The sequence below is a fragment of the Candidatus Krumholzibacteriota bacterium genome, from assembly GCA_016932415.1.
In the GTDB taxonomy this organism is placed as follows: domain Bacteria; phylum Krumholzibacteriota; class Krumholzibacteriia; order Krumholzibacteriales; family Krumholzibacteriaceae; genus Krumholzibacterium.
Genome location: JAFGCX010000007.1, coordinates 57,672 through 173,014 on the forward strand (window position 1 = coordinate 57,672; position 115,343 = coordinate 173,014).

Annotated in this window: 92 protein-coding genes (2 of these 92 cut by a window edge); 61 read left to right on the plus strand and 31 right to left on the minus strand. The window is 51.9% G+C overall.

Annotated features, from left to right (window positions below; all coding sequences use genetic code 11):
* The 4 genes from JW814_01015 to JW814_01030 form a co-directional block, all read right to left on the minus strand.
* Positions 1-361 carry the 5' portion of a hypothetical protein gene (locus JW814_01015; GenBank protein ID MBN2070007.1) on the minus strand. The gene continues 686 nt to the left of window position 1, outside the view, so the window shows 361 of its 1,047 coding nt (coding positions 1-361); it begins with the start codon at positions 359-361; its stop codon lies beyond the left edge, outside the window.
* A gap of 162 nt (positions 362-523) precedes the next feature.
* Positions 524-1,969, minus strand: coding sequence for a HAMP domain-containing histidine kinase (locus tag JW814_01020; protein ID MBN2070008.1), 1,446 nt, complete (start codon positions 1,967-1,969; stop codon positions 524-526).
* 256 nt (positions 1,970-2,225) lie between these two features.
* Positions 2,226-2,648 carry a transcriptional repressor gene (locus JW814_01025; GenBank protein ID MBN2070009.1) on the minus strand — a complete coding sequence of 141 codons (423 nt, stop codon included), beginning with the start codon at positions 2,646-2,648 and terminating at the stop codon, positions 2,226-2,228.
* A gap of 112 nt (positions 2,649-2,760) precedes the next feature.
* Entirely contained in the window at positions 2,761-3,465 is a 705-nt protein-coding gene (locus JW814_01030) for an endonuclease (protein MBN2070010.1), read from the minus strand.
* Positions 3,466-3,647: 182 nt separating this feature from the next.
* Between JW814_01030 and JW814_01035 the strand changes: the two genes are divergently transcribed.
* The 7 genes from JW814_01035 (at position 3,648) to JW814_01065 (ending at position 11,033) form a co-directional block, all read left to right on the plus strand.
* Positions 3,648-5,186 carry an AbgT family transporter gene (locus JW814_01035; protein MBN2070011.1) on the plus strand — a complete coding sequence of 513 codons (1,539 nt, stop codon included), beginning with the start codon at positions 3,648-3,650 and terminating at the stop codon, positions 5,184-5,186.
* 213 nt (positions 5,187-5,399) lie between these two features.
* Positions 5,400-6,305 carry a hypothetical protein gene (locus tag JW814_01040; protein MBN2070012.1) on the plus strand — a complete coding sequence of 302 codons (906 nt, stop codon included), beginning with the start codon at positions 5,400-5,402 and terminating at the stop codon, positions 6,303-6,305.
* Between the two features lie 15 nt (positions 6,306-6,320).
* Complete coding sequence (locus JW814_01045; protein MBN2070013.1) at positions 6,321-7,202, plus strand: HDOD domain-containing protein; 882 nt, start codon at positions 6,321-6,323, stop codon at positions 7,200-7,202.
* A 106-nt stretch (positions 7,203-7,308) separates the two neighbouring features.
* Positions 7,309-8,385: a glycosyltransferase gene (locus JW814_01050; protein ID MBN2070014.1), complete on the plus strand. Its 1,077-nt coding sequence runs from the start codon at positions 7,309-7,311 to the stop codon at positions 8,383-8,385.
* A 2-nt stretch (positions 8,386-8,387) separates the two neighbouring features.
* A complete protein-coding gene (locus JW814_01055) occupies positions 8,388-9,689 on the plus strand; it encodes a chloride channel protein (protein MBN2070015.1) in 1,302 nt (433 codons plus the stop codon).
* Between the two features lie 380 nt (positions 9,690-10,069).
* Positions 10,070-10,672, plus strand: coding sequence for a hypothetical protein (locus JW814_01060; GenBank protein ID MBN2070016.1), 603 nt, complete (start codon positions 10,070-10,072; stop codon positions 10,670-10,672).
* Positions 10,673-10,685: 13 nt separating this feature from the next.
* Positions 10,686-11,033, plus strand: a complete 348-nt coding sequence (locus tag JW814_01065; protein MBN2070017.1) for a DUF192 domain-containing protein — start codon at positions 10,686-10,688, stop codon at positions 11,031-11,033.
* A gap of 28 nt (positions 11,034-11,061) precedes the next feature.
* Here the strand turns inward: JW814_01065 and amrB are convergent, their stop codons facing one another.
* Positions 11,062-12,249, minus strand: coding sequence for an AmmeMemoRadiSam system protein B (gene amrB / locus JW814_01070; GenBank protein MBN2070018.1), 1,188 nt, complete (start codon positions 12,247-12,249; stop codon positions 11,062-11,064).
* 207 nt (positions 12,250-12,456) lie between these two features.
* Here amrB and JW814_01075 point away from each other — a divergent pair, with 207 nt between their 5' ends.
* From JW814_01075 to JW814_01085, 3 genes are all read left to right on the plus strand, one after another.
* On the plus strand, positions 12,457-13,689 hold the full coding sequence (locus tag JW814_01075; GenBank protein MBN2070019.1) for an MFS transporter: 1,233 nt from the start codon (positions 12,457-12,459) through the stop codon (positions 13,687-13,689).
* A gap of 48 nt (positions 13,690-13,737) precedes the next feature.
* Positions 13,738-14,379: a class II aldolase/adducin family protein gene (locus tag JW814_01080; protein MBN2070020.1), complete on the plus strand. Its 642-nt coding sequence runs from the start codon at positions 13,738-13,740 to the stop codon at positions 14,377-14,379.
* An 80-nt stretch (positions 14,380-14,459) separates the two neighbouring features.
* Positions 14,460-14,654 carry a hypothetical protein gene (locus JW814_01085; GenBank protein MBN2070021.1) on the plus strand — a complete coding sequence of 65 codons (195 nt, stop codon included), beginning with the start codon at positions 14,460-14,462 and terminating at the stop codon, positions 14,652-14,654.
* Here JW814_01085 and JW814_01090 read toward each other — a convergent pair whose 3' ends face one another.
* Together JW814_01090 and JW814_01095 are read right to left on the minus strand one after the other, a co-directional pair.
* Positions 14,655-15,380 carry a class I SAM-dependent methyltransferase gene (locus tag JW814_01090; GenBank protein ID MBN2070022.1) on the minus strand — a complete coding sequence of 242 codons (726 nt, stop codon included), beginning with the start codon at positions 15,378-15,380 and terminating at the stop codon, positions 14,655-14,657.
* Between the two features lie 76 nt (positions 15,381-15,456).
* Positions 15,457-17,415, minus strand: coding sequence for an oligopeptide transporter, OPT family (locus JW814_01095; GenBank protein ID MBN2070023.1), 1,959 nt, complete (start codon positions 17,413-17,415; stop codon positions 15,457-15,459).
* A gap of 291 nt (positions 17,416-17,706) precedes the next feature.
* Between JW814_01095 and JW814_01100 the strand changes: the two genes are divergently transcribed.
* Positions 17,707-19,824: a S9 family peptidase gene (locus JW814_01100; protein MBN2070024.1), complete on the plus strand. Its 2,118-nt coding sequence runs from the start codon at positions 17,707-17,709 to the stop codon at positions 19,822-19,824.
* Positions 19,825-19,856: 32 nt separating this feature from the next.
* Here JW814_01100 and JW814_01105 read toward each other — a convergent pair whose 3' ends face one another.
* Positions 19,857-20,696, minus strand: coding sequence for a hypothetical protein (locus JW814_01105; GenBank protein MBN2070025.1), 840 nt, complete (start codon positions 20,694-20,696; stop codon positions 19,857-19,859).
* A 320-nt stretch (positions 20,697-21,016) separates the two neighbouring features.
* Between JW814_01105 and JW814_01110 the strand changes: the two genes are divergently transcribed.
* Positions 21,017-21,187, plus strand: coding sequence for a hypothetical protein (locus tag JW814_01110; GenBank protein ID MBN2070026.1), 171 nt, complete (start codon positions 21,017-21,019; stop codon positions 21,185-21,187).
* A gap of 92 nt (positions 21,188-21,279) precedes the next feature.
* Here the strand turns inward: JW814_01110 and JW814_01115 are convergent, their stop codons facing one another.
* The 6 genes from JW814_01115 to JW814_01140 form a co-directional block, all read right to left on the minus strand.
* A complete protein-coding gene (locus JW814_01115; GenBank protein ID MBN2070027.1) occupies positions 21,280-21,642 on the minus strand; it encodes an aspartate 1-decarboxylase in 363 nt (120 codons plus the stop codon).
* A 124-nt stretch (positions 21,643-21,766) separates the two neighbouring features.
* Positions 21,767-23,488 (minus strand): aspartate 1-decarboxylase, encoded by a 1,722-nt coding sequence (locus tag JW814_01120; protein MBN2070028.1) that lies wholly within the window; start codon positions 23,486-23,488, stop codon positions 21,767-21,769.
* Between the two features lie 22 nt (positions 23,489-23,510).
* Entirely contained in the window at positions 23,511-24,716 is a 1,206-nt protein-coding gene (locus JW814_01125; GenBank protein ID MBN2070029.1) for a polysaccharide deacetylase family protein, read from the minus strand.
* Positions 24,713-25,867 (minus strand): glycosyltransferase, encoded by a 1,155-nt coding sequence (locus JW814_01130; protein ID MBN2070030.1) that lies wholly within the window; start codon positions 25,865-25,867, stop codon positions 24,713-24,715. Before JW814_01130 ends, JW814_01125 begins: the two co-directional genes overlap by 4 nt.
* Before the next feature lie 221 nt (positions 25,868-26,088).
* A complete protein-coding gene (locus JW814_01135; GenBank protein MBN2070031.1) occupies positions 26,089-26,796 on the minus strand; it encodes a PorT family protein in 708 nt (235 codons plus the stop codon).
* 221 nt (positions 26,797-27,017) lie between these two features.
* Positions 27,018-27,605: a PorT family protein gene (locus JW814_01140; GenBank protein ID MBN2070032.1), complete on the minus strand. Its 588-nt coding sequence runs from the start codon at positions 27,603-27,605 to the stop codon at positions 27,018-27,020.
* 662 nt (positions 27,606-28,267) lie between these two features.
* On the opposite strand from JW814_01140, the gene JW814_01145 reads away from it, so the two are divergent.
* The 10 genes from JW814_01145 (at position 28,268) to JW814_01190 (ending at position 40,279) form a co-directional block, all read left to right on the plus strand.
* Positions 28,268-29,410 (plus strand): SPFH domain-containing protein, encoded by a 1,143-nt coding sequence (locus tag JW814_01145; GenBank protein MBN2070033.1) that lies wholly within the window; start codon positions 28,268-28,270, stop codon positions 29,408-29,410.
* Between the two features lie 7 nt (positions 29,411-29,417).
* A complete protein-coding gene (locus tag JW814_01150) occupies positions 29,418-30,122 on the plus strand; it encodes a hypothetical protein (protein MBN2070034.1) in 705 nt (234 codons plus the stop codon).
* Positions 30,112-31,170 (plus strand): hypothetical protein, encoded by a 1,059-nt coding sequence (locus JW814_01155; GenBank protein MBN2070035.1) that lies wholly within the window; start codon positions 30,112-30,114, stop codon positions 31,168-31,170. The genes JW814_01150 and JW814_01155 overlap by 11 nt, the downstream gene beginning before the upstream one ends.
* Positions 31,163-31,999 carry a hypothetical protein gene (locus tag JW814_01160; protein ID MBN2070036.1) on the plus strand — a complete coding sequence of 279 codons (837 nt, stop codon included), beginning with the start codon at positions 31,163-31,165 and terminating at the stop codon, positions 31,997-31,999. Before JW814_01155 ends, JW814_01160 begins: the two co-directional genes overlap by 8 nt.
* Positions 32,000-32,209: 210 nt before the next feature.
* Entirely contained in the window at positions 32,210-33,757 is a 1,548-nt protein-coding gene (locus JW814_01165; protein ID MBN2070037.1) for a flippase, read from the plus strand.
* On the plus strand, positions 33,754-35,511 hold the full coding sequence (locus tag JW814_01170) for a hypothetical protein (protein MBN2070038.1): 1,758 nt from the start codon (positions 33,754-33,756) through the stop codon (positions 35,509-35,511). Before JW814_01165 ends, JW814_01170 begins: the two co-directional genes overlap by 4 nt.
* A gap of 44 nt (positions 35,512-35,555) precedes the next feature.
* The gene (gene asnB, locus JW814_01175; GenBank protein MBN2070039.1) at positions 35,556-37,538 is read left to right on the plus strand and encodes an asparagine synthase (glutamine-hydrolyzing); all 1,983 of its coding nucleotides are present in this window, start codon (positions 35,556-35,558) and stop codon (positions 37,536-37,538) included.
* Positions 37,539-37,582: 44 nt separating this feature from the next.
* Positions 37,583-38,326, plus strand: a complete 744-nt coding sequence (locus tag JW814_01180; protein MBN2070040.1) for a phosphocholine cytidylyltransferase family protein — start codon at positions 37,583-37,585, stop codon at positions 38,324-38,326.
* Positions 38,327-38,339: 13 nt separating this feature from the next.
* On the plus strand, positions 38,340-39,101 hold the full coding sequence (locus tag JW814_01185; protein MBN2070041.1) for a CDP-alcohol phosphatidyltransferase family protein: 762 nt from the start codon (positions 38,340-38,342) through the stop codon (positions 39,099-39,101).
* Entirely contained in the window at positions 39,101-40,279 is a 1,179-nt protein-coding gene (locus tag JW814_01190) for a glycosyltransferase family 4 protein (protein ID MBN2070042.1), read from the plus strand. Before JW814_01185 ends, JW814_01190 begins: the two co-directional genes overlap by 1 nt.
* Here the strand turns inward: JW814_01190 and JW814_01195 are convergent.
* On the minus strand, positions 40,224-41,402 hold the full coding sequence (locus JW814_01195) for a beta-lactamase family protein (GenBank protein MBN2070043.1): 1,179 nt from the start codon (positions 41,400-41,402) through the stop codon (positions 40,224-40,226). The two genes, JW814_01190 and JW814_01195, sit on opposite strands and share 56 nt — an antisense overlap.
* Positions 41,403-41,689: 287 nt before the next feature.
* On the opposite strand from JW814_01195, the gene JW814_01200 reads away from it, so the two are divergent.
* The 5 genes from JW814_01200 to JW814_01220 are packed head-to-tail and all read left to right on the plus strand — an operon-like array spanning position 41,690 to position 46,441.
* Entirely contained in the window at positions 41,690-42,310 is a 621-nt protein-coding gene (locus JW814_01200) for a hypothetical protein (protein MBN2070044.1), read from the plus strand.
* A 24-nt stretch (positions 42,311-42,334) separates the two neighbouring features.
* Positions 42,335-43,096 (plus strand): phosphatase PAP2 family protein, encoded by a 762-nt coding sequence (locus JW814_01205; GenBank protein ID MBN2070045.1) that lies wholly within the window; start codon positions 42,335-42,337, stop codon positions 43,094-43,096.
* Positions 43,060-44,424 (plus strand): DASS family sodium-coupled anion symporter, encoded by a 1,365-nt coding sequence (locus tag JW814_01210; protein ID MBN2070046.1) that lies wholly within the window; start codon positions 43,060-43,062, stop codon positions 44,422-44,424. Before JW814_01205 ends, JW814_01210 begins: the two co-directional genes overlap by 37 nt.
* 47 nt (positions 44,425-44,471) lie before the next feature.
* Complete coding sequence (locus tag JW814_01215) at positions 44,472-44,843, plus strand: hypothetical protein (protein ID MBN2070047.1); 372 nt, start codon at positions 44,472-44,474, stop codon at positions 44,841-44,843.
* Between the two features lie 20 nt (positions 44,844-44,863).
* Positions 44,864-46,441 (plus strand): glycosyltransferase family 39 protein, encoded by a 1,578-nt coding sequence (locus tag JW814_01220; GenBank protein MBN2070048.1) that lies wholly within the window; start codon positions 44,864-44,866, stop codon positions 46,439-46,441.
* Positions 46,442-46,456: 15 nt separating this feature from the next.
* Here the strand turns inward: JW814_01220 and JW814_01225 are convergent, their stop codons facing one another.
* Positions 46,457-48,568, minus strand: a complete 2,112-nt coding sequence (locus JW814_01225; GenBank protein ID MBN2070049.1) for a S9 family peptidase — start codon at positions 48,566-48,568, stop codon at positions 46,457-46,459.
* Positions 48,569-48,733: 165 nt separating this feature from the next.
* Here JW814_01225 and JW814_01230 point away from each other — a divergent pair, with 165 nt between their 5' ends.
* From JW814_01230 to JW814_01240, 3 genes are all read left to right on the plus strand, one after another.
* The gene (locus JW814_01230; protein ID MBN2070050.1) at positions 48,734-49,507 is read left to right on the plus strand and encodes a macro domain-containing protein; all 774 of its coding nucleotides are present in this window, start codon (positions 48,734-48,736) and stop codon (positions 49,505-49,507) included.
* Positions 49,508-49,559: 52 nt separating this feature from the next.
* Complete coding sequence (locus JW814_01235) at positions 49,560-50,519, plus strand: RluA family pseudouridine synthase (protein ID MBN2070051.1); 960 nt, start codon at positions 49,560-49,562, stop codon at positions 50,517-50,519.
* An 89-nt stretch (positions 50,520-50,608) separates the two neighbouring features.
* Positions 50,609-51,574, plus strand: coding sequence for an aminopeptidase (locus JW814_01240; GenBank protein MBN2070052.1), 966 nt, complete (start codon positions 50,609-50,611; stop codon positions 51,572-51,574).
* Positions 51,575-51,585: 11 nt separating this feature from the next.
* Here JW814_01240 and JW814_01245 read toward each other — a convergent pair whose 3' ends face one another.
* Positions 51,586-52,470, minus strand: coding sequence for a M48 family metallopeptidase (locus tag JW814_01245; GenBank protein MBN2070053.1), 885 nt, complete (start codon positions 52,468-52,470; stop codon positions 51,586-51,588).
* 69 nt (positions 52,471-52,539) lie between these two features.
* Positions 52,540-53,091, minus strand: a complete 552-nt coding sequence (locus JW814_01250) for a LemA family protein (GenBank protein ID MBN2070054.1) — start codon at positions 53,089-53,091, stop codon at positions 52,540-52,542.
* A gap of 531 nt (positions 53,092-53,622) precedes the next feature.
* On the opposite strand from JW814_01250, the gene JW814_01255 reads away from it, so the two are divergent.
* Entirely contained in the window at positions 53,623-54,474 is an 852-nt protein-coding gene (locus JW814_01255; protein MBN2070055.1) for a hypothetical protein, read from the plus strand.
* Positions 54,475-54,557: 83 nt separating this feature from the next.
* Here the strand turns inward: JW814_01255 and JW814_01260 are convergent, their stop codons facing one another.
* Entirely contained in the window at positions 54,558-57,029 is a 2,472-nt protein-coding gene (locus JW814_01260) for a hypothetical protein (GenBank protein ID MBN2070056.1), read from the minus strand.
* Positions 57,030-57,198: 169 nt separating this feature from the next.
* Here JW814_01260 and JW814_01265 point away from each other — a divergent pair, with 169 nt between their 5' ends.
* The 4 genes from JW814_01265 (at position 57,199) to JW814_01280 (ending at position 63,699) form a co-directional block, all read left to right on the plus strand.
* Positions 57,199-58,188: a hypothetical protein gene (locus JW814_01265; GenBank protein ID MBN2070057.1), complete on the plus strand. Its 990-nt coding sequence runs from the start codon at positions 57,199-57,201 to the stop codon at positions 58,186-58,188.
* Between the two features lie 181 nt (positions 58,189-58,369).
* Positions 58,370-61,669, plus strand: a complete 3,300-nt coding sequence (locus tag JW814_01270; protein ID MBN2070058.1) for a PD40 domain-containing protein — start codon at positions 58,370-58,372, stop codon at positions 61,667-61,669.
* 374 nt (positions 61,670-62,043) lie between these two features.
* The gene (locus JW814_01275) at positions 62,044-62,229 is read left to right on the plus strand and encodes a transposase (protein MBN2070059.1); all 186 of its coding nucleotides are present in this window, start codon (positions 62,044-62,046) and stop codon (positions 62,227-62,229) included.
* 108 nt (positions 62,230-62,337) lie between these two features.
* Entirely contained in the window at positions 62,338-63,699 is a 1,362-nt protein-coding gene (locus tag JW814_01280; GenBank protein ID MBN2070060.1) for an ankyrin repeat domain-containing protein, read from the plus strand.
* A gap of 126 nt (positions 63,700-63,825) precedes the next feature.
* Here JW814_01280 and JW814_01285 read toward each other — a convergent pair whose 3' ends face one another.
* Complete coding sequence (locus JW814_01285; protein ID MBN2070061.1) at positions 63,826-65,265, minus strand: sodium/proline symporter; 1,440 nt, start codon at positions 65,263-65,265, stop codon at positions 63,826-63,828.
* Positions 65,266-65,429: 164 nt separating this feature from the next.
* Positions 65,430-66,797, minus strand: a complete 1,368-nt coding sequence (locus JW814_01290; GenBank protein ID MBN2070062.1) for an alginate export family protein — start codon at positions 66,795-66,797, stop codon at positions 65,430-65,432.
* Positions 66,798-67,068: 271 nt separating this feature from the next.
* On the opposite strand from JW814_01290, the gene JW814_01295 reads away from it, so the two are divergent.
* The 10 genes from JW814_01295 (at position 67,069) to JW814_01340 (ending at position 81,062) form a co-directional block, all read left to right on the plus strand.
* Positions 67,069-69,456 carry a T9SS type A sorting domain-containing protein gene (locus JW814_01295; GenBank protein ID MBN2070063.1) on the plus strand — a complete coding sequence of 796 codons (2,388 nt, stop codon included), beginning with the start codon at positions 67,069-67,071 and terminating at the stop codon, positions 69,454-69,456.
* Between the two features lie 164 nt (positions 69,457-69,620).
* Positions 69,621-70,949 carry a type I glutamate--ammonia ligase gene (glnA, locus tag JW814_01300; protein ID MBN2070064.1) on the plus strand — a complete coding sequence of 443 codons (1,329 nt, stop codon included), beginning with the start codon at positions 69,621-69,623 and terminating at the stop codon, positions 70,947-70,949.
* A gap of 183 nt (positions 70,950-71,132) precedes the next feature.
* Positions 71,133-73,790, plus strand: a complete 2,658-nt coding sequence (locus JW814_01305) for a carbohydrate binding family 9 domain-containing protein (protein MBN2070065.1) — start codon at positions 71,133-71,135, stop codon at positions 73,788-73,790.
* Positions 73,791-73,905: 115 nt separating this feature from the next.
* The gene (locus JW814_01310; protein MBN2070066.1) at positions 73,906-74,994 is read left to right on the plus strand and encodes a glycosyltransferase family 4 protein; all 1,089 of its coding nucleotides are present in this window, start codon (positions 73,906-73,908) and stop codon (positions 74,992-74,994) included.
* 105 nt (positions 74,995-75,099) lie between these two features.
* Complete coding sequence (locus tag JW814_01315; GenBank protein ID MBN2070067.1) at positions 75,100-76,137, plus strand: glycosyltransferase family 2 protein; 1,038 nt, start codon at positions 75,100-75,102, stop codon at positions 76,135-76,137.
* Positions 76,138-76,185: 48 nt separating this feature from the next.
* Positions 76,186-76,971, plus strand: coding sequence for an SDR family oxidoreductase (locus JW814_01320; protein ID MBN2070068.1), 786 nt, complete (start codon positions 76,186-76,188; stop codon positions 76,969-76,971).
* On the plus strand, positions 76,968-77,837 hold the full coding sequence (locus tag JW814_01325) for a WecB/TagA/CpsF family glycosyltransferase (GenBank protein ID MBN2070069.1): 870 nt from the start codon (positions 76,968-76,970) through the stop codon (positions 77,835-77,837). Before JW814_01320 ends, JW814_01325 begins: the two co-directional genes overlap by 4 nt.
* Complete coding sequence (locus JW814_01330) at positions 77,837-78,760, plus strand: polysaccharide deacetylase family protein (protein MBN2070070.1); 924 nt, start codon at positions 77,837-77,839, stop codon at positions 78,758-78,760. Before JW814_01325 ends, JW814_01330 begins: the two co-directional genes overlap by 1 nt.
* Positions 78,757-79,860: a radical SAM protein gene (locus JW814_01335; protein MBN2070071.1), complete on the plus strand. Its 1,104-nt coding sequence runs from the start codon at positions 78,757-78,759 to the stop codon at positions 79,858-79,860. The genes JW814_01330 and JW814_01335 overlap by 4 nt, the downstream gene beginning before the upstream one ends.
* Positions 79,857-81,062, plus strand: coding sequence for a hypothetical protein (locus JW814_01340; protein MBN2070072.1), 1,206 nt, complete (start codon positions 79,857-79,859; stop codon positions 81,060-81,062). Before JW814_01335 ends, JW814_01340 begins: the two co-directional genes overlap by 4 nt.
* Here the strand turns inward: JW814_01340 and JW814_01345 are convergent.
* Entirely contained in the window at positions 81,057-83,096 is a 2,040-nt protein-coding gene (locus JW814_01345; GenBank protein ID MBN2070073.1) for a hypothetical protein, read from the minus strand. The two genes, JW814_01340 and JW814_01345, sit on opposite strands and share 6 nt — an antisense overlap.
* 255 nt (positions 83,097-83,351) lie before the next feature.
* A complete protein-coding gene (locus JW814_01350; protein ID MBN2070074.1) occupies positions 83,352-88,451 on the minus strand; it encodes a VCBS repeat-containing protein in 5,100 nt (1,699 codons plus the stop codon).
* Between the two features lie 409 nt (positions 88,452-88,860).
* On the opposite strand from JW814_01350, the gene JW814_01355 reads away from it, so the two are divergent.
* The 10 genes from JW814_01355 (at position 88,861) to JW814_01400 (ending at position 99,408) form a co-directional block, all read left to right on the plus strand.
* Entirely contained in the window at positions 88,861-90,138 is a 1,278-nt protein-coding gene (locus tag JW814_01355; GenBank protein ID MBN2070075.1) for a hypothetical protein, read from the plus strand.
* Positions 90,139-90,250: 112 nt separating this feature from the next.
* Entirely contained in the window at positions 90,251-91,480 is a 1,230-nt protein-coding gene (locus JW814_01360) for a membrane protein insertion efficiency factor YidD (protein MBN2070076.1), read from the plus strand.
* Positions 91,481-92,055: 575 nt separating this feature from the next.
* Positions 92,056-92,631 (plus strand): hypothetical protein, encoded by a 576-nt coding sequence (locus tag JW814_01365; GenBank protein MBN2070077.1) that lies wholly within the window; start codon positions 92,056-92,058, stop codon positions 92,629-92,631.
* Between the two features lie 239 nt (positions 92,632-92,870).
* Positions 92,871-93,563, plus strand: a complete 693-nt coding sequence (locus tag JW814_01370) for a choice-of-anchor N protein (GenBank protein ID MBN2070078.1) — start codon at positions 92,871-92,873, stop codon at positions 93,561-93,563.
* 302 nt (positions 93,564-93,865) lie between these two features.
* Complete coding sequence (locus JW814_01375) at positions 93,866-94,579, plus strand: choice-of-anchor N protein (GenBank protein MBN2070079.1); 714 nt, start codon at positions 93,866-93,868, stop codon at positions 94,577-94,579.
* A gap of 37 nt (positions 94,580-94,616) precedes the next feature.
* The gene (locus tag JW814_01380; GenBank protein ID MBN2070080.1) at positions 94,617-95,330 is read left to right on the plus strand and encodes a choice-of-anchor N protein; all 714 of its coding nucleotides are present in this window, start codon (positions 94,617-94,619) and stop codon (positions 95,328-95,330) included.
* A 158-nt stretch (positions 95,331-95,488) separates the two neighbouring features.
* Positions 95,489-96,343 (plus strand): exosortase/archaeosortase family protein, encoded by an 855-nt coding sequence (locus tag JW814_01385; protein MBN2070081.1) that lies wholly within the window; start codon positions 95,489-95,491, stop codon positions 96,341-96,343.
* Positions 96,331-96,993 carry an EpsI family protein gene (locus tag JW814_01390; GenBank protein ID MBN2070082.1) on the plus strand — a complete coding sequence of 221 codons (663 nt, stop codon included), beginning with the start codon at positions 96,331-96,333 and terminating at the stop codon, positions 96,991-96,993. The genes JW814_01385 and JW814_01390 overlap by 13 nt, the downstream gene beginning before the upstream one ends.
* Positions 96,994-97,875: a hypothetical protein gene (locus JW814_01395; GenBank protein MBN2070083.1), complete on the plus strand. Its 882-nt coding sequence runs from the start codon at positions 96,994-96,996 to the stop codon at positions 97,873-97,875.
* A 42-nt stretch (positions 97,876-97,917) separates the two neighbouring features.
* Entirely contained in the window at positions 97,918-99,408 is a 1,491-nt protein-coding gene (locus JW814_01400; GenBank protein MBN2070084.1) for a tetratricopeptide repeat protein, read from the plus strand.
* Between the two features lie 181 nt (positions 99,409-99,589).
* Here the strand turns inward: JW814_01400 and JW814_01405 are convergent, their stop codons facing one another.
* Positions 99,590-99,754, minus strand: coding sequence for a hypothetical protein (locus tag JW814_01405; protein ID MBN2070085.1), 165 nt, complete (start codon positions 99,752-99,754; stop codon positions 99,590-99,592).
* Between the two features lie 85 nt (positions 99,755-99,839).
* Here JW814_01405 and JW814_01410 point away from each other — a divergent pair, with 85 nt between their 5' ends.
* The 5 genes from JW814_01410 to JW814_01430 all read left to right on the plus strand — a co-directional run bounded on the left by JW814_01410 (position 99,840) and on the right by JW814_01430 (position 106,082).
* A complete protein-coding gene (locus tag JW814_01410) occupies positions 99,840-101,510 on the plus strand; it encodes a hypothetical protein (GenBank protein MBN2070086.1) in 1,671 nt (556 codons plus the stop codon).
* Positions 101,511-101,526: 16 nt separating this feature from the next.
* Positions 101,527-102,957 carry a PEP-CTERM-box response regulator transcription factor gene (gene prsR, locus JW814_01415; protein ID MBN2070087.1) on the plus strand — a complete coding sequence of 477 codons (1,431 nt, stop codon included), beginning with the start codon at positions 101,527-101,529 and terminating at the stop codon, positions 102,955-102,957.
* Positions 102,958-103,338: 381 nt separating this feature from the next.
* Positions 103,339-103,707 (plus strand): FHA domain-containing protein, encoded by a 369-nt coding sequence (locus tag JW814_01420; GenBank protein MBN2070088.1) that lies wholly within the window; start codon positions 103,339-103,341, stop codon positions 103,705-103,707.
* Between the two features lie 223 nt (positions 103,708-103,930).
* On the plus strand, positions 103,931-105,469 hold the full coding sequence (locus JW814_01425) for an MFS transporter (GenBank protein MBN2070089.1): 1,539 nt from the start codon (positions 103,931-103,933) through the stop codon (positions 105,467-105,469).
* Between the two features lie 4 nt (positions 105,470-105,473).
* Positions 105,474-106,082, plus strand: a complete 609-nt coding sequence (locus JW814_01430; protein MBN2070090.1) for a hypothetical protein — start codon at positions 105,474-105,476, stop codon at positions 106,080-106,082.
* Positions 106,083-106,156: 74 nt separating this feature from the next.
* Here the strand turns inward: JW814_01430 and JW814_01435 are convergent, their stop codons facing one another.
* The 5 genes from JW814_01435 to sppA all read right to left on the minus strand — a co-directional run bounded on the left by JW814_01435 (position 106,157) and on the right by sppA (position 112,829).
* Positions 106,157-106,528, minus strand: coding sequence for an iron-sulfur cluster assembly scaffold protein (locus JW814_01435; GenBank protein ID MBN2070091.1), 372 nt, complete (start codon positions 106,526-106,528; stop codon positions 106,157-106,159).
* Positions 106,529-106,551: 23 nt separating this feature from the next.
* Positions 106,552-108,282, minus strand: coding sequence for a gamma-glutamyltransferase (gene ggt, locus JW814_01440; GenBank protein ID MBN2070092.1), 1,731 nt, complete (start codon positions 108,280-108,282; stop codon positions 106,552-106,554).
* The gene (locus JW814_01445; GenBank protein MBN2070093.1) at positions 108,279-110,372 is read right to left on the minus strand and encodes a S9 family peptidase; all 2,094 of its coding nucleotides are present in this window, start codon (positions 110,370-110,372) and stop codon (positions 108,279-108,281) included. Before JW814_01445 ends, ggt begins: the two co-directional genes overlap by 4 nt.
* A gap of 141 nt (positions 110,373-110,513) precedes the next feature.
* Entirely contained in the window at positions 110,514-110,897 is a 384-nt protein-coding gene (locus JW814_01450) for an Hpt domain-containing protein (GenBank protein MBN2070094.1), read from the minus strand.
* Between the two features lie 201 nt (positions 110,898-111,098).
* Positions 111,099-112,829, minus strand: coding sequence for a signal peptide peptidase SppA (gene sppA, locus JW814_01455; GenBank protein MBN2070095.1), 1,731 nt, complete (start codon positions 112,827-112,829; stop codon positions 111,099-111,101).
* 247 nt (positions 112,830-113,076) lie between these two features.
* Between sppA and arfB the strand changes: the two genes are divergently transcribed.
* The gene (gene arfB / locus JW814_01460) at positions 113,077-113,505 is read left to right on the plus strand and encodes an aminoacyl-tRNA hydrolase (protein ID MBN2070096.1); all 429 of its coding nucleotides are present in this window, start codon (positions 113,077-113,079) and stop codon (positions 113,503-113,505) included.
* A gap of 27 nt (positions 113,506-113,532) precedes the next feature.
* On the opposite strand, the gene JW814_01465 is transcribed toward arfB, so the two are convergent.
* Entirely contained in the window at positions 113,533-114,384 is an 852-nt protein-coding gene (locus tag JW814_01465) for a 4Fe-4S binding protein (protein MBN2070097.1), read from the minus strand.
* Positions 114,381-115,343, minus strand: the 3' portion of a protein-coding gene (locus JW814_01470; protein MBN2070098.1) for an FprA family A-type flavoprotein. It continues 270 nt past the right edge of the window; only the last 963 of its 1,233 coding nucleotides appear in the window; its start codon lies off the right edge, out of view — the gene reads right to left on this strand; the stop codon is at positions 114,381-114,383. The genes JW814_01465 and JW814_01470 overlap by 4 nt, the downstream gene beginning before the upstream one ends.

Here is a 115,343-nt window from a genome sequence, read left to right on the forward strand (position 1 = left end):
GAAGTGATCGTGTCACCTCTCTGCCATCTTCGGAGAATGTATAGCTTTCTTTCAGTATATCGAGGCTTATCGTCCTGCTTCTGAGAATATCGGGATAGAGTATCATCTCCGTTCCGCTCTGTTTAATTCCTATCAGCGCGCCGAGATCGGCGAAACTCTCTTCAGTAATCCCTCCATCGGCGATCTCCGATGAGGAGGGAAGGATCGAAGCGGTCGAACTGTATCTTTTTTCCGAGATGAAAAAGACCGTCAGCGACGCGAGGAAGGAAACAATTGCCGTCAGAAGAAGAAAATATTTTCCTCCGCTCAAGGCGTCGCGGAAGACGCCGGCGACAGAATTATTCCATTTATCTTCAGGCATGAATCTCCTTCGATCTAATTCGTTTCACATCAAAACGATACAAAGCCACAGACGACCGGCAGCAGCATCTCACGGAATAAAAGAGGACACCGCGGAGATGCGACAGCGCTTGAATCCTGTCTTTTCATTGAAAACTGCAAAAAGGAAGCCACCGGCGAACGATCAGTTCGTATCGGGGACCCAGAGAGAAAATTCACTGCCCGATCCGATCGAACTCCTGCAGAACAGCTTGCCGCCATGGCTTTCGGCTATCATCCGCGCGATAGCAAGCCCGGTCGGCCTGCCCGGTGAAGACCTATCCGGATCGGGATTTCCCTCTCCAGTGATCGTCGACAGCGTGGACACCCTGCCGGCCGCTATACCCGGTCCGTCATCCCGGACCCTTATAACGACAAAATTTTCGTACCTGTCGGCCTCAAGAGAGATCTCTCGCGATATCCTTTCGAGAGAATGATCTGTCGATTGGAGAATCCCGGCCAGCTTGTCACCACGGAGTGTACTGGCCGCGCCTCCGGCACCGAGTTCGACGCCGTCATCATCTCCCGGCCCCGACTCGCTTGAATGCAGGCCGATCTCGATCACTCCTCCCCTGTCGATATGAAAAATGGCGTTGTCGACGATATTCCTTACGGCGATTCCGAGATTGACCGGGTCGACGTATACTTCTCGCAGCGGGATCCTGTCATCGAACCTCACCGTAATATTCTTCGATTCGAGTTCGGGGATATATTCCTTCATTATCTCTTCGATAAGCGACGATATCTCTGTCTTCCTGATATCGAGATCAGCTCCGTCGACACCTATATCGCAAAGGGACAGGAACTGTTCCATCCTGCTCTCCATCTTCATCACGGCGCTTCTTGCCATATCTATAAGGATTCCGCTGCTTATATCATCCGATTCAAGAGAATAGAGAGTGCTTTTCAGGACTGAAAGCTGGGTCTTCAGCCCCTCTCTGTTGCGCTCGGTCACTTCCTTGCGAAGAAGCGAGAACTGATCGTTTTTTTCTCTCAATCGGGCAGCCTCATCGATCATCGCGAGCTCGCGCATCTTCACCGCGGCTGAGCGCGAAAGCATCTCGACGAACTCCGCCTCCCGTGCCGACAGTCCCTTCCCACTCGAGCCGGCGGCAAAAAAGAGTACCCCGACAAGTGCCGATCGATCCCCGATGGCGCAGGCATATGACAGACCGTTTTGATCGATCCCCGCGAGAAAATCCATCTCGGCCGCGGCAAGCTCGCCCGCGCCGGCAAAGAACCTGTCTATGAAAAGTGGTCCTCTTTCCTTTCTGATCCATCTGACAAACGCCGAGTCGAAATCCAGAGTCCGGGGAAAGTCTTCTCTGTCTCTTCCGAGCGAACCGTTCAACCGGAACTTCCGATCGTTTTGATCGGTGATATATACCGCTGCCACATCTGATCCGAGCTGCCTGGACAAGACAAGCATCAACTGCCGGTTTATTGCGTCAAGGCTGTTTTCGGCAAGTTCCGTCTCGATAAAAGCAATCACTGCCCTGAAATAATCAGGTCCTTTCCCTTCCGCATCATTCTTCTGCCCTTCTTCACGAGCGGCTGATTTTTCTTCGACCTTCTTTTTATCTTTTTTCATTATTTATCCCGCCCGATCCATGGTCGGACCCTGTGTTTTCGACAGAAATCCATCCACATCCCGAATTCTACAGACTTGCACCTTCCGATATTTATCTCTTTTTATTTTACACGCTTATGAAGGAACTCAAGTTGTACCACTACGATGCTTACATCTCTTTCAGCAAGAAACGTTCACAACAGTCGATGGTACTGTAAGAAGTTAAAAAAGGAAGGGCCCGGGCTGAATGTGCCTGAAAAACGCTCAGGTGTGGCGGTTATTTTTCAAGACAGTCGCTGCAGATACCATTGAAATTAAGCTGATATGATTTTATCTCATGTCCATTTATACCCGAATTCCTTATGATATCATACAGATTCTCATCAGCGGGAATATCGATTATCCTTCGGCAATTTCCACAGAGCAGATGAAAATGGACAGATGTCTCCGGATCATAATTCATGTATTCTTCAGCTATATTGACCACACTTATCTCGTTTATCTTAAGGAGCATCTTTAACGTATTGTAAACAGTGGAAAACGCGAGACCGGAATATTTCTTCTTCAGACTTTTGTAGATATCACCGGCGCTCGGATGATCTTTGTTACCGATCATATATTTGATCACTGAGATCCTCTGCGGCGTAAGTTTGAACCCTTCAGCTTTCAGTTTAACGATCGTCGAATCAAGAGAATTCATATCTTCATTTCCTTTGTATCTGCAAATTACCTAATAAGTATGGGCTTAAGCGACTCTCGTGTCAATAATAATCCCTATTAACATTGGAACAACATAGTTATCAAGCATTATATTATCGTTCCATTACCCGGCGGCAAAGAGATATGAGCGGGCAGTCGACGCATAGAGGCGTTCTCCTGAGACAACGGCGCCTGGCGTGCTCAACGATCAGAGCGTGATATTCCCCGTAGAGAGAGGCGTCTGGCGGAAGGGCATGCTCAAAATATTTTCTGACAGATTCGTACGCTTCCCTCCCGTCTATAAGCCCGGTCCTGGAAAATATCCTCCTTGTGTAGGCATCGACGACAAAAAAAAGTTCCCCGAATGCGTAGAGAAGGATCGAATCCGCCGTTTCAGGTCCGACCCCTTTCACTTTGAGCAATGTCTCTCTTTTCACACCCCTGTTTTCAATAAGATAGCGGGAGAGTTCCTTCAGTTTCACCGCTTTTGAATTGTAGTATCCACAGGGTCTGATCGTAGTTGCCAGTTTGTCGAGGTCGACCGATAGAATATCTTCGGGATCGAGGATCCCCTCCCTGTTCATATTCACTATCGCCGCTGAGGCGTTCTTCCATGACGTGTTCTGGGTCAGGATCGCGCCGTAACAAACCTCGTGTCTCTGACGATCATCGACAGGACCACCGGAGTATTCGGGTCTCAATCCCCCGCGTGGAGTGACTGGCCACCAGCGCTGAGAACCATACTCGCCAAGGAGCAGCGTGTAGATCTTCAGGATGACGTTCTCTCCGTCTCTTCTTTTTCTATCGACGCCGGCCATCTCGGATGATCTTCCTCCCATTGCATCTGAATCACCCGCGATCTTACACCGCGGCAGAGAACCCTGCAACCTGTTATGCCCTATGCCAGTTAAATTGAAACAGATTGACTGATACCGGAAATCGGGCTAGATTCCTGATAAATCATGAGCAATCGATAGCTGCTTCCAGAAGGAGTATCAGGATGAATAAACCGGAATTGATCGATCATAACCCGGCTAAACGGGGAATCTCCCTGAGGCTGCTCGACAGGATAGAAAAAGCAGGGAACAGGCTCCCTCATCCGGCGACTCTTTTTGCCATATTCGCCCTCATGATCGCCGTCATCTCCGATATTATCTTCCGTCTGGGCATTACGGCGATACATCCAGGAACCGGTAAGGTAGTCGAGGCGGTCAGTATGCTGAATGCTGACGGCCTCCGTTTCATGTATTCGAAGGCGACTGACAATTTCGTACATTTCCCCCCCCTGGGCATAGTACTTGTCGCGATGATAGGGATCGGGGTGGCCGAAGGATCGGGGCTTATCTCGGCGCTGCTCAGGCATCTTGTCACTGCCGCGCCGAAAAGACTCGTCACCGCGGCGGTCATCACGGCCGGAATACTTTCCCACCTCGCCTCAAGCGCGGGTTATGTCGTTCTCATACCGCTCGGCGCGATGATATTCACCGCTTTTAAAAGGCACCCTATAGCAGGGATAGCGGCCGCTTTCTGCGGAGTCTCCGGCGGATTCGGCGCGAACTTCCTGATAGGTTCGATAGATCCTATCCTTGCCGGCCTTACCGAGTCGGCAGCTTCGCTGATCGACCCGGGGATGCATATCAATCCCGCCGTAAACTTCTACTTCATGGTAGCTTCGGCATTTCTGATCGTAATACTCGGAACATGGGTCACTGAAAAATTCGTCGAACCGAGGCTCGGCAGTTACGAGGGAAAACTAGACAGTTTCGAAACGGTATCGAAGAACGAGAAAAAGGGTCTTGTCTGGGCAGGTATCGCCGTCGCTGTCACCCTTGGCATCCTGTTGATCCTCGCCCTGCCGCCGGGAGCTGTCCTTCGTGATCCCGTGACCGGGTCGCTTCTTCGATCACCTTTTGTCAGCGGCATGATAACGGCGATCATGCTCTTCTTCCTTATCCCCGGAATCGTCTATGGCGTCGTGACGGGAACTGTCCGGAATGACAAGGATGTCGTAAAGCATATGACATCTTCGATGAAGGGCCTGGCCGGTTACATAGTCCTCGTATTCTTCGCCGGACAGTTCGTCTATTATTTCAAACAATCCAACATAGGAGTCCTCCTGGCGATCAAGGGAGCCCAGTTGCTCCAGAATATAGGATTTACCGGGATATCACTTCTCGTGGCTTTTGTCCTCCTGTCGGCGTTCATCAACCTTTTCATGGGAAGCGCTTCAGCCAAATGGGCGATCATGGCTCCGGTCTTCGTTCCGATGTTCATGCTGCTCGGATATCATCCCGGGATCACGCAAGCCGCCTTCAGGATAGGCGATTCGATAACGAATATAATCACTCCGATGATGAGCTACTTCGCGCTGATCGTAGCGTTCGCCCAGAAATATGACGAAAAATACGGCATAGGCACTATCACCGCGACGATGGTCCCCTATACGGTCGTATTCGGAGTCGCATGGACTCTTCTGCTTGCCCTGTGGATGTGGCTCGGGCTGCCTACCGGACCAGGCGCCCCGATTCATCTGCCTTAAAAGGGAACGGCAATACCCTCGATACGCCGGAATCGTGTTTTAGCAATCCCGATGGGAAGCCCTGCCCGTGTCTGAATCCGTTAAAGTTTTTTCTCACATGGCCGATAACCCCTCCGAGGAAAGATATCGCGCCGCTACAGCGATATCTTCCGGCCGGACTGCGGTTATTTAAGAATATTCTGCCGGCAACGGCCTCAACAGCAGGTTGGAACAATGAAGAAGACGACTCAGAGATATACGAGGATCGATCCGGATCTTGTAAGGGGAATCAGAAAATTAGAGATGGAGGAACTTGACAAGATTCGAAAACTCACGCAAAAGGAACTCACCGCCAGAATATTTATCGGAGTCGCGGAAAGCATCCCCGCCGGCTCTCCGGTAGAACTCGAACTTGATCTGTCCGACAAGGGCGTGCTGACAGCTGACGGGATCGTCGAATGGGTGAACGACGGTGTCAGCCACGAAGACGCGACAGGGCTGGGCATACAGCTCTTCGCCATATTCAGGCCTGATTCGGCAGGCGATCACCCGTCGGGGAGAAAGGCTGCCGGAATCAGCGGTGAAGAGGATAATGAGATCAGGCGGCCTGACTCTTCGACAGGGGAAACAGAAATCGAGAGAGAATCCGAGGAAGATGGATCGATCGTCCCCTCATCTACGGCGATATGCGATCTTTTCGAATCGCTTCTCGATGCCAAAGTCTCAACCGGGCCTGGATCGGCTGTGGTCATAGACCCTGAAACGCCTCTCGCCGCTGCCTTATTCACCCTCGAAGACGGTACGGCGAAAGCGATATGGCTATCTTCTCTTGAAACCATCGTATATGTAGGATCGGCTCTTGCCGTAGTCCCTCCTGAAACAGCGATGGCGACGGTGAAATCCGCGGAGATACCGGACAATATAAGAGAGAACTTCCAGGAAGTGATGAATGTATCGGCATCGCTCTTCAATAAGGCGGAAGGTCCGTTCCTCAAACTCGACGAGCTTTTCATCCATCCGGAACCGGTAACTGAAGATATCATGATGAAGGTAGCCGGTGCAGCCAACCGCGTCGACCTGGCAATCAGGATAGCGGATTACGGTGAAGGAACGATGTCGCTAATCGAGATTGGAAATTGAGACTGAGGGGCAGAGATGAACAGGCGCGAAGCGATAATCTCAAAACTACCACTCGTCAGGGCTATTCCCGGAACCGCGATCAACGTAATGAAAATATTGCAGGACCCCGAGTTCGAGATCGATGACCTTCTTGAAGCGATAGAATACAACCAGGGGCTGACATCGAATCTGCTCAGAATGGCGAATTCGGCGATGTTTGGCGCGCCTGGATTCATAAACAACATGAAAGACGCGGTCACGCGTCTTGGAGCGAATAATATCTACAGGATGACAGTCGCCTCGGTAGTCTCGCCATCAGCAAAACAGAAGGTCGAAGGATATGACCTGGAAGCGGGAGATCTGTGGCTCCACTCGGTCTCGGTGGCGCTCTGCACGGAGAGGCTGGCGAAAAAACTCAAACTGCGCGTCCCCCCATATTCCTTCACCGCCGCGATCCTTCATGATATCGGGAAAATAGTCCTCGGGTCTTTCCTGGAGATCGATTCTGCTCCGATAAATTTTCTCGTAAGGCGAAAAGGGTACACTCTGTTCGAAGCTGAAAAAAAGATCCTCGGTATAGACCACGCCGAAGTGGGAGCTCTTCTCCTTGCCAGATGGAATATACCGGATGAAATAATCTCGATCGCCCGATGGCACCATGAACCGGAGAAGTGCAGGAGGGACTGCCAGGTGGCCCAAATGATCCATCTGGCTGACACTATCTCGATGCGCCTGATCATAGGTCAGGACGACACCATGAGCATTGAAGGACTTCCCCGCGGGCTTATCGAAAAATTCGCCATCGATGAGGAATTGATCGAGACTGTCATCTCGGAGACACTCGATCTTCTTGAAAAATCGAGGGACCTTTACCAGATCGAACTTCCCACTCCGATCACGGGGGATGGGGAATCCTGACAATCTGACCAGTGCCAAACACCTGAAAAACGGTATACAAATCTGCTCTATCTGTTTAGACTATCCATCGGCAGAATCATGGTGGGAGCCCTGAGAGGAATAAAGCATGCGGATAGTCTTTCTCGGAGATGGATCGCTTAACCACATAAGGAGATGGGCAGGATATTTTCACGAGAGAGGCCACGAAGTACTTCTTTTGTCCTTCGAGGATATTTCCGGCTGCCTTTTCCCGTCCCTGCGTCTTCCGAAATATCTTCCCACGAAGCTGGCCGGTTATCTTTCCGCATTTCCCACGGTAAGGAGGATACTTAAAAATTTCAAACCCGACCTGGTCAATGCTCTTTACGCCGGTGGATACGGATTTCTCGCCAGTATCAGCAGCGATGCCCCTCTTGTCGTATCAACCCTTGGCTCGGATCTTCTCATAGATTACCCATCGAGCCCTGTCCACAGATACCAGATCCGGCGAGCCCTTCGCGGTGCTGCTCTCGTCACTACCGACGCCGAAAATCTTTCCGCCGCGGCGATCGAAGCGGGGGTCTCATCGGAAAAAATATTAAAGATCTTTTTCGGAATCGAAGAAGATATATTCTTCCCTCCCGCTCCGAGCGGTACTGCGATGACCAGGGAAGCGGGCCGAGTGAATATCATCACGACACGCAACCTTTACTCTGTATATAATATCGACCTTCTGGTCGATTCGGCTCCGATGATCCTCAAAAAAACTGACGCTCTCTTTACGATATGCGGCGAAGGACCGCTGAGAAATAACCTGGAAGAAAAAGTCTCCCGCATGGGGTTGAATGAACGATTTATCTTCCGGGGACGGCTTTCTCCGGAGGAGATCGCCGGTGAGCTGAGAAATGCGAATATATATGTCTCGACCTCTCTTTCCGATTCAACGTCGGTATCGCTGCTTGAAGCGATGGCATGCGGCGCGATACCTGTAGTAACAGACATAGTCGCGAACAGGGAATGGATCGAAAACGGAAAAAACGGTTTTCTCGTTCCCGTCGATTCGCCGGAGGCTCTTGCTGAAGCGGTGGTTGAAAGCACAAGAGACTCTGATCGGATCGATATTTTCAGAAAGAAAAATATATCGATTATAAAAAAGAAGGGGTTGTGGGCTCCCAACATGAGAGTGCTTGAAGAAAGATTTTTATCAATGCTCGGACAGGTTTGACGATGGCGGCGAATAAAAGGAGAGAACTTTTCAGCCTTCCCGGAAAATGGATGCTGATCTCAGTCATGGTAGGACCTGCCACAGCAGTCACTGTCTGGGGATTCATGATACTACTCAGGGTGATAATAGACTTTTCTCCACGGCTGATACCTGCCGCTCCATGGATCGCCCCTTTCGTTGGGGCTACTCTTGTCGGAGGTCTGATACTCAGGTTTATCCCCGGCGCCGGAGGAGAAGGGATACCGTCATATCTCGTCGCCGTCAACAGAAACCACGGAAGAATCAGTCTTGCCGGAACGCTCCTGAAAATACCGGCGACGCTGTTCACTCTCGGTTTTTACGGAAGCGGGGGGATCGTCGGGCCTCTCGCAAGGATCGGATCGGGGATCGGGGGATATCTTATCAAAGGTATCTTTCGCCTCCTGGGAATCGGGGAACGTGATGAATTGAGGATAGCGACCATCTGTGGAGTAGGCGGTATCGTCAGCGCGATCTTTCACTCTCCCTTCGGAGGAGGAATCTTCGCCGTCGAGATCCTTAACCGCGATACGGTGCGGTATCGCGATCTTTTTCCTTCGATAATGACCGGCTACGCGTCTTTTTTCACTTCACGATTTCTTCTCGGCGAAGGACCGATATTCGCGCTGAACGCGCCGGACGCGCTCAGTTCGAACATAACGTACGCTCTTCTTCCGGTCGCCGCAGCTTTTTGCGGCGCCGTCGGCCTGCTGTTCATCTTTACATTCAAATGGAGTTCCTGGCTTTTTCAGCAGATAAAATGGCGCCAACCCTCCCGGACGATACCTGCAGGAGCGCTTCTGAGCCTCCTCTGGATTTCCGGCGGAGAATGGAGCCTCAATATATCAACTGCCCTCTATAATGCTCTCGGCAGTGGAGATGTGCGTATGCTGTCGAGCATCATCTCTTCGGAATATAACCTCATCATACTACTGTCGACGGTGATCCTCGTAAAAATAGCAGCCACGTCGATCACTATAGGAAGCGGAATGAGCGGAGGGTTCACCGGGCCGATGATCATTACCGGAATGGCAAGCGGCGCTCTCTTCGCCTCTCTCCTCGGCTGTAGTCCTGGAGGCCCGGAGTACTTCATCTTCATGGCCTGCGGTGTAGCCTCGGTCCTCGGATCGGCCCTGAATGTCCCTCTCGCCGCGACGGTGATCACGGCAGCAGTCTTTGGAAACGGATATATGATTCCGGCGGCAGTCGGAGGGGCTCTTTCATTCATACTTTACAGGAGCCTGACGATCTATAACTATTCCTACGCCAGATCGACTCAGCCCTAAAACAGCCGGTCGATCTGACGGCGAATGCCGATAGAAACCCCTCCATTACGGGAAATAAAAGAGGAATACTGGAAACTCCTCTCTCCTCTGCACCCGGCGAAAGATAACTTCCCCAATAAAATTCTTTCCAAATCTATATTATCTGGGAATTTTTCCCCATCCGCTTGCGCTTAAATTTAAAAGAAAAAGAAAATATATCTCTCTCAGCCATAATACTCAATCGGCTAACTGCCTGTGGATAAAAGCGCTGACACCATGATCGGAGCCGAATAGACGAAGATACAGTGTCAACACGCCTTTACACAATTATTGGAATATATCTTGTTCTGAAGATTGGTCGACAGGACGGTTTTTAACGCGGTGAAGACGGGAGAGCGGATATGCAAATGATCATTCTGAAAACTGCCGCGATAATACTGCTTTTTTACTCCCTTCTCTCCAGATCTTCAGTAAGAACACCATCGAGGATATTCCTGCTGTCGATGATCATCACCGTTTTTACCATTTACCTGACAAAAGACGGCATCGGGGGACTTATTTTTTCCGTTTCGGGGTTGTTCACCGTTTCGATCGGTGTCCTGGCGTGCCATCTGGTAAAACAGATATCCCCCGACGAGTATCTTGCCGCGGCAGCGATCGGATCTGTCGTGGGACCGATCGGATCGTTTTTCATTATCATTATAATCTTCGCGATGAGCACAATTCAAAAGATGGCTCGATGCGAATCGACGGCAACCATGGAACGCCTGCTCAGGAAGCATATTTCGGCGGAGGAAGTTATTTCAACGGGAAAGAAACGAGCTGATATCCTGGTGAAGGAACTCCACTGGATACTTTCCGCGGAAAGGGAAACTTCCGACGGGACTCCAGGGATAGGAATAAAAAACAATGAGACTGTGGAAACGCGCCAGAAGATATTCTCCTGGGGTACAAAGCTCGCCATGGCTACTCTCGCGATTCTGATCTCCGGAATCTTCATCTGAAAGCCTGGAAAAGATGTCTGTAAGGAACAGGTCCAAAGACAGATTGATAGCCGAGACGATACTGACGCTGAACAGCCAGTTCAGAAAGACTCTTTATATGCTTAATCGCCACGGTATTCCTGACAATTGCGTCCTGTGGATATCCCCTTGCAACGGGATATACACTGCCGGAATGAAAACTCCGATCGATATCGCCTTTCTTGACAGCAAGGGGAGAGTCACCAGAATACTGAAAGAATTTCCACCTGATTCCTTCGCCGGATCCGGTCCGAAGGCCATAAGCGCGATCGAGCTTCCCAATGGAAGACTCGCCGAGACCGACACCGGTGTCGGCGACCTGGTCGAGATCCTTCTCGACTGAGGATCAATATCGTTGCGGGTCCGGAAAATCACCAGTAGCCGACCGAGGTATAACCGACCCAATGGTTAAGGTTGGCGATGTTTGTAGCCCCTGTCCCCTCGCCTTCGAAGAGCAGGGGGCCGGGATCGAGGCTTGTACTGTAGTCAAGCATGACGCCGACGGGAGCGTCTCTTCCTTCCATCGCGCTCAGCCGCGAAATAAGGGAGAGGCCGAATGGGATCGAATATACTCCGCACCATGGTATCTTGTACGGCCACTCGAATTCGAAACTGTCTATCCTTTCCCTGAATATCTTTATCTTCTCCGGGGTGAGCTTTCCGGCAAGAGTCGTTTTAACGATATCGATATCACGAGCCACCGCTTTTTCATACCCGTCCTTTCCGGTACCGAATGGCGCGTGATTCCTGCCACCCCATTCCTCGTCACCATAATGAACGCAGTCACTGGAAATAAGAATTATATAATCGCGCCCTATCTTCATTCCCTTCTTCTCAAATTCCCTGCCAAGGGCTGCGGAAAACTCTTCTGCCGCGGCGTCAAAATTTTCTTCTTCAAAAAAAGTAACAAGCAGAGGCAGGATCTCGAGTTTACGTCCCTTTATTTCTTTTTCATCCCCGCTGCCGCGTCGACAGGAATACTGAAGGAAAGGAAGGATCCCTTCGATCGAATGCTCATCACGGTGCAGATCGTCATTTACCATGACTATCTCGCCGGGAAGAGACTCAATAAGACTCTCTCTTATCGAAGAGACCGGTATTTCCCCGTACGGCCCCTTCCATGCGCGATAGCTTTCAAAGACTATCTTCCCCCTGATCCCAAGACGCCTTGCCCTGTGTGAGACTCCCACGATGACGGCAAGGGGGGCATCGATCTCCCTGGTCAGTTTCAGACAGGCAGGTCCCGCGTATATATAATCATCATGAGGCAGTATGCCTCCCAACATCTTCCCCCGTGGAAGATCGATCGCTCCGCCACCTTCATCGATACGCTCCATCGACAACCTGACGACTTCATCCATCTGTCCGGACGTCGTGGCGTAACCGACCGAATCGACCGGGACTCTGACCGGATCGGCCCCTAAAACGCGGACTTGTTGAAAAACAAGAAGAACGGCAATAAAAAGGACTGTCCGGCCTTTTTTTGAATATGAGGCGAGGTCTTCCATAATCGAAAATCGAGATCCCGCGTCCCTTTCAGATACAGAAAGATCCAGCATAATAAGAATCCCCCTCCTGTTATCACCTTCTTGCGACAACAATGATCAAAGTGCCGGAAAGATTTTATTCCATGGAGGCGGAAGAGTCAATCATCGAAGATTACCGGCCGGGCCGGGTAATTCTTTCCCGCGATAAAGAATTTGCTTTGTCTTTTTCGACATCCGCCGATATATTCCACTGTCAAAACAGACCCGGTGGGCGCCGTGTTGAACGTTTATGAGAGGCCTGAAAAGGTCGGGATGAATATGGCATTTGAAAAAAGTAAAAAAAGACTTCTTGCCGCTGTGGCCATGCACCACGCGTTCAACGATGGATCGTCAGTAGCACTGCTGGCGATATTTCCGATCCTTATCAAAAAGGGAGAATTGCTGACCAATTATACCTCGATCGGGAAATTCCCCCTTTCCGTGATGGCGGTAGCCATCGTGGCGCAGGCGGTGATCGGACACTACGTGAAGCCCAGGCATTCGAGATATTTTCTCGCTCTCGACGCTCTTATCGTCGGGCTCTCCCTGATACTGATGACCCGCGCCACCAACTTCCCCATGCTTGTCCTCTTCTATCTTGGAATGCGGCTCGGCACGAGTATTTATCACCCGGTCGGAATATCATGGGTATCCCACTCATTCAAGGGCGTTGGTCTCGACAAGGCGATGGGGATCCAGAGCGCTTTCGGAAATATCGGCGTTCTCCTCGCCTTTACATCGACCGGATTTCTCGCGGAGAGTTTCGGGTGGCGGATGCCGCTTTATATCTGGGGGATCGCTAATCTCCTCGCCGTGCCCGCCGGGCTTCTCATATCCAGGGGGACTGTCAGCTCGGGCGACGTCGCGTACCAGAAAGTAACTGAAAAAAATCCCGTATCATGGCCGACAGCTTTCAGAGAGATCAGTATCTTTATACCTTTGACCCTGCTTGGAGGCCTCGCCTGGGGAATAATGGTGCACTACGCGCCAAGCCTTCTGAATCACAGGCTCTCCCTTCCGATGTCCAAAACCGGAATGATCCTTGGCTGCTGGATGGCCGCCGGCACGATCGCGGCTCTCCTCTACGGGAAAGTGATCGCCTGGCTCGGCCGCTGCAAGACAGTGATCATCGCGATATCGATCATCGCCGTCACTTCTCTTGTCATCGCCTTTGGGATGGCTCTTCCCCTGGTGATAACAGGCTTCACCTTTCTTGGGTTTGCTCTGTTTTCCACATACCCCGCGACGATATCTTTCATCTCCACGACAGTAGGCGAAAGGAACCGTACCCTCGGCTTTGCCCTGAACGCGAACATAGCGATCATAGGAAGTTCGGTATTCTCTTATCTGTCGGGACGTATCTCCGATCTCTACGGGATCCATGCGCCTTTTATTCTTCTTGGTTTGATGGGTACTGTTATAATATTCTATATGTCTGTCATGGTGAAAAAAGGCAAAGTGTGCCCGAACTGACAAAGCCGATGTAAAAAGGCCGGATACCCGCCGGGGACGCGTGATTCGATGGATAAACTGAAGACAAGAGAAGAGATCGCTTTCTATATGAGGCTTCTCTGCGACAAGGAGCTTACCACCTCTTCCGGGGGAAATATCAGCATCCGCGGTGATGAAGGGCTGATATTCATCACTCCTTCAGGTCCAGGCAAAAACAGGCTTGGGCCATCCGATATAATAGAGATATCCCGGAAAGAGACCCGGCAAGGCTCTCAACCTCAACCAAGTATCGAGACGGGATTGCATTTCGGGATCTATGAAAGACGTCCAGACATCTCCGTCATAATCCACGCCCATCCTCTTTTCGCGACCGCCTTCATGTCTACGGGAAGAGAGATCGATTTCGATCTGACAGATGAGACGAGAATCATCCTCGGCTGCGTCGGGACAATACCTTTCGCCCAGTCGGGAAGCGAAGAGCTTGCGCTTTCAGTTTCCGGCGCGGCAGAACGCTCCAACGTGATACTTATGAAGAATCACGGGATAATCGCGTTGGGAAGATCGCTGCCTGAAGCGTACAGCCGAATCGAACTGGTCGAGATGGCTGCCAGGATCACCTTCATCGGTGAAGTCTCAGGGTCAGGAAACGGCCTTTCCTCCGGACAACTCGATCTGATGGACATGCTGGGAAAAAATCAGGAAGATATATAGACGATCCGGCCGATGACTCGTGAAACCATTCCACCCCCGTTCCGTATTATAGAAAGGAACAGAAAAAGAAAGGTGAGAAGATGGTCGGTTTTCTTCTGTGGTGTATACTTTTTGTCATCTGCTGGCCGATAGCGCTGCTGATCCTATTCCTGTTGCCCCTGGTCTGGCTGATCGCGCTTCCGTTCAGGATCGCCGCGGCGGTCATAGGAGGCCTCTTCAGCCTGGTCTGGGGTCTTTTGACCCTTCCCCTCAGGATCATGACCTGCAGATGGTGATCAGTCTGCCGCGAGGATCAAGCAGAATGACTGTTCGAACGAATTAACGAGCGGTATATTTCTGTGATCAAGCCCGGCGGCCCGGCAAAGATTCCTGAACAGCCTGGGGAATATCCTCGTGTGCGTCAGATGTTCGCCTTTCCAGGCCTTCACGATCCTCAATCCGTTATCCCTTGCCAGCCGCTTCCAGTATCGGGGCGGCTTGACGTTTATATGCGTCGGGTTGGCATCCCTGATACCGAAACCGGGTATCGACCTCATGATGTACGGAAAGCCTTTGTTGGGAGTAGTGACAACGACGAGGCCGCCATCGGAGAGGTATTCACGGACCTTCCTGAAAAAGACCGATGGATCTTCGAGATGCTCGACGACATCGAAAGATGTTATGACGTCAAAAGGCCTCTCTCCCACGGGCCAGCGCTTATCCCTGATATCTCCATTGTATATCGTCGCGGAAGTATACTTCCCCGCGATCTCTATCGATCGTGGAAAAGGATCCATCCCAGACAGGTCGGCAAGATCGTACTCCTTCTCCATGAGATGAAGGAAGACTCCATAACCCACTCCCACATCGAGAAGCCGGAGATCCTTGAACCTCTCTCCGAAATAATCCCTGATAAATTCTATCTTCGGCCGGTATTTTTCGCGCTGATATTTCAAACCGCTCTCGGACCAGAGAGTGTCGGTCGTATGAATGTATGTCCTGTTTTCGCTGTCTCTGTCCATAGCTACTCTCCCGCGGATACCTCTCACGACTCCTGGCTGGATCGCCGATAGACGGTCATTCCAGCCGGACATCGCGTCAATCTTCGACTCTTCTCGAATAATTGAAGATGAAGACTGACAGAAGGACCAGCATCACGATACCGGCAAGTTCCGACAACGTGTCGGAATACTCCAGCAAAAGAAAAGAATCCCAACTAAGTCCGGCGATGACGGCGGAGATAACGCCAGCGATCGATCCTCCGGCGATCAGCCCCGACGCCACCAGTATTCCCTTCTCTTTTCTCATTTTGACCACTTTGACGTCACTGCCGCCGCGCCCGACGAGCCAGGCGATGAACCCTCCGAGTAGCACTGCTGTATTGAGTTCGATCGGAAGATACATGCCGAGCGCGAAAGCCAGAGCGGGCACTCCGGCCATCGCGAGGATGACCGATATGATCATACCGAACGAAAAAAGTATCCACTGCACTCCAGCCTCGGGCCCCATCAGACCGAAAATGATCTCTTTCATCGCCGTCGCCTGGGGCGCCGGCATATTGGGCGAACCGAGTACGTATATCCTATTGAAGAGCATCATCGCCAGGGCGCAGAAGACGGCCGAGACCAATATCCCGGTAAATTTGTAAAGCTGCTGATTCCTCGGAGTGGCGCCGATCCAGTATCCTATCTTTAGATCGGTGGCAAAAGCCCCCGCTACGGCAAGAGAAGTGCAGACGACCCCCCCGACGATCAGGGCAACGAACATCCCCGGCTTGCCGGAAAGCCCTACTTTGGTCAGGATCACGCTCGTTATGATCAACGTGGCAAGAGTCATCCCCGAAACAGGATTCGTTCCTATCAACCCGATCGCCCGCGCCGATACCATCGTAAAAAGAAATGATATCCCGAGAGCGAGAAGGACACCGACAGTGCTTACCATCGAACCGGCGAACCCTCCCCTGAAAAAAAGCCAGAGACAAAGTCCGATCGCCGCTATACCGATGAATACATCCCGCAACTTGAGATTACGCTCGGTCCGTAAATCATCAGCCTCGGCGTGTTTGGCATCGGCAATCCCCTTGATACCGAGCATGAATGATTTTCCTATCGAAGGTACGCTCTTTACGATCCCCATTATCCCCGCCCCGGCGATACCCCCGATCCCTATAAGCCTCACGTAATTGCCGAAAATATCGTCGACCGACATCTCCGATATCGGTATCGTCCCTGGAGGGATGATACCGGTCAGATGCGCCCCGATGTAATGGACAAGGGGAATAAGAACAAGGAAAGAGAGAAAACTTCCCGCGGCGATGATCGACGCGTACTTTATGCCGACGATGTAGCCAAGGCCCACGATCGCCGAAAGGCTGTCAATCCGGACGGCCATCGAAAAACGTTCCTCGAGCCACCTGCCGACCCAAACCGCGTGAAAAGTTATGATCTCTTTCCAGAGACCGAATGTAAGGATCGACAGATCGAATATGAACGCCACGACAGCGCTCCAGATAAGAGTCTTCGCCTGATGGCCGGCACTCTCGCCCGCCACCAGTATCTCTGTCGTCGCCATAGCTTCAGGAAAGGGAAGCCTTCCATGCTCACGGACCATAAGATAGTCGCGCAGAGGAATCAGGAAAAGTACGCCGAGACTGCCCCCGAGAAACGCAGTAAGAAAGATATGCCAGAAAGAGACTTCTATATCGAGCATATAAAGGGCCGGTATAGTAAAAACAGCTCCAGCGACGACGGCGCTTGACGCCGCTCCGACAGACTGTATGATCACATTCTCGAGGATCGTGCTTTTTCTGGCGAAGATATTCGCCAGGCCGATCGCGAGGATGGCGATCGGAATCGCTGCTTCCATCCCCTGTCCCGTCTTCAGGGCCAGGTAGGCCGATGCCACCGAAAATATGACGGCCATTATTATACCTGTAAGGATAGCGCGGAGAGTGACCTCGAATGAAGTGGAAGATGCCGGAACGATCGGATGATAGACCTCGCCTTCTTTCAACTCTCTGTACGCTTCCTGTGGGAGTTTTGTCGGGATATCAGCCATCTTACATCCTTTCTTCAGTTCGGCATGGTATCTATCTTGATTCCCCGCGAGGCTCGCCGGCAAAGCCCTGCCTGGCGTGGGGAAAGATCGCAGACCGGCACGAGCTTATCATCTTGAAACTCTTTACTCCAGATTAAAAAATCAATAGCTCGACACGGCGGGAAGAGATCAGTTGCCGCATGATCTGTCACAACAATATTATACTCTCTTGAGGACTGCGCCCCGGTACCGTATACTGCTCGCGGCGGCCAGGTCGTTTGATCCAATTTTTCGCTGAAAGGAGCGATCGATATGTTCAGATTTGAGAAATCAGGAAATACTATAATAATATTCGCGTTGCTTGTACTTGTCTCAGCGGCGCCCCCGGCGCTCGGGTCGGAAGAGGCCCATTTCGTTTCGCCGCTGGATCTCCTTGGCATAAGGACAGCAGGAGACGCGAGAATATCTCCCTGCGGGGAATCAATCGTCTACACCGTGTCGGTCCCAAGAGAAGCTTCCGACGAGCCTGGCGGCGCCTACAGGGAATTGTATCTCGCCTCGATAAAGACGGGAGAGATCCATCCCTTTATAACTGGCAAGGTGAATATCGAATCTCCCCGTTTCAGCCCTGACGGATCAAAGATCGCCTTTCTGAGACCGGGACAAAAAAGTGGAAAGAAACAGATATGGATGATCCCCGTGGACGGCGGCGAGGCGGTCCAGATAACAGATTGCGGCACTGGCGTCTCCGGATTCCGCTGGCATCCCGGCGGAGAGAGGATCGCCTACAGGGCTATCGATCCGGCCTGTGAAGAAACCGTGAAATACGATAAAAAGGGATATGATTTCATCTACTACGAGGAGGACCTGAGAAATTTCAGCATTTATATCACTGGAATTTACGAGGAGACAGGGTATGAGGAGAAGCGGTTGACGGAAGGGGTGAATGTCGCAGGGTTTGAATTCAGTCCTGATGGAAAGAAGATCGCCGCCTCAATAACCCCTGAAAACCTGATCGATCACATCTACATGTTCCAGAAGATCAATATATTGGAGATTGAAACGGGACAGATCGAAAGCGTATCGAGGAACGAAGGCAAGCTTGGCAATTACGCCCTGAGTCCGGATGGATCGAAGCTCGCCTACACGGCGTCGCTGGACAGGAAGGATCACTCGGTCAGCCAGGGGTATGTCCTTGACCTTACAACCGGAAGGATCGTCAATATCGGCGGAGACGATTTCCATGGACATGTCAAGAATATCGCGTGGAAAGACAACAAGACCGTCATCTCCCTTGCAGCCGAAGGAGCCTGGAATACGATCAGTACGTGCAGCGCCTCCGGGGGAAAGAGGAAGATCATTCTCGACGGACGTGAGACAGGGCTTGTCTTTGATTTCCCGACTTTCACCCCTGATCTCGCCGGTTTCGCCTTTACGGCGAGTTCCCCATCGATCCCCCGCGATCTCTTCTACTGGAAAAAGGGGGCGAAAACGCCTGCGAGGATGACTACCCTCAATCCCTGGATTAGCGAAAGGCGGCTCGGCAGGCAGGAAGTGATCAGGTACAGCGCCCGCGACGGGCTTGAGATCGAAGGCATTCTTGTCTACCCGGCAACCTGGACAGAGGGAGAAAAATATCCCCTTATCGTGGGAGTCCACGGAGGCCCTGAAGCTCATTACTCGAACTCCTGGATCGGATCTTATTTCAACCCGGCCCAGGTGCTGGCTGGAAAAGGATATCTCGTTTTCTATCCGAATTACCGCGCGAGCACGGGATACGGAGTAGACTTTGCCGCCCGGGGATATATGGACGCGGCTGGAAAGGAATTTGACGATATCGCCGACGGCATAGACTTCCTTGTCTCAGAAGGGCTCGCCGATCGGGAAAGGGTCGGTATGGGAGGCGGATCATATGGAGGATACGCTTCGGCATGGTTCGCTTCGTATTACACCAGATACGTCAGGGCTGTCTGCATGTTCGTCGGAATAAGCGACATTATAAGCAAACGGGGGACGACCGACATCCCCTGGGAAGAATTGTATGTCCATTCAGGAAAGAAACTCGACGAAGATGACGACCAATGGGAGTTCAGCCTTAAAAGAAGCCCCATATATTACGCCAAACAAAGCAGGACAGCCGTACTGATCCTTGGAGGCGCTTCCGACACAAGGGTCCATCCGTCACAGGGCATCGAATTCTACAGAAGATTGAAGATGAACGGCCATCCTGCCGTAAGGATGGTGCAGTATCCCGGAGAGGGACATGGGAACAGGAAACAGCCTGGCAGGATAGATGTCCTTTACAGGCACCTTGAATGGTACGACTGGTATGTCAGGGATCTCAAACCGATCGATGGACCTATGCCTCCGCTGTTTCTGTTCGACAGGTACGGCCTGGAGCCCGGGGTGAAAGAGAGCGAAAAAGACTGACGATCGGTCCGGATCGGCGCCGCGGATTATGATTATGTCGATTCAACATCGATCACCGGAAGAAGGATCTCTACGACAACACCTTTACCACTGTTGCTTTTGACCCTGATATTTCCCTTGTGGTCCTGGATGATCCTGCTCGTTATCGATAATCTGAGGCCTGTATGCCACTCTCCCGGACTCGATGTAAAGAACGGTTCATGTAAACTGGAAAGCTTATCGCGATCCATGCCTTCACCGTCGTCTTCGACAATGATCCTGAAATACTCTCCGGGGACAATATCGTAGTATTCACCAGTCGACGTGGAGAAAACGATCAGATCGGTCTTTACCACAAGCCTGCCAGTTTCGCGCATGGCGTCCCTTGAATTAAGGCATATATTGAGGATCGCTCTTTCGATCTGCCCCCTGTCGATCATGATTTGAACCGGTACCTGGCAGTGATGGAATTCGATTTCCATATCTGACGGAAAGGAGATCGATAGAAACCTTTCCAGGCTTTCCATGACTATCCCGATCTCTTCTTTCACGAAGACAGGGTAGAGCTTTCTGCCGAGCTTCTGAAGTTTTTCGAAATAACTGCCCGCCTGTTCGGTGACTTTGATCACCTCCTCAAGATCTGAATATGACTGCTTCGTCCTGTCCATCTCGGCCATCGCCATAGTCACATACCCGGTGATCCCGTAGATAATATTGTTAAAGTCATGAGCGATATCGGCCGCGATGTTCATAAGAGATTCGACGCTCTGAGAACAGAGAAATCTTTCCGCGAGCCTGACGTGGTCTTCGTCGATCAGTTCATGTATGGCAGGATCACTCAGACCATCAAGAGACTTCACCCTTCGCCACCGTTCCATGTCATTTCGATTCATTTTGCGAATCCTTAATTCCCCACCGTATGACTATAGCTATTTCGACCCGGACGGAACGTTTCGGTCACCTCTCTTCCGGGAATCACGTAATTCGATCGATTGTATCGGCTTACTATATTTCGGCAGCTGAGACGCCACCTTTACATGAAATATCCGCATCGCGGAAGTAATTACCACAACTATAAGGCTGATCTGGAAATGAAGATACCAACCTGCCTCATCATCAACTTTATCTGAGAGATTTGTCATATTTCTTGCAGCAGCATTCATGGAAGGGGTCATTTTGAGCAAATGGTGTGATTGAAAGGAGCGGTTCGGTCTTGAAACGCAGATCTAACACCCGCAAAACAAAGAATTCCCATTCAAATGAAGACGAAAAAAAGCATTTCAGCAGGGCTTCGGACATAACTGAAAAAAGAACGATGAAGTACGGAGCGATCGCGGTCATGCTGGAAGACGAGCTGGATGAAGAGCATGAAGACGGATATTAGGGAAGGATATTGATCCTGACGATAGGTCCCACGATCAACCGGTGACCGGCTGCGATCGTCCTGCCTGATCGACGTTGATACTAAAAGCCGGTTCAGAGGAGATCTTCCGCGCTTCTGCTTGCTACGAAACGGTTCTCCCGGTCGACTTCGATGAATATCGGATGAGCTTCTCCAGACGACCAGGAGAAAGCCATGATATCCACTTCATCACCCTTGTTGATGAGATGAGCCGCGGCGCCGTTCATGCAGATGATACCGCTCCCCCTCTCGCCTTTTATTACGTACGTCTCAAGCCTTTTACCGTTCGTGCGGTCGATGACATGCACGTTCTCATGCTCGCTGAGATTGGCCTGGTCGATCAGGTCCTCGTCTATCGTAATCGACCCGACATATCTGAGATCAGCCTGAGTGATCCTCGCTTTCAGGATCATCGATTTCAAAAGAAGCCTTTTCATATTCTGATGCCTTCCGCTGCCATTTGCCTTCTTTTAACGACACCGCATATTTCCAGACGATGCCGGACTATTCTATCATAAAGAGCGCGAAAAATCCAGACGCTTCCGTCCTCTGACCGGTTTTTCAGGCTATATCTCCCGCTTTTTCCGTAAGATATTTAACGAACCGGTTGTCCTTGTCGACAAGAATATTTGAAAACTGTCCGTGAGTCTCTTCCGACCATGTGAAAGCCATAAGGATGATCTCATCCTTGTCATGTATCTGTCTGGCGACAGCTCCACAGGCGATCAATTCGCCGCTTCCCCTCTTCCCTTTCATCACGAACGCTTCAACCCTCGCTCCGTTGGTGTTATCGACGATCAGGACCCTTTCGCAGGGCGCGATATTGCTCAACTCGAGGATCTCCTCATCTACTATCACGCAATCGATCTTCTCCGGGTCGACTCCAGTCACATTCGCCTTGTGGATCTTCGACTTTACCACCATACGTTCCTCGACCTTGGAGATTATAAACCTGAATTTTCCCGCCGGTGAAAGAGGGATATTTTCCACCCTGTCAAAATCAAGCCTGACCGATTCACCCATATTTTCGATGATCTCCTGTTCGACCCTGCGAAGGTATTCATCCTTCCAGTCCGGGCCGGGCACGAATCGGAAAGTGATCGCGTTCCTCTGCTTCTGTTCCACCTGAAACTGCTTGATCCCCGGCACCACCCTCGACAGGTACGTCCAGAAGTACCCGCCGATCGACCTGCCGTCAGGAGTCATCACATTGTCGAACGTCCTTCCCTCTATCCTTTCAATCAGCGGCAGGCCTCTTCCACAGGAGCATATCCTGTCGGTCGCTATAGCCATATCACCGGTCCTGTAACGCACAAAAGGCATATAGCAGTTAAGGAAATCGGTTATGACTATCTCTCCGAGTTCCCCCGGTCCTGCCGGTCTTCCGTTGTCACGCAGTATCTCGACGTACATCAGATCGGAAAAGAGGTGCAGTCCCTTATGCTGATCGCACTCGTGCGCGACATTGGCGAATTCGTTGCTTCCGTACCGGTCGAAGACCCTGCTCTTGAATACTGCTTCGAGGGTCTCCCTCTGAACGGGATACATCTTCTCGCCACTCGATATTATCGCCCTGGGCTCTATACCCTTGATCCCGCTGTCCCTGACGAATTCGGCAAACAAAGTGACTGCCGAGGGATATCCTATCAGCAGATCGGGTCTGTTCCGCTTCAGTTTCATCGCGTAATCGCGCATCGCCTTTTCTGAAAGATTGAAAGATGAAAGGTAGGTGATATTGCTGAAATAGTTCCTTATCGCGCTCGCCATCCTCTGTTTAAGCGGGATATCGAAAGGAAAACCCCAAACGAACGCCTGCTTGTCGCCGATATCTATCCCTGCCATCCTGTAGCTTCTCTGCGTGTTGGCCCTGCGGACCGGCCCCGCTGAATTGTCGATAGAGAAATAGAGGGGTTCGCCGGTAGACCCACCGGTGCTCGAGCGGTACCCCTTCACCATCGGGTCTGTCGTCACCATCCGTTCCCCCTCCTGGCGGATAATATATTTATCGAGAAGAGGTATCTTTAGAAAGTCGACCGGATTCTGAATATCCCCGGCGCTGAGGCCGAGGCCTTCGAAAAGATCCTTGTAATACGGTACATGGGTCGTCACTGCTTTGAGAAAGACCGCCAGCTTCTGCCACTGGATATCCTCTATCTCCCCCGGAGACAACCACTGATTCTTCTCGAGCTCGGCGAGCGTTTCAAGAAGCCTGTCTCCCTTAAGACCTCTGTAGACGGGATGGATGACATTTCTGACCAGAGAGGGCGCAAGTGGCAAGACCATAATCTATCGGCTCCATTCTGTTTTATTTTTTCCCGCTCAGAAAACACCTGACGAGATATTTCATCTTATAACACCGCGATTTCCAAATCGACAGTTTTTTTCCCGCATACCCTTCAAGAATCGAGATGAAAAATCCCGGGTCTGTCCTGCGGATCACAAGGCCGCTTCGCGATATCCACGATCCGCAGCCTATCCTGTTGATCCTTCCGGCATCCTCGCCGTAGACATTTCTCATCGCGGGATTATGATAATCGGTCGTCGTAGCCAGATATCCCGATTCCGAAGCGATCCTCAGCGCCGTGTCGTTATACCCTCCGCCCGGCCAGCAGAGAAACCTCACCTCCTTCCCCAGTCTGTTCGACAGGAATTTTCGCGAACCGGCTATCTCTTCGGTGATCCTCTGCTCATATTCGTCCCGCGTCTCGAACCGGCCCGCCGAAGAGTGCTCGCCGCGGACGATAGAATCGAGTTCCTCCTTCCACTGCGCTCTGTCGAAATAGAGGTGCCCCCCGTTCTCCCTGACATGAGCGGTAAGAAGAGAAGCGACTTTCTCGTCGGGGAAATAACGCCTTGCGACTATCGATCTTTCAGATTCGTAGATCGGCGTGCCGTACGGCGCGTCACTTGCAAAATCCCTCGACATGTACTGATATTTCAGTTCGGGACGCAGATTCCATGAAAGCCAGGGCAGCGGCTGATACCCGCTGTTTCCCGCCGGCCTGTGGTAATCCACCACATCGCTGCCGCTGAAATACCATGTGTGAGTCCTCGCGTGGCTCTGTATCTCGATCGTGCCCGTCTTCTCCATTATAAGCATCTCGGAAAGAGAGAGGAACCCTTCCCCTGGCAGATCCTCCGGGCGTGATCTCCCTTCTTCCAGATCATCGAGATTGGGCCTCGGTTTCTCCGCGGGATCGATGAAATCGGTACTCATCCATATCACGGCATGATGTCCGTACTTTTTGAGGATCGGGTAGGCATACACCCAGTTATCGAGATACCCGTCGTCGAAGGTAAGGACGACCGGCCTGTCGGGAAGTGGAGCGTTATCTTTCATGTGCGAATGAAGCTGGGTGAGGGAGATCGTGTTCCATCCCTTTTCCCTCAGCAGACGCATCTGTCCTTCAAAGAGATCGACCGGCGTGACCAGGTGGGACCAGAGCCATCCCGGGCGCTCCGGCGCGATCGTATGATACATTACTACTGGTACCGCGTAGGGATTCTTCATCTTTTTCGTCCCGATCGACTCCTTGACTGAACAAGCTCCGTGTATATCGCGCCGAGCCTGTCGGCGGCCCTCCTTATACTGAAACGCTTTTCTACCGTCTCCAGTCCGTTGACGGCGAGTTTCTCCCCGAACAGCCGATCGGATAATATCCTTTCGAAAGCCCCGGCCAACGCTTTAATATCTCCGGAAGGCACAAGAAGCCCGTTCACTTCACCAGTGACAGCGTCTCCTACTCCTCCGACATCGGTGGAGACCACCGGCGTCCCTGCTGCCATGGCTTCGAGGATCGATACAGGCAACCCTTCCCGGACTGAAGAAAGGGCGAATATATCTGCGGCCGACAGAAGATCGGCGATATCCCTTCGCGTCCCCGCCATCTTTATATTATCTCCGGCTCCAAGGGAATCGATCTTCGCCTCGACCTCGCTTCTGCGATCGCCGTCGCCGACTATCAGGCACCTGGCACGGGGGATCTTTCCGCCCAGTTCGACCATGGCATCGACAAGAAGAGGATAGTTTTTCGCCTCCACGACCCTTCCCACCGACAGTATAAGCGGGTCGCCGTCATCCCATCCGAATTCGGTCATAAGCTTCTCTCTTGGCGGATGATTATTCCTGAACAGATCAGGATCCACCGCGTTCGGGATATAGATAAGTTTCTTTTCCGGCGTCTTCTCGTTCCTCCGCCTGATCTCGATGATATCGCGGCTCACGCATATCTTCGCGTCGGTGACGCGGTTCATGAGCCTTTCAATCGCCAGAAGCGGTCTTGATTTCCACAGGTTCTTTCCATGCTCTGTCGTCATCCGTACCGGGACCCCGGCGAACCACCCCGCCATGCGACCTATAAGGCCGGCATATTCAAGATGGGCGTGGACGACGCTGAACCGTCCGTCCTGAAGATATTTTACCAGTCTTAAAAACGAAAAGGGAAAATGGCGCCACCGAAAACCGAGGTAGAAGATCGAATCGACATACTCCGCCGCCTCATTCTCCATCTCCGGATCGCCGCGGTTGAAAAGGCACAGGGAAAGGGAGAACCGGTCATGATCGATATTCTTAAGAAGACCGAGCACCTGCACTTCGGCTCCGCCGACATGAAATTTCGGCATCATCACGCAGATTCTTATCTTGTCATTGCTGCCTGTCAAAACGCTTCTTTCTCAAGATCACCGGAAAGCTTAAAGAAAAGCCGTATGCAAGATTCGGACACAGCCGGTTAAAATCAGGACGATTATCATCTCATCCAGCCCTGAAGACAAGAAAAAACCGGCACCACGCTGGCCACGATACTCAAAGACAAGAAAAGGCGCGAAACCGCTTCCGGCTCCGCGCCTTGAAAAGTCATGGTAAAATCATGAGCACCTGTTATCTAGAAAGCCATACCGACCATCAGGATGAACGCCTTGTTCTTGCCTTTCTGCTCATCGATCTCTTCGGTCATCTCATCTTCCCACTCGACGACCTCGTACGTCACGTCTCCTCCCCCGATCAACTTTGTCAGCCCGTGCTCGTACCTGATATCAAATGTCAGGGCGGTCGATCCGATGTCATATTCGAACCCGCCGCCGAGGACAATGGAGAAATCGGTCTTGTTCATCGCCTTATCAGCATCGACATTAATATTGAATCTATACCCCGTTCCATGGATCTTCATATCGACTTTATCGCTCATGTTGAATCCGATACTCGGCCCAAAACAGAACCACGGCCTGAAAGCTCCTTCGAGCGGAATGGAGAACCTGGCGATAAGAGGGATCTCGATATAGTTGAATTTTCCCTCCATGTCGATAGTTCCCTCTTCCTCTTCATACTCCGCCTTGAATCCCTTCATGACGAAAAGAAGTTCCGGTTGAAAAATAAAACTCCCCGCGACGGGGTATTTCATATAGACTCCCCCCGCCATCCCCGTTCTCGCCTTCCCTTTCCAGTTGATATCCTCGTCGAGAAACTTCGGGACATCGGTGATCCCCGCTACCGCCATTCCGCCCTTGACTCCGAAAGAGATCCCTTCCGCGGCGGCTGCCTGGCTCATCACAGCAATCAGCATAAAAACGACAGGAACAAGAAAACGCTTCATGCGGTACCCTCCCATGTGAAATTGATAACGAGCAGCAACTATCCGGCCGCTATTGTCACATAATGAATATTTCGCTGGCAAGAAAAAAGGCGGCAGAAGGCTTCGAATCGGAGGATGGCGTTTTTGACCCGAACTCCGGCGGCCCACCAAAAGAAAAGGCGCGGGACCATCTTCCGGCCCCGCGCCTTGTTCTTACAGATAATATAAATTTGTCTTATGCCCTAGAAAGCATACCCGACGAGGAACATGATACCTGTATTCTTTACGTCCATTTCCGCATCGGAATCGTCGAGGGTGGTAAGGCCGAGAGCATACCTTACGTCGAAGGTCATGGCCCCTTCACCCATCGCGTATTCGAACCCGCCGCCAAAGACAAGACCGAAATCCATAGCCTTCACGTCATCAAGATCCTCTTCATCATCTTCATAATATTCCTTCGCGCTCATATTGAAACCAATATACGGACCGGCGAAGAAACAGGGAGCGAAAGCCCCTTCCATCGGCACGGCGAATTTGGCGAGGATAGGGATATCGATATAACTGAGTTTGATACCGGCATCGTCATCTATATCGGCTTTCGTGCCCTTCATCATGAAAAGAAGTTCAGGCTGAAGGCTGATCGATTCTGTCATCATGTAGTTCATGAATACTCCGCCGCCGAAGCAGAGCTTCATCTTGACGTCATCGATGTCATCCCCGGTAAGATTGGCAAGGTTCACTCCTGCCTTTACGCCGAAGGTCATTCCCTCGGCAAGAGCGGTACCGCTCAGAAGAGCGATAAGAGCAACAGCAATAATAAGACGCTTCATTAGATATCTCCTTGTCAGTTCAGTTTACCTTCATTTACAAGTGCTTGAATCAACCGCCCCGGCCGGGGCCCGGACCGATAATTATCACCTCGCTTTCAACGATCCGAATTACATCCAACCTTTCCCAAAAGCATTCTGCCACCGCACCAGATGATGGATTCCTCTTTTATTTAAACGATATTGTCACCTATTTGATCAAAGCTGGCAATAAAAAAACTTGTCTTTCTTAAAAATTTCCATAAATAAAATTTTCTTAAAATCCCTGGTTTTTTCATTCCCGCTTTGATTCAGTACCGCGAACTTTTTTTAATATCATATTCCTCCGCGAGGTCCACGCGGCGCATGAACGCGAAAAAATGTCTGCCAGTTGTACATTTCTTTGCCGGTTTCGTAAAGATCCGGCGCGAAAATCAGGGTTTCGCTTTATGCAGCAAAATCCGTACCCGCGCCCGCGTTACATCGATCAAAGAAATAAACGTTGTCATATCTCAAGTTGCAAAGCCGCGGGGTTTTGCGGAGTCATATTTGAAAATAATACGGCCGTAGAGGCTTAAAAGTTGCATTCTGGCATCCTGATTGCAGTTAAATCGATGATCACAGGCAGCAGACACTGATCACTGATAAAAATATTATCATTCAGGCCTAAGGCCCAAGGAGGAAATATGTCGCAATTCATGGAAGTACTCGAATGGTTTGATGAATCGGGAGCCGAGATAGTCCACAGGATACCGCCTGAAGGATCGGCCGAAATAAAAATGGGCGCTCAGCTTATCGTCAGGGACAATCAGAGCTCCGTCTTCTTCAAAGACGGAAAAGGGCTCGACGTCTTCGGCTCGGGGCGCCATACCCTCACTACAAAAAACCTTCCTATACTTACGAAGATCCTCGCGCTGCCATGGGGTTTTAAAAGTCCCTTCAGGGCGGAAGTCTATTTCGTCAATATGAAGACCTTTCTCAACCAGAAATGGGGAACTAAAGACCCGGTCGCTTTCAAGGACAGCCGGCTCGGCCTCGTCCGGCTGAGAGCTTTCGGGCTGTATACATTCAAGATCAAGGAACCTGTCCTTTTTATCAACAGCGTCGTTGGTACCCAGGGCGTCTACACCAGTGAAATGATCGGCGACTACCTGCGCGATGTCGTGGTAGCGAGGATGAACGATCTTTTCGGTGAAAAACTCGATTCGATCTTCGAACTCCCGCAGTTCTACGACGAGCTGGCGGTCGAGATCAGGGATCGCCTCGTAAACGATTTTTCAAAATACGGCATGGAGCTGACCGATTTCTTCATCAGTTCGATCACCCCTCCCCCTGAGGTCCAGAAGATGATCGACGAGAGAAGCGGACTCGCCGCGGTCGGAAATCTCGACGATTTCTTCAAATTCAAGGCGGCAAAAGCGATGGGCGACGCCGCTTCCAGCGGAGGGTCGGGCGGAGCAGCCGGAGCGGCGGCGGCGTCCGGCATGGGCGTCGGCGTAGGCGCGGGGCTCGGCATGATGATCCCGGGGATGCTCGCTCAGAATATCCCGAGCCGGGCGCGAGGGAACACCGCCACCGCCGAGCAGAGATCGGCCTGTCCGAAATGCCACAACGAAGTCTCCGTTGAATCAAGATTCTGTCAGAATTGCGGGACTCAGCTTGTCGTCATGAACCGGTGCCCCGAGTGCGAGACCGATCTGCCGGCTGAGGCAAAGTTCTGCAGCAGCTGCGGACACAGGCTCGGAACGGGCCTTGTCTGCCCTCACTGCGGCATGTCGCTTCCGCATGGGACCAGATTCTGCACGAATTGCGGAGAAGGAGTGGAATAGGAAAGCGATGCTGGTCAGATGCAACCTTTGTGGCGGTGAAAACGAGACGCAGCCGGGGCAGGAGATGCTCTTCTGCGCGTATTGCGGATGCTCTCTCGTCGTAGAGGAGACCCGCCTTTGCGAACATCTGATCCTTCCACACGAAAGAAACGACAAAACAGCTCAGCAGGCGCTTGTATCTTTTCTCAACATGAAAAGCCTGGCCAGAGCGAAAGAAATGAAGATCGAGTTCGCCTTCGTTCCCTACCTGATGATCGAGGACGACAGGGAGAAAATGCGAACTCTGCCGGCCCCGGGAGCTCCATCATGGTCTCTGCCACTTCCCCATCCACCTTCGGGAAACTATTCCTTCTTTGACGCGGAGCTGGCAGGAAAGGAAAAGACATTTATGCCGAAGGAGCTGCCCGGCGAATCGAGGAAACTTCTGCATATCCCTCTTTACAGGATCAGGTACAAAGCGGCGGGCGAAGAATACGAAGCTCTCGTCACCGCGGAGAACCTCTTCGTTATAGCTTCGACCCTTCCTCCTCCGAGGCCATCTTCCGTCAACACCACCAATATCCTTATGGCGGCGATCCTTTTTACAGCCTTTCTTTTTATCGGCAGGCTGGGCAACGGCCTTGCCGGCCGGCTCGGATATATAATGCTTGCCGCCACGGCGGGGTTCGCCATCGTTTCCATCCGGGAAAGGATGAAAAGAAGTGAAGAGTAAGGTCGAGGCGCCTATCGTGACACCAGTCTTTGAGAAGGGGAACAGCCCGCGTCCAGCCGGAGCTTCCGACCGATCCGAGACTGTCGGAATAACATGCCCCGACTGCGGTGGATCGCTCAGGCTCCGCTCCGGGGAGAAAAGCATACGATGCCAGTACTGCGGATCGGCCCTCTACGTCATAAGCCCGAAAGGGGTAAAACAGTTCATCCTTCCTCCAGTCATATCTGACGGCAAAGCAAGACTCGCCGCCCTTCATTTCCTATCAGAGAAGACAGGCGGAAAGATAAAAGCCCGTCACGCGTCGATCCTTGACATTCGGCTGATCAACGTCCCTTTCTGGAGGCTCAAAGGAAGGCTCGCCGGATGGGTATGCGGAGAAAAAATCACGAGAAGACAGATCGAAGTCTCAGCTCCCGGCCCCAACGGGACCCAGACCCGTTTCAAGACGATCGAGGAGCGTTCCCCTTTCTCTAAACTTATTTATAAAAATGTCGACTGGAGCACTCCCGCCTGTTCCCTCCGGGACCTCGGTCTCCAGGGAATAGCCCTGAAGGCCCGGCTTCTCGACTGGAACATCTTCGATCATGAATTGAAAAAAACGCTCAATATCGCCCTGCCGATGAAAACTAGAAAAGAGGCGGAAAGAGACGCTTTCCAGCATCTCTCGACCCTCGCCAAACCGGCATCGTCCAACATTAGAAGCAGCAGATTCGATATTTTCAGCAAGGACTTCTCGATATATTACTACCCGGTGTATATCCTGCGTTACAGGCACGCGGGCAGGATATATTCGATCACCGTGGACGGGAACGAGGGTCATATTATCAGGGGAGATTATCCCCGGCAGAAAAAAGGAAGCCGCGCTCTGATCTTTTTTATCCCGGCGACGCTCGCTTTTCTGTTCGGAACCTGGGCTCCTCTCGTGCCGATAGCGGCGCTGGCCGTCTATATCTGCAATATGGCGGCAGAAGGCAGATTCATCGCGCCGCATCACTGGTTGATGGGCAACCTGCAAAAGTGGCTGGGAGGAGGCTCCACCGATGGATAACGGATACAGGATCAGGGATCTCAAGTGCGGACATTGCGGCAACCACCTTCCGGTGATGGGCGAGTACCTTACCTTCCAGTGCGACCGGTGCTACAGATACTGGATAATATCAGGAGACTCCCTCAAACCACTCTCACCCGCGAGAGTCGTCCTGCCGCACGATTACGATGGAGAACCTGTCTTTCTTCCCTTCTGGATCATCGAGATAGATCGAGATAAGATGAGAAGAAATATTGAATCAGCCTGCGCTTCCTTGCGGGAGATATCCTGCGCCATAGTAGAGACCGGGGCAGAGGCGAGTCCGTCGCTCGTCGACGGGATTATTGACGAGCTCACTGGTCGCGGAAAGGAAGCAAGATCAAAAGTGATATTCGGCTCTGTCAGCGAAGGGATAAGGACCCCCGAAAGTGGTGAACTCGGATTCATGCTTCGAAAGATCGATCAGATGGAGAGTTTCAACATATTCGTGCCGGCCTTTTACGCCGCCAACACGTACGCTTATATAAAGGTCGGAAGGCTCCTGACGAAACAGCAACCGCCGTTCACCGTTTCGACAGCGCTCGGGCCGGGAAGGCCCCTTATGTGTTCGCTCAGGCCATCGGAAGCGAAGATACTGATGGATTATATATTCATAGCGACCCTTCCCGATTCGATCCGGGAAAGCGGGGACCTGCCGGGGATGATCCGCCTTGAAGCGTCTTCCCTTCCCAGGCTCGTCGAATTCCCTTTCGAACTCGACGGCCCATCGTATCGATCTCTCACCGGCAACTTCCATATCGCGAGGCAACTGATAGAGATGGATGGATCCGATAAAGAACTCCGGGTCTAAATACTTTCCCCCAGTTGTGGAAATAAATTCCCTCCTGAATGATCCGTGCTGAGTCAGATCTGCCAGGCAAAATGATCCGCCTTGATAACACCCATAACGGCAACGGGTTACCAACGTCCAATTAATTCGTTTTTCCAGCCGGAGAAGGCAGTCTTCTTGCGTTAACCGATTACCGCCTATGAGATCGAACGAAAAAGGAGCTAAAACAGTTTGACTGACGCTACAGTTGTCGATAAACGGGAAAAACACTCCCCGGAAGACAGGCATGAAATAAAAGAGCACGCGATACCGTCGTTGGAAGAGTCCGGTGAAGGTTCAAAGGTCGAATCTTCCCCCGTCATCGGGAGAGTCCTGAGAAATACCCTGTCGCTTACCGGAGCGAACGCGGTATCTTCCGTCCTCGCTTTTTTTGCCACCGCCTATCTCGCCCGGGTACTCGCCGCGGAAGGATTCGGAATACTCGGTTTCGCCCAGGCGGCGATAACATATTTCACTCTTTTTATAAATATGGGGTTTACTCATTTCGGCGTCAGGGAGATCGCCAGAAACCCTTCCAGCACTGAAAAATACGTCAACAATATAGTGACGATCAGGATCATACTCGCCACAGTCGCCTACGCCCTTCTGCTCCTTTTCACCTCGATGCTTTCCAAGCCGATGACGGTAAAACTCGTGATGCTTGTACTGGGACTGAAACTCTACTCAATGACATTCCATCTCAGGTGGGTCTTCCAGGGCAGGGAGAAGATGGGCTGGATAGCTTTGAGCAGGATAGCCCCCCAGCTGCTCTATGCGGTATCGGTCTGGGTCCTGATAAAGGAAAGCTCCCAGATCATCCGTGTGCCGGCGCTACAGGTCGCCTCCGTGACGGCAGGCAGCCTTATCCTGCTGGCCAGTTACATCCATGGAGGTCACCGCATCCGATTGAGTTTCGACCTGGCCTTCTGGAAAGACGCTTTCAGACAGAGCCTGCCGATGGCGGCAAGCTTCATACTCAGCCAGATCTACGTCAACTTCGACATGATAATGCTCGGATTCACCCACGGCGAGGAGACTGTCGGATATTACCATGCCGCGTACAAGATCATTTTCACGATCAATCTTTTCGGCACTTACTATTTCTTCAGCCTCTTTCCCAACCTTTCGCGCGTATTTTCATCATCGGTAAAACAGCTCGGCCTTCTTCTATCCAAGAGCATGCGGCACATGATAATCCTTCTTGTCCCGATATCCGCCGGAGGGATGGTACTGGCCGGACCGATGATCCGGACGGCATTCGGAAACGGCTATGCGGCAAGCATCCTCCCCCTGCAGATCCTCATCTGGAGCATCGCGATAATCAATATCCGCCAGCATTTCAGTAACACCCTGATCGCTTCGAACAGGCAGAAGCGCTACCTCCTCTGCGCCTCTCTCGGAGCTGTGACGAATATTATCCTTAACCTTATATTCATTCCGGCCTTCGGGATGAGCGCGGCGGCTGCGACGACCCTCTTTTCGGAACTTGTCGTCATGCTGACGATGTACCGGGAGACGAGGAAGGTCATATCGATAAATATACTCCCGATGCTGTGGAAGCCTGTTGCCGCTTCGACGGGGATGGTCGCCGTATTGATGATAATCCCGGGATGGAACGTCTTTCTCAGAACAGGATTCGGGATCGCAGTATATTTTCCGATCCTCTTTGTCACGAGAGGAATATCAGTTAAAGAGATCAAGGCGATGGCCACTCATCTGCGAGAATGGAGAAGAAGATGATGCTGACAAAAACAGGCGTCAGCCTCACCGGGCCGGCAGACCTTTTTACGCCGACCCACCTCTGCCAGCAACCGAAATACCGCGTCGCGGGAGGCCGCTGGACCAGCAGCTTCAATAAAGCGGCGATGGAGGCAAGTGGCGACCTTCACTGGGACACCGCGGCGATTCTCTCATCGATAGCTTTCCACTACCCGGTCGGCGACCTGACGATGGTCAGGGAAGTATCGAGAAATCCATGGCTCTCGGAAACAGGCGGGGCTGATGACCCGATCCTTTCGGAGATTCCGCCTCACGGCTGGCGCGCCGGGACTCCCCCGTCGATCGCCGAAGACCTCGGGGTATTGTTATACGAAGAAGGCAGGCGGGTATGCACCGGTAGAAATGAGATATATATCCTCCTTTCAGGTGGGCTCGACAGCAGGATAGTCGCCGGCACTCTCCGGCACCTGTGGAAAGACGGCGTGATAGATAATAGACCGGTCGGACTTACATGGGGACTGGAGAATTCAAGAGACGCGGTATACGCTAAAGCAGTGGCCGACATCCTCGATTTCGACTGGATCAATATTCCGGTAACTCCCGGGACACTTTTTGACAATATCGATCTCTCCGCCGCGAACGGGGCTCTTGTCCCTCCGCCAGATCTGCACCGCGTCTCATGGTTCTCATCGTTGAGCCGGGACGCCATCGTCCTTGCCGGAAGTTACGGCGATTCGATAGGCCGCGCCGAGTTCAGCGGCAATCACCTGCTGGAACTCGAAGCTCATTCGCCGTTAAATCTTTTCGGGCTTGTAAGGCCAGATCTCTGCGCTTCAGCGGCGGACAGGATCACCGGACAGCTTGAAAATCTCTCATCAAGGGCTCCCGATGAACCTGAATATGCCAGGTTCGAACATGAGCAGCAGGCTCATTACATGAGGGGGATGATACACCAGGCGATGAGCCTTATCGGAAAACACTGCTCGATCTACCAGTTCTTTACCGATCCTTCGGTATATTCATATATATGGTCGATCCATCCATCGATGCGAGGCGACAGGGTGTACGGATATCTCCTTGAATCGCTGGACAGCCGTCTGGCCCGGCTTCCATGGGCAAGAACGAACAGGGCGCTGAGGGGAAGGACTGAAGGCGCGGAAAGAGGTCTGGCAGTTGATTTTCACCGTTACTGCGAATGGATAAGCGGCCCGCTATATAAAAAGATCTCCGAGATCGTCGATCCGGACTGGTTCGAAGGGACCGGCATATTCGTCAGGGAGAAGGTCGAAGCGCTCGGGAAAAGAATCGCTGCCGGCGGATCCAGTTGCCACCAGGACAGTTTCAAACCTTATAACGTCTGGCTGTGGCTGGCGAGCCTGAGACGAATGGAGGAGATCCAGCGCTGTAATGGAAAATCGATAATCCCGGGACAATTCGCCATAAGACCATGCCCTCCCGAACTCGAGGACCATCCGGCAGACAAAAGGTCTCTCCTCAGAAAGCTTGCTTCAAAAAGCGAACTGGCCAGGAATCTGAAGAGAAAAGCAAGGAGAGCTCTCCTTAAGCGAAAAGCGTTTAAAAACTTTCCTCCCGCTGGAATTGGTCGTGAGACCCCCATGCGGGACCAATCGCGTCTTGAAGAGCCTGGAGGAAGCCGGCCTGATGGACCGGCCGGATTCCAAAGACAAAAGACTAAAGTCCCAGCGGGGATATCCGATCAGAAATGCGGGGACCCTGAAGCGGTGGCAGGGAAGTCACGGCATATTAGAAGATGATCGATAGCGTAAACAAAGAGACTGAAACGGAGGAGTGACCTCGAATGTGCGGAATAACAGGGATCTTTCACCTTGATCCAAGAGAAAATGCCGATCCCGCCCTGCTCGAAAGAATGACATCTCTTCTCGAGCACAGGGGGCCCGATGACGAAGGGTTTTTTTACGAAGGCAGGATCGCGCTGGGCCACAGAAGGCTGTCCATCATAGATCTCGATACGGGGCACCAGCCGATGTCGGACAGCGAAAAGACGATCTGGATCGTCTTTAATGGAGAAATCTACAATTTTAAAAAGATCCGACGCGAGCTGTCGCGGAAAGGCCATTCTTTCAGGACCCGCTCCGACACCGAAGTGATCATCGAAGCGTATAAGGAATGGGGGACTGAATTCGTCGAAAGATTCAACGGGATGTTCGCCCTCGCGCTATGGGACAAGGCAAATAGCCGGCTCGTCATCGCCAGGGACAGGCTTGGAATCAAGCCTCTCTACACTTCAATAGTCGACGGGACTCTCCTTTTCGCCTCTGAGATGAAATCGATCCTCGCGCACCCGCGTTTCCGGCGCGAAGTCGATCCGGAAAGCATATCAAGCTATCTCGGCTACAGGTGCGTACCCGGAGAAAAGACCCTTTTCACAGGCATCGAAAAACTCTCTCCCGGACATCTGCTGATAGTTGAGAACGGATATATGTCCAAGGTCCGGTACTGGAACCTTCCCGCTCCGGGCAAAGGCAGGGACAGGGGAGAAGAATATTACATCAGCAAGATCCGTTCGCTGCTGAAGCGTTCGGTTAAAAGCCGCATGATAAGCGATGTGCCTCTCGGCGCCTATCTCAGCGGCGGCCTTGACAGTTCGATAATCGTCTCGATAATGGCCCGTCTCAGCGCGAAACCGGTAAAGACATACACGATCGGGTTCGAGGACGAGGGTTTTAACGAACTCAAATATGCCAGAGCGGTCGCCAACGCGTTCCGGACCGATCATACAGAGATAATCGTCGATGACCGTGAATATATCGATCTTATCCCCAGGCTGATCAGGATGAAGGATGCCCCGCTCGCCGTCGCCAATGAAGTGCCGCTCCATATCATGTCGAGAGAGCTGCGCAAGGATATAACTGTCGTTCTTTCGGGAGAAGGCGCCGACGAACTCTTCGCCGGATACGGCAGGATATTCAGGTCGCCGTTCGACTACGAGAGGGCACGGTTCCTCGAGGATGACACGACGATCCACGCTGAATACCGGGAGAGACTACTTTCGAAACTGCAGGATATTTACGGTGTGAGAAGTTTCGTCGGGGAACTCGATCACTTTATCAACAAGTACCACTGGCTCAGCAGGCTTGACAAGGAAGCTCTCCTTTCGAGCCGGATAATAGACAAAATAAACGGAGATTCAAGAGTGGTCGACTTTTTTGCCCGTCAGTTCAAGGAAATGGAAGGAGCATCACACTATGAAAAACTCCTTTATATCTTTCAAAAAACGCATCTCGAAAACCTTCTGATGCGGGTCGACATGACGACGATGGCGACCTCTGTCGAAGCAAGGGTGCCGTTCGTCGATCATGAATTGATAGAGTTCGTCTTCTCGATGCCTTTTGAATACAAACTAAGATGGAAAAGTGACGTGCACAGGCTGATGGCCGCCTTTCTGCCGAGTGACGAGATCAGCGAGATCTACGATACGCCAAAATATATTCTCAAGGCATCATACCGCGACGATCTTCCCGAAGAAATAACAGACCGCAGGAAAATGGGGTTTCCCGTGCCCCTTGACAGATGGACGGGAGGAAGATACCAGGAGTTCATGAAAGAGATCCTTCTTGATGAAAGGACCAGGCGGCGCGGGATCTTCAACCTCGACGCGATTGAAAAATGGCTGGCCGGAGACAGGACCAGCAATCATTCTTCATCCCTGAAACTCTGGATGCTTATGAACCTCGAGATCTGGTTCAGGGAATATATCGATCAGGTTCCGGTGAACGAGACACCTGACATTGGAAAAATCCACCTCGTTCAGAACGCTTAAGGCAGGATATCGGCCTGTCATGACAGGGAAGGAATGAAGGAAAGATGAAAGTGATCATACTCGCCGCGGGAAAGGGAGAGCGCCTCTATCCACTGACGAAGAACAGTCCGAAATCCCTTCTCGAACTCGGAGGCGGCAAAACGGTACTCGAAAGCCAGCTCGATCATATCGTCGAAGCGGGAATACACGATGTCACTATCGTGACCGGGTACAAGACCGAACAGATCGAAGCAAAGATAATCGACCGCACTGATCCGGAGATCTCGATATGTTATAACCCGTTTTTCGCCACAAGCAACAATCTGATATCCGCCTGGATGGCGGTGCGTCAGACTAACGAGAACTTCGTCCTCGTCAACGGGGATGACGTCTTCCGCCCGCATGTCCTTTCCGGGCTGATCGAATCGCGCCATGATATAACGATGGTGATCGACCGGAAGGAAAAGTACGATTCGGACGACATGAAAGTCGTCACTTCCGGCGGGCTCGTCCACAAAGTAAGCAAACAGATCGGAGAAGAGGAAGCGAACGGAGAATCGATCGGGATGATCATGTTCAGGGGAAAGGGGAGGGGGATAATCCTCGATACTCTCGAGGAGATGGCTCGAAAAGAAGAAAACAAACAGATATTCTATCTTGCCGCCCTCCAGAATATCATGGACAAGGGATACCCGGTCCATTATCACGAATGTTCCCGCGAAGACTGGGCGGAGATCGATTTCCACTCGGATCTGTCATTCATCCGCAAACATATCGAGAATTTCGCGGCTGATATAGTCAATATATAAGAAAGGGACGGCGATGGAATCGATAGCCCGGCTGAAAGAGATATGCAGAAGGGATAATTTCGATGACAACCAGCGTACGATGGGCTCGGCGGCGAGGATATCGATCTATTTCACGCGGCTTTTTCTCATGATGAAGATGTCCGCCAACCAGGTCACATGGCTCTTCACCTTTCTTGGAACTGTCGGAGCTCTCTGCTTTCTTTCCCCTGGAGTCGCCGGCGCGGCGGCGGGATACATACTTTACCGCCTGCACGTGATAGTCGACGTCTCCGACGGGGAAGTGGCTAGGTACCGCGATACTTTCAGCCCCTTCGGCGCCTACCTCGACTACCTCACTCATTACTTCGTGTATAATATCGTTCTTTTCGCCATACCATTCAGGTTCTTCCTCGATACTGGAAAAGCCTGGGGACTTGTCACCGGCGCCGTACTGATGCTTTCGATCACCCTGAACCGCGCCTCGGTCGACTGCTGGTTCCGCGCCAACTTCGGAAAGCGCGACCGCGGCGATATCGAGGAAGGCGGCCGGAACGCTGGCAGAAGCGCTCTCGCGCCGATCGTGAAGTGGTCGGTACTGGCGGCGAGCAGGGCATCTGGATTACAGACCTTTCTCGACCTCTACCTCATCTCGATGATCGTCGAATCGATCACCGGAGTCGAGTCAAGGAGCTGGCTGATCCCCTCTTACGCTCTGATCCTTTTTTCCTTCACGATAGCAAGGATCGCGTACACGATTTTCAGGGGACAGATACCGAGAAGGGCGACATACTACTGATGCGAACTCTCGAAGAAAAAAGAACCGCGCGGGCGATTTCTCCGGCGGAAAAAGAGGATCTTTCATATCTGCGGGTCTGCAGGATCGCCTCATATCCTACGCACGCCTCTCCGGGAACCGGACTGCCCGGGTATTACCTCTCTTCTGAGACAGGCGCTCCGACCCTCTTCCTGACGAGAAAAGTCGAAGACGCTCTCCCCGTACCGGACAACACCGATCTGATGATGATAGATTATGACAGCCCCGCTTTCGGCGAAAAGCCGGACCTTATCACGGCGGCGGCCAAGATAAGGGGACTGGTGAGATTCTTTGCCGCCTCCACCTCTCAGATGCGCCGTTTCGGGCCTGATATCGTTCACATACACTCCCCCCTCTACCTTATGCACGCCATCTGGGCGAAACTTTTCCTTCGGGCGAAGATATGCATGACCTTCCATGGATCGGACCTGCTGAGGATAAAAAGATCCCCCCTGCTGAAACTGACGATCAGTAAAACAGTCGACGCCGTATTCCACGTGTCATCGACGATGAGGGAAGCAATCGCCGGATTTCTTCCGGAAAGAATCATCCACTATGCTCCCAACGGAGTCGATACGGAAAGATTCAGAGATGTCGGGCTGGAGAGGAAGGATCAGATCGTCGCCCTCGGCAACCTTCGATGGCAGAAGGGATATAAATACCTTGTCGAAGCTTTTTCGATGCTTGGAGAAAGAGGTTACAGGCTCGTCATCATCGGCGAGGGCCCTCTAAGGAAGGAGCTGCAGGACCAGATCGACCGTCTCGGGCTGACGGCACGGATCTCGCTCGCTGGCAAAAAAGGGTATGATGAGATCCTGAGAATATTGAACGAAAGCAGGATATACGTGATGTCCTCCATATCAGAAGGTTTCCCAAAGGCGCTTCTCGAAGGTATCGCGACGGGACTGCCCGCCGTGACGACCGACGTCGGAAGCTGCCAGGAAGTCACCGATGGGATCGGAATATGCGTTCCCGCCGCCGACGCCGGGGCGCTTGGCGAAGCTCTTGAAAAAATGATTTCCGACGCCCGGCTCAGGGAGCGCTGCGCCTCGATGGCGAGGCATAAAGCGGAGCAGTACAGCTGGGAGAGATCGTGCCGGATCGTCAAAGAGGTCTACCGGACTCTTCTGCCCCCTTCTTCTCAAGGATCCCGCGAATGATCCTGACCGCTTCATCGGTCAGGACTCTGCCTTTCACGGCGTTTCTCCGGGTTACAGCCCCTGCCACGGCAAGATCGATCTCCGGAAAATAGAAAGTGAATGTGTTCCAGAACCCCGTATGTCCCCATCCCGTGATCCCGTCGACTTCGATACTCCATATTCCCGCCCTGTACGTTCCCTGGTCGGGAGCGATCACCATCGACAGCATAGTATCGAGAGTCGATTTTTGCTTGTAGACCTGCCCGCTGAACAGCGCCTTTTCGAAGAGGGCCAGATCCCTCGCCGTAGAGATCAGTCCTCCGCCGCCGTAGAGATCGATAGATGGATCGACGTCATATGAATCGGCGTCCCCGAAGTACTGGTGAGCTATAGCGCCCACGGCGGCGGGGACCGCTTCGACAGATTCGGTCCAGGTATGATCGAGCCCGAGCCTGTCGAATCCGACCAGGTCGCGCATCGCCCCAGCCATAGTTTTTCCGGTGACTTCCTCGAGGATCTTTCCAAGGAGGATATACCCCGTATCAGAATAGTGCCACCTCTCGCCCGGTCCGCCGTATGGAGCGCCAAGTTCGATCGCAAGCTTCAACTGATCGAGCCTGCTCCACTTTCTCCCCGGATCGTCAAGGATCATCTCTGTATACTCCTCACCGGCGTGTTCGTACATACCGCTCGTGTGTGTAAGCAGATGCCTGATCCTCATCATATCCGGCCGGTATCCGTCGGCGACAAGCATATCGACATAAAGCGGCGGCAGGTAGTGGCTGATCGGATCGTCGAGCCTGATCTTCCCTTCCTCGAAGAGCCGGAGGATCGAAACGGCGATAAATGTCTTTGTATTGCTGGCAATCCGGAAGGCGTGATCCACCGTCAGCGGCGCTCCCCCGGTCATCCCTTCAAATCCAGCCGCCGAGCCATAGGAAAGACAAAGGCCCGGCTGATCGATATATATCGATATCCCCGGGATAGTGCTGTCTCTTGCGAGCACGCCGGCAAGAAGGGTGTCGATACCGGCCTCAGCCTCTACCGTTGCAAAGGTACGCTCACACTCCCGCTCCCCTCCCTTTGAGCAGGAGATGAAGAAAGCCATGCCGAAAAGCAGAAATGTCCTGATGATAATTTTCATCGATCCCTCCATCGAGAAGCCCGGGAGTATTTCACGCCACATCCTTGATCGGTAATATTTACCGGCAATCAGTATAGGACAGTTTCACGGGGTGACGCAAAGCTCTCTTTACGCGGTGGCCGGCATTTTTCTCTTGTTTCACGCGCAAAGAAGAGGAACAAGGCTTGAAAAATATCGTAAAAGATGTAAAGTACTACCGACCTTCGGCCTCAGCATTCGATTCTGGGGCCGTATGCCGGAGTCAAAACCTGCCAGGCGGCAAGCCGCCCGGGGAAAAGGAGGAGGAAGTGATCTGGAAAGGATTATTCGTTATCATCGCTTTAACTCTGCTCATAGCGCCTGTCGAAGCCCTGGCGCAATCGACCGTGGAGAATGCAGGCGATGGCGGCTCAGGATCGTTTTTCGATAAAGTTCTCTTCAGCGTCGACGCCGGAATAAGCATGCCGATGGGAGATATCTCCGATTTTTACAACACCGGCTTCGTAATAGGCGTCAATGGATTCTATCCCTGGTCGGAGCGCCTGCATTTCGGAGGAAGGATAGCTTACAACAAATGGGGGATCGACGATGGAGGATGGACCGGCAGCGATGTGGACGGCGGATCTTCGATGATGGAGTTCATGCCGATGGCGCGCTATCTCTTCCCCAACAAGGATGCATCCTCGACGACCTTTTTCGCCCAGGGAGGACTCGGATTCTACAGGTTCTCATTCGATGTCGACGTGACGGCTGGTGGTATCACGGAAAACTATGATGATTCCGATATCAACATGGGCCTCTGTCTCGGCGGCGGCGTGATCCTCGAGAGAGGAAGCAGGGAATTGATAGTCCAGCCGATGCTCAACCAGGTCTTTACCGACGGCGACTCATCGACGTATATATCGATTACTGTCGGGATGGCTTTCTAACCCAGACCTCTGATGGAGCGGGAAATGAGAACCGCCACCTTTATAATGATAATGCTGCTGAGTCTGCCGGGGCTGCCATGCGCGGTCCTGGCAGATTCCTTATCGACAGGACCCTCCGTCGCCGGGGCGGTGAAAGATACGCTGCCGGAAAAGACCCACGGCGAACCGGAGATCGAAGTCTCCCTCTTCCGGGCGCTGAACACCGCCGCTCAGAACCGGTTTTTCGATCTTGTCATGCCGGTCATCACCGATTTCAGCAAATGGAGGATAGTACTGCTGGTCGTATGGGCCTTCCTTGTACTTGCCGGCGGGCCAAAGGGACGTTGGGCCGCTTTCATGATGATACCCCTTATCGCAGCTTCCGACCAGCTCTGCGCCTCACTGATAAAACCCGCCGTAGCCCGGGCCCGCCCCTGCCAGGTCCTTGGTGGAGTGCATTTCTGGCATGGAACGGCGGGGTGGATAACGACTCCGCTGCAGGTGACGAAAAGTTATAAATCATCCTTTTCGTTCCCTTCCAACCACGCTGCAAATATGACAGCGGCGATGCTTTTTCTCGGCCTCGTCTACAGAAAATGGATAATTCCGCTTCTTCTGATAGCGCTGGCAGTATCCTACTCACGAGTTTACATAGGAGTCCACTGGACCTCGGACGTGTCGGCGGGGATCGCGATCGGCGCCCTTCTCGCTCTGGCCGCCTGGAAAGCTTTCAGATATCTCGGATTCGACTCGGATGAAAGGAGATGGAGATGGAAATCCTTACAGGGAAAAATATCAGGACATTGATAATCGTCGCCATTTCCCTCGCCGCCGGATTCGCCGTCAGCCGATTCACTCCGGAAGGCCTCAGCCCTGCCGGCCAGGTCACTCTCGGGATATTCACGGTCGCGGCTATTCTATGGGTACTCGAACCTTTCCCTCTCTATGTTACATCCTTCATCATCGTATTTCTTGAAGTGGTCTTCCTCGGTAGAAGCTCGGGACCGCTCGGTTTCTCCGGAAACCAGTACGCGATATTCCTGACACCTTTTTTTAACCCGGTCGTAGTCCTTTTCCTCGGCGGGTTCGCCATGGCCAACGCCGTAAAACGGTATAAACTCGACGAGAGGATCTCAAGGTCGATCCTTCGCCGCGTCGGCAGAAAGCCGAATACAGTTCTTCTCGGGATGATGGTGACGACGGCTTTTCTCTCGATGTGGATCTCGAACACGGCGACAACCGCCCTTATGCTGGCAGTTGCGATACCGGTGATGAGGCCGTTCCCGGCCGACGAGCCGTTCAGAAAAGCGATCATACTGGGAATCCCGTTCGCGGCGAATATCGGCGGAATGGGAACGCCGATCGGCACTCCTCCCAACGCCATCGCGATGGGAATACTCGACAACATGGGTATGGGGATAACATTCACCGGATGGATGATCCGCGGCCTCCCCCTCGTCCTCATTCTCCTCGCTGCTTGCTGGCTGATCCTCTGCAGGATGTTTCCAACAGCGATAAAGACGATCGAGATAAAAATGCCTGAGAAAGAAGAGGTTCTCGGCGTTAAATCAAAATTCATACTGTATACATTCGCCGCTGTGATCATCCTATGGCTTACTTCGAAATTCCACGGTATTCCCTCGTCGATCGTCGCGCTGATACCGGTGATCGTATTTTTCAGCCTCCGAATCCTCGAGGAAGAGGACCTGAAGGACCTGGGCTGGAACATACTCTTCATAATAGGAGGCGGAATGAGCCTCGGCGTGGCGATGCAGGAAAGCGGCCTGAGCAGATGGATGGTCAGCCTGATACCGTTCGGCGGAATAGGACTCTTTCCCGTGCTTCTCCTGTTCGCCCTCTCCGCCGCGGCGATGACCACCTTCATCTCGAACAGCGCCACGGCAAACCTGCTTGTCCCAATCGCCGTGGGAATAACTGTTGTACCGGCGCAGACGAGCGCCGTCGTAATAGCCCTCGCCGCCTCGGCTGCCATGATTCTACCGATAAGCACTCCTCCCAACGCGATCGCTTACGGCTCCGGCCAGGTCCAAGTCAGGGAGATGGCAAGGAGCGGATCGATAATAACTCTGGTTTCCGTTCTGGCAGTCACTCTTTACCTCTTTCTGCTCTTCTGACGATGAGACGGGGCCCGATCTGAATCCGAAAGGAGAACCTGATACTGATGGACGAAAAAAAGAAAGGGATAGAAAGGGCAAGAGTGGAGCACTGCCCTTCATGCGGTTCCACCCTGACTAAAAACAACATGTTTTTCTCCAAGGGAAAGCGGGTGCGCGTCTATATCGAATGCGGCGAATGCGGGGAGTTCGTCGCGAGATACACTCTTCTTTCGTATACATCGGACAAATCTTATGAATCGCTTCTGAGAAAGATGCGTTTCACAAGGACCAGCAGTGGTAAGAGTACGATGAAAATGGTCGAAGGATTCGAAGAGGACGTAAAAAAAGAGTTTGAACACGTGATCGCGCTTGTCAGAACGAACGAGGACAAACGCCATATAGAAGATATCATCCTGGAAGACGACCTGCTTGAATAGGATTGCGAGGACACGCCGCGATGAGACAGGTGAAAAAAGACAGCAGCAGGCTTTTTATCAGCGAATCGTTTCTTGCCGCGCTCGTTGTCTTTACCGCTCTGGCGCTTCGACTCGCACATCTCCTCTTCACCGCAAAACTGAATCCGCTTGCGACAGACCTGGTGCTCGACGCCGCCGTATACGACCGCTGGGCCAAAGTGATCGTATGGGGAGGAGACCCGGTATCAACACAGCTGATGCAGGCCCCCCTCTTCCCCTGGTTCGTCTCTACCATCTACAGGGTCTTCGGTCCCAGTCTCACCGCTGTCAGGGCCGTCCAGGCTCTCCTTGGAACGATAACGGTCGGACTGATCCTCACTTACACAAGGAGGCTCTTCCGTTCGTCTGCCGCGGGGATCATAGCCGGGACGTTCATCGCCCTCTACCTGCCGGCTATCTTCTATGAAGGAGTCCTCGCTCCGGCGACCCTTGTGCTTTTCCTCAATTCTCTTTTCGTTTTTCTCATGATACCTGAAAGCCGCTACCCGTCGGCGCCGAGGCTTCTTCTCGCAGGATTCGTTCTCGGCCTCTCCGTAATGGCCAAACCTGTCGCTCTGCTTCTGCTTCCTTTTGCCATACTGCACCTCCTGCTCAGGATCAGGAAATTCGAGGGTGGATACCTGGCTGACAGGCGAAGAGAGTGGGCCGGTTACTTGAGGACTCTTTCGTTCTCCTCGGTCATGATGGTCTTCGGCATCGCGATCGCCGCGGCTCCGCTATCAATCAGGAACGCCAGGCTCACGGGAGAATTCATCCCTCTCACTACCGGCGGCGGAATAAACTTCTATATCGGAAACAACCCTGAAGCGAACGGTTTCTATTCCGTCCCCTTCTACCGGGGAGAAGCCCTCGGCGGATCGCCCGAGGAGCAGAGGATCCGAATGCACGATATAGCTTCGGACGAGGAGGGGAAAGACCTTACCCACTCTGAAGTTTCAAGGTTCTGGATGAGAAAGGGTAAAGATTCCATCCTGGAAGATCCGATCAGGTGGATGAGGCTGCTGGGCCGCAAATCGGTCTATTTCTGGAACAGCTATGAAAGGGCGAATATCGAGAGTCTCCCCTTTCACAGGCGTTTCGGCGGAATACTCTCTCTTCCGCTTTTCACTTTCGGGATCGTCGCGCCCCTGGCCCTGGCGGGGATCTTCATCTCGCGCGGAAGGTGGCGACAGCTGACGCTTCTCTACGGAGGGATTGCGGCTTATTTCGCCGCCGCTCTTTTATTCTACGTCCTGGCAAGATACAGGCTGCCCATCGTTGTCTTTCTAATACCGTTCGCCGGAGCGGGAGCGGCCGGTATATTGAAGATGCTCATAAAGAGAGAATGGGTCCCGGCTGTCCTGGCGATAATAATATTCCTTCTCATCACCAGGCTGGTCAATACTCCGGTCGCGAAAGATACAGTCACCGGTGAATCCCGGCAACTCGTCCGGCTTGGCATCGTCTATGTCGGCCATGGAGACAAAATAAAAGCGAGGGCCTCCTTTGAGGAAGCCCTCAGGAAAAATCCCGCGGACAGGCAGGCCAGAGAAAGCCTCGAGCTTCTCGATAGGCACTGACGATCCTCCCGCCTCTCAGATATCCTCAAATCCCTCTATCGGCAGTTCCTCTCCGCCCCTTCTCAGCCACTGATCGAACCAGTCGAGTATCGACGCGTACCAGAAACGGGAGTTATGAGGCTTGAGTATCCAGTGATTCTCATCCGGATAGCGGATCATCTTCGAGGGAACGCCCTGCCTCTGAAGGGCGGTGAACATCTGTTCGCCGCCGGTGATCGGCACCCTGTAATCGAGCTCCCCGTGAATTATCAGGTGAGGCGTGTTGAAATCCCCGGCGTAACGTATCGGCGACATCTCGTCGTTCATCTCGGGAGTATCCCACGGAGTCCCTCCGAATTCCCACTCGGGAAACCACAACTCTTCGGTCGAACCGTACGAGCTCCACTGATCGGCTTCTCCTGCGTGAGTGACCAGGACGGAGAACATCTTGTCGCTGTTATGCCCCTGGAACCAGTTGCAGACGAATCCGCCGAACGAACCGCCCCAGGCGCCCACTTTCGTTTCATCTATCCACTCGTTATTGGCGATCACGTGGCGCACGCCATTCTTTATATCCTCGATGACCTTTCCCCCCCAGTCGTAATTGATCCCGTCGCAGAACTCGGTCCCGTAACCGGTCGATCCTCTCGGATTACAGAAGAAGACGGCGTATCCCGAGCCTGAGAAGACGGCGAATTCCGTCCTGTAGGCGTACCCGAACATCTGCTGAGGGCCTCCGTGTATCCTTACCAGCATCGGGTATTTTACCGCCGGATCGAAATTCATCGGCTTGACGAGGAATCCGTGGACCATAGTCCCGCCCGATCCCTCGAACCAGACCTCTTCGGCATCTGGGAAATGATACTTCGCGTAAACATCAGCGTTGACGTCGGTGATCTTTTTCGATCTGCCGCCGCGCGGTTCTATTCTGAATATCTCGTAGTAATGCTTCATCGGCCGGTAAAGGAAGGTGAAGAACCTGTCTTTGGGCCCGGCATCGAATCCCAGATGATATCCCTTCCCGGCGTTCTTCGCTCCGACGACCTTCTTTACCGCTCCACCGGCGGCATCGACGCTGAAGAGGTCGATATCAGCCTTATCCTCAGCCTCGAAGTATATCTTGCTTCCGTCATGACTCCAGAAGAGGGATGACACGCTTCTGTCGAAATCAGCCGTCAGGCTTTTCGGCTTTCCTCCCTTGAGATCGAGCACCATAATTTCGTACCTGTCAGATTCATATCCCGGCCTGCGAGTCCCCCTCCACGCGAGGAACCTGCCGCAGGGAGAAACGCGCGGATGGCTGTCGGCGGCGGGATTCGAGGTGATCCTCCTTATCTCTCCGCCCGTGACGGGGACAGACCATATCTCCTCGTTATACGATACTGCCTGGTCGGGATCCTGTTTCCCCGAGAAATAGACGGTCTTTCCATCGGGACTTACGTCGAAATCTCGTCCTGCCGACGCGAGCCAGTATGTCAGGGCGTCATATTCAAGCCCCGCCGTGATGTCGACAGGATCTCCCCCGCCCGCATCGACAGTGAAAAGATGCTGAGCCTTGCCGTCTTCATAAGTATCCCAGTGCCGATAGAGAAGCTTGCGATGGACCATCGCGGAGAGTTTTCTCTCCTCCTTCGCCTTGTCCCGTTCGGTGACGCAATCAAGATCAGGGCAGTCGGGATATACCCGTCCCGTAAAGATGAATCCACTGCCCGAGGGAAGCCACTCCATATCACCGACGCCTCCGGGGAAATCGGTTATCTTTCTCGCCTCTCCTCCCCCGAACGGGATGATATATATCTGCGTCGACCCGTCCCTGCTTGACAGGAAGGCTATATCCCTGCCATCAGGAGACCATCTCGGATGGTTATCCCCTTTGGGACTGTTCGTCATTTTTTTCGGTTCTCCACCCGACGAGGGTATGACCCATATATCGGAATCACCCCTGTTCTCGTCGTAATCGGTCACCGAGACTACATACGCTATCCATTTCCCGTCAGGGGAAATATTATTATCGCTCACTCTTTTCAGCTGCCAGATATCTTTCGGACTCCACGGCAGCCTGCTTTCTTCCGACGAAGCGGCCATGGCGACTGAAAGGGCCGCCGTTAAGACGGCGAGGAACAATACTGCTGTTTTCCTGACCTTCATGACTCTCCTTTCGAAGATTTGTTACTATCCTCCGCGGACGACGACCGATTGTATACCAGAACCGCCCGGCTTGGAAATTACAATTTATTAATGGAAATATAAGGCATCTTGCGATATAACGACAATCAGGCAATCTGTCAGATCGAATATCACGGAGGAGCTATGATGTTCTGGGAAGCAGACAATGAAAGAGACAGGCGAAAGCAGCAGTTCATAGAGCTGATGAAAAAGAATAAATGCAGGCAGTTGGTCGATCATCTTTCAGACAGGATGATCGCTTTCGAAGAGGGAGAGATCGACGCTGCCGTCCTCTTCCAGACGGCGGGATCGATCTCGAAAAAAGGAAGCACTATTCTTTCCGATTTCAAAAAACGCCCCGACGTCATCCTCGCCGGTATAGCGATGGATGAAGACAGGTACCTCACCGGTATAGGCGAGATCGGGGTCTCTGTGAGAAAAGCGCCGCTTGCCGAGATTTTCGCCGATATTATCATCTCTCCCTGCTCCGGCGACGGATCAGCGCGCTCCCGTACTGCTTCGAAGGTATTGGAAGCAGGGGGCGGCGCTGTAACGGATGAACTGGCTTCGCTCGCTCCGGTAGCGGCAGGAGCTGCTGTTTCGACGGGGCCGGGCGAACTGCCGGTCTCGGCGATCATACATGTCAATACCGCCGATATCGCGCCTGACACCGAAAAGCTCCGAAAAGCTCTTCTTTCAGCGTTGGGACTTGCCGAAAGCCTCGAGGCGCAAACTGTAGTCTGTCCCTCATTTTCAGGCGAAGCGGGGAAAATCGCGCCCGGCGACGCGGCGACCGCGGTGATCGAAGCGATAAAAAACCATCCGGCAGAATCTATCACCAAGATAATAATCGCTGACGAAGATGAAGAGGCTGTAAGCGTTCTCACCGCCGCTCTCGAAAAATTCGACGAAGAGGAATAGGCGCCGGCGGCAAAGTCCAATAATCAAAACGATCGTGGAAACGACGTCACTGATGGCGGAAAAAATAACAATAACCGAAGAATGGGATGGCAGCCGCCTCGACAGGTTCGTCAGGGCTACGATACCCGGCATCTCCTTTCCCGCCGCCCAGGAGATCATAAGAAAGAACCGGGTCCTTGTTAACGGATCGAAGGCGGAAGGAAGAACGAGACTTTCAACAGGGGACGCTGTCGAGATCGATTATGGCGCCGGTCGTGAAGAACGCGGCCACGCTGCCGGTTCCGCTCCGTTCCCGCGCTATGACGCTGCCGCCGCCGCAAAGATCGGAGCTGTCTTCGGTTCGATCGGAAACGAGATCGCCGTCCTGTACGAAGACGACGATCTGATGATAATAGACAAGCCAGCAGGGCTGTGCGTCCAGCCTGGAAACGAAAAGGGAAAAGGGTCCCTTCTCGACCTTCTCGACCGGTACAGCCTCTCTGGTGGCATCCAGCGCCCGGAAGAGAGCACGCCTTTTCCCTTCACTCCGGTCCACAGGCTCGACCGCGGGACGAGCGGAGCACTGATCATCGCGAAAAGGCGCCCCGCGGCGAGGGGGCTCAGCAAAACGATAAAAGACAACCTTCTTGTCAAAATATATCTCGCCGTAGTCAAGGGCGTCCCCGAACCTCCCGAAGGAAAGATATCGGGAGATATCATCACCGACAAGACTACCCGGTCGCGGAGCCGCGTCGCTCCGGGCGGGCGGAAGGCGGAGACTTCCTACTCCCTCGTTAAAAGACTCCCAGGCGGCAGATCGCTCGTCGAGCTGACCATGACGGCGGGCAGGACTCACCAGATCAGAGTACATCTGTCGTCGAAAGGATTTCCAGTCGAGGGGGACGGGCAATACGGCTCCGCCAGCGGGAATAAACGGCTGATGCTGCACGCGTGGAAAATGTCATTTCCGCACCCTTCGCGCGAAGGCATTGTAGAAGCTACAGCTCCCGTCCCCGATTCATTTAACAGATGATAAGATAGCTGAGAATTGTTAATATTGCGGGGAGCGCCGCCGACTGGGGGCGATTCGCGTTATAATGATCGATCGAAAGGAAGTACTTAATGGACAAAGCACTATACGACGCCTCCATGATCGCGGTAAAAGACTGCCTTAATGTCAAAGCGGGCGAGACTTTCCTCGTCGTGACAGACACCCTCCTTGTCGAGATAGGCGAGGGGCTTGCCGAAGCCGGGCGCGCTATCGGAGCGGTGACGATCCTGATGGAGATCTCGCCACTGAGCAGAAACGGTGAGGAGCCTCCCGCGATCGTCTCAAACGCCATGACAATGGCCGATGCCGTTCTGATCCCCGCTTCAAAATCGCTTACCCACACCGCGGCAAGGAGAAACGCCTGCTCGAGCGGCGCGAGAGTCGCCACGATGCCGGGGATAACCCGCGATACGATGATACGCTGCCTTAACGCCGACTACTACGAGATAGCCGAAAGGACGAGGAGACTTACCCGCCTGATGACGGAAGCTTCAGTGGCCCGCGTCACTACAGAAGCAGGAACCGATATCACCCTCCCTATCGGCGGCATCGACGCGATAGCTTCCACCGGGCTTATCCACGACCGCGGATCTTTCGGGAACCTCCCTTCGGGAGAGGCTTATATGAGGCCTGCCGAAGGTGAATCTTCAGGTATATTCGTCGTCGACGGGTCGATGGCAGGAATCGGAGACCTCAGCGGCAGGGAACCGATCTCGATAAAAGTCGAGAAGGGGTTCGCCACCAGGATAACCGGGGGACCGGAGGCTGACGAACTGCGCAAGAAGCTCGAGGATGTCGGAAAGCTCGCATTCAATGTCGCCGAACTGGGGATCGGGACGAACGACGCCGCGAAGATCATCGGGAATATCCTTGAGGATGAGAAAGTTATGGGAACGATACATATCGCCCTGGGAAACAACATGTCGATGGGAGGAACGATAGACGTCCCGATCCATCTTGACGGGATCGTAAAAGAGCCGACCGTCGAACTCGATGGAAAGATCATCATGGAGAAGGGGCGGCTGCTTATCGACTAGGCGCCAGTCTTTTACATATTCTCCAGCCGGGCTATCCTCTCTTCTATCGGTGGGTGAGTGCTGAACAGTGATTTCGCCCTTTTTTCAAACGGTTTGATCGGGTTGACTATATAAAGATGCTGGGTCGCTCTGTTCGCCGCCTCGAGCACCTCTTTATCCGACGATATCTTCTTCAGCGCCGATGCCAGTCCCGCCGGGTATCTCGTGAGCTGCGCGGCAGAGGCGTCGGCTAGATATTCCCTCTGCCTCGATACGGCGAGTTGAAGTATCTTGGCGAATATCGGCGCCAGCACAGCCATAAGAATGGCGATGATTATCAGAAGCCCATTCCCCCCCTTGCTCTTGCCCCTCTTCCTTCCCCCGCCCCAGAATACCGATCTGAGGAAAAAATCGCTTAATAGCACTATCGACCCGACCATGATACCGACCATCATTGAGAAGAGAATATCCCTGTTTCCCACATGTGAAAGCTCGTGAGCCATCACTCCCTGGAGCTCGTCGCGATCGAGCTTCTCCATCAATCCGGTGGTTATCGCTACAGCCGAGTGCTCCGGGTCCCTTCCGGTGGCGAAAGCATTGGGCGCGGAATCATCTATCACATAGATCTCCGGCATCGGGAGACCGGCAGCGATGGAGAGTTCCTCCACGACATTGAACAGCTGGGGATAGTCCTTTTTTTCGATCTTCCTGGCGCGGCTCATGCCAAGGATCATCCCGGCGCCCTTATAGTAGCTGAACAGCGCCGTTATCACGGCGACCGTTATAGCCAGGCCCATTCCGAAATAGCCGCTTCCATAGTATTCCCCGAGAAAATACCCGAGGACCAGAAGAAAAGCGGTCACGGAAAATACAAGCAGCCAGGAATTCCTCTTATTGGCCGATATGTTGTCGTACATCATGACGATCGCCTCCGCGTCACTATCCGCCTGGCGGTCCAGCCCTTCCGGGCAGATCAAAAAGATCGATTAAAAACTTACCTTCGGAGCTTCCCGCTGGCCCTCGTCCTCCAGTTCGAAGAAATCGGCCTGCTTGAATCCAAAGATAGCCGCCACGAAATTTGACGGTACAGTCTCGGTCCTCGTGTTATAGCTCATCACGCAGTCGTTATAGTGCTGCCTGGCGAACGATATCTTGTTTTCGGTCGAGACGAGTTCTTCCTGCATCGCGAGCATATTGGTGTTCGCCTTGAGATCGGGATAGTTTTCCGATACGGCGAAAAGCGTGCGCAGAGTGCTTGTAAGCATATTCTCCGCCTTCGCCTGGTCCTTGACGCCGGAGACGTCGATAGCCTGCTGCCTCGCTTTCGTGACATTTTCAAGGACGGTCTTCTCGTGCGCCATATACCCCTTGACCGTTTCGATGAGATTCGGTATGAGATCGTAACGCCTCTTGAGCTGGACGTCTATCTGCGCCCACCCGTTATCGCATCTTTTTCTCAACCTCACCAGAGTGTTATAAAGACCTACGACGATAAAAAGAAGGACGACCAGTATAATCGGAAAAATCCATATCATCATCTCTATCCTCCGTTCCGGATCTGAAGTACCTGTCCAGGCTCCGCTGCGATCAGCCTGCCTCGCCAGCGAGAGTATATCTCCTGAGCCCGAGAGCTTCAATCATTGATTGCTCTAAAAATAAATACACTCCGGCGGGCCGGTATATTCATTATCTCACCGGCACCGGCGCCCCGGCGAGACTTTTACGCGTCTTGTCACCCGGGCAGGCGCTCTTAAAGCATTACTGCCGGAACGGCATCATGCATTCTGCGTGAATGACGCCGTAAACCCCTTACAGATCTTATAAAGCAGTATGATATTGAACGGAAGACATCTCAGAATCAAAGACCTGCATAAGATCATCCATGGCATAATGAGAATCACGAAAGAAGGAGGAGACTTCCGCTCCGGGTTTTTTAACGATTTATAATCCCTTGCGTACATTGCAGTTACTCAGCCAATAAACCCCGTTAGCGCAATTGGCACACAGGTTGCTGTAAGCAGTCCGAGGGGACAATTAAAGGACTCACTCGAAGAGAAGGAGGTCTCATCATGAGGAAGGTCTTCGTAGTCCTGCTAGCTTTGTCTGTGAGCAGTCTGATCATTTCCTGCTCGGATGACGACACAACCGTTACCCCGACTCCCGAAGAGTTGGCAGTAACATCGACAGTGCTTACCCAGGGTTATACTTGTACGCCGTACAATTTCACCCTTGAAGCAACTGGCGGAACAGCGCCCTACACCTGGTCCCTTGCCCTTGGTTCGACTCTGCCCGATGGCGTAAGTCTTTCAGCCGATGGTAAGATCACAGGTATGCTGGAAACAGTTGAAGAACACGCGTTCAGCGTAGTCTGCACAGACGCAGCCGACACGCCTCACACCGATACCGCAGAGCTGACTCTGAATATCGATGTACCGTCCAACCCTTCACTGGCTATCTTCTTTGACGAAGACGCCACTGTCTGCGGCGCGGAAACAATGGCTTTCTCGGCTCTCGACTGTCACGTCTTCATTATGCTTGAAGACAGCGAAGTCGATTGTGCTACTGCCACCGAGTTCATGATCAACATGTTTGACAGTGAAGGCATCGCTCTCGGTATGGGAACACAGTATACCCACACATATGTTTCATTCCCGAGCTATGTCTCTCTATCGATGGGTGATCCTTTCAGCGGGATCGCTATCAGTTTCAATAGAGACATGTTCTCCGCTTTCGAAGGTCCGATACATGTAGCGAGCTATGGCCTGCTGCTTCTCGAGAACCTTGACAATATTTCATTCCAGATCCTGGCCAATCCTGACGCCGGTTCTGATCATCCAATTATCGCCGGTTGCGACGCGAACAAGAGCATCATCGAAGTCGATGGCCGCTCTGCCGCCATCAACTATCCCACGGCTGACTAAGTGGATATGACAATATGAAATGTCGCCCCCCGGGATCAGGCTCGAAGCCGACAATCCCGGGGGGTTTTTTTTCGGGGCAAGTCCTATTTCTTCTTATTCAGCAGGTCGCCTATCCCCTTTTTTATCCCGTCGATCAGTTTTTCTTCCGCTTTTTTGCCAGCCCTGCCCTGGTCAAGGCTGACCTTCGGCGATTTCGAATTGCCGCTGATATCGAGATCGAGAATGAGATTTCCCTTCTCGTCGCGAAAAAGGTCGACGAGGTCCCGGTATTTATCGAGGTCCTTGATCTTCTTCTGCATCTGGGGAGTAAGAAAAACCGTCGCCTTGTAATCAAGGGTGCCGTCAAAACCGTAACTTCCCTTGATATCCCAGTTCCCGCCTGGCGAATCGATCTTCCAGTCCTCGGTATGCAACCTTCCGTTCTTTATGAAGTAATTTCCCGTCCATTTTTGAAAATCTACCTTTTCCATATGCGCAAGATCGATCCCCGACGCCTTTGAGACCGGTGAAATAAATTTCGACAGATCGATCTTTCCGCTTGTTGATGAAGCGTTGCCGGTCGCCGATATCGAAGCGAGAGGATCAATTCCCGCTCCGGTCCTGATATCTCCCTCGGTCCTGAAGGAAAACTCCCCGGAGATCATTGATCCGAATTCGCTCACCGAAGAGAGAGCCGTTCCCGCCTTCACCCCGGAAAAGGATAAATTGAAACTCGATCTGATATCGGCCGGATCCCTGAGGTTAATCGTCGCCGTCCCCGCCCCCTTTCCTCCCGCGTAATCGAGTGATAACGGATCGATGCGGACCCTGCCCGTCGTAATCCCCGCCTTTCCATCGACGGCGGTGAAAAGCGCCTTTTGAGAGTACAGGGAATCTATCCTCGCTTCTATCCGGCTGTTTAAAAGCAGGACCGCCGCGCCAGCGAGCGCGTTCTGAGGCGTCTCGACCTTTTTCGGATCGGCTGATTTCGCGGCAGGGTTCTTTTTCTTTTCCGCCGCGTCTCTGGTGAAGGGTCGAAGATCGAACGAACGCCCTGTAAGCCGCATCGAGATATCGGGAAGATTCACTGCTGAATCAAGTATCTTCGAGAGAGGGGCTCCTTCTTCCTTCCTGGCGTTCATCGCGAGTTCGGCCAGCGCCGGCATGAAACCCTTGAAAGAAGCGGTAAGATCGTACCTGCTTCCGTTCAGAAGAAATCCGGCGGCCACCTTGTCGATATCGCCTTTCACCACCCTGGCAGATCCATTGAATTGGGATATCGAGACAAGCCCGTCCTCCGATTTCATTCGGGCATTCTCGATCTTCACCGAACCTTTCAGTTCGACACTCTTCCACGCCTCGCCAAGGCGCGCCGGAGAAACGGGACTGTCCGGGGCCGGGAAAAGAGCCTTAAGCAGGCCTGTCCTGCCTCCACCTTCAAGGTCGGCCTTTATCTTTCCGCTGGCAGCAGGTTCCTTCCCCGACAACTTTGCCGACAGCTCGCCGGCATCGAGATCGAGCCTGCAGGCGAAATCAGCTCTTTCGGGGGCCATGGCGGAATCGATCGCGACGATGAATCTCATTTCAACACTTGAACTTCCAAGCGAAGCTGTTATTTTCTCGCTGCTGATCTTTTCGTCCGCCATGGAGATATCTCCATCGATTGTCACCGGCATATCGATGACGACCGGTTCCAGTACGATTTTTTCCAGATGGACGGAACCCGCTGCGGCGACCTTCCCGGGAGCGGCGTCGGCGGCCGACATGCTGGCTGAGAATAAGAGTCTTCCCCCTGTCACCCGGGCGGGAAAGACCTCAGCTTTGTCTTTTTTATCCGGCGCGGAAATAAACGGCCCCAGGTCAAGCCCGGCTATCCAGGTTGCAAGAGGAGCCGCGTCGATCGCGTCGCTCTGTGCCTCGAAAGAGATCTCCCTCTTCCCCGCGACTCCGCTGACCTTCCCACTGACCGACATCCTGATAAGATCATCGACATCAACGGAGGCTTCGGCGACCCTGACAGAATCGAAAGCGGCATTCGACTCTATCCTCGCGGTGCCCCGCAACCTCTCGATGATGAATTTCCCTTCATGCCCTTTCTTCTCGACTTCGACGCCATCTACGGAAATATCAGCAGAGATCTCATACGCCTTACGGACCGGCCTCATCGATATCTCCGCGTCAAATCTAACGAGCCGCGTTTCCAACCCTTTTTCCGGAAGTGATGATATGAGCGATCCGTTTTTTACCGACACCTTTCTTATCTCAGGCTTGCGCTTTATAAGCCCCATCAGTGAAGCGTCCACGGTGATCTTTTCTGACGTAAACGACAGCGACGCCTCTCCCGGCAGCTTCCTGGAAAAAGACAAATCGGCTACATCGACCCCGAACCCGAACGGGAAACGTATCCCGATGTCGCCTATCTCGATCTCCGCGTCGACCGCCTTTTCAAGCCTGGGCATGATCATCGCGATGAGCCTGTCCTTTGTAAGGATCACGCGCAAAGATATACTCAGTGTCAGTATGACCAGCACAACGATCGAAAAGACTACAATCAGATTCTTCCTTTTCTTACTCATTCCCGTGACCTCACTGTTAAGATGATACTGCTCATCTACTCTATCCGAACCGGGCGATTAGTTCAATATGATATAGCGATGACTACCAGGCAGAAAATGGCTGGCGAAGCAATTGACACCGCCACGAGTCAGCGATATATTTATTATGTACCCTGAAAAGGAGATGATGATGAAAACGCGATATATCGCCGGAAGTCTATATTCTATTCCAGCCATAGCGGTTATGCTCTTTTCATTGATAATATTTCCAGGTTGCGGCGATGAGAACCTCACCGGAGGCAGCGGGACCGGCGACGATCCCGCCGGGTCGCTTGTCTCTTCAGGATCGTGCAAATCGTTTGATGCAACCATGACATTCGATGATCCCTCTCCATCGAACGAATGTTTCACATACAGTTACAGCACCGGCGGAGAGCTTTCGATAACCCACATCAACGCCGGGCTCAACTGCTGCCCCGGAACGATAACCTCTGAAATAACCATTGATGAAAGAACGATAACGATAAATGAACATGAAGGGGCCGACGCGACCTGGTGCCACTGCCTGTGCCTCTATGATATTGGATACCTCTTCACCGATATTGATCCCGGCATCTGGACGATAATCTTCAAGGGCCCCTGTACCGGTGATGACCCCGACCTTCAGGAAGAGATCAGGCTCGGGGCCGCCAACGAGAGCCCGATATGCATCGAGAGAAACTTCTACCCGTGGGACGAAGATTATACGCCTTTCCCTGCCGGTGAACTCCTGCGGTATGATGGATGCAAGTACACGGACGCCGCATCTGATCCTTTCGATAATTCGTCGGGAGAGACATGCGCCGAGTATGAATACGACGGAAAAACCCTTTTCATCGACCATATCGATGCGGTCTTCAATTGTTGCCAGTACGACATCACCGCGGATATCACCATCGATGATAACGTTATAACGATAACTGAAAGTGAATATCCGCCGGGCGGCCTCTGCGACTGTATATGCCTCTTCGACCTTTCCTGCATCGTTCGAAACCTGCCGCCGGGGATATATACGATACGTTTCGTCGAACCATACCTGTCCGGCGATGATCCCGAGCTCGAGTTCATCGCCGATCTTTCGTCACCCTGCTCAGGCAGGGAATGCGCGCCAAGAAGCCATTATCCATGGGGAGGCGACTGACAGATCTTCCTGCCGCCCTTTCCCTCTTTTCACCCGAAATAGACGTAAAACGATATTTCGCGCCGGGATAAAAATATTTTGAAACTATTTTCCCACCGGGCAGTATTACTAACTACAAACATCCAGGATACCCACCATTAAATCATTGTCCTGGTTCCCCAAACCCTGAAAGGATCCTTAAATGGGTAAAAGAGGAATGCTGGCTCTGCTCACAGCCGTTCTTCTTCTGGCGGGCAGTGTCAATGCCGCTGAGGAGAGCCGTCTTTTGCGTTACCCCGACATTTACGGGGACAATATCGTCTTCTCCTACGGAGGAGATCTCTGGCTGGTTTCATCATCTGGCGGCGTCGCCTCGCGCCTGACGACCCATATAGGCGGAGAAGCGTTCGCCAAGTTCTCGCCCGACGGCAAGACGATAGCCTTTTCTGCCGCGTATGACGGGAATTTCGACGTTTATACGATCCCGGTGATCGGCGGAGTGCCTAAAAGGCTGACGTACCATCCGAAAGCCGATATCACCCTCGACTGGCATCCTTCGGGGAAAAAGATCCTTTTCAGAAGCAACAAGGAAGCCAAAACAAACCCCGGTCCGCGTTACGACAGGCTATATACGATCGACGCGGAAGGCGGGTACCCTGAAGCTCTGCCTCTCTTCGAGGGCGAGCTCACCTCATATTCTCCCGACGGAAAGAAGATAGCGTATAACAGGATGGCAAGGGAGTTCCGCACCTGGAAACGATACCGGGGCGGGATGAACCAGAACGTCTGGATATACGACCTGGAGAACAACAAGGCTGAACAGGTCACCGATTATGAAGGTACCGATGCCTTCCCGATGTGGTACGGAGACAAGATATACTTTATCTCCGACCGCGACTACACGATGAATATCTTCTGCTACGATACAGGCACGAAAGAAACAAGGAAAATCACCGACCACAAGGAATACGACGTAAAGTGGCCGAGCCTCGGCAACGGTAAAATAGTATATGAAAACGCCGGATACCTTTACGTTCTCGACCTTGGTACGGAAAAAACGAAAAAACTCGATATCATCGCCCGCTCCGAACATAACCTTAAAAGGCCCGCCTACACCAGCGCCGGCGACATGATACGTTACTTCAACGTATCGGCTTCCGGTAAGCGTGCCATATTCGGCGCGAGGGGCGACGTATTCACTGTGCCCGCGGAAAAAGGAGAGGTGCGCAACCTGACAGAGACTCCAGGGATTCGCGAACGCAGCCCCGCTTTTTCTCCGGATGGAAATTGGGTTGCATACCTCTCCGACAGGACGGGTGAATACGAATTATACTTGAGGAAGCCTGACGGCTCGGGCGAAGAGGAGAAGATCAGCAAGGGGATGGGCGAATTTCCTTTCGAACTGAACTGGTCTCCCGACAGCAAGAAGGTCTCGTGGTATGACCAGACCGGGCACCTCTATTTTATTGACATCGATTCGAAGAAAACGGTCAAGGTCGACCGGAACGAATGGTGGGACCTCGGGGACTACCACTGGTCGTCCGACAGTAAATGGATCGCCTATTCGAAGGGAGCCGATAACGGATTCAGCTCTCTTTACCTCTACGACGTCGAAAAGGGCGAATCCCACAAGGTGACAAGCGATCTCTACAACGATTACTCGCCCGTCTTCGATCCCGACGGCAAGTATCTCTATTTCCTCACCGACAGGACGATCAATATCAAGTTCCATTCGTTCGAACTCGATTTCGATTTCGTCACGCCGACGAATATCTGCGTCCTCACGCTCGCCGCCGACACGCCCTCGATCCTCGCTCCCGAGAGCGATGAGGTGGAGATAAAAAAAGACGAGAAGAAAGACGAAGATAACGGCGACAAGAAAGATGAAAAGAAGGATAAGGACGATAAGAAGGATGAAGAAAAGAAAGAGGACGAGGGGATCAAGATCGATCTCGACGGCCTTGGCGGCCGCATCGTTTCGCTGCCGATAGGATCAGGCAACTACCAGGGTCTCGAAGCGGTTTCCGGAAAGATCATCTACGGCGAGCTTCCGATGAACGCCGGCGTCATATCCTTCGATGCCAACGGACCTGTCACTGGTGAACTGAAATATTTCGATATCAAGGAACGCGAATCGAAGACGATCATCAGCGGAATAACCGATTACGCCCTCTCATCAAACGGTTCGAAGATAATCTACGGCATGATGGGGACCTACGGGATCATCGACGTCGCAGCTGGCAAGAAGGTCGGCGACGGCAGCATCAGCACCAACCTCATGATGAAGACCGATCCCGCCGCGGAATGGAACCAGATATTCCATGAAGCATGGAGGCTCGAGAGAGACTTCTTCTACGTCGACAATATGCACGGGGTCGACTGGGACAAGATCAAAAAACGCTACGAAGTCTTCCTCCCCTATCTCACAAGCAGGGGTGATCTTACGTACGTCATAGGTGAGATGCAGGCCGAGCTGAACGTAGGGCACGCCTATGTCTACGGCGGCGCTCCGACGGGCCCGAGGGCTCCGTTTGTCGGAGGAGGGTATCTCGGTTGCGATTTCAAAGTCGACTCAAAAAGCGGCCGCTACCAGATCGCGAAGATATACGACGGCAGGAACTGGGACAGTAATTTCATATCCCCCCTCTCCCTTCCAGGCATCGGCGTGAAGGAAGGGGATTATCTCCTTTCCGTAAACGGCCATGATCTGGCATATCCGGAAAATCCTCACGCGTTGCTTGAGAACACGGCGGGGCACCAGATCAAGATCAGCGTCTCGGATGATCCTTCAGGGAAGGATCCGAGAGAGATCATCATCGAACCCGGTACAAACGACACCAACGCACGCTACGCCGAATGGGTGGAGAGCAACCGCAAGAAGGTGTTGGAAGCGAGTGGCGGGAAAATAGGTTATATCCATGTACCGAATACGGCGGTGCAGGGACTGATGGAGTTCGGCAAGTATTTCTATCCGCAGACCGACATGGAAGGAATAATCGTCGACGTACGCTATAACAGCGGCGGATGGCTGCCGAATTTCTTCATCGACAAACTCGGCACGAAGCTGACGAACCTTTTCAAGCGCCGCCACTACAAACCGGGAAAGACGCCCGGGACCGCCGTCAAGGGGCATCTCGCCTGCCTTATCAACGGATACGCAGGCTCTGGCGGAGACGCATTCCCGTACTATTTCAAGCAGGCCGGTCTCGGACCCCTTATCGGAATGACCACCTGGGGCGGCCTGGTCGGATATAACAGGAATATCCCCCTGGTCGACGGCGGAACGCTTACGACCCCCTCGATCGGATTCGTGAACCTCGAAGGCAAGTATGACGTCGAAAGGATAGGGGTCAAGCCTGACATCAAGGTCGACAACAGGCCCGATCTCGTAGTAGACGGCCATGACCCGCAGCTTGAAAAAGCCGTGGAATACCTCATGGAAAAGATAAAGAACGATCCTCCGCGGCTTCCGAAAGTCGAGAAGGATCCGGACAGAAGTTAGGCAGCAGGATCAATTCGCTGTCACCGGGATCCGGAGTGAGCAGCAACGGATTTCGCGACGAAAAGGCCCCTCCTCATCGAGGGGCCTTTTTTTATGGATCGGGGGCATGCCATCATGAACTTTAGGCTCAATTGTAACCTAAAGGGGCTCTAGTGAACCAGGGGAAGCCCAACCTGACCCTCTTGCGCGTCGATCTCGTCCGCGGCACCCATTCGGAGGGAGGTTTGTCAATTACGTTTTTCTTAGGCTTTATGAAATCCTCCCTCGCCATTCTGATGTATGAATAGGGGCTGTCATGCCTGACCAGCTCCGGCGCCCTTCTCGACTAGCCTTTTCGTACCGATCAACAGCGGCTACCGAAATTTACAGAAAGAATCAATGAAGAGATAAAGAGGAGGACAAGAGTCGCCAGGTTGTTCCCAAACGAAGAATCGCTTCTCAGACTTGTTAGTGCTGTGTTATCTGAGATCAGCGAAGAATGGGAGACTGGAAAACGATACCTCAACATGAATGCTGAGTGGCCGGTCGATAAGTCAATTTACGGAAAAGATGTTGATTGATCCGCCCAGTAAGTGGAAAGAACGTAGTATTCAATTTGACATTAATTAATTATTTCACGTATTATTTTCGACAATTATAGAAACGCTCTGTTTATGAAAGGCTTATATATGAGAAAGTTATTTTGGCCTGTTGTTTTATTAACGGCATTTATGGCATGTTCTACATCTTCGTTTAAAATTCCCATAATCGATGCAGCCAGAAATGGAGAAAACGAAAAAATATCCAGGTTGTTGGTAGAAGGTACCGATATAAATACAAAATGGGGTAATGAAACAGCTCTTACTGCCGCTGCTGACAGCAATAGGCTTGATTTGGCAAAATATTTACTTGAGAGAGGTGCCGATCCGAACATAGGCAATCCTCTGGAAATCGCAATCAGGAATCGCAACTATGAAATGGTCGAACTTCTCTTTCATTTTAAAGTAAACCCGAACATATTGCGTGATCAAAAAATCAGAATGCAAGCAGGGGGATTTAACAGAGTATATTGCACAGATTTATTTACCGCTCTTTATGTCGAAGATAGCAGGATCATAGAATTTCTTCTGAAGAACGGTGCTGACCCCAATGTTGATGCAAGACTTAATTCCTTACTAGTTAACTCGTATCTTGAATATGTTTTGCATAATAAAAGCCTAAATACACTTGAGACAATGTTGAAGTACCAGAGCAATATTGATAAATCTGATCCAAGCAGGTTATTAGCGATAGTGTTTTCAAGAAAGTCAAAAGATGGCACTGTGTTTCATCCTGATTGGATGGAGCGATTGAAACTCCTCCTGGATTTTGGTCTCGATCCTGATTGCCGTATTGGATCAGGAGAATATGCTATATATGAACCGTATGGTTATAAACAAACGGAAATTGAGCGGAACAATCGTGTAACTCTTTATGATAAAAGCTGTAACACTCCCTTGATCCATGCCTTGAACAATAACTACATAGAAGCGATCAGGCTTCTATTAAATTATGGTGCCAACCCGTTTATTGGTTTCTATGAAGTCACAGGGAGTTGTAATGCGGAGGACCTGTTTTTTTTGGATCCCCAAAACGAAGATATAGTTATGTTACCAGGATATCATGATAAAACCAGATCCAGCATTATTGACCGTATAATGGAAAATGGTGGGATAGATGCATCCTTCGAACCATTGAACGCCTGTATTATTGCTAAATCAAAATTCGATGAATACCCTGAATTGCGGGATTTATTTCCTAAAGACGAAAGGAAATATTTTAAAGGCACTTTCAGACTGACAGTCGACCCGATCATATACAGAGTGCCCCCCTCCGTAACATCATATGTCTGGTCTTTTAACAACCCCTGGACGTCCCGAATGCCTGAAATAATGGAGGGAGATGCCAAATTCAGATTTAAAATAAGTTCTTGTGATGACGCAGTTTTGAGTGACCTGTTTAGATATAACGATCTCGATTCTATGATGCTTCAATCAATGCCTTGCAGATGACAAGGCGGGCTGTACAGTGACGGTCTTCGCATGACACCCGCCTGAAAGCAAACTGTCATCTCCAAAATCTCTCCCTGGCAGTGTGTTTTTATTGTCTGATATCCCCCGCCACTGCTCCTGCCTGCGTCACTCCCCCCATATCTTCTCTATATGTCCGGCGGGGAAAGAGGATCTTTTAACGAGGCTCACAACCAGTATGACGATGAAGCTTACCGTCGTCCCCGCGATGAATCCATGTATCCCGAAAGGCTTGCCGAGCCATGTCCATATAATGGCGGTCGCCGAACCGGCGATCATCGAGGCGAAGGCTCCCGCTGCGCTCGCCCCTTTCCAGTAGAGCCCGAAAAGCAGCGGCCATAGATTCGTAGAGGCGATAACCGCCCACGAAAACCCCGTCAGCACGAGGATCAGCGCCGGCGGTTTAAGAGCGATCAGAAGAGCGATGATCCCCACAGAGGCGCTTACGATCCTGTTCGCCCTGATCTCGCCCGGCCCGGTCAGCTGTCTTCCCAGCCCGTGCCTGTAGACATCCCTTACTAGGGAGCTGGATATGATTATAAGGACTCCGGCGAAGGTCGACATGCCGGCAGCTACCACACCGGCAAGCAGGATCGCCGCTCCCCAGGGAGAAAGAACGAGTTTCGACAGTTCAGGGATCGCGAGATCGGGATTTTTAAGAGCGGGTATAAGGATCCTCGCGAAAGCGCCGTTGAGATACGGAAGAACGGCGACGGCGGCTCCGACAGTGACTATCACCGTTCCGAGCCTGAACGTCTTCTGATCCTTTATCGAGTAGAACCTTATCAGCAGCTGCGGCATCCCCCAGACGCCGAGGCTCACGACGAGGCAGAAACTGATCAGCCCCGCCCATCCCCATACTCCCGGAGTATTTACGTAGCCGGGGCCGATCTCGGCGAGTCTTCGCATCCCCGCGCTCAGGCCGCCGACAGCTCCCACCGTTCTGAATGTGAGAAGAAGCAGGCTGAATATCATCACCCATGCCTGGATCAATCCGGTCCAGACGACCGCCTGGTACCCCCCGAGCGCCACATAGAATATGATGACAAGTCCCGATATCATCACTCCCGCCCAGTATGGCATATCCATCAGGACCTCGAAGGAGTTCGCCATCCCCTTGACGACGCTGACGTTATAGATGATCAGAAAAAGAAAGACTATCAGCGCGGAAAAGATCCCCGCCGCGGGCGACTGGTACCTTTTCGCGAAGAATCCCGATATCGTGTTTACCCCCATCCTTTCGGTGAAGGCGCGGACCCTCTTTCCCAGGACAATCCAGCAGAGTGTACAACCTACCAGGACGTTTATCGCCCCGATCCAGATCGTTCCCATGCCGAATTTATATCCGAAGGCTCCTCCTCCGATTATCAGCACCGAACTGAAATATACGGCGATAAAGGAGAGGGCCGTCACCCATGGGCCTATCGATCTTCCCCCGAGGATAAAATCATCGGCAGATTTCGTTTTTCTCACGCTCCATATCCCGATCCCCACCAGAACGGCAAGGTAGAGGACAAGGACGACGATACATGCTGACAAGAGACTCAAATCGTTTTCTCCTTTTTCGTTTAACCCTTACCGCCTCTATCTTTCCTTATATCGTTTATCGCCCAGAGGATCGACGCGGCAATGCTTACGCCGATCACTATGAACGCGGCAAATGTCATCCAGGGCATATCGAACGGACCCATAGCTCACCCGCCTTTCAGGCGCTAGAAGGTATAGAACAGTTCCCATCTGAGGAAATTCGCTATCGAAGCATCCTCGTTATAATAATCTCCCGGATCGAACCTTTCCCAGAGCAGGTGGCCGGAGAGGTTTTTGCAGAATCTGTATTTTATCTTCACAGAGGAAAGAAAGCCTTTCGTTTTGCCGCTGCCGAGTATCGAGCCCATCCCCGGCACCGCCCAGCTGGCGGCGGGAGGATCGGCGACAGCCTTCATGAAATAAATGGAAGCCTCGGCTGTCATATTCTTCATCGGTTTCGCCGTGGTTTTCAGGTTCGGAGCAAAAAGGTTATCCCAGTAGGCGATGCCGTTTCCGGTCGTAGCCATAGTGTAGATCAACAGCTCGCTCCATTTCGGCCAGCGGCTGTAGAGAGGGTCCCACCCTTCATATTCATCGGTACTGGGATCGTCGCCGGAAAGATATATCACTCCAACGGTCAGTTCAGGCTCGACTGTCGATGGAAGATTGAACGTCCCGTGGAGATACCCGCCGAACCCTTTCCGGTCGGACTTTCCCCTGTCTCCAAGCTGGAGCGCCCATTCGGTGGCGTAACTGAACGAGTCTCCTTTTTTCCCGCTGAGCCTTCCGCCTGCTGTATGGATATCGCTTTCCGGGGTATTGCCACCTTCGCTTTCATTCTTGTAGAAGTAATATCCCTCTATCTTGTGGCCTTCAAAAGACTGGTCGGTGTAGTAGGCCCCCGCTCCCATCTCGTCATAGTCGATCAGCGGCTGGCGCTGGCAGTTCAGCGTCGGCAGATATTTGTCCCATGAAGGATTGGAAAGCATGTGCAGTTCGATCGATCTTTTCTCAAACTTCGCGCCGAGCCTGACGGCATTGAAATACCCCGTGCGAGAGCCGTCGAGCGGCCCTCCGTCCATGAAAAGAAATCCCTCGCCGTACATGATATTCTGCCGGCCGACGGTCATGCTCAAAGGCGACCCGGCTATATCGTTGGCGGAGATATAGAGTTTTTCGAATATCAACTCGTTGATCTCGAAGTCTTCGTCCTGGTACCCCTTCGTCGATTTGAACCAGTGCCTGTGCTCGTTGTTCAGGGCGGCATGGACGGTCCATCTTTCGGCCGGCTTCCACTCGCACCATAACCTCGTCCTGACCCTGAAGAAAGACCAGTCGTCGCTATTGCCGTCATGGAGATCGAACCCGTTCTCGATATATGTCTGCCTTACCCTCTCGTCGAAACCATACCTGAAAGCTGCCGGCTCTCCGGCCGATAAACAGGCGGCGCTGAACCCGCCCGCTGCGGCGACCAGAATAGTGAAGAATATCGCTACTGCGGCGACGTTTTTCGCCGATCGATCGATCCTGAATGGAAGAGTCAAAGATCCCATCGAATTCCTTCCTGTCATCTCCGGGGCTGGATTTACGCCGCTTATCAGCCAACTCCACCCCTTATTATCGGTAGTTCCCTTCTCCCGGCAGATGATAACCGAAATCTGCCCGGGCATTCTATCTTTTTTCGCCCCGGCGCGGGACAAACGGCACGCCGCGCAGTAACGATTTGTTTTTCAGCCACTTAAAATCATTTTTCACCATAACGGCGGAAATATGTTATAATTATCTCTCTGGAAGGATATGGACAGCCATGCCCGAAAGCGAGTTATGAGACTTATATCGAAACTTATACGTTGTTCTGCCGCCTTGATCATCTTCCTGGCTCTCCAGCCATATACGATTCAGGCCGGCCAGGTATCTATCACTTATCATTTCGATGAACCAGTGATAGAGGTCTCGCCGGACGGCTTTTCACGAATGATCTTCCCCTCTACGATCCAGGCGGGAAAAGCCGGTGGTCCGAGTTTTCCATTCAGAGGTATAAATATCCTTCTCCCGCGAGGAGAGGCGGTCTCGTCGGTATCGCTTCAGCGCAGAGGATGGAAAGATCTCGATAAGGATGTGATCCTTCGTCCCCGGCAGCACCCTGTCCCCTCACTGGAAAATACCAGGCCGGAAAACGGTTTTCTCTATAACAGCGCGGCGTATTTATCGACATCCTGGTCGTATCCGCCTGCTTCAGAGTTCAGGACGCGATATTACAGGGGACACGCGATAGCCACCGGATCGTTTTCTCCGGCAGGATTCCTTCCCTCGGAAAAAAGGGCAGGATATTACAGCGAAATAGAGGTGATCGTCGAAACGGCCCCTTCCGTTAAAAGCGACAGAGCCCTGTCGATGCTTCGCACCGATTCTTCGACACTCGATTATCTGAAGGAACTGATCGATAACCCGACTGCGGCGGATCTATATGAAAGATCCGTCGATCGATCGCCATCAGCAGGAGATGAATACGAATACCTGATAATAACCAGGGCGATGCTGGAAAACGAGTTCGAAGCCCTTAAGGATTTCTACAATCGAAGAGGTGTCCGGACCCGGATCATGACCGTCGAATATATCGAGAGCATCTACCCTGGAACCGACCTGCAGGAACAGATCCGCGCGGCGGTGATCTCGGAGTATATTGAGAATGGAATAACCGGCCTTCTCCTTGCCGGCGACGGAGATCCGGGCGATCCCGCCACAGTACCGTACAGGGGGCTGTACTGTTCGGTCAATTCATCGATCGTATACCAGGACAACTCGATCCCCGCCGATATCTATTACGCCGCGCTCGATGGAAACTGGAACGACGATCTCGACCTCCTGTGGGGCGAACCGGGAGAGGATGACCTATTCTCGGAAATTTCGGTCGGCCGGGCCCCGGTCGATTCCCCCGCCGAAGCGGCGATATTCATCCACAAGACGACCAGCTACCAGGAATCTCCCGTCGGCAGCCAGATGAGAGACGTCCTTCTGCTCGGAGAACATCTCTATAGCGACCCCCAGACATATGGCGGGAACGAGATGGATCAACTGGTCGACACCTGCAACGCATACGGGTTTTCGACGACAGGGTTCCCACCCGATTTCAACATCACCAGGTATTACGACAGGGATCTCGGTTACTGGCCAAAATCTGTCATTTACGACGAGGTCAACGCGGGGACTAACTGGATCTGCCATGCAGGACATTCAAACGCGTCATATGTGATGCGCCTCTCGGTCACCGATATAAACGGAACGAATTTCACCAATGATGGGGTCACGGCGAATTACCCCGTCGTGTACACTTACGGCTGCATCGCCGGCGCTTTTGACGTCAACGATTGCATAGCCGAGGAAATGGTAACTATCGACAATTTCGCCTCTGCTTTTATCGGCAACTCGCGCTACGGCTGGTTCACCGAAGGAACGACAAACGGCCCGTCGCATCATTTCCAGCGCGAATATTTCGACGCCGTTTTTTCCGAGGGACATACCACCCTCGGGCCGGCGAACCAGAGGTCGAAGGATGAAACGGTCCCCTTCGTCGACCTTCCCGACGAATACGAGCCCGGGGCGCACAGATGGGTCTTCTACACGCTGAACCTTCTCGGCGACCCGGCGATGGACTCGTGGACAGATATCCCTTCAGCGATGCAGGTGGCCCACAGCAGGTATATCCTGCGCGGCGATACTTCATTCCCTCTCGAGACAGGGGTCGATGGCGCCTTGGCCGCCCTCTACTGGAACGGCGACTGCTACGGGAGGGGGATAACCGGCCCAGACGGTACAATCTCGCTGCCGCTCCTGATGGCTGTGCCTGGCGATGTAGATTCGATGATCCTTACAGTGACAGCGCACGACCGGTATCTTTACAGGGATACCCTTCTCGCGGTCGATGTGGCAGGTTCCGAGAAGACCCCGTCAATGACCCTTCTTTACCAGAACCATCCCAACCCGTTCAATCCATCCACCGTCATCAGCTTTGCCCTTAAGGAACGATGCAGGGCTGACCTGAGGGTCTATGACGTATCGGGAAGGGAAGTAGACCGCATCCTGACCGATATCCTCGACGAAGGCGTTCATTCCATCATATGGAGCCCGCGGAATCTGGCGAGCGGCCTGTACTTCTACAGGCTAAGGGCCAGAGACGCAGTGATGACGAGAAAAGCGATACTGCTTCGCTGACCCGCCAGATGGATAAATATTTTTCTCCCCTGTCAATTTTCAATAGACAGTTAAGAGAAGACTCATTAAAGTGAGACTTTCAAGCTCAAACCTTGGAAAAAATATTTCAAAAAATTTAAATCTCCCGTCCCCGACCCCGCAACGATCAGTCTGGAGGTAACCAGGTGAACGCGACGATAGAAAAAGCAAAATCTGACGGAATAGTATTCGTTGAACTGGAGTTCACTGACATATTCGGAGTGCTGAAATCGATAGAGATCCCGATCGAGAACCTCTCCGTCGCCGCGGAAAAGGGTATCTGGTTCGACGGTTCGTCGATAAGGGGTTTCGCCCGGACGAAGGAAAGCGATATGTACCTCAAACCGGAGATGGATACTTACGCTGTCCTTCCGGCAGACGACGAAAGCAGGCGCACGGCAAGGTTCATGTGCGAGGTCTATACCCCTGACGGCGAGCTCTTCAGCGGAGATCCCCGGACAGTCCTGAAAAGGATAATCGCCGAGGCGAGGGATATGGGGTATCTTTTCAATGTCGGCCCCGAAGTCGAATTCTATCTCTTCAGGAAGTATGAAGACGGCAGCTTCTCCACTCCAGAGTTCGACACCGGATCGTATTTCGATTCGTCGGCGAAGGATATCGGCAGCGAGATAAGAAAAGAAATCATGCTGGCGCTCAAGCAATTCGGTATCAGCTCCGAGAGAGCGCATCATGAGGTCGGCGTCGGACAGCATGAAGTGGGATTCAGGTATGGAGACGCCTTGATCACCGCCGACAATGTAGTCATCTTGAAAAAGATCATAAAATCGATCGCCCACAAGAGGGGGCTGATAGCCTCGTTCATGCCGAAACCTGTCTTTGGCAAACCTGGGAACGGAATGCACGTACACTGCTCCCTTTTCGGCGAGGACGGCACGCCGGCTTTTTATGACGCCAACGACCCTCACAGGCTTTCGGCGCTGGCGAAGAATTTCATCGCAGGCCTTCTGGCCCATATCAAAGGGATGTGCGCCCTGACCAACCCGACCGTCAACTCCTATAAACGCCTCGTCTCGGGGTACGAAGCCCCGGTCTATATATGCTGGGGCAGCAAGAACAGGTCTTCCCTGATCAGGATCCCGCATTTCATGAAAGACAGGAAATCCTCGATCAGGGCGGAACTGAGGTGCCCCGATCCGAGCGCCTCTCCATACCTTCTCTTCGCGGCGATCCTCAAGGCCGGCCTCGACGGGATAAAGAACTCGTTGGAGCTTGCACCGGAGATGGAAGACAGCGTCTATGAAAAGACCGACCAGGAGCTGAAGGATATGGGGATAGATATCCTGCCCCAGTCCCTCGAGGAAGCGGTCGGTCTCTTCGGGAAGAGCGCCCTGATGAAAGATCTTCTCGGCGAAGAACTGTCATCCAAATATATCACTGCCAAAGCCCTGGAAGCTGAAGAGTACAAATCGGCTGTGACCGACTGGGAGGTCGAAAGATATCTCGACAAATGTTGAAAATATTTTTTGAAACTTTTCTTCTTCTGCTTCGTTTACAAAGATAGAACCAGAGTGAAATAACCCCACTTGCCCCACCCGCGATACTTCTGGCGGCAAGATCGCGCTCGAATACCTTTAAAGGTGTCCAAGACGATTCTTTTACCCTGATGAGGCCGTAATAATAATCAGGGAGGGTGTTCCATGGATATTCTGTCGATATTTCAGAGAATCAGCCGATCACTGCTGGTCCTTCTCATCTGCGCATTTATCATCTACATCCAGGTCGGTATCCCTGCGAAAGCGGGAGAGGCGCTGAAAATCGATCCCGCTTTCTGTAAAAGGATCGACGCGGTAAGGATCACAAACGGCGGAATAAAGGTAGATGGCTTCCTTGACGAACACGACTGGAAAAGAGCGCCGGAGGCGGGCGATTTTATCCAGCGGGCTCCCAACGACGGCGAACCTTCGACCGAGAAGACCTCGGTCCGCCTCGTCTATGACGATATATGCATATTTGTAGGGGTAAGGGCGTATGACTCGCAGCCGGATGCCATCAGGGGGCTTTTGTCGAGGAGGGATGAGGATTCCCCTTCCGACTGGATATACCTTGCATTCGACAGTTATAACGATAAAAGGACGGCGTTCGAGTTCTCGGTCAATCCCGCGGGTGTGCAGAGGGACGCATTCTGGTCAAACGGTGAGGAACGGGACGAAAACTGGGACGCCGTCTGGGATGTAGCAATATCAACAGATGAAAAAGGCTGGATCGCTGAATTCTGTATTCCCTTCAGCCAGCTCCGTTACGCCAGCAACGGCCACACCAGCTCATGGGGATTCCAGGCGGTCAGAACGATCAGCCGGATCAACGAAGATTCCTACTGGAACCCTGTCCCTCAAGATATCAGTCATATAATTTCGAGATTCGGAAGGCTCGAGGGGCTGGTCGATCTTCCAGCTTCGAAAAGACTCGAGATCCTCCCTTACCTTGTGACAGGCGCCAACATTTACGGAGATTCCGAAGGAGACCCATTCCGCGACGGAGGATGGGGCAGCGGCGAAGGAGAGAATCCCGATTATCGGATCGGACTCGACCTGCAGTACGGGCTGACGAGCGACCTGACGCTCAACATGTCGATCAACCCCGATTTCGGCCAGGTCGAACAGGATCCATCCGAATTCAACCTCACCGCCTACGAGACATATTTCGACGAAAAACGGCCCTTCTTCGTCGAAGGTGCGAATATCTTCAATTACACTATCGGGTTTGGAGATATGGACCGCGAAAGAGTCTTCTACTCGAGACGCATTGGACGCTCCCCCCACCTTGATACCGAAGATGCCGAAAGGCTCTACGGCGTCGACGACTACTGGGAAAGCAGGCCGAGCTTCACCAAGATCCTCGGAGCGGCGAAAATGACCGGAAGGACTTCGAACGGATGGTCTGTGGGAATCCTTGAGGCTGTCACCGACAAGGAAGAATCGATAGTGCAGATCCCCGGCGAAAAACGTTTCGCCGTGACAGTCGAACCCGTGACAAACTATACCGTGGCTAGAGCGAGAAGGGAATTCAACAACGGAAGAAGTTCGATCGGCGGTATCCTGACCAATGTATACAGGGATATCGAAAATGACGATCTCGATTACCTGCATTCCACGGCGATAACGTCGGGGATCGATATGGAACACCGGTGGCATGACGACGAGTACAGCATCATCGCTAAATTCATCGGGAGCCATATATCCGGAAGCAGGGAATCGATGATAAACGCCCAGGAATCGTCGGTGAGATATTATCAGCGCCCCGATGCCGATCATCTCGGGGTCGATCCCGATATCACCCATATGGAAGGATTCTCATCGACGTTGTGGGGAGGAAAATTCGCCGGAGAACCGTGGCGTTTCGGTATAGGATTCAACACCCGGACTCCCGCTTTTGAGCTTAACGATATCGGATACGCCAACGATGCCGATAACACCATGGGCGTCCTGTGGATAGGGTACCGGGATTTCGAGCCTGGAAGTGTCATCAGAAACTGGAATCTCAACACGAATCTGTGGAAAAATATTGATTACGGCTGGGACGACACCGGCACGGGAGGAAATGTCAACGGCTATATGCAGTTCATGAACTACTGGGGGGTCTACGGCGGGATCGGCGGGAATTTCGAACGCCAGAACAACCGCCTTCTCTGGGGAGGCCCTTCGGTTATCACCCCATGGAGCATCAATTCATGGTATGGATTTCATTCAGATAACAGGAAGATGCTCTACTTCAGTTACGACGGATTCACCGCCGCCAACCCTGAAGGGTATTCCGAATTCGATATCTCGCCCGGACTGACCGTGCGGCCTTCGAGCAGGTTCAATATAAGGATAAATCCGTCGTACAACCTCAGCACCTCCGACCTGCAGTATGTCGACGACTACTCCGATGAGACGGGGGACCATTATATCGTCGGCCGGATCGACAGGAAAACGGTCAGGATCACTACGAGGATAGACTACACCCTGACCAACAAGATCTGCCTGCAGTTCTACGCGATGCCCTACCTCACCGCGGGGAAATATACCAGGTTCAGGGAAGTGACAGATCCCCACGCCGCCAGTTACGACGACAGGTTCACGCCGGTCGATTATAGCGACAACCCCGATTTCAATTTCAAGCAGCTGCGCTCCAACCTCGTATTCAGATGGGAATTCAATCCCGGATCGACCCTCTATTTCGTCTGGTCCCAGGGAGCGACTGATCTCGAAGAAGAATATGGCGATTTCGGTTTCAGCAGGGATTTCGGGAGGCTCTTTTCATCGGCGGGAGATAATACATTTCTCATCAAGATCAACAAGTGGTTCAGCCTCTAGGACATTTGACGATATTCAAACTGTTCACTGGCTTCCGATTGTGCTACTTTATCCGCAAGGCACCCGCGCGGGGGCATTTATATTCCAGCGACAGAGATCAAAGCGGAAGAGTCCGATGGATAAGAAACGTGTTCTGTTACTTGGCCCTGTTCCACCGCCGACCGGCGGAGATACCGTCTCCACCCTGAATCTGCTTAAAAGCGACTACTGGGAAAGATCAGGAATAATACTCGATCACATAAACACATCGGGGGAAAACAGGCTGAGGCTCCCGGAAGAAAACCGGTCTGGCATCGAGATCTTCAGGGCGCTCAGGCTCGGCTTCCAGATGCTCTGGAAGATCCCTCGTTCAAAGGCCGTTCTCCTCTTGGCGAACAGCAGTTTTATCTGCACCTTCGGCCTGGCGGTACTGGCCCTCTCATGGGTTGTGAGAAGACCTGTCATCGTAAAACCTTTCGGATCATACCTGCCGGAGATGATAGGCAGGTTCGGCCATACCAGAAAAAAAGCGACGCTGAAGATCCTCTCCACGGCGCGTTGGATACTTCCACAGACCGCCCGGATGGCCGACGAACTGGCCCGCTACGAAGAATTAGGAAACGAGAAGCTGAGGCAATTTCCCAATTTTATTCCCGATTCCGATCTCATCCCCGAGAGGATAACAAAACCTTTCTCGGGGAAATGCATATTCATCGGCCATATAAAAAAGGAAAAAGGGGTCTTCGAGATCGTAGAAGCATTAAGGGGTAACAGCAGCCTTTCCTGCGATTTCTACGGGATGCTCGTTGAACGCGACACCGGCTCTTTTCTCGAAGAGATCGCGGCAAACGAGAATCTCTCCTATCATGGGATCATCCCACCGGAGGATATCCTCGCCACGATAAGTGGCCACGACATCCTGCTCCTTCCGACATATCACGCGGGAGAAGGGATGCCCGGCGTCATCCTGCAGGCATACGCGGCAGGCGTACCTCTAATAACGACCGAATGGAAATCGATCCCGGAAATCGTAAGCGATCGCCACACCGGGCTACTGATACCTCCACGCTCGCCGGAAGCGATCGCGGGGGCCATTGCCCTGCTAGCCGGCGACAGCGCTCTATATCAACAGATCGCCGCCAACGCCTTCGAATATGTAAAAGGCTTTTCAGAAAAAGCGATAGTCGGGGATATCCTTGTGGATCTGGTCCTGAAACTCGTTTGATCGCCCCCGGCCGCGGCCGGGCCCCTTGACGAACCTGCGGCGCGGCAGTATTTTATTTATATCCGCATAGGCGATCATCCGAATCCTTGACCGGGGTTGCGTCATTTGAACGAAAATCTGGAAAAACCAGTCCGAGTCTCAGTCATCATCCCATGCAGGAACGAATTCTCCTCGATCAGAGAACTTATGCGTTCCCTTCTCGAAATGACCGGCGACGAGACGGAGATAATCGTCGCCGACGGTAGAAGCGACGACGGAACGAGAGAATATCTCGATTCACTGTCGCTGCGCGAAAAAAGGGTAATCGTAATCGACAATCCCCTGCTCCACGCTTCAGGCGGGCTTAACGCGGCGATAAAAAAATCGCGCGGAGAATTCATAATCAGGATGGACGCCCACACCCGCTACGCCCCCGATTACATCGAAAAATCGATTGAGACTCTCGAAAAAACAGGAGCTGACAATGCCGGCGGGCCGCAGGTAGCCGAATCGTCCGGAGGGTACGTAGCCAGGGCCATAGCCGCCGCGTGCCATTCGAGCATCGCCGTTGGAGGTTCGAGCATTCACGATCCACGATACGAGGGCCCGACCGACTCGGTGATCTATGGCTGCTGGCGAAGATCGTTGTTCGCAAACGTAGGTCTCTTCGACGAGGACCTTGTCCGCAATCAGGACGGGGAACATAACAGGCGGATAACTCGCGCCGGCGGACTGATCTGGCAGACTCCCGATATCCGGTCATGGTACAGGCCAAGGGATAATATAATGGCGGTAGCGAGACAGTACGCGCAGTACGGCTACTGGAAGGCCAGGGAGATCCAGAAATCGAAAAAGGTCCCCTCGCCAAGGCAGATAGTGCCAGGCCTCTTCCTACTGAGCATTCCGGTGCTCGCGGCGACAAGTTTTTTCTCCTCGGTGACCTTGAAGATATTTTTATTGATAATATCGGCTTATATCGTCTTTCTTGCCGGCTCGGCGTTCCACCTCTGCCTCGCGTCGGGTGGATGGCGATATTTTATCCTTTTCCCTCCCGTTTTTTTCGCGATGCAGGCAGGTTATGGTTATGGATCGATAAGAGGTGTGATAGATTTCTGGATCATGGGAAGAAAAGGAAGGGAAGGCTTCGCCGGGCTGACCAGGTGATACGGCGGCCGGCGCGGGACTCTACGATCCACCCGGCGAGGATCAGATATGGATGATAGAAAAACAGCGGTAATAACAGGCGCATCACGCGGACTCGGCCGCGAGTTCACCCGCCTGCTGGCAGAGGATGGTTACGACCTTGTCATCACGGCAAGAGATGAGCAGGCCTTGGAAACTCTCTCCGATGAACTGATGTCGTCTTTTCCTGTCAGGGTGGAATTCGTCTCCGCCGACCTTTCGACAGACGATGGAGCGTCGAAAGTATCCCGTTATATCTCAGGAAAAAATATCGGAGTCGATATCCTGATAAACAACGCAGGGTTCGGGATATTTGGAGATTTCAGTAAAAATAAAAGCGAGGATATATCCAATATGATAGGTTGCAACGTATCATCCCTCACTCTTCTGACCAGGTCTCTTCTGCCAGGGATGATCGAAAGAGGCGGCGGCAGGATACTCAATGTCGCCTCGACCGCGTCTTTCAGGCCAGGACCGATGATGGCGGTCTATTCGGCTACCAGGGCATATATCCTGTCGTTTTCAAGAGCGCTTTCGTCGGAGCTGCAAAATTCCGGCATCACGGTAACCGCCCTTTGCCCCGGGCCTATCGATACCGGTTTCGCCAGGAGAGCAGGGATAAAAAGATCGAAGATCGCTGAAAAGAGGAAAGCCGCTCCGGTAGGAAAAGTGGCATTATACGGATACCGGGCGATGCTCCGCGGAAAACGGATCGCGATCGATGGCGCGGCGAACAGGCTTTTTATCTTCGCGTTGAGATTCCTCCCCTCCCGTTTTGTCGACGATCTTTCCGGAAAGACCAGGAGAAGAGATTGAAAACGAGTCAAAAAGGATTATCCGGCTCGCTGAAAGAGGTGCAGTTTCTGGGACTTCACCTCCTTACCGGCTGGTTCGATGAAGTCGCCGGCTGGATGACAGAGAGAATATTCGATCGTCCGCCGACACCCTGGATCGTGACCCATATCAATATCAATAACTACTGCAGGCTCAAGAGGTCTCCATCTGTCGCCGAAAGCCTCCTCGAAGACTGCGTCATGGTGATGGACGGAGTCGGCATGAAAGCGGGGGCTCTGCTTCTGGGGCTTGGATGGCTTCCCGATCTTAACGGCACGGATCTCTTTCCCCTCGTCATGGACAGAGTGAAAGAGCGATCTATCCGTATCTTTCTGCTAGGTTCTAAGCCTGGAACAGCGCGTAAAGCTGCCGAAGCGATCTCGCGTAGATACCCGGGGATAGAAATATCGGACTTCCACCATGGATATTTCGAAGACAAAGATGAAAGCTCGATCGTCTCACGGATCAACAGTAGCCGAAGCGATCTGCTCCTTGCGGGAATGGGTTTTCCGAAACAGGAGTCGTTCGCGATGAGGAACCGTTACAGGCTTGAAACGCCCCTTGTCTGGAATGTCGGCGGACTTTTCGATTTCATATCAGGGGAAAAGCCGAGAGCGCCGTATCTGTTGAGAAAAATCCGTACCGAATGGCTTTTCAGGCTCGCTCTCGATCCAAAAACGATGTGGCGCCGGAACGTAGTCGAGGCCCCTCTTTTTTTCATCGATATCCTCAAAGGAATGGCCGGTCGGCATCCCCGATGGAAGATCGACAGAAGAGCCGATCCCACCATGAAATACGAAAGTAAAAGCAGGCCTGCCGATCAGATCTCCAGCGGGAAGAGAATGTGATGGGAACAAAGGTAAAGGAGAAGATCGTACCCCTTCTTGTCACTGTCGATATTGAGACCGCTCCGGACCATGATCTCTCCGGCCAGAAAGATTTATTGATCTCGCTCGGCAGCGATCTTGCCTCTCTAGGTATCCGGGCCACTCTCTTTCCAACGGCGAAAGCCGCCGAAAGGTCAGCCGAAGAGTTGAGAATAATGTCGCGGCAGGGCCACGAGATCGGATGCCACGGCTTCGATCACGGACCGTCGGAAGATTACTCGAAGATGCCGGTGGACGAATCGACTTCGCTTATAGGCAGGTCAGCCAGGATCATCGAGGAGACGGTCGGCTGCAGGCCTGTATCTTTCCGGGCGCCACGGATGGCCGCCTCTTCAGCGCTGCACGAAGCTCTTGAGAAGAACCGGTTTTCAGTCGATTTCTCAATATCTCCAAGACGCGTAGATTTTTTCAATTCCAGGGGAGCGGGCGCCAGATCGTTTTTCGCTCCGCCCTGTCCGTACCATCCCTGCCGTAATTCTCCATACCGGGAAGGGGAAAGGAAACTTCTCGTCATTCCCCTTAGCGGCTTCGGCATCCCGTTCCTTTCAGGATCGCTTTTCCTTTTCGGGCTTTCCGCGATGAAAGTCCTCTTCAGGAAACTGCTCTCCGAAGCTGAGAGAAAACGATGTGTCATCGTTTATCTTTTTCATTCATACGAGTTCGCCGAGTACACCGGCGGTGTTGAAGATGACGCCCCATTTTCCGATCACCATGCCGTCGCGAAAAGAAAATCGCTTCACCGGTTGTACAGGAAAGACAGGAAGAAAAGGTACGAGGACTCTTTCGAGCTTTTCCGGTACATGACTTCATTCGACACGATCAGACCTCTGACCGGTTCAGAATATCTCGAAACTGTCCTGGGCGGGAGAACGGGTAGCAGATGAAAGAGCGATCATTGAGGTTATTTTCGCGGCTGATGAAAACGCTTCCCTACCTGATCCTCTTCGTATCAAGCGATTGCTGGAATCACTGCCGCCACTGCTGGTACAACGAAAAGTGGAAGGAAAGACACCTCAAAGACGCTCCTCTACGATTCGACGAACTGTCGAAGATCGCCGACTCGATCCCGAGCCTGAGATTTCTCAGCCTGACCGGAGGTGAAGCGTTTCTAAGGGACGATATCGTCGAGATCACGAACCTGTTCGCGAAAAAAACCAAGCTCCACCGATACGAGATCCCTTCTTCCGGATTCGAGCCGGAAAGAATCGCTTCGCTTACCAGCGCGATCCTCGATTCCAACGGGCAGATACCGTTCAGGGTAGACATCTCGATAGATGGAACGGAAGAGACCCACGACATCATCAGAGGCAGAAAGGGATCGCACGAGAGAGCTCTTCGCACGGTGAACGAGCTGCTGACCCTCAAAAAAAAATACGCGTGGTTCGACGTCGGGATTATAACCACCCTTTCCCGATCGAATCAGAATGAGATCGGCAGGATCGGCGAACTTGCCGCCCGGATAAATCCAGGCGGGGAATGGATGGTCAATATCACAAGAGGCGAAGCGCGCGACCGAGATGTCGAAGGAGTCAATTTAGAACGGTATCGCGAAGCTCATCTCGCGATCGAGGAAAGTACCACCAGCGGCAGACACGCCGGGCATTCCGGTCATCGCTGGGCGAAATGGCTAAGCGCCAAAAATGCCGTCCGGCGAGAGCTGATACTCGGGATCCTTTCCGGGGAAAAAAGCGTCGGCCTCTGCGCCGCCGGCTCGCTTGCCGGAGTGATCTATAGTGACGGTACTGTTTCGCCATGCGAGACGCTGACCGAGCCTATCGGAAATATCAGGGATTACGACCTTGATCTCGCCGCTGCCTGGAACTCTCCCGCCGCCGGCAGGGTGAGACGCTCGATCGCTGATTCGAGATGCTCCTGCACCCATGAATGTTTTCTCTCAGTGAGCCTTCTCGTAAATCCACGTTACTGGCCCCGTATCGCGTGGCAGAGAGCAAGGCTGCTTCGGCATAGGGGGAATGCGAGATGACGATCTTCCACCTGCCCGTGGAGCTTCTCCTTATCCTGATGGGGTCCATCGCTCTTGTCGAGGCAGCTTCAGTCCTGGGCCTGTACCTGCTCCACCGGTCCCACGGCATATATTACCTTCCGCGAAACGCACCCCGGCTAAGCAGGAAATGCAGGGATTTTATCTCCCGTCTTGCCGCTTCAGAAGGGACGGGAGATCTGATGCGGCTCGACGCTGAGCTTGGCTGGTCGCCGGTGACGAGGGTCGCGCCAGGAAATAAATATTCAACAAACTCGATCGGGGCTCGAGGTTGCAGGGAGTATTCGAGCGAACCTCCCGATGGAAAGACCAGAGTGACCACGTTCGGCGACTGCCTCACTTTCGGCGACGGTTCAGCCTTTGAAGATACGTGGCAGGCGAAGCTGGAAGCGCTGGACGGCAGGTTTGAAGTGATAAACCTCGGGGTCGAGGGTTACGGCCCTGGCCAGGCTTTTCTCAGGTACCTGCGCAGCGGGGAGCAGCTTCGCCGGCAGGGCGCCGCCATACTATCGATCGCCACGAGCAACATATTCAAACCTCTGAATATATTCAGGCCCTTCTATTCGTACGACCACGGGATCATGCTTTCAAAACCGGGATTCTCGATCTCAAACAGCTCTCTCGCGATCATTCCCAACCCTCTTGATTCGCTCGAACGCTATCAGGAGCTTTTAAACAATCCCCGCGCCGAACTGAACAGGATCGGCGCGTTGGACAGATATTTTCAGCAGACGTACCGGGGAAGCATCTTCGATCTATTCCCTCATCACAGGCTGCTTAAGATCGCGCAAAGCGAACTCCGGCGCAGGAGGCAGACGATCCTCAGGTCAGGGTCTCTCGCTCCCCGATCGGAGTCGCTTCAGACATCTCTGGCAATCTTTGATGAATTTCACTACAGGGCGGCCTCGGCAGGCACAAGGCCCATTTTTATACTTTTTCCGCTGAAAAAGGAGATCGACCGGTTCATCAGGAAAGGCGCGAGGCCGTATGATCCGATCATCTCGCATTTCATCAAAAACGATTATGAATTCATCGACATGCTCGACCCTTTCAACGCAGCATTGAAAAAAGATGGCAACCAGGGATTTTACATGGGCAGGCATTTATCCCCCAACGCAAACGGGATAATCGCCGAAGCCGTCCTGGCGTTTCTTCGCGCCGATAATCAAAAAGCCAGGTCATAAGGAAGCAGGCGGCAGGTCATCGATCAGCCGCCGGAGACTGGATAACCTTTTTCCGTATTCATTGAACCATCCCCTGCCGGCTCTTGACAGGCTGCTTGCGACCGGAGAGAGAGATTCCCGTTGGACTTCAAGGATGGCGTCAGCGATCCTGAGAAGATGATAAAAGGGGTCTTCCCAGTCTTTTTCCGGATCGCGGCAGGAGAGCATGAAGAGAGAGGTATCTATAAGATCGCGCATCGACGTCCTTTCGGTAAGAAGGGTCCAGTGCGAGGCGGAGCCAAAGATGAGCGATTCGCGAAAGAACCAGTGGCCGATAGTCCGATACCTGTTGTAGACGGCCGGTTCGACTTCGAAAATATGCCTGAGCAGCATCACGCATCTTTCGAGTATCCTATCGCTGTCGATCAGCCTGGATAATTCGGCGACTTTATTTTTCGTTACTTTATCTTCTGCCCACAAATATTGGCTCCATCTCTCGATCTTACCCGGATCAAGCACCAGTTCCGCGATATTTTGAAATTCCTCGAATCGGCCAGGGTCATTTCCAAATATCCGGTAGACTTCGTGCATATGCCGGATATCGAACGCCTCTGGAAAACTTCCCCTGTCGCATGGCAAGACCGGGGGTGAAAGCTCGTGAAATCCGCTATATCCGAAAAGAGGGTGCCTCAGAAGATATATCATATGCCTGTCCCTTCCCTGGGTCCGGGCAAAGATATCGCCATCCAGTATATCGGCGTACCGGTAACGCCCCGCATCATTTGCCAATCTGGCCGGCCTTTTGCCGCGGGGTACTGTGATATTGAAATGATCGAAGAATGACTTTTTGAACCCCGCGTACCTGTCCGGGTTCAACGGCAGCACTTTCAGTTCAGGGGCGTAATTTCCTTCTTCAAGCTCGAAGAGTCTCTCGATCCTCTCGCTTACCTCGTCGAATATCTTCATATGCCCCTTCTCGTCAGGATGGGTGTAATCGATCATCGAATCTCCTGAAATATACCTTTCCAGGTCTATTTCGATCACACCCTCATTCCTCCCCCCCGTCATACCGCAGATCGCCTGGCGATACGATCTTTTTATCCGGTACGTCCCCATGTCCGATTCCCGCGCCTTGTCGAAAGCTTCATCCGCCGCTTCTTTTTCCCCGATCGCCATGTACGAAAGGGCGAGGTTGTACAATACGAGCGGATGGAGCGGATTCATCGCCGAGGGTATCTCCCTGAGCAGTGCGATAGCCTGATCCGGCTCTCCACGGTCAAAATATATCGAGGCAAGATTATTGCGGGCGATAATCGATTCCTCGAAAAAAGAATCCTCCCGCCCTGAGCGCCGGGAGGCCGGGCTGGATCGCGATATTATCTCCGAGTATTTCCGCTCGGCCTCGCCCGCTTCCCCTTTCCTGTCGTTATTGGCAGCTTCCACAAGGTCCGCGGCGGGAGATGGAATATCTAAAAGCCTGTCATCGTTTATATTGAATATTCGGTAGAAGATCGAATTGCCGAGATGGCCGCATGGCGGAAAATCGATCTTTGATATCGGATCGATATGGATCATCCGCATGCCGTGATCGGCGCAAAGACCGGCGATCCTGGAAATGAACTTGCGGTAATCACCGGGTGAGACTGAAGGCCTTATCCCTTTCGACGGAAGAAGACCCTTTCGGTACCTGTAAGGGATGTTTCTCTTCGAGAGGGGATTCCTCTTCCTGTAAAAATAATCCGCTGTCCTGGCAAAAAGCGGCGCGGCCCGCAGACGCCCTGGGGATTTGATATACCCGAATCCGCATGGATCACAGTTTCCGAGATAAAGGATCAGGGCGTCATACTCTGATCTTGCCGCCAGGTCGCCGAGGTGGGCCGCCGCGTCCGCCGATGTCATACCTGTCGTCGATCCGTTGAAAAACCTTACCAGGCGGTCGTATCGCCGCAAAAGCGGGAAATGATCGAGAGCGTTGAGAAACCTTCCCCCCAGGCTGGACAAAGCCGAATCGCCCAGAACGAGAATATCTATCGTATCTTTTTTTACCTGATCCATAATATCGGATGACTCCGGAAGGGGCCTTCTGTTATAATCCATTCAACAGGGGAAAACCGGCCCGGTTTAATAAATCGAAAAACACCGATACTAAAAACAGGAGATGATAAAATGAGATGCCTCTGGATCATCTTGTTGATAGTGGGGGTCATTATAGCAATCCCCCTTATCAGAAAAGGAAACAGGGGAGATGACGATAATATTTATCCATTCTGGTAATCTTGCTCAAGAGTATTGCTTTACATAAGGTGCCAATCATCTCAACAGGATCATCTTTCGAGTCCTTGTCTCATGTCCGGTTTTCAATCGGTAGAAGTATATGCCTGATGTGACTTCCACATCCCTGCTGTTTTTACCATCCCAGCCGATCTCATAGATACCGGCGTTTCGATCTCCCTGATAGAGTGTCTTAATCAATGATCCCCTGACATCATAAATACTTATAACGACTTTTCCGGCCTCCGCGATCTCGTATCGAATAACCGTTGATGGATTCAATGGATTGGGGTAATTCTGATGGAGGACCGTTTTAACCGGTAATTCCGGGACTTTGTCTTCCAGCATATCTATGAATTCTTCGCTACCCACGAGGAGTACGAATCGCGCATCCTCTTCGTCGGAGACAAAGTCCTTCTTTCCCAGATAAAAGTCATATCTGTTTTCTGTTCGAAGATCAACGTACTTCCCGAGATCCCTGTCGATAAGATAGAGTACTGCTTCCACCGGAACGTTCTCAAATATTTCAAACTCCAGCAGTACTTCATCCATTGCGCTTTCAACTGTAAAATTTTTCGCGATATCGAACTTCCACATCTGCCCCCAGAGCCCTATGGCTGATCGCGACAATCCAGGTGGAGTCACTTCCAACTCAGCGTATCCACCCCTGATATCGGAAGAATAATTTCCGGAATGCCTTTCCCATGTCGGATGCGGAAAGTAGAGAGAGATCGCGTTACCAGGACTCAACGGAGGCTCGGACCGATCTTGCCGGTCCCAATGGTTCTCAGCGCCAGAGTAAACACCGATGAAGTTGTTCCTGTCCCGCGCGTCAGAGCACGATGCTACGATATTTATCATCCACCCGTCGATTTCCTCTGCAGTCTCTGTCAGGGTCTTTTCGATAATATTCATGGCGTCAGCATCCAGCGGCGGAACATTGAGAATCACGGGGATATCGCTGAGATTTCTCACCCAGTAACCTTCAAATGGCGCCAGCGTTTCCACGTCGTAGCTGTACCCTTCCCCAACCTCCCACCCTATCGGCGGCTCGACGATCGTATCCGACTCTGCCATCGTCAGGGTATCGACCAGGATCGAATCCCATGCCACGGGAAAATTGAACGGATTGCCTATCATGTTCCAGCCGGGAGCCAAAGCTACCGAATACGGGTTTCCGGTTGGGGTTGAATAGCCGGTGATCGGAGATGTTGTGATCCTGCTTGTCTTCCTCGAGACGAGCCAGAACGCTCTTCCCGGTTCGGGTCTGAAATGTCCGGCCACCCCCTCTTGTGATAGTTCCATATATCCAGGCTGGTCGGGAGTGTATCTGAAAGATCGCCAGTTTATCGGGTCATATGGCCCGAATTCCGCCTGATCAGCCAGAAGTGCCTCGATTGTTCCATAGAAATCTTCGTCGAACAGAAGAGGGATCGAGATCATCCGGTATTGCGAGCCATGGCAGGATTCCTCCTCCCGCAGATCCTGTACCATTATCTGGATGGCGTATGGATTCCGATCGGGGGTCAACGGAGGATCTGTCAGCGCCCGCGTGAGAGTATTCACCTCCACCCAATATTCCAGACCTCGAGGACTGGCAAGGGTATCGGCGATCGTTGCGACCGGCAGCGGGTCCTCATACTCCAGGCTTAAAGTATCGAAAAGTGTCCTCCCTCCGATACGGTAGTGAAGAAGACCACCGGAAAAAACGGCACCATCAGGAAGGGACACTTCGATTCGCACAGGCCGGCCTTCAAGAAATCCGGCACCTGAATTCGGTTTCGGATAGGAGAAAATCGCTCCCGGTGGATCGACCGCCTGGGTGAAAAACGAATCAGGAGCTCCCGGAGGATCTGTCGCGTAAACACCACTGTTTTCGATCTTAATATAGTACTCCAGTCCACCTTCAGTGACTGCCGTACCCGGAACCACGGCAATAAAATCATCACCGTATTTCGAGAGAGGAATACTGTCATTGAATGTCCCGCCGTTTCCGCCCGGCCTGTGATGGAGATACCCCTGCTCGATCCGGACATCCGGAAAGGGGCTTACAACTACCGTTACCGCCTCGCCAAGAGGCACCCGCGGTGTCGGAGTCAGTAGATTGCTCTCGACCCGCAGGGCTCTGATATCCGTTTCGACCTGTATCGCAGTAACGGGAGTCAAAGGATCGTTACTCTCTATCATGAGGGGGCCGGAAATTTCGGTATCAATCCTCGGCTCAAGAAAGACCTCAATACCGGCGCGGCCTCCCGGATCGATATTGACGGGGATCTCGAGGCCCAGTCGTATCTCGGTTGACGGAAAACTGACGCCGGTGATTGAAAGCAGTTCATTCCCAGTATTCAATACTGTCATATCAAACAAGGTCGTATCACCGACTGTGATCGTAGGAAAAGAAATAAGATGCTCCGGCACGGTAAGTTCCGGGCGGGACGGTTCAATCGGCCCCACGTTTTTCATGTACGAAGGGATTTGCTGTATCAAAGAGACACGTTTCGGATCAGAGATCGTCTTAAGCCGGAGAATAATATCCCTGTCGTCAAAAGGCAGGGAGGATACATCCCAATCGAACTGATGTTCAATTCCCTCAGGCGACGCTGTCAACGGCCCGATCTTCCCTGAAGACCCGACGACATCCACGGAATACCATTCAGGCATACCTTCGAACTGATACTCCGGCACTATCCAAACCTGATCAGATTCGACATCAATCGCCTTCAATGTCACAAGATATCTGTTCCTGGCGATTTCCCGGACATCGACAGAGCGCAGGAAAGCACTGTTATTCGGGAGGTGATTGGTCGGGGACAAAGGAGAACCCTTGAAAGCAGGCGCCTGCTTCCCGAGAAAAAGTTCTCCGCTGGGAGAATTTCCAAATATTACATCAATATCTCCATCCAGATCTACATCTCCCGGAAATACACAGGTGGTCATATCCGCTCGTTCCCATGTCCAGTCAGGTACTGACGAGAAAGTGCCTCCATTGTTCAAATATATGGTATTGTTTTCACCGTCTGGATAATAACCGCTGTTGCCGCAGATCAGATCAAGATCGCCGTCACGGTCGAGATCTTCCAGCGCGATAGCGAACGTCTTGTCCGCGATTCCTGATACCCATTCAGGGGTAGACGCTAAAACCCCTCCTTCATTCAAATAAAGGGTGTTCGCCTGTCCCGACCTTTCAAACCCGCAATTACCGCAGACCAGATCGAGGTCGCCGTCGGAGTCTATGTCTCCCAGGGCTATGCTGACAGTGGTATATGCCGCGCTGGAGTACCATACTGGATCATCAGTGAAGATGCCTCCATCATTCAAATACATCGTGTTCTTCTCACCCAGAAAATCCGTACCGAAATTTCCACATACAAGATCGGGGTATCCGTCTTTGTTGATGTCTCCGAGTGCGATACTGCCCGTGGAACTTCTGCCTGCCGAAAACCATGCCGGTGTAAAGGAAGGAATGACGCCCCCGTCGTTCAAAAAGAGTGCGTTGCCTGTGTCAGTATCTTCAGCGTCAGTTCCCGATATCAGATCAAGATCCCCATCAAGATCGACATCTTCCAGCGCGATACTGATCGTTTCCAGACTTAATCCATCGTTCCAGTCCGGACTCTTCGAAAATGTACCACCTTGATTAAGATAAAGTGTGTTATTCTGTCTGACATTGCCGCAGACCAGATCCAGATCACCGTCACCGTCTACATCCCCCAGATCTATATTTGCCGTGCTGTTATCCTGGCTCGAATACCAGCCTGCCAAAGTATCAAATACGCATTCGTTATTTAAAAATAACAGGTTTACATAAAGCCCCCCCGCGACAAGATCGGGATACCCGTTACCATCGATATCTCCCATATCGATATCATAGATACCGGGAAAGTAGGGCCATATAAAATCAGGCGCCGCGGCGAAAGGATGACTGTTATTGGAATAAATCGCGTTGTTGCCGGCATTACCGCAGATCATGTCCAGGCTTCCATCGGAATCGATGTCCCCAAGAGCTATCGCTATAGTCCAGATATTGGATTCAGCCGTCCAATCCGGCACCAGTGGAAAAGTGCCTTCAGTATTGAGATAAACAACGTTACCTTCAGATCCTTCCTGGATGTTCGCGCATACGAGATCGAGATCGCCGTCCCCATCTATATCACCCAGCGCGATATCGAAGGAGACCTTATCTGTCTCGCATGACCAGGAAGGTGTTGTTGAAAAGAGACCTCCTTCGTTCAGGTAAAGCGATATATTTTTACCGGAAAATTCATGTATTATGTTCGCGCAGACAAGATCGAGATAACCATCTCCATTGATGTCACCGAGCTCCACGGAAGTCGTGTTGAATGTCGAATCGGATAACCAGGCGGGACTGGTCGAAAACATGCCCCCTTCATTTAGATAAAGCGTATTGGGAGTTTTATCGTTCCCACATACGAGATCAAGGTAACCATCACCATTTACGTCACCGATAGCGATATCATTGGTAACGAACATCGAATCAGATTGCCAGACCGGAGCAGGTGCAACAATACCATCTTCATTCATATAGAGCGTGTTCCGCTGGGGATTTTTGTAACCTCCATTTCCGCATACCAGATCGAGATACCCATCATTGTCGATATCCCCAAGGGTCACACAGGATGTCAAATTCAATGAATCCGAATACCATGAGGGGGTTGTGGTAAACATGCCGCTTGAATTCAAATAGATAGTGTTTCTTTGACCATAATTCCCGCATACGAGATCAAGAGCACCATCGCCGTCTATATCTCCCAATGCCACTGCTAATGTCATATTCGCGGGGGCTGAAGACCAGGCAAATGATGACGAGAGAATGCCACCGTCATTTAAATACAGCGTATTGAATTGACCCGAAGATTCCCCTGAATTCCCGCATACCAGATCAAGATAACCGTCACCGTTTACGTCTCCCGTGGCAACAGACCAGGTCCAGTCGGATTGCGCGGAAAACCATGCGGGCTCCCCCGAAAATAGCGGTGTTTGCGCATTACCTGATCGTGCGGGGATTATCGCCGCAATAAAACAGGCACAAAACATTGTACAAGCATATCGCTTCCATCTACTGTAATTGTAATGCGCCATTGGAAGAAACTCATCCGGACGACGCGTGCGAATAAACATCGATGCCCCCTGACTGTTTATCTATATAAATAATGCCGTACCTGTTCTTCCGCGTGTCACTCTATCTGTCGTTATTTCTTTCCTGGTGATTCCAATTGATGATCTCTGCAGCCCCGCCAGGGAGATTACCATATAATTACTGGAAAATCGATCAAAATCCGAACCTTTGAACAGATTTGACACCTCTATATCTGCAGGTTCTGTTTGACAGGTCCTCAACCGGTTGTTACTCTCGGCAAGGCAAAGCGGTGGATTACTCTTGGAATGACATTTATCCTGATGTCAGCGGACACAGGCGAAGAAGATTTGACAACCGATCATATAAAAGCATCTTCAGCCGCTTTTCATGCATACGGTGGTCTGCGACTCAAACTTAAGTTTTTATTTTTTTATGGAAGAAGGGATCGATTTGAAAAGATTAATTCTATTCTCGACGATCATTGTTTTCTTATTTATTTCCCATTTGACAGTAAAAGCTGATCCTGTCATCGCTGAAGGCAGGACAGCTGTCGCCGATACCGCGAAAACGAAGAAGGAAAGAGTCAGAAAGACCGCTTCAAAAAAGAAAAGGGACGCTTCAAACAAAACGACATACGCAAGCGATTCAGATGAAAAAACAAGTTTTTTCGGTTCATGCCTCGGTTCGATCCTCGAATCGGTATGCAGCAGCATCTTTTCGGATGATAAAGGGAAGGGGTCTGGCCTCGTCGGAGATGGTGATCATTTGCTCGATGATTCGGCCGGTAAGGTCCAATACCGGGGTAATATCGAGCCTGGAGACCCATCGATCAACAGCGTAAAGCTATGGGATAAACCTGGAGGATACAAGGCTGACGGATTTATACAGGGTGATCTTGAAAAAGGCGTTGAGGTAGATGTCATTGAGTCTGATTACTTTGAAAACACGCTATGGGTCCTCGTCACGACCAGAACACTCATCCCGGCTGAAGGTTGGGTGATGGAGAGTGACGTGGCCCGGCCACCCGGACAGGAGATAAATTTCCAGAACCAGGCAAACAACAACGACGGGATTGAATCGATAGTGACCCCGAACGCTCTCCTTGCCTCGGCGATGTCGTCGGATTATGTGATGGGTCTGTCCAAGTTCGGTATGGCTGAGTTGTCATATCCCCTGTTCGCCAACGAATCGATCAGCGAGGAATATATAAAAAATACTTACAGGATCGGAGGGGAATTCGGCCTGTTCATTTCGGAGACGATGCACATCGACTTCACCTTTGGTTACCTGAGCGCGAAAGGAAAGCCGTTATATATATACGGGGATTCGGAATTTGAGGACTCTCCACAGGACAGCGAGCTCCAGATACTGAGTTATGGCCTTAATTTCGGCCAATTATTGTTCTTTAACAATAATATGGTCTTTATCGGTTATGGTATCGGACCGGCCCTGTTCGATGTAAGGGAGAGTGCCAGGATCAAGGAATATGAAAATGACATCCTTACCGGGGGGAGGACGGACGAACTCGCAAAATATAAACTTGGAGGAGAAATAAAGGCTACAGCGGGATTTGTCATCGCGAGAAGTTTCCCTGTCGGTCTGACAGCGCGGTATTCATTGATTCCATGGAAAAGCGATATGGAAAAATCCCTGACGCTCGATTATCTCGATTCCAGCAGCATTTCAACATTCAGCTTCGGAATAAGTGTGGGATTATATTTATTTTGAGGATGCGCGGCAAGAACGGTTATCGCGCTGTCAAGTATCGATTCAGAATCAGTCAGGAAACCAATCTTGCCCGGGAGTCGAGTCCTGTTCATTTTACTTTTAGTTGACCGCCATGACATCGAATATAAAAACATTTATTATAAGCAGTTTGATTCTTGCCACTTCTTTCGTGGATCTATCCGCCGAAATCATCGATTCAAAAAAGAAGTCTTCTCCTCCCTGCCGACTGATCGATTTTTATCAAAAATATATATCGGACCTGCGTTACGGGAACTGCCGTTTTAACCCGAGCTGTTCTCAATACGCGAAAGAAGCGATCGGCGCCCGTGGGTTTATCAAAGGATCGGTTATTGCCGCCGACAGGCTCGTGCGATGCCATAGCGGTGCTTATCGATATTACGCGAGGGACGCAGAAGGGCATCTGGCAGATCCGGTGGCGGGGCGTCCCGGCGCGACCGACCAGCCGATAATCCCATCATGGCTCCTTCCCGACCGTGATCGATTAATAATAACGATGAGTTATATTTTTTCGGACCGCCAGATCGAGTACGCAGCTTTCGCCGATGAACTTGCCGAAGAGGGAGATTGCTGGAGAGCGGCGACCGAGTATAGGCGCGTCGCTTTCCTTTGCGACAGCGGCGAACTGGATTACTGGTCGCGCATGATGACCGGTACCTGTCATTTTCGCTGGGATGACTGGGAAGAAGCCAGGCTTGAATATCTCGACGCGGCGGCGGTGTCACAATATATATCCCGTAAAAACGCGGCATATTTCATGGCAGCCGCGTCAGATTTTAACCTTGGACTCTACGGCAGATGCGCGGACACTTTAAGAAAGTGTGATTTCGATGTAATAACGGACACCGATAATATAATCGATATCGATCAAGCTCAATTCCTGCGTGGATTATGCGCAATGGCCCTCGGGAAATGGAATGAGGGTTCTCAGCGATTCGAAGCGATAGCGAGGGTCTACCCCGACTCCCCATACCGTGACAAGGCTCTCTTCCTCTCGAAATATGTGGGACTGGGCGTTGATATAAGGCGTAAAAACGCGAAAATGGCCGTGGTGTTTTCCACACTCCTGCCCGGATCGGGACAGATGTATGCCGGAAGGGCTTATGACGGATTCCGGCACTTTCTTTTCGACGGTCTCCTGGTCTACAGCGTATACAGTTTGATAAAAGAAGAAAATTACGCGCCTGGTTATCTGCTCGGCGGATTCACGCTTCCTTTTTATTTTGGGAATATTATCGGGGCAAAAAACAGCGCGGAAAAATATAATGTCACCAGGCGCCATAAATTCATCTCGACATTGATGCAAGAGACAAGCGCTCAATAGTGAACATATAGATGTTCACTCACTTCCACGCTGCCATCCATTCGATTGCCGTTGACATCCAATGTTCAGATTATTATCATTAATCAGAGCTTTCCATCACTAATGCCAGCCCTTCCGTACCGTTCAATCGATACCATTGATATTATTCCCGGCCAGCCGGGAACGCGCCAGGCAGACAATAAACGACCTGATTCGAGTATCCCTCCAGCGTGTGATAGATTGATCTGCATGGATGCAGATCGCCACTGCCAGATTCGCCGACCGATCCCCGATAAATCCATTGTACAACTCTTTCGTCCATAACGGATCTTCCAGCAATCTGACCTTTCGACCGGCCGGGGCGTAACCTGGGTTCGGACGGGAGGCGCCGCCAGATGTCAAGCTGGACAGGTATCCCCGGCCTTTAACGACAGCCCCTCGGGCCGGACGGGTTGACAGATCCGTGCCGATATGTTAGAATTTTGATTGTAAACGAATAGAAGATTCTCTCCTCTTCTAAACTCTGCGTACAGATAGTAGTTTCTAAATCAGCTTTCTATTGTATTTCCGTATCAGATAGATAAAGGGAAGTAGTCATGCGTTACCTGACCGCAACTTTATTGTTGCTTCTCATTGTGATCAATCCGTTGCTGTCCGCCTCTGGTGAGGCGCGCGCCAGTGAACCGGGAGAATTCTCGGAGTGGGCGATGTCCCAGAGCGCCGCCATCGACCGGGACTGGCAAAAAGCTATGGGCCGAAGTTCCGCTTCGGTCACTGCTGGCCAGTATGTTCGGACAGGGATCTCATCATCAAGCTATAGCATCTCTGGAAAAAGGATAAGATATCAGAAGAGAAACGGTTGGAACGGACAGATAAACGCGTCCGGGTACATCCACCCGTCGATCTCAGGCACCTTTCTTCCCCAGACGAGCAGACTTAGAAACGGGGCTTCGCGGGGAACAGGGATGATCACCTCACCCTCGAAAGTACTTCGTGGCGGTAACCGCCGGATGCCGTTCAATTCGATGAATTTCAGCAGAAATACCGGCATCAGTCGGGGAACTGAAAGGATGCACCCCGACTTCGGGTCAAGGATCAGTTCAAGTTCAAGGAAGAGCAGGAGTTACTCCACCGGTTCCCTCGGATCGTCAAGATCGAGGAAAAGGCGGTAAGATACGACCTCCGCTCACCTGGGGGAATATGCCCCGGCCGGAGGACAGAGCAACGACGATATGTCGAGATTCTTTACAGGTTTAAAGCTGGGGAATATGACCCAACATTTGGAGTGCGCAATTTGTTATTTTAATGGATGTTACAAAAAGAGATCGATGGCACGCACCTTGCGGTCACTAATATGAAAAGTCAGAGTATTTTCGTTGTTTATAATGGAATTCGACACAAAGGAGCGGATATGAAAAGGATCAATATTTTTCTGGCGGCCCTGCTGGCTTCGGCTCTGGTCGCCGGACCAGCCAGCGCGGTTCCAAAACTACAGACCTACATAGTCGGTTCAGATTTTCAATACAACTACGCTCCGATTGAAAGCGATACCTGGGTCACGACATCGGGCAGCTTCGATCTGAAGGTGGTCGGATACTGGCATCCGATTCCGGAGGACCCGCCTCTGGATATGGTCCTCGCTCCACCGACGTACGATTATCTCGATGTCTGCCTGATGATCAGCGCTCCGACAGATCAGTCCGGAACAGTATGGATCAATGGAATCGAGATCAACTCTTTCTGCAATAATTATAACAGACAGGAAACAGGCCTCGACTGGAATACGAAGGGGTTGTTCCGCAAAGACATGAACCTCGCCTTTTACAAGGTAGGCAGGATAGACAACAAACAGGCTAACGCGTGGAACTACGACCATGGCCTGATCCATGAACGGGGATGGGGCGATGAAGCTCTCCTCGATGTCGTCGTCAGAGGTTTTTCCTGGACTCACTTTGATGCCATAGGCATAGATTCGCACGGCAAAAGGTACAGGAATCCCCATTCGCACGACTCAAGCTATTTCGCTACCCCTGAACCGGGAACGCTAAGCCTGCTCGGGCTCGGTCTTCTTGGACTGGTTCCTATTCTGAGAAGAAACAGGTAGCAACCCATAACGATATTGATCTTTTACGGCTCCTCTGCTTCGATCGAGGTAGAGGAGCCGGATCCCCTTCCTGACCCGCGCTGCGACTCCTTAAAAAATCGATCCGAAAGGGCTCAAAACGTCGGCATTCCTTACGCTTTTTAGATTGTTTGGCAAACGCCTGGATAGAGCAAATGTAACATCTTGAATTTATTAGTGATACACACGCTTAAAAAAGTGGCATGCAGATTGCGATAATATGGGTGTTTGCAGCTATATTATGTAAATTATAATCGATTCCGACACCAGAAAAGGGAAAAAAGATGAAAAGGTTCCATGTTTTTACAGCCGCGATGCTCGCCGCAGTCCTGTTCGCGGGCTCCGCTGTCGCCGTCCCAAGGATCCAGACCTATATCACCGATTCACGGTATGAGAATTTCCACAGTATTCTCGACCAGAGATCCTGGATCACCAACTCCCAGGAATTCGATCTGCATGTAGTAGGATACTGGGGAGAGGTCAATAGGGATGCAATCAACAGCGGAATAGATTACTGTTATCCCACGCGTGATTATATGGAATGTTACGTGGCGATAAGCGTCCCTATCTGCCAGTCTGGAACGATATGGATCAACGGAGAGGAAATCAGCACTTTCTACAATTTTGGCGATGCTGTTCCTCCGGGCGCCGATCCCGCCTGGTACCTTCGCTGGGCTCCTCCCGCTACCTTCGGAAAATTCAACTTCTATAAGGCTGGAGTGATCGATAACAGCCAGCCAAACGCGTGGCACTACGACCATGGGTTGATCCATTCACCAGGGTGGGGCGACGAGAAGATTCTCGATGTGGTAGTAAAGGGTTTTTCCTGGACGCATTTTGACGCGATCGGGATCGATGCGAGGGGAGTCACCTATACCAACCCATGGGATTACGACGCGACATATTTCTACTCGACTCCCGAACCGGGCACTCTCAGCCTTCTCGGCCTCGGACTTCTCGGTATTGCTCCTCTGCTGAGAAGGAAGAATAAATCATAGGACAACAGCTTACTTTTTGAACGGAAGGTTTTTTGAAATGGGCAAATGTTCGATTCTGGCGACTCTGCTCCTCTCTCTCTCTCTGATCGGTTCATCAGCGATGGCTGTCCCGAAACTGCAGACATATATTACCGGTTCGGATTATTATTACAATTACTCCGGTGATGAGGATTCGTGGGTAACGACATCCGGCAATTTTGACCTGAAGGTAGTCGGATACTGGGATCCGATGGTACCAACAACTACATCAGGTCTGGATTCCGAGATGCTGGCATTCAGACCAGATTACGATTACATGGAAGTCTATGTCGTCGTAAATGTCCCTACAGGTCAGAGTGGCACTGTCTGGATTAACGGCGTAGAGATAAACACATTCTATAACTACGGCGACGCCGGACTCGCTTCCGCTGCTCCATCCTGGTATAACAAGACCATGTTGCCCAGCATCCATAATTTCAACTTCTACCGTGTTGGAGAAATGGACAACCTCCGTGCGAACGCATGGCATTATGATGAAGGCATTATACACGAGCAGGGGTGGGGAGACGAAGCTCTTCTCGATGTAGTGGTGAGGGGATTCGAATTTGCGAACTTTGACGCTATCGGAATCGACTCCTACGGCAAGAGGTATGTAAGTCCCAACTCCCATGACGCAAGTTATTTTGCCACTCCCGAACCGGGCACTCTCAGCCTTCTCGGCCTCGGACTTCTCGGTATTGCTCCTCTGCTGAGAAGAAAAAAGAACTCCTGATCCTGACTCTCGTCAGGGTGGAATAGAAAAGGGCGCGGCAAAAGACCGCGTCCTTTTTTTATGGTACCTCTTTTGCTGCTCATTCTTCTTGCCAATACAGGCGGATAACTTATAAGATTCCACTACAATGCCGCATCGACCGTATCAGAGGAGGCTTCTTGTCCAGTATCGCGGATCATGATAGAACAGGATCAAAAGCGCCGGGGCTGATCCTGATCGCGTCATCTGCCGTTCTGATATCTATCCTCTACTTCCCTGTGCTCTTGAGCCTGGTGAGACAATGGATAAATGATCCTAACTACCAGCATGGGCTCATCATACCGTTCGTCTCGGCATTTATACTCTGGAAGCGTCGAGAAAAGCTGAAGAACGCTCCCGATGGCAGGCATAGATTCGCGGGATTACTGGTCATTCTCTTCGCTTCTCTCCTGCTTATCGCCGGCACAGCCGCTTCGGAACTTTTTACCACTCGCTTCTCATTTCCAATCCTGATCTTCGGTACAATACTCTTTATATTTGGCGACAGGATAGCGAGAGTCACAGCCTTTCCCGTCCTTTTTCTGATCCTTGCCATACCCCTGCCGTATATAATCTATTACAAGATCACATTCCCGATGCAGATCTTCAGCGCGAGGCTGAGCACATCGATCCTGAAGATGGCAGGCGTCAGCATAATCAGAAAAGGAAATATACTGCAATTGCCTGAATATACTCTCGAAGTTGTCGCTGCCTGCAGCGGGCTTCGCTCGTTGATGACGATGGTCACGATCGCGATGATATTCACTGTTTTCTCAGGTTTCTCAAGGACCAAGAATTTGATTCTCGTCGCCGCTTCGATTCCGGTAGCGATAGCGGCCAACGCGATACGCCTTACCATTACGGCGCTCGGAGCCTATACGATAGGACCCGAGTTCGCGGACGGACCGATACATGAGATATCAGGCCTGATAGTATTCGTGGCGGGAATGCTTCTGCTTCTTCTCTGCGCGAGGATATTGAAATGGGTAAAATAAACCGTCTTATCGTCGTCATTCTGATACTCTCGCTACTTATGGTCTATACGATGAAATTGCGCGAAAAAAAGGCCGGTGAGATCTCTCTTCCAGATTTCTCACTCATTCCGTCCGAATCGGGGCATTATAGTTCTGACGACTATTATATAGGGATCGAATCGCTGAAAGTGCTCGGCGCCGACACGACGCTTGTCAGGTCGTATACTTCGCCGGGAGGAATGGAGATAGAGTTTTTCCTCGGGTATTTTTCAAGCCAGCAGGAGAATTCCCAGATTCACTCGCCAAAACACTGTTACCCCGGTTCAGGGTGGGATATTATCAGCGAGGAGAAACTGAGGATCGATTTTGAAAACGGCCCCGGATCGGTCAAGCGGTTGATGATCTCGAATGGCAGGGAAGAAAGGCTGGTCATATACTGGTTCAGCATGAACGGAGATGCCATCCCTGACGAGTTCTCGCTGAAATACCACCAGATGAAAAACACCCTCCTGTCGCGACCCCAGGCTGCCGCGTTTATCCGATTCTCAACCGTCGTCAGGCCTGGAGGAGACAAAAATATCGAGGAAGAGATGTTTAGATTCATAAGTGGAATAAATCCCGATATAATGGCAGCGCTTAAACCGGGGCGACCTTTGAAGAATCGAGGGTAGATGACGAAGACATTCATCAGTGAAAAAAACAGCACGGGAAAAAGGTTCGATATTTCCGCAAGCCTGAAGGAAACATTCAGTTCCTTCCATTCCGCTATATCGATCCTGCGTGATTTCAGGATCGCGATTCCATCGATCATCTTCCTGACTATTCACCTGGGCATATTGATATTATACCTTTCAAGCCTTGAGCCTCCCCTTACATCGTTCTGGGCCCTTTTCATAAGGGGGCTTTCCGGTTCCGATATAGGGCATTTCCCCGGCCACATCATCCTCATGCAACCGATCCTTGACCGGCTGGATATCCTGATAGACATATTCATCAATATAATATTCCAGGGAGTGACGGTGATCCTTGTCTTCAGTTTCGCTTTTGACAGGTCTCTCTCCCTCCGGGATGGATTCCGTGGAACGCTGGGTAAGTATCTCCAGCTGCTCCTGGTCTCTGTTGTCGCCTCCACGCTCATATACGCGGTATTCCTTCTCGTTGGAAATATCAGGGCGGGGGCTGGGGTCTTGGAGGGATACATCATATATTCGGCAGGCATCGTGATCGCGCTCGCGATACAGGGATTGTTCTTATATACGACTCCCGCGATCCTTCTCTACGACGCCGATTTTTTCAGATCGGTCAGAAAAAGCTTCTCAATTGCCGCTGATTCGGCGGCGACAACTTTTTTCGTGGTGCTTTTTCCATTCATATTGACTCTGCCTACAACGTTCATAGGGATAAAAGCCGGACTGATCGCCACGAGGCTTTCTCCCGATTTCATAATATATAATTACGTCGTCTCATCGATCATCGAGATGATATCCACCTATCTGATCATTGCAGGTGGGACCATCATCTTCATGGGAAGGATGAAAAACAGCCTTGGCTGAGGACCGGATCACCTTTTCGAGGTCGCCGACTCTGGAGGAAAAATGAACGGAAAGATCAATATCTGCATCGTCATCCTGATGGTATTCCTTGCCATTTCGGCCTGTTCAAGCGGAGAAAAATCGACCCTCTACAGGGCGGAAAAAGAACTCTTCGAGGCGAGAAAGCTCAACCGCGAACTTAAGCCTGGATCGACGAGCAACGAATTCATCGAAAAGGCTGTCGGCAGCTACCGGTCGATCGTCGATCGGTATTCATCAGGCGCCGGAAGCGTCGAAGGGATGGAAATGATCGTCGTTTCAGCTCAGATCGAACTCGCCGAACTTGAATTCCGCGCCGGTGACCTGGAAAACTCGATCGCTGATTTTCAGAAAGCGTACCTGCTCGCCGACAACATCCCCGAGGCAAAAGCGAACGCCCTATGGTCGGCCGCTTTCATATCAGAGCAGAACGGAGATGCCTCTGAAGCGATTAGGCTCTTTGAAAAATTCTCCGAAGAATATCTGGGCCGGAACACGATAGAAAAGACATCTAGGATGAACACCCGGTACCTTCTTGTTCCGGTGAGGCTTTCAAATCTTTACAACTTCCTGGGGCGTCAGGAAGAGGGATCGGCCGCTCTGGGCAAAGGTGAACAGTCATATAGGGCTATACTCTCGAAGGCTAAGGACCCCGTCCTGGTGAGAGAAACGCAGTACAACCTTGTGACAGTCCTGCTTGAGCAGAAAAAATGGGGCGACGCTCTCGCGCTGGTGAGGGAGATGGAAAACCTCTACCGTAACGAAAAAGACAGGCCGGCTCTTATGTTTCTTGAAGCCAAGATCGAGATGGAAGGGTTTGACCGGCAGGAAAAGGCTTCAGCGATCTTTACATCGATCGTCGATGAGTTCCCGGACGCTCAGGAAACAGTCCCCGCCCTTCTGATGATCGCCGGCATACATCAGGGATCGGGCAGATATAAAGAAGCGGAAGAGGTCTACAACAGGATCATCAGGGACCACAAATCCTCAGGCAGCGGAGTAGTCGAAGCCACATGGCAGCTCGCCAATATCTCCGAGATCCAGGGCAGGTGGATCGACGCGTCCCTGCATTTCAAATCTATCTACACAAGCTTTCCGACGACTCTGCAGGGAATGGAATCGCCGCTCAGGATCGCGGCGCACTTCGAAGACAACGGCGAAAAGGACGCGGCCGATAACGCTTACGAAAGGGCCCTGGAACATTACGAGACCCTCCTCTCAAGAGAAAATCCCCTGGGTATAAGAATTATGGCCGAAGAATACGCGGTAAGGATACTGTCGTTGCAGAAAAAGTGGAAGGAAGCGGCGGAGCGCCTCACAACTCTCCCTGACAAATATCCCGAATACGGAAGATTCGCGCAGAATTACCTCACAGCCGCTTCGATTTATGAAAAGGAGCTCGGGGACAGGGAAAAAGCGATCGAGACTCTCCAGGCATGCGTCGAACGATATGAAGGTTCCGATCTGGCAGTCGAGGCCCAAAGACATCTGGAAAGAATAAGAGAAGAACAATGAACCTATTTGCTCCAATCCTCTCCTATACCGCGTCGGGGCTTCTTGTTCTCCTGGCATTGACAGCCATCGCCCGGCGACGTTTCAATTACCAGAAACGCTTCTTTATTCCTCTGGTCTTTGTCTTCGCCTTCATCATGATTCTGGTCTCCCTGATCGTTCGATCCGGCTCGCCGGATCAGACTCAGACCCTTTTGAGAATACTCATTGCCACGACGATCTCTTCACCGGCTTTTGGGATCCCGTTCTTTCGTTTCTTCGCGCGCGAGAGTGGCTCCGTCTCACCATGGAAGAGCTTGCCGGCAATGATGATCCTTTTTATGATCCTGTTTGCAGGCAGCTTTCTCATTCCGATCCATCACCTTGTCCGGGCAATTTCCATGGAGGAAAAAGGGTTTCTCTATCAACTGTCATTCACCTGGGCAGGGAAGGGATTGGGTGTCTTTATCCTTCTGGTCAATGTCTGCTATTTATATTTCATGGAAAACACGTACAGGGCAGCTAACATACAGGGAAAAGTCACCCTTAAATACCCGATGCTAGGAATGTTGACAGCCTCACTGCTTAATTTTGTAGTCATGAGCAGGCTTCTCTCCCTTTCATCCGTCGATCGCAGATTCCTGATCGTTGAGACATGCGGTATTATAATTGTCGCCGTTACTTTTCTCTACGCAAATATCCGTTATAACTTCTTCGAGATAGGGATTCCGGCGAAAAAGGAAAATAATTCAACGATAACTGTCATGATCGCGGGGCTGTATTTTATTTCGATCGGACTTATCTCCTGGATATCGGCTCTGGCCGGACTGCCGTACGACCGGTTTCACCTCTATGTAATAGGTATATTTATAGCCTTCCTGCTTCTTTCGATAGGCATTTCGGGCAGAGTGAGAAGAAGACTCCGTATATTCCTCAACGACAATTTTTATCTCGAGAACTACAACTACCGCAGGGAATGGCGCCATTTCTCCAGGCTGATGGCCACCAGCCTGAGAATAGAGGATTTTCTCTCCAACACGATAGGATCGCTCTGCGAGACTGTGATGGTCCAGAGAGGGATAATATGGGTCGATATCAGGAACGGGAAAGAGGCGTCGTATGGAGCGACTGGAGAAGACTGGACTCCTGAAACTCCTGGCTGGCTGCTTTCACTATGCAGAGATGGCAGGTTCGAGGGGCTGAACAGGAGATTCAACAGGAAAATCCCTTCCCTTGCCGAGAGGAGCGGCGAAGAAGAATCAGATCATATACCCTGCTGGATCCGGTTCATCGCTCCGCTGGGACATGGTGAAGAAACCAAGGGTTTCATCGCACTCGGAGTCAAAGATACCGGCGCGCCGTTCGGGCAGGAGGATGAGACCTTTCTCGAGACGATCGCCGATCAGGCTTTAATAACGATCGATAACCTTCTGATGGAAGAAAGATTTCTCGAATCAAAGCAGATCGAATCGTTCAACCGCTTTGCTTCATTTGTAATACACGACCTTAAAAATACCGTCGGGATGCTTTCACTGACAGCGGAAAACGCCAGGGAAAACATGGATGACAAGGAATTCCAGAAAGATACGATTCAAACGATAAAAAGATCGGTCGAAAAGATGCAGGATCTGATCAACTCCCTCAATGCCCATAAATATCCCGGGAATATAAGCAGGACTAGAACGGAGATCGTTTCTCTCGTCAGGGACAAGGCCGCCCATCTAATGCCCGCGGCGCAAAACCGGAAGATATCGCTGGATTTCTCACCGCCGGGCGAATTGTACGCGCATGTCGATCGATCGGCAATCGAAAGGATCATCGAGAACCTGATCCTCAATTCTGTCGACGCGACGGGAGAAAACGGGAAGATAACGATCACTATCTCGGTTGATGACCGGGAAGGGATAACTCTTACCGTCGCCGATACCGGAAAAGGATTCGATGCCGAATATCTGAAGAACGATCTTTTCAAACCGTTCAGCAGCACAAAGAAAAACGGCCTCGGGATAGGACTCGCCCTGTGCAAATCAATGATCGAGGCTCATGGAGGATCGATATCGATCAATAATCTTGGTGGAAACGGCGCGGTCGTATCGATTAAAATACCCGGTATCGATTCAAATTGACGGAAAGGTGCTTTAATTGGCGTCAACAAAACTGTTAATAGTCGACGACGAAGAAGCCATTCTGAAACAACTTGAATGGGCTTTTAAAAAAGATTACAGGATCATTAAGGCATCAACCATCGAAGATGCCCTCACTGCTGTAAAAAACGAATCACCCCAGTTGATGATCCTCGACCTCTCCCTGACAAGCGAGTCCGAGGGATTTGAAGGATTCGAAATACTGGAGAAGGCCCTTCAGATAGAGCCCGGGATCAAAATCATCGTGATTACCGGACATGATTACAAGGAGAATGCTTTCAGGGCTCTTGAATCCGGAGCGATCGACTTCTATTCCAAACCGGTCGATATCGACGAATTGAGAGTGATACTCGGAAGAGCTTCATACATCCATTCCCTCGAGTCGATGATCAAAGACCTCAAATCAGCCCCCGGAAAAGGGCATGAGTTCGAAAGCATCATATCGATGTCCGGGACAATGCTCGATATTTTCGAGACCATACGAAGGATCGCGCCGACAGATGTCGCCGTCCTCATTACCGGTGAGAGCGGGACGGGGAAGGAACTGATCGCCAGGGCGATTCATTCGAGAAGTACGCGAAAGAACAAGCCATTCATTCCGATAAACTGCGGAGCAATACCGGAGAACCTTCTTGAAAGCGAGCTCTTCGGCCATGAAAAAGGCAGTTTTACAGGTGCTGTCTCCTCAAAACCGGGAAAATTCGAGATCGCCGAGGGAGGGACGATCTTTCTCGATGAGATAGGCGAACTCCCCCTTTCCCTGCAGGTCAAAATACTGAGATTCCTCCAGGATCACGTCATCGAAAGAGTGGGGGGACAGAAACCCCTCCAGCTCGATCTGAGGGTGATAGCCGCGACCAACAGGGACCTTACAACGATGATCGAAGAGAGGACGTTCAGAGAGGACCTTTACTACAGGATAAACACCATAAAGATCGCTCTCCCCCCCCTTCGCGACCGTGGCCAGGATATCCTTCTGCTGGCGATGTATTTTCTCCATCACTACAATTCCGAATTCTCAAAGAACGTCAAGACCTTCAGTCAGTCAGCCCGTAATATCCTTTACACTCATTCATGGCCCGGAAATGTCCGTGAACTGGAAAACAGGGTGAAGAGGGCAGTGATCATGACATCCGGAAGGATCATTCAGCCCGAAGACATGGACCTGGCCCCTGACCAGGCCGGCGCTGCCGCGGAATCTCGCCAGGGCGGCTCCGGCGCGTCTATTACACCACTGTCGATCCCATCCCTTAAAGAAGCAAGAGACGACCTTGAACAGAGGATGATAACCGACGCGCTCCTCAGGTTCTCGGGAAACGTCTCGGCGGCGGCGCAGGAACTCGGCATCAGCAGGCCTACTCTTCATGATCTTATGAAAAAACATGATGTCGCTCCGGAAGACTTCAGAACTTCGAAACGAAAAAAATAGGATCCCCATGCCTGCGGGAAGACCGTAACGCATTATCCATCGTCAGGGGCGCCGCCGCTATGGTAATGCCGATTAGCAATCTGTCGCGGCGGAGACGCAATTTATTCAACAGCGCAAAATGATCTCGCGGCCAGAGCTTCTGCCGGGATCGGGCGAAAATGGAGACCCTCCGGGCATTTTCTTCCCCGTTTCCTTCCGTTGCGCGTTGCTCCCCATGATTGATAATCAGGCAGGCTTTTACCTCGAATATTCCCCTTTCTACAGATGCTGACAGTCAGGGAAAGATCCGCGCGGCATCGTGTGGTACAGATTTTGCCAGAAACGGGGCGACACCTTGATGACAATAGAGCGGCTGGACTTCAATTGGCGAAAGGTGATGACGTGTCTGCAAGAAACAGTACGAGGAATCCCGTTTCCGGAAACAGGAAAAGCAGCAAAAGGAAAAAGAGCAGTGAAGGGAAAAAAGCTGCCGTTGAAATTGTAAATGGCTGTTTTTCGGGACTGGTAATCGATATAACCGGAAAAACGACAACGTTCGGCAGCGATATCGATTGCGATATCTGTCTTGACCATTCGTTCGTATCTTCGGAACACGCTGTCATTACCGGAGAAAGCGGATCCTATTACCTTGAGGATCTCAACAGCCGGCATGGCACGAGCATCGGTGGCCGGGAGATACACAAGGTCAAGCTTAACAGCGGCGATCTTATAGGAATCGGGAATTTTCAGTTGAAATTCAAATATATGTGATCACTATCGATCCTGCCTGACAGGCTATCCAGGCCCGGCACGATGCTGCCGGGCTATTTTTATATACCATAATCGACACATTTTTGATAGATTCTATGACTGGTGGCGTCCGGGTTGAAGCCTGCTTCATGACAGGCCGCTTGTCCGGGCGCTTCTTCGGAAAAGATGTCAATCTCCTCTGGCAGAGTGAAATGGTCCTTCGCCAGGAAAGGAAGTCAGCGAAGTGGAAAAAAGTACTGAGATGCAGACCGGGATAGGATCGTTCCCGCGTTCGTTCTGGGTAGCCAATATCATGGAGCTCTTTGAACGCGGCGCCTATTATGGCTTGAACGCTCTTCTTGCCATATACCTCTCCGAAAAAGTCGTCAACGGAGGTCTTGGATTCACAGAGGATATGGTGGGACTTCTTCAGAGTTTTGTTTACGCCATGACATATGTGATCCCCATCCTCGGAGGCGCGCTCGCCGACAGATATGGATACAGAAAGATGCTTCTCGTCGCTTTCAGCCTTCTCGGCGCGGGATATTTTGTCGCCGGCCAGGTCACCACGTACGGCGTCATCTTCATATCCCTGCTCGTAATGGCGACCGGTTCGGGGCTTTTCAAGCCTATTATCTCGGGAACGATAGCCAGGACGACGAATGAAAAGAATTCAGGATTCGGATTCGGAGTCTATTACTGGATGATAAACCTCGGCGCCCTGGTCGCCCCGCTCGTGGCCGGTTATATCAGGGACAGCCTCAGCTGGAGCTGGGTCTTCACCATCAGCGCGATCTATTGCGCCCTGATGCTTCTGCCCGCGGCGTTTCTCTATAAAGATCCCCCGAAACCTGAAAGCAGCAAGAACCTCAAAGAAGTATTGTCGGGAGCGGTCACCGTTCTTTCAGACGCGCGGTTCATGCTTCTGATATTCGTATATTCATGTTTCTGGATCCTCTATTTTCAGAATTTCGGTTCGGTCCTCTGGTATCTTCGCGATTTCATCGATCCCGCGCCGATCACCAGATTCTTCGCCAGGATGGGGATGGATTATACCCTGCGGCCCGAGCATGTCACTGTCGTCAACGCGGGAACGATAGTGGTGCTCCAGATATTCGTCAACCTGATCGTAAAAAACATCAAACCACTCCCGACGATGGTCGGTGGAATTCTGATCGGTTCTGCCGGATTTTTTGTCCTCGCATCGTCTCAACACGCCTGGATATTCATTCTTGGAATAGCAGTCTTCTCGATCGGTGAAATGACATGCCACCCGAAATACTACAGCTATATAGGCATTGTGGCTCCGCAGGAGAAAAAGGCGACATACATGGGATACGCCTTCCTCTATGGAGTGATCGGTTCTCTTGTCGGATCAAATGTCGGCGGAGAGATGTACAGGGCTATCCTTTCCCCGATAAAGGAAAAGGCGAATCTCGCCGGCCTTTCTCCACTTGAACTGGCAGGCACCGGGACTACTCTCAGGAACTTCTGGCTTGTGTTCGCCGCTCTTGGCATAGTAACGACATTCGGCCTGGTGATCTATAACAAGTTATTCGGAGAAGATAACGTCACCACGAGGAACCGGGCGCGAAGAGTGATGTTCTTTATCTATGGCCTGCTTACCGTGTTGTCGGTCGGAATGGTATTCTTCGTCAACAACACGAAGGGTGCGATCCCTCCCAAAACCTGGATCCAGTCTACGATCATGATCCTCATAGGCATCGGAGGGTTCTATACCCTGCTTAATAACAATGAGGACGCGGAAGCAGGGAAGGATTGATGTCATGACGGGTAATAAAAAGACCGGCGCCTGGGAAAAAGGTCGAAAGTGGCCTGCAGGCGATGCGCATCTACTGATCCTTCTTATCCCGGCACTGCTGCTCGTACAGGCCTGTTCGGGAGAAAATGATGGTGGAAAAACAGAAGTCCTGAAGGAAAATATTCACGGCTTCCATCTCGGAGAATCCAGGGACGGCCTGTTCGAACGTGTCCGCCACCAGGTCTCATGGAAAAAGCTCGAAGACCCGGCGACCGGTTCAAGAGGCGAGATGTATGAATTTTCTCGAGTCCTTTCGCAACCGAGAGACGTCGATCACGCCCGGCTGACTTTTTTTGACGGAAGATTGATGGAAATCATCGTTTACTACAGGCAGAACAATGTCTCGAAGCTGAACTTCCTCAGGGATACGCTCGAAGAGAGATACGGAGTGGAAAGCACTTCCCCCGACGGTACGATCGAGATGGCATACAAGACGTACTGGCTGAAAGGCCCCGGAATGTCGATCACCATCCGCCGGATCACTAAAAAACCGGAGGATGAATTGTACGTCCAGTATCTCCATGACGGCCTTCACGAAAGACTCAGAAAGATCAGGAAACTTCCCGGGCGGTAATATCCGTCCGGGGACACCCGAGACGGCGCGGGCAGACCGGGGAGATGATCAGTGGATTTTCCGGTTTTCCCGTATCAATGCTTTCCAAGGTAATCTTCGATAGCCTGGCGCAGAGCTTCTTCTCCAAGCAGTGAGCAGTGCCTCTTTTCATCGGACAACCCGCCCACTTCGTCCTCGATCATCTTCGCCGATATCTTCATCGCCTCTTCTATCGTCTTTCCCTTTGCCATCTCTGTCATCGCGCTTGAGGTGACTATTGCCGCCGAACAGCCCCTGCATTGAAACTTTATATCGGTTATAACTTCATCTTTCACCTTTATCATCACTATAAGCCAGTCTCCGCAACTGCCATCCCCTCCCATCCCCGTCCCGTCGGGATCTTTGATCGTGCCGACATTTTTCGGATCGATAAAATGATCGAAAAATCTCGAATCCATAAATTCCATTTATCTCTCCCCGGACCGGTCTTTCAATAGCCGGCCGCGCAGCCGTCTTTTCTTGATTCAGAACCGCCGATCAGCAGATCCCTGGCGCGGTCCCACCATATTCCCTGGTACCCGCCGAATCCTCCGCTCTCGCGGACCACGGAATGTCCCTTATCGATCAATGCCCTGATGACTGCCTCTTCGATCCCCGATTCGATGGCCAGCTTCCCCCCGTCCGACATCACTTCTCCGGTCGGTTGGGAAGAACCGTAATGCCTGATCCTTGGAGCATCGCCAGCCTCCTGTATCCCCATCCCGAAATCGATGATATTGCAGATGATCTGGGCATGCCCCTGAGGCTGCATCGAACCTCCCATTACGCCGAAGGCGAAAACCGGGTCACCGTCTTTCGTCACCATAGCGGGAATTATCGTGTGAAAAGGCCTTTTGTGAGGTTGAAGCGAATTGGGGTGATCCGGATCGAGATTGAAAAGGGCGCCCCTGTCCTGCAGGCAGAATCCAAGCCGGTCCGGGACTGGCCCGGAACCGAACCCGGCATAGTTGCTCTGTATCAAAGAGACGAAATTCCTGTCACTGTCGGCGACTACAAGATAAGTAGTCTCGCCATTGTCCAGGACCGGATCCCCATCGGGGATCTCTCTCAAGACGGCATCGATATCTATCAGTTCCCTTCTCCTGGCCGCGTACTGCTTCGATATCAGTCCATCCACCGGAATATCGGCGTAATCGGGATCGGCATAAAATCTTGCCCTGTCCTCAAACGCTATTTTTTTCGCCTCAGTCAACAGATGGATGTACTCCGCTGAACCGAACCCCGCAGAGGAGAGATCGAATCCTTCGAGAATATTGAGGATCTGAAGCGCCGCGATCCCCTGTCCGTTTGGTGGAAGCTCCCAGAGGTCATATCCGCGGTAACCCGCGCTGACAGGTTCTACCCAGGTCGATCTGTGATCCTGAAAATCTTTCAGCCTGAGGTATCCGCCATTTTCCCGGCAGAACCTGTCGATCGTCCTTGCGATCTCGCCTCGATAGAACGCCTCGCGCCCCTTTTCGGCAAGGATCCTGTATGTGGAGGCAAGATCCGGGTTCCGGAATATCTCCCCCTTTTCAGGAGCTCTGCCGCCCGGCATGTAAGTATCGGCAAAATTCGGTTCGCCGGCAAGCCTTTCAGCGCCAAGTCCCCAGTAATGGGCTATCACTTCGGTAACGGGAAAACCTTCCTCGGCATACCGGATAGCCGGAGAGAGGATTTCCTTCATCGAAAGTGACCCGAATCTTTCATGAAGTTCAAACCAGCCGTCGACGCATCCGGGAACAGTCTGTGGAAGCATCCCCGTATAGGGGATCTTTGAAAATCCCTTTTTCCTGACTTCATCTATATTGAGAAGATAGGGGCTTCTTCCGCTCGCGTTCAGACCGTAAAGTCTTTTTGTCTTCGAATCCCAGACTATGGCGAAAAGGTCTCCGCCTATTCCGCTTGAGACCGGTTCCATAAGTCCGAGAGCTGCGTTGACCGCTATAGCCGCGTCGAAAGCGTTTCCACCCTTTTTCAGTATATCGATGCCAATCTGGACTGCCAGGGGCTGGGCTGCGCAGACCATGCCGTTTTTACAGATCACTTCAGACCTTGAAGCGTCGCACCTTCCACTGACCCTGTCGAATGCCGATGAATCATCGGGAAGGATGGCGGCAAAAAGGAATGCCGCCGCGGGTATTACCGTCAGGATATTAAGCAGCCCTGAGCCATTGTTCATGATGACCTCCCCGGTTTTCTTGACTGCATGCCAGCTTTCGGTCCGGCCGATATCCAACGATCCAGCCAGGCGTGAAACTCACCATACCAGAATATCGAGTTCTGAGGAGTCAGAACCCAATGGTTTTCATCAGGAAAATATACAAATCTCGACGGTACCCCTTTCGCTTTAAGGATACCGTAAGCTTCCAATCCGTTTCCGACCGGGACCCTGTAATCCTTTTCTCCATGTATTATAAGAGTCGGTGTCGAATAGTCCTTCATATTGTGGGCGGGAGACCACTTTATGACATCCTCGATATCATCCCAGACCGTGCCTCCATACGCCCTCGATCTGCCAGATGTAATATCAGACCCGAACTGCGCGCAAAGGTCGAAAACCCCGGCATGATTTATAAGACAGGCGAATCTGTCGGTCTGGGTCCCGACCCAGCTTGCGAGGTATCCCCCATAACTTCCCCCGGCAAGAGCCATCCTCTCCTCATCGATAAATCCGCGTCCGATTATCAGATCGACCGCGTTCATAACATCGATAAACGGTTTCCTTCCATGCTCTCCGGTGATAGCATCGGTAAACTCCTGCCCGAACCCGGATGACCCATGGAAATTCACCATCGCGGTGACGTATCCAGGCGCGGCGAATACCTGAGTGTTCCATCTCGGATGAAAGACATCACCGAAAGTCCCGTGCGGGCCGCCGTGCACGAGCATAAGAAGCGGCCATTTCCTTCCTGAATCGAATCCGGGAGGATATAGTATAAACATCTGCACATCCTCATCATCCGCCCCCTTGAACCATACATCCTCGAAACGTCCCATTTCGATCGAATCCAGAAGTGCGTCGTTGAAGGAAGTGAGCTTTTTGAAATTTCCGCCGTTTTTATCCACGATGCAGAGGCATGCCGGCTGGCTGTTGCTTTGATGAATAAATATCAATGATCCATCGGGAAGAAGATCGATCGAACGGTTGCTTCCCCCGCGGTAGATCTCACTGATTTTTCCGCCATCAATACCAACGGAAAACAGCGATACCATCGCCCTGTCTTCAGCGTGAAAAAATATCTTCTTTCCTTTTTTATCGACTACCCAGTCCGATGGCGATCTATCGAATGATTCTGTAAGAAGCCTTTTTTCCTCCGTCATTCGGTTGTATCTCACCAGTCTCACCCGGTCTCCGTAAAACCCGATGATCTTCTGGCGTCCGTAGAGGATATATTTACCATCGGGAGTATAATATGGCGAAAAATCATCGGCGGGATTATCCGCCGTGAGATTCCTGCAGATCCCGGGATCGGCGATATCAAGAAGATAGATATCGCTTTCAAGACTGTCGTACGGCGGTCCGCTTCTGAGAGAGGTAAACGCTATTTCCTTTCCGTCAGGAGAGATATCATATTCGATGCCTCCCCGCGATCCAGTCAGCCGGTCCCAGCCAGGCATGAGATCGGTCACCTTTTTAGTCTCAAGATCGATCATAAACAAATGGTTGATATACCCATCGGTCAGCCAGTGATCCCAATATCGATAGAACCTGTCTTCAGTTACTTTCGCGCTGACCTTGCTCTTCTCGCGGCGGGTGAGTTCAGCCCTGATAGAATCGGGATCGCCACCGAATCCCGGAATGACCGGTGAGACGAATATCATTTTTCTACCGCAGGGAAGCCATCTCGGATCTGATACCCCCAGCGGCATATCGGTGACCTCCGTCGCCTCTCCGCCTTCCGTGGATATTATCTGCAACTGCGGCTTGCCGGAGTTCCTGCTCGCGGTAAAGGCGATCTTATTTCCGCGCTGGCTCCATACCGGATCACTCTCGGTCGTCTCTCCCGTCGTAAATCGCCTGCTCCCGGAACCATCCGTATTTACAAGCCAGATGTCACCCTGTCCCTTGTTCTCTTCTATATCATATTCAGTTACGACGACGGCGGCCTTATGACCGGAGGGAGACAAGCGGTACGATCCTATTCTTTTCAGATTCCACAGGTCATTTGCCGTGATCGGTCTTTTTATGGCAGCGGCGGGCATGTGAAAGATCAGCAGATATATCACAGCCAGCGAGAGGCTCTTTTTGATAAAAGCTCGCCTGATCACATCTTCCTCCTTATATGGATACTTATCGACTGACACAGCGAGATTAACCCGCCTGTCGACGCGTGTCAATAATATCGACATATAAGGGGAATATCAATGCCGGGCAGGGATCGAAAATCGATCGAAACGTCCAGCCTGGCTCTATCCCGTAAGGCCGGAAGGCTCGACCCCGCTGCTGTCCTGGGTCTTTCCCAGCAGTTCCAAAAGATCCTGGAAAGCCCTTTCGATCCTTATTAAAAGCTCGCCAGTCCCGGACAGATCGGAGTCCTTTGACCGTTTCTCGATCTCGGCGGCGAGCTGAGAGATCAACGCAGCCCCGATCGTTCCCGAAGCTCCCTTTAATGTGTGCGATTCCCTCTGCGTTTTTTCAATATCGTTTTTTTCTATTGATTCCCTGATCAGCCTTATATGATCCCCGGCATCCTCGACAAATATATTTATTAGAGTGTCAAACAACTCCTTATCATTGTCAATCTGATCAAGCAGAAAATCGGGAGAGAATCCTATATCTTCATTATTCAGCATCAAACGGCACTCCATTTTTTCCAGTATAAATAATAATATCTCACTCCCTTATGTCGCCGCGGTTTTTCCCGGCATGCATTCCACTGAATCGAAGCATTCCCGACAACATATACATCGTCATCTATTACCGGACCTTAACAAAAAAAGGCGGCGCTTTTCGCATCGCGCCGCCTCTGGCAGACCATCATGCCTTGATCGGTACTAGTTTACCATCGATTCTTCCATCATCAGTTTGTTCTGCGAGGTAAGAAAATTCCACCTGTCAGCCAGGTCATCCCTTATATACCTGTAGATGACATATTCGGCGACAGTCGTGAAACTGCCTCCTGACATCAGTTCTTCCACAAAACCTTTTTTCTCGGGAAGGTGGACGACTGTCACCTTTTCCTTTTCACCGAGCCCCGCTTCGGCGGCAGCAATCCCGATCGCTTTCTTCAGATCTCCGACTTCATCGATCAGTCGATTATCGACCGCCTGCCTTCCGCTCCATATGCGGCCGTGAGCAAGCTTCTCAGCCTCTTCGAAGGTCATACCCCTGGTATCGGCGACCGCCTGCAGCCAGCTGTTAAAATCAGCCCAGTGGTTTTTCCTGAATATCTCCCATTCTTCATCGGAAAAATCCTTGTATGGTGAATAGAAAAGACCCCTTGGACCTTTCGTGACAAAATCATGCGTTATTCCGAGTTTCTCATGAAGACCGTTGATATTCATCTTGCCGCTTATGGAACCTATCGAACCGGTGACTGTCATCCTGTCGGCGACGATCCTTGTCGCCTTGAAGGCGATCATATATCCGCCTGAAGCGGCTACATCGACCATCGATACGATCACCGGTTTGACCTTCGAAGTCACCTCTACCTGATGACTGATCATATCGCTCGCCAGACTCTCCCCACCGCCGCTGTCGACGCGGAATACGATCGCGGCGACGTCATCATCCTTCTCGGCTTTTTTAAGTTCCGCCACGATCGATTCATGCCCCATCATTATTCCGAGCATCGGATCTACCCGGTTCTTCCGGCCACCAATCGATCCCTGGGCGTGTATAACCGCGATCTTCCTGTCTCCCTTAAGACCCAGTTTTCCCGGATCCTCGTCGGCATACCTTGATTGCGATACTTTCCGCAGCTTCTCGTCCCCTTCTCTAAGGAGTAGCGCTTCCAACTCGTCCCAATACTTCAATCCGTCGATCAGGCCGAATTCAACCGCTTCGACAGGCTGAAAAAGAGCGTGCTCCATTGCTTCTGTTATCTTTTCCTCTGACAGTCCCCGATCCGATTCGACCGCATCGCAGAAGATCTGCCAGAATTCTTCCAGCATCCATTCCCTGTTCTCTCTCACCGCGGGCGACATCTTCCTGTCCATCAACATCTCGGCAGCGCTCTTGTAATCCTTTATCTTATGAAGATTCTGCCTGATCCCGAGTTTTTCAAGAGTGCCCAGAAGATACTGCGTAGTAACGGAATACCCGGTAAAGGACATATATCCACCGGGAGGCATGAATATCGAGTCGCAGGCGCTCGCGAGATAATAAAGGCTTCTGTCCATCGAATCAGAGAATCCATATACTTTCTTGCCGCTTGCCTGGACATTCTTGACAGCACCTCTTATCTCTTCTTTCATCGCCCGTCCTGTCCCGTTTACTTCAGACATCTTCAAGATGACTCCCTCTATCCTGTCATCGACGCATACCTTTTCAAGGTTCGACAGGATCCTCTGAAGTGTCTCGGGTTTTCCTCCGACGATCTCTGACATCACTCCCCCTGGAGGGGAATATTCTGAAACGCTTCCATAAAGATCTATTACCAGCCAGGAATGATCCTCGATCTTTGATTTCTCACTCGATTTGGACGCGACCACCGCTACGATCAGGAGAACGGTTACCACTATCGCCAGCAAGCTGGCAAAAAAAGACCTGAAAAACGATTTCACTGCGGTACCTCCATCAACTGGAAAAACAGATGACCAGCTATCATCCCGAAATCCGCTAACAGCTCTTCGGCAGCCGGTTTCCTACCATAATACGGCCAGAGAGAAGATATTGTTGCTTCGCAGCGAGTATATCAACCTGACTGTCCCGTTCACAGACAGTACCATATCATTAAAAAGACCTCAACAATTCACTTGGCCGCTGGTACAATAAGTGTGATCGTTCTGGGGTGAATGAAAGGAGCGCAGAGTGGTCTGGATAAACGACAAACTGGAAATACCGGACGATGAGATCCATTTCAGTTTCGCGCGAAGCAGCAAACCGGGCGGACAAAACGTCAACAAGGTCAATACAAAAGTGTTGCTTACATTCGATATCCTCTCTTCGAGCGCTCTTGACCCCGACCAGATCTCACTGATCCGCCAAAGACTCTCCGGCAGGATAAATAAAGCGGGAGTCCTCAGGGTTTCCTCACAAAAGCACAGGACCCAGATGGCAAACCGCCAGGCCGCCCTTGAAAGGTTCATCGAACTGGTAAGAGAAGCACTTATTCCCGAATTGGAGCGCAAAAGGCCCGGGCTCCCCCGGTCGATAAAAGAGTACCGGCTGCGTGAGAAGAAAAAACGCGGTGAATTGAAAAAAAACAGAACGAGGCCCCAGCCCGTCGATTTCGATTAGCACTGGAAACGAGCGCCACCCGCCCCGCTAGCTGATCTCTTCCCCCTTGATGCCTATCATCTGTTTTTCGAAAGGAATATCCTTTCCGGACGCGGCCAGGGCGCGTTCAACGAGCCTTACCATCCCCGAGCAGCAGGGGACTTCCATGTACGCCACGATTATCGATCGGATCTCATTATCCGAGAAGATCTCCGTAAGCTTTTCAAGATAGTACCCGGAATCATCGAGTTTCGGGCATCCCACAAGGCATACTCTTCCTCTCAGGAACCTGTCATGGAATCCGGCGAAGGCGAAGGGGACACAGTCGGCAGCGATGACAAGATCGGCTCCCTTGAGAAATGAAGCGTGAGAGGGAACGAGCTTTATCTGTACCGGCCAGTGTCCCAGCATAGAGGGAGAATGTCGTATCCCGTCTCTCTTTTCTGAATCATCATCCCTTATAATCTCTACCGTCGACGAGCCGGGGCAGACTGACCGGGACACCGCCTTGCCCGCCGCCGGACATAGCGAAGCGATGATCTCCCCGGGGACATCGATATCCCTTTCTTTCAGGTACTCGATCCCCTGAACGAGCAGGCCGGTCTCTCCGTGATCGAGAAGGTGCCGCAGGTGAGCTTTGATGACGTTCTCTCCCTGACGGACGATATTTTCCATGACTTTTTCCTCGTCATAGACCTGCGCCTCCCGAAACTCGGTCGATATGGCTCCTTCGGGGCACTCTCCGATACACGCCCCCAGGCCGTCGCAGAAAAGGTCGCTTATCAGCCTTGCCTTTCCATCGATTATCTGAAGCGCTCCTTCGGGGCAGTTCGGGATACAGAGCCCGCAACCGTTACACTTCTCCTCATCTATACGAATGATCTGTCTCTTGACCGTCACCGGGCCTCCATCTTTCCAGGAAATTCAAGAGGAAGCGATTCAAGTCTTTTCCCTATCGCGCGGCCCAGTTCCCCGCAACGTTGAAGAGTATCGCCGCCTGGGACATATTTCGCCCTGATCTTTTCGCCGATCAGTTCGATCTTCATCTGTTCAAGCAATTCGGTGATCTGCCCGACTGCTTCCCCGCTCCATCCGTAAGAACCGAAAGCGGCGCCGACTATTCCGGTGGGCTTCAATCCGCGTATATAATACAGGGCGTCAGCTACCGTCGGGAAAAGATTTCCATTTATCGTCGGCGAACCTACCACGAGCGCTCCGGCATCGATAAGTTCGGTGGCGAGATCCGATCTGTCTGAGGAACCAAGATTCAGGTATGATATATCGACTCCGCTCTCAAGAAGGCCCTGCCCGATCGCTCTCGACATTATAGTAGTCGAACCCCACATCGAATCACATGTGATTACCGCTTTTCTTCTCAGCTCCCTGTCCGACCACCGCCTGTAGAGCAAAAGGATCTTCTCCTTGCGGGACCGCCAGACAGGTCCGTGATCGGGAGCTATCATATCGATATCGAGTCCCGACTCGTCGATCTTCTTCAGCGTTCTCTTCACGATCGGCGAGAATGGCAGGAGGATATTGGCGTAATACTTTGCCGCTTCCTGCTCAAGGATGTAATCCTCGAGCCTGTCGTCGAACCGGTCGGTAGATGCCAGGTGCATCCCGAACCCGTCCTGCGAAAAAAGGATCTTTCCCTCCGACAGGTATGTCACCATGCTATCGGGCCAGTGAAGCATCCTCGTTTCGATACAGGTCAACGAGTTATTTCCAAGATCGATTCTTTCTCCGTCATCCACGGCGAGAAGTTTTTCGCCAATGCCGAAATGGGCATCGAGAGCTTCCACGCCTTTTTTTGAGGCGAACACCTTTTCAGGTTGAAACCTTTCGATAAATCCTGGAAG

Excerpts from the sequence above, each read along its gene's own strand:
- JW814_01020 (MBN2070008.1), bottom strand. The coding sequence starts at position 1,969 with ATGAAAAAAGATAAAAAGAAGGTCGAAGAAAAATCAGCCGCTCGTGAA.
- JW814_01025 (MBN2070009.1), bottom strand. The coding sequence starts at position 2,648 with ATGAATTCTCTTGATTCGACGATCGTTAAACTGAAAGCTGAAGGGTTC.
- JW814_01030 (MBN2070010.1), bottom strand. The coding sequence starts at position 3,465 with ATGGCCGGCGTCGATAGAAAAAGAAGAGACGGAGAGAACGTCATCCTG.
- JW814_01035 (MBN2070011.1), top strand. The coding sequence starts at position 3,648 with ATGAATAAACCGGAATTGATCGATCATAACCCGGCTAAACGGGGAATC.
- JW814_01040 (MBN2070012.1), top strand. The coding sequence starts at position 5,400 with ATGAAGAAGACGACTCAGAGATATACGAGGATCGATCCGGATCTTGTA.
- JW814_01045 (MBN2070013.1), top strand. The coding sequence starts at position 6,321 with ATGAACAGGCGCGAAGCGATAATCTCAAAACTACCACTCGTCAGGGCT.
- JW814_01050 (MBN2070014.1), top strand. The coding sequence starts at position 7,309 with ATGCGGATAGTCTTTCTCGGAGATGGATCGCTTAACCACATAAGGAGA.
- JW814_01055 (MBN2070015.1), top strand. The coding sequence starts at position 8,388 with ATGGCGGCGAATAAAAGGAGAGAACTTTTCAGCCTTCCCGGAAAATGG.
- JW814_01060 (MBN2070016.1), top strand. The coding sequence starts at position 10,070 with ATGCAAATGATCATTCTGAAAACTGCCGCGATAATACTGCTTTTTTAC.
- JW814_01065 (MBN2070017.1), top strand. The coding sequence starts at position 10,686 with ATGTCTGTAAGGAACAGGTCCAAAGACAGATTGATAGCCGAGACGATA.
- amrB (MBN2070018.1), bottom strand. The coding sequence starts at position 12,249 with ATGCTGGATCTTTCTGTATCTGAAAGGGACGCGGGATCTCGATTTTCG.
- JW814_01080 (MBN2070020.1), top strand. The coding sequence starts at position 13,738 with ATGGATAAACTGAAGACAAGAGAAGAGATCGCTTTCTATATGAGGCTT.
- JW814_01085 (MBN2070021.1), top strand. The coding sequence starts at position 14,460 with ATGGTCGGTTTTCTTCTGTGGTGTATACTTTTTGTCATCTGCTGGCCG.
- JW814_01090 (MBN2070022.1), bottom strand. The coding sequence starts at position 15,380 with ATGGACAGAGACAGCGAAAACAGGACATACATTCATACGACCGACACT.
- JW814_01095 (MBN2070023.1), bottom strand. The coding sequence starts at position 17,415 with ATGGCTGATATCCCGACAAAACTCCCACAGGAAGCGTACAGAGAGTTG.
- JW814_01100 (MBN2070024.1), top strand. The coding sequence starts at position 17,707 with ATGTTCAGATTTGAGAAATCAGGAAATACTATAATAATATTCGCGTTG.
- JW814_01105 (MBN2070025.1), bottom strand. The coding sequence starts at position 20,696 with ATGAATCGAAATGACATGGAACGGTGGCGAAGGGTGAAGTCTCTTGAT.
- JW814_01115 (MBN2070027.1), bottom strand. The coding sequence starts at position 21,642 with ATGAAAAGGCTTCTTTTGAAATCGATGATCCTGAAAGCGAGGATCACT.
- JW814_01120 (MBN2070028.1), bottom strand. The coding sequence starts at position 23,488 with ATGGTCTTGCCACTTGCGCCCTCTCTGGTCAGAAATGTCATCCATCCC.
- JW814_01125 (MBN2070029.1), bottom strand. The coding sequence starts at position 24,716 with ATGAAGAATCCCTACGCGGTACCAGTAGTAATGTATCATACGATCGCG.
- JW814_01135 (MBN2070031.1), bottom strand. The coding sequence starts at position 26,796 with ATGAAGCGTTTTCTTGTTCCTGTCGTTTTTATGCTGATTGCTGTGATG.
- JW814_01140 (MBN2070032.1), bottom strand. The coding sequence starts at position 27,605 with ATGAAGCGTCTTATTATTGCTGTTGCTCTTATCGCTCTTCTGAGCGGT.
- JW814_01145 (MBN2070033.1), top strand. The coding sequence starts at position 28,268 with ATGTCGCAATTCATGGAAGTACTCGAATGGTTTGATGAATCGGGAGCC.
- JW814_01150 (MBN2070034.1), top strand. The coding sequence starts at position 29,418 with ATGCTGGTCAGATGCAACCTTTGTGGCGGTGAAAACGAGACGCAGCCG.
- JW814_01160 (MBN2070036.1), top strand. The coding sequence starts at position 31,163 with ATGGATAACGGATACAGGATCAGGGATCTCAAGTGCGGACATTGCGGC.
- JW814_01170 (MBN2070038.1), top strand. The coding sequence starts at position 33,754 with ATGATGCTGACAAAAACAGGCGTCAGCCTCACCGGGCCGGCAGACCTT.
- asnB (MBN2070039.1), top strand. The coding sequence starts at position 35,556 with ATGTGCGGAATAACAGGGATCTTTCACCTTGATCCAAGAGAAAATGCC.
- JW814_01180 (MBN2070040.1), top strand. The coding sequence starts at position 37,583 with ATGAAAGTGATCATACTCGCCGCGGGAAAGGGAGAGCGCCTCTATCCA.
- JW814_01185 (MBN2070041.1), top strand. The coding sequence starts at position 38,340 with ATGGAATCGATAGCCCGGCTGAAAGAGATATGCAGAAGGGATAATTTC.
- JW814_01190 (MBN2070042.1), top strand. The coding sequence starts at position 39,101 with ATGCGAACTCTCGAAGAAAAAAGAACCGCGCGGGCGATTTCTCCGGCG.
- JW814_01195 (MBN2070043.1), bottom strand. The coding sequence starts at position 41,402 with ATGAAAATTATCATCAGGACATTTCTGCTTTTCGGCATGGCTTTCTTC.
- JW814_01205 (MBN2070045.1), top strand. The coding sequence starts at position 42,335 with ATGAGAACCGCCACCTTTATAATGATAATGCTGCTGAGTCTGCCGGGG.
- JW814_01210 (MBN2070046.1), top strand. The coding sequence starts at position 43,060 with ATGGAAATCCTTACAGGGAAAAATATCAGGACATTGATAATCGTCGCC.
- JW814_01215 (MBN2070047.1), top strand. The coding sequence starts at position 44,472 with ATGGACGAAAAAAAGAAAGGGATAGAAAGGGCAAGAGTGGAGCACTGC.
- JW814_01220 (MBN2070048.1), top strand. The coding sequence starts at position 44,864 with ATGAGACAGGTGAAAAAAGACAGCAGCAGGCTTTTTATCAGCGAATCG.
- JW814_01225 (MBN2070049.1), bottom strand. The coding sequence starts at position 48,568 with ATGAAGGTCAGGAAAACAGCAGTATTGTTCCTCGCCGTCTTAACGGCG.
- JW814_01230 (MBN2070050.1), top strand. The coding sequence starts at position 48,734 with ATGTTCTGGGAAGCAGACAATGAAAGAGACAGGCGAAAGCAGCAGTTC.
- JW814_01235 (MBN2070051.1), top strand. The coding sequence starts at position 49,560 with ATGGCGGAAAAAATAACAATAACCGAAGAATGGGATGGCAGCCGCCTC.
- JW814_01240 (MBN2070052.1), top strand. The coding sequence starts at position 50,609 with ATGGACAAAGCACTATACGACGCCTCCATGATCGCGGTAAAAGACTGC.
- JW814_01245 (MBN2070053.1), bottom strand. The coding sequence starts at position 52,470 with ATGTACGACAACATATCGGCCAATAAGAGGAATTCCTGGCTGCTTGTA.
- JW814_01250 (MBN2070054.1), bottom strand. The coding sequence starts at position 53,091 with ATGATGATATGGATTTTTCCGATTATACTGGTCGTCCTTCTTTTTATC.
- JW814_01255 (MBN2070055.1), top strand. The coding sequence starts at position 53,623 with ATGAGGAAGGTCTTCGTAGTCCTGCTAGCTTTGTCTGTGAGCAGTCTG.
- JW814_01260 (MBN2070056.1), bottom strand. The coding sequence starts at position 57,029 with ATGAGTAAGAAAAGGAAGAATCTGATTGTAGTCTTTTCGATCGTTGTG.
- JW814_01265 (MBN2070057.1), top strand. The coding sequence starts at position 57,199 with ATGAAAACGCGATATATCGCCGGAAGTCTATATTCTATTCCAGCCATA.
- JW814_01270 (MBN2070058.1), top strand. The coding sequence starts at position 58,370 with ATGGGTAAAAGAGGAATGCTGGCTCTGCTCACAGCCGTTCTTCTTCTG.
- JW814_01280 (MBN2070060.1), top strand. The coding sequence starts at position 62,338 with ATGAGAAAGTTATTTTGGCCTGTTGTTTTATTAACGGCATTTATGGCA.
- JW814_01290 (MBN2070062.1), bottom strand. The coding sequence starts at position 66,797 with ATGGGATCTTTGACTCTTCCATTCAGGATCGATCGATCGGCGAAAAAC.
- JW814_01295 (MBN2070063.1), top strand. The coding sequence starts at position 67,069 with ATGAGACTTATATCGAAACTTATACGTTGTTCTGCCGCCTTGATCATC.
- JW814_01305 (MBN2070065.1), top strand. The coding sequence starts at position 71,133 with ATGGATATTCTGTCGATATTTCAGAGAATCAGCCGATCACTGCTGGTC.
- JW814_01310 (MBN2070066.1), top strand. The coding sequence starts at position 73,906 with ATGGATAAGAAACGTGTTCTGTTACTTGGCCCTGTTCCACCGCCGACC.
- JW814_01320 (MBN2070068.1), top strand. The coding sequence starts at position 76,186 with ATGGATGATAGAAAAACAGCGGTAATAACAGGCGCATCACGCGGACTC.
- JW814_01330 (MBN2070070.1), top strand. The coding sequence starts at position 77,837 with ATGGGAACAAAGGTAAAGGAGAAGATCGTACCCCTTCTTGTCACTGTC.
- JW814_01335 (MBN2070071.1), top strand. The coding sequence starts at position 78,757 with ATGAAAGAGCGATCATTGAGGTTATTTTCGCGGCTGATGAAAACGCTT.
- JW814_01340 (MBN2070072.1), top strand. The coding sequence starts at position 79,857 with ATGACGATCTTCCACCTGCCCGTGGAGCTTCTCCTTATCCTGATGGGG.
- JW814_01345 (MBN2070073.1), bottom strand. The coding sequence starts at position 83,096 with ATGGATCAGGTAAAAAAAGATACGATAGATATTCTCGTTCTGGGCGAT.
- JW814_01350 (MBN2070074.1), bottom strand. The coding sequence starts at position 88,451 with ATGTTTATTCGCACGCGTCGTCCGGATGAGTTTCTTCCAATGGCGCAT.
- JW814_01360 (MBN2070076.1), top strand. The coding sequence starts at position 90,251 with ATGACATCGAATATAAAAACATTTATTATAAGCAGTTTGATTCTTGCC.
- JW814_01365 (MBN2070077.1), top strand. The coding sequence starts at position 92,056 with ATGCGTTACCTGACCGCAACTTTATTGTTGCTTCTCATTGTGATCAAT.
- JW814_01370 (MBN2070078.1), top strand. The coding sequence starts at position 92,871 with ATGAAAAGGATCAATATTTTTCTGGCGGCCCTGCTGGCTTCGGCTCTG.
- JW814_01375 (MBN2070079.1), top strand. The coding sequence starts at position 93,866 with ATGAAAAGGTTCCATGTTTTTACAGCCGCGATGCTCGCCGCAGTCCTG.
- JW814_01380 (MBN2070080.1), top strand. The coding sequence starts at position 94,617 with ATGGGCAAATGTTCGATTCTGGCGACTCTGCTCCTCTCTCTCTCTCTG.
- JW814_01390 (MBN2070082.1), top strand. The coding sequence starts at position 96,331 with ATGGGTAAAATAAACCGTCTTATCGTCGTCATTCTGATACTCTCGCTA.
- JW814_01395 (MBN2070083.1), top strand. The coding sequence starts at position 96,994 with ATGACGAAGACATTCATCAGTGAAAAAAACAGCACGGGAAAAAGGTTC.
- JW814_01400 (MBN2070084.1), top strand. The coding sequence starts at position 97,918 with ATGAACGGAAAGATCAATATCTGCATCGTCATCCTGATGGTATTCCTT.
- JW814_01405 (MBN2070085.1), bottom strand. The coding sequence starts at position 99,754 with ATGAGAAAGCTGCCTGCAAACAGGATCATAAAAAGGATCATCATTGCC.
- JW814_01430 (MBN2070090.1), top strand. The coding sequence starts at position 105,474 with ATGACGGGTAATAAAAAGACCGGCGCCTGGGAAAAAGGTCGAAAGTGG.
- JW814_01435 (MBN2070091.1), bottom strand. The coding sequence starts at position 106,528 with ATGGAATTTATGGATTCGAGATTTTTCGATCATTTTATCGATCCGAAA.
- ggt (MBN2070092.1), bottom strand. The coding sequence starts at position 108,282 with ATGAACAATGGCTCAGGGCTGCTTAATATCCTGACGGTAATACCCGCG.
- JW814_01450 (MBN2070094.1), bottom strand. The coding sequence starts at position 110,897 with ATGCTGAATAATGAAGATATAGGATTCTCTCCCGATTTTCTGCTTGAT.